We start from the raw sequence: 113,475 nt of genomic DNA on the forward strand, positions 1-113,475 counted from the left end.
CGGTTTCGCTGGCCGCGGCAGTCCGGGGCGGCAGAGCCCCGGTGCTTCCGTCGGTCGTCGCTGTCATGGCTTCCCCTTCGTGCAGTGTGCATGTGGTGCTCTGCTGTGGGTCCGCCGTCGGCCGGTGCTCGGTTTCCCGCGACACCGGCCGGCGACTACGCGAGGGCTATTCGACCGATAGTGATCATCTCTTTCGTACGACGACGAAGTCGGCGAGCGCGGTGAACCGTGCCCGCACCCGGTCGGGCATGTCGATGGCGTCGAGCGCCTCGACGGCGATGGTGTGCTGACGTCGGGCCTCGCCGGCCGTCCAGTCCCGGCCGCCCGCCTCCTCGATGAGGGCGGCGCGGGCCGCGAACTCCTCCTCGGAGAAGTTCTCGAAGTCGCTGCTCTTGGCGTCCGCGGCGAGGATCTCGCCGAGCTGGTCGGAGGCGGAGCCGCCCGCCGCGAGCGCGGCCACGACCGGCAGCGACTTCTTGCGCTGACGCAGGTCGCTCCAGGTCTGCTTGCCGGTGGAGACCGGGTCGCCCCAGATGCCGAGCAGGTCGTCGACGGCCTGGAAGGCGAGGCCGAGGTGGTAGCCGTACCTTTCCAGGGTGTCGGCGGTGCGGTCGTCCGCGCCGCCGAGCACCGCGCCGATGGAGCTGGCGCAGGCCAGCAGGGCGCCGGTCTTGTTGCCCTCCATCTCCAGGCACTCCTCGACGCTGACGCGGTCGCGGTGCTCGTAGGAGATGTCCTGGGCCTGGCCGTCGATGAGGGCGCGGGTGGCGGAGGTGAGGCGCCGGGTGGCGCGGCCCGCGGCGACGGTGCCGAGTTCGAGGAGCACCTCGTTGGCCAGCGCGAACAGGGCGTCGCCGACGAGGATGGCCTGGGCCGGGCCGTGCACCTTCCAGACGGTGTCGCGGTGGCGGCGCTGCTCGTCGCCGTCCATCAGGTCGTCGTGCAGCAGCGAGAAGTTGTGGACCAGCTCCACGGCGACGGCGCCGGGGATGCCGACCTCGGGCGCGGCACCGGTGACCTCGGCGGACAGCACCGCGAGTGCGGGGCGCACGGCCTTGCCGCCGTCGCCGGCGGTCGGGTTGCCCTCGGCGTCGATCCAGCCGAAGTGGTAGGCGGAAACGGTGTCCATGGGAGCGGCCAGGCGGTCGATAGCCGCCCTCAGCACCGGAGTGGCCAGGGTTCGGCCACGCTCCAGAAGCGCGGTCACGTCCACCGCCTCGGCAGCCGTCGAGGCCGGGGGCACAGTGGGCACAGTCTCTCCTCTTGTTGCGGTACCGGGGGTGCGGGGGCCTGCCGCGTGCTGATCGAGCATCAGGCCGCCTCCTCCATGTCGAAGAGGCGGCTGGGGCGGGGCCGGCCCAGGGCGCTCAGCGCGGCGTCCGCCGCACTCACACCACTGCGGACCGCACTCTCCATGGTCGCGGGCCACCCTGTGGCGGTCCACGCACCGGCCAGGTACAGGCCGGGGGTTCTGGTGCGGGCGCCGGGCCGCAGCCGTCCGACGCCGGGGGCGGGATCGAACGTCGCCGTCCGCTCCCTGGTCACGAAGAAGTCCCTCACCTCGGCACCGCGCGCGCCGGGCAGCAGCCGCTCCAGCTCCGGCAGATAGCGCTCGCGCAGGACGGCGACCGGCTCGTCGATCTCGTCCTGCGCGGCCGACTGGGACAGGGCCAGGTACTGCCCGTCCCTGAGCCCGGAGGCGTCGGTGCGGTCGAACACCCACTGCACCGGGGTGCCGAGGGCGGTGAAGAAGGGACGGTTCAGCACCTTGCGGTCGTACACGACGTGCACGTTGAGGATCGGCGCGGTGCCGATCGCGAGCAGCTGTTCGGGGGCGTCGAGGGCGCCGTCCGGCAGCAGGTCGTACGTCTCGCGCTGGGGTACGGCGAGGACGACCGCGTCCGCGCGCAGCGTCTCGCCGGGAACCTGAACGCTCCAAGTCCCGTTCTCGTCAGTAGAGATGGAGGTGACGCGTGTACGGACCTCGGTACGCACGCCCGCGGAGTCGAGCGCCTTGCGGGCCAGCCGGTCATGCAGTTCACCCAGCGGTACGCGCGCCCATCCGATGTCGGCCGCGCCCGGGTCGGACAGCAGGCCGGTCTTGAACACCATCGCGGCGAGCCCCAGCGAGGCGTCGCCCGCGACCGCGTTGAGGGTGGCGACCCCGACCAGGTCCCACAGGGCCTCCACGGCACGCGCCGACTGACCGTGCGCGGTCAGCCAGCTGCCGAAGCTCTGTGCGTCCAGGTCCGGATCGGCGAGATCGAGCCCCTTGAGCGCGAGCGCGGCCCGGCCCACCTTGGCCCGTTCGGCGAGCGAGAGATGCGGATATGTGGCGAGGCTGCGCCCCAGATGCAGGGGCACCGGCAGCGCGTCGCGCCGCAGCCTGCCGAGCCGCCGGCCCTCGGGCTTGTCGACGTCGACCACGGGCACGTCGAGACGGTCCTGCAGCGGCGCCAGCGCGGTGCCCTCGATCCGGTCGAGGAACCAGCGGTAGGCGGTGCAGCAGCGCAGATAGACGTGCTGTCCGTTGTCGACGGTCAGCTCGCCGCGCTGGAAGGAGAAGGCGAGCCCGCCCAGCCGCGGCCGGCCTTCGAGCAGCGTGACGCGGACACCCGCGTCGGCGAGGGCGAGCGCCGTGGTGATGCCGGCGAGTCCGCCGCCGATCACGACCGCGTCCCGCCCCGACTGATTGCCGTCGGTCATCGTGCGCCCTCCCCTGCCCGGCCGCTGTGGTATTTGAACGGTGCACAGCCGACCGTTGCAGTCAGGGACGCGCTCCCTGAGCGGAGGGTTGCGTGCCACTCTTCCCCAGCGGCATCACCTTGGACCGAATTGTCCATCAGGCGCGCCTCCTGACGGTCCGCCGCGTCACATGCCGGGCGTCGAGGCCGGAGAGGCCGCGCACCGCGACGTACGCCTTCTCACGTCCGGGCAGCGAGACCCGGCCGCGCAGCACCGCCTGGGGATCGCGCTCGATACGGTCGAGGAGCCGGCGGTAGATGCCGGCCATGGCGGCGACACAGGCACCGCTGCGCCGGTCGAGCATGGGGAGCAGCCGGTAGCCCTCGGCGAAAAGAGCGCGGGCCCGGCGCACTTCGAAGTGCACGAGACCCGCGAAGTCGGAGCCCTCCGGTGGCATCGGCCCGCTGAACCCGGCCGAGCAGCCGAACTTCGCGAGGTCGTCGGCCGGCAGATAGGTGCGCCCGCCCTCGGCGTCCTCACGGACGTCCCGCAGGATGTTGGTGAGCTGGAGCGCGAGACCGAGCGTGTCGGCATACTCCGGCGCGCGCTCGACGCCGCGCGCCCCCTGTTCCGTACCGAAGACACCGAGCGAGAGCCGCCCGATGGCGCCGGCGACACAGCGGCAGTAGACCTTGAGGTCGTCCCAGGTCTCATAGGTCTCGCCGCGTACGTCCATCAGGACGCCGTCGATGAGCTCGTCCAGGCCCCCCAACGGGATCGGGAAGGTCTCGGCGGCATGGGCGAGGGCGACCGCGACCGGGTCGGTGTCGTCCTCGTCGACCGCGCCCTCGCGGACCCGGGCCAGCATCGCCCGGGTGTCCTCGAGTCTGACGGCCTTGACCTCGCGGTCCAGCGCGCCGTCGCCGATGTCGTCGACGCGGCGCGAGAACGCGTAGAGCGCGGACATCGCGCGGCGCTTGGGCAACGGCAGGAGCCTGATGCCGTACGCGAAGTTACGGGCCTGCTGTCCGGTGACGGCCTCGCAATAGCTGTAGGCGGCGAGTACCGGTGCGGACACGCGTGGTTCGGCCTCCACGGTCCGGATCACCCCTTTCCTCGCAGAGTCACGCCCACCTCGCGCAGCAACTGGAGCTTGCCGGGCTTGGGCGGGCCGGGAAGTACGTCGTATTCGGCGGCGGCAATCGCATGGATGGCCGCCCTTCCCCCCGCCACGAACCCCGCGAGCAGCAGCTTCAGCCTGCCGTGGACGCTACCCACCAGGGGGGCGCCTTCATTCAGGAGACCGCGGGCGCGTTGTGATTCGTACGCGACCAGTGCGCGCACCGATGCGCCTGCGGTCTTCGTGGCGAGATCCGCCTCCTGGACATGGAACCGTTTCATGTCCTGGGCGGGCAGGTAGATGCGGTCGCGGCCGAGGTCCTCGGCGACGTCCTGGAGGTGTTCGACGATCTGCAGGGCCGTGCAGATCGCGTCCGACAGCCGGATCCGCTCGGGGGTCGAGGTGCCGGTGACGCCGAGGACGAGGCGGCCCACGGGGTTGGCCGACAGCTCGCAGTAGGCGAGCAGATCGTCGTAGGTCTCGTACCGCTTGACCAGCTGGTCCTGGCGGTTGGCGGCGATCAGTCCGAGGAAGGGCTCGGGGGTGAGCGAACAGCGGCGGACCGTCGGCCGGAGGCGGCGCAGCAGGGGGTGGCGGGGTTCTCCGGAGAAGACCCGTTCGAGGTCGGCCTCGAAGGCGTCCAGCAGGCGAAGCCGGTCCTCGGCGTCCTCGGCCGGCACACCGAGGAGACGGGCGTCGGCGCCGCCGGGGGCGAGGTCGCCGTCGCCGATGTCGTCGACAAGGCGGGCGAACCCGTACACCGCCATGAGATCGGTGCGCCAGGCCCTGGGCAGGAAGAAGGGGGCCACGGGGAAGTTCTCACCCGCGGCCTTGTCCAGCGTGCCGCGCTCCGGATCGGGAGCGCCCGCCGTGCCGGTTCCCGTCACCGCGGACCGCCCGGAGCGGCGACGGCACATGCGTTGAGCTGGGGAGTTTCCGTAGCCATAGCCGTCACATCTCCCGTTCTACACCGCCGACCCAATACACACTATTTCGGACACGCCGCCCAGCCTTCCGCGCAGCCGCTCCCACTGAAGGTGTCGGGCATTATCGCCCCACTTGCCGCGATTCGGGACCGGTACAGCTTACGTTGTACAACTCAACGTGGTGAGTCGGGGTGTCCTGGACATCACAACAACACACCAATTGGCTTCAAGATTCCTACGCCGTACCGAAGTTGACGTTTCCTTTGCAGACGCGGGGCCCCGCCGGAGCAGTTCCGGCGGGGCCCCATGAAGCGTCGTGGCCCGGTTCGTCCAGGCCCGGGTGGACTACTTGCCCGTGAACTTCTCGTACTCCTTGAGGACCTCTTCGGTCGGGCCGTCCATGCGCAGCTCGCCGCGCTCCAGCCACAGGACCCGGTCGCAGGTGTCACGGATCGACTTGTTGTTGTGGCTGACCAGGAACACCGTGCCCGCGTGCTTGCGCAGTTCACGGATGCGCGCCTCGGAGCGCTTCTGGAACTTGCGGTCGCCGGTCGCGAGGGCCTCGTCGATCATCAGGACGTCGTGGTCCTTGGCCGCGGCGATGGAGAAGCGCAGCCGGGCCGCCATGCCGGAGGAATAGGTGCGCATCGGCAGGGTGATGAAGTCGCCCTTCTCGTTGATGCCGGAGAAGTCGACGATCTCCTGGTAGCGCTCCTTGATCTGCTCCCGGGACATGCCCATGGCGAGGCCGCCCAATATGACGTTCCGCTCGCCCGTGAGGTCGTTCATCAAAGCCGCGTTGACGCCGAGCAGCGAGGGCTGGCCGTCGGTGTAGACCTTGCCGCTCTCGGCGGGCAGCAGGCCGGCGATGGCGCGCAGCAGGGTCGACTTGCCGGAGCCGTTGGAGCCGATCAGGCCGATGGCCTCACCGCGGTAGGAGACGAAGGAGACACCGCGCACGGCGTGCACCTTGCGGACGCCCCGCTCCTCGCCGCGCTTGACGATGCGGCTCAGGGCGGCGGTGGCGCTGCCCTTGCCGGACTTGGCGCCGTTGACGCGGTAGACGATGTGGAGGTCGTCCGCGATGACGGTGGGGCGGGGGTCCCGCTGCTGCTCAGCCACGGCCGTACCTCTCCTCGGCCTTCCAGAAGTAGACGAAGCCGACCGCACCGGCGAGCAGCGCCCAGCCGAGGGCGAAGAGCCACACGTGCGGGGGCAGGTACTCCGAGCCGTATCCGTCGATCATCGCGAAGCGGACCAGGTCCATGTAGATCGCGGCGGGGTTCCACTGCAGGACCTCGGTGACCCAGCCCGGCATGTCCTTGTCGGCGAGCATCGCCGGGATGCTGAACATGACGCCCGAGGCGTACATCCAGGTCCGCAGCACGAACGGCATCAGCTGGGCCAGGTCGGGGGTCTTGCTGCCCATGCGGGCGAAGATCAGCGCGAGGCCGGTGTTGAAGACGAAGTGCAGGACCAGCGCGGGCAGCACCAGCAGCCAGGACAAACCGGGGTAGCTGCCGAACGCCACCATGACCACGACCAGCACGATCATCGAGTACAGCAGCTGCTGGAGCTGCTGCAGCGCGAACGAGATCGGCAGCGAGGCGCGCGGGAAGTGCAGGGCGCGGACCAGGCCGAGGTTGCCGGAGATGGCGCGCACGCCGGCGAGGACCGAGCTCTGCGTGAACGTGAAGACGAAGACGCCCGTGACCAGGAACGGCACATAGATGTCGTGCGGGATGCCCTTCCGGGCGCCCAGCAGCAGGCCGAAGATGAAGAAGTACACGAGGGCGTTCAGGAGCGGCGTGGCCACCTGCCACAGCTGGCCGAGCTTGGCCTGGCTGTACTGGGCGGTCAGCTTCGCCCGCGAGAACGCGAGGATGAAGTGACGGCGGTCCCAGAGCTGGCGGACGTACTCGACGAGCGAGGGGCGGGCGCCGCTCACGGACAGCCCGTACTTGTCGGCGAGCTGGGCCGCCGTGAGGCCCTCGTCGGGCGACGGAGGCGCGGTCACCGCGACTCCGCCGTCGTGCGTTGTCTCACTACTCACCAGTGGAAACTTTCGTCTTCGAGATGCGCAGCCTGTGCGGGCTGGGGGCATGGACCGGGGTCCTGGGCCGGGCCCGGTGGTGCTCTCAGTTTCGAGCTTGTCAGATGACCGGGGGCCGGCCCAGTCGGGTCAGCCGCCACACCGTACGCCACTTCATGGGCCTGCGGGGGCCGCAGCCGGTGCTCCACCCCTCCCGGAACCCGCCGAACCACGCCTTGAGCGCGGGCCGCGAGGGGCGGCGCAGCAGGGTGAGCAGCATCCAGACCCCGAGGTAGACGGGGACCAGGAGGGCGGGGAGGTTGCGGCGGGCGAGCCAGACGCGGTTGCGGGCGACCATGCGGTGGTAGACCGCGTGCCGCGAGGGCGCGGTCGTGGGGTGGTACAGCACCATGTCGGACCGGTAGTCGATCATCCAGCCCGCGTCGAGAGCCCGCCATGCCAGGTCGGTTTCCTCGTGGGCGTAGAAGAATGCGTCCGGGAGACCGCCGACTTCGGCGAAGACCTTCGTCCGTACGGCGTTGGCGCCGCCGAGGAAGGTGGTGACCCGGGAGGAGCGCATCGGGTCCGCGGCGCGCAGCCGGGGGACGTGGCGGCGCTGGGTCTCGCCGGTGTCCGGGTCGGCGATGCGGAAGCTGATGATGCCGAGTTCGGGGTCGGCCTCGAAGGCCTGGCGGCACAGCTCGGCGGTGTCGTGGTTCGCGAGCAGGCCGTCGTCGTCGAGGAAGAGCAATATGTCGACGTCGCGGCCGCTGGGGCCGAAAGCCTCGATGCCGACGTTGCGGCCGCCGGGGATGCCGAGGTTCTCGGGCAGCTCGACGGTGCGCACACCTTCGGGGACCTCGGGGACGGGCGAGCCGTTGCCGACGACGGCCACCTCGACGCGGTCGCCGTCCTGCTTGGCGACCGAGTCGAGCAGGGCCCGCAGTTCGTCGGGGCGGTTGCCCATGGTGATGATGACCGCGCCGACCTTCATGCCGCTCACTTCAGCCTGCTGGAGGCGAGGATGGACACGAGGTGCAGCAGGGTCTGGAGCAGCGCGATGCCCGCGAGGACCGCGACGCCGAGCCGGGTCCAGAAGAGGTCGCCGCGCATCTGGTCGACGATCGCCAGGACCAGGATCAGCAGGGACGCCTCGATGCCGAGGATCAACCGGTGGAACTTCAGCAGGGCGGCGGCCTTGCGGGCCAGTGCCATGCCGGAGGAGCGCATCTCGGACGCCGACTCCTGGACCGGCGGCTTGCCGGCCTGGTGCCGGGCGACACCGACGAGGTCGGTCTCCGCCTTGATCAGGATGGCGCCGAGCGCGGCCAGGGTGCCGAGGAAGGCCCACAGCCAGTCGATGCGGCCGCTGCCCCACAGGTCGGCGGCGCGCAGACCGAAGCCCACCAGCACGGCGGCGTCGGTCAGGTAGGCGCCGACCCGGTCCAGATAGACGCCGTTGAGGGAGTACTGCTTCTTCCAGCGGGCGATCTCGCCGTCGACGCAGTCCAGCAGCAGATACATCTGCACGCAGACCACACCGAGCACGGCCCCCGGGATCCCCGGCACGAGCAGTGCCGGGGCCGCGAGGACACCGAAGACGGTCATCAGGTACGTGAGCTGGTTGGGCGTGACCCTGGTGTTGACCAGGTAGCGGTCGATCCGCAGGGACACCTCGCGCATGTAGAGGCGCCCCATCCAGTGCTCACCGCTGCGCCGGTCCTTGACCCCTGCGGGGTGCACGACCGGACGGAGTTCAGCTACCGATGGTCTTGACATAGTCGACGTAGAGATCCTTGATCTGGTCGGGCTTGAGGTCGAGGTGTTCGAGGATCGTGTACCGGCCGGGCCGGGTCTCCGGAGCGAACTCCACGGCGCGGACGAACTCGTCCACGGTGAAGCCGATCTCCTCCGGAAGCACCGGCAGTCCGTGCCGACGCAGCACGGAGGCCATGTGCGCCGACTCCTCGTGGGCACCTCGCAGGAACATCGCGAAGGTGGCGCCCAGTCCGCACTGTTCGCCGTGGGCGGCGGCGCGCTTGGGGAACAGCAGGTCGAAGGCGTGGTTGATCTCGTGGCAGGCACCCGAGCAGGGGCGGGAGTCACCCGAGACCGACATGGCGATACCGCTGAGCACGAGCGCCTCGGCGAGCACCTGGAGGAAGTCCGTGTCCCCTATGCCGCCGGGGTGCCGGAGAACCGCCTCGCCGGCCTGGCGGGCGATCGCGGCGGCCAGGCCGTCGATCTTCTCGCCCTTGACGCGGTTGGCCAGCTCCCAGTCCGCGATCGCGGAGACGTTGGAGACGGCGTCGCCGATGCCCGCGCGCACGAAGCGGGCCGGGGCCTCGTGGATGACGTCGAGGTCGATGACGACCGCGATGGGGTTCGGCACACCGTACGAGCCGCGGCCCGCGTCGTTGTCGAGGGTCGCGACCGGGGAGCACAGGCCGTCGTGCGCGAGGTTCGTCGGTACGGCGACCAGCGGCAGGCCGACGCGCGCCGCGGCGAACTTGGCGCAGTCGATGATCTTGCCGCCGCCGAGGCCCACGACCGCGTCGTAGTGGCCGGCCTTTATGTCACTGGCCAGCTGTACGGCGTCGTCGAGGGTGCCGCCGCCGACCTCGTACCAGGTGGCGCCGGGCAGCGAGGGTTCGAGCCGCTGTCGCAGCCGGGCGCCGGAGCCGCCGCTGACGGCGACGGCGAGCCGGCCGGAGTGCGAGATGCGCTCGTCGGCGAGGACGCCCACCAGGTCGTCGAGGGCACCCGGGCGGATGTCGACGACGACCGGAGCGGGGATGAGCCGGGTCAGTAGAGGCACGCGATCTCCCGTCCGCGGGCGAGGTCGTCGTGGTTGTCGATCTCGACCCACTTGACGTCGCCGATCGGCGCCACGTCGATCTTGAAGCCGCGGTTGACGAGCTCCTGGTAGCCGTGCTCGTAGAACTGCTGCGGGTCCGTCTCCCAGACCGTCTTCAGCGCGTCGGCCAGGTCGGCGGCGGCGTCGCCCTCGATCAGGGTGACACCGATGTACTCACCGGTGGCCTCGGCCGGGTCCATCAGCTTGGTGATCTTCCGGACGCCCTTGCCGGGGTCCACGACGACCTTCATCTCCTCGTCCGCGAGCGACTTCACGTCGTCCAGGGCGAGAATGATCCTCTTGCCCTCGCCACGGGCGGAGAGCAGCGTCTTCTCGACGGAGACCGGGTGGACGGTGTCGCCGTTGGCGAGGATCACGCCGTCCTTGAGGGCGTCACGTCCGCACCACAGGGAGTAGGCGTTGTTCCACTCCTCGGCCTTGTCGTTGTCGATGAGGGTGAGCTTGAGGCCGTACTTCGCCTCCAGCGCCGCCTTGCGCTCGTACACGGCTTCCTTGCGGTAGCCGACGATGATCGCGACCTCGGTCAGGCCGATCTCCGCGAAGTTGCCAAGAGTGAGGTCGAGAACCGTGACCTCATCGGGGCCGCCCTCTATGCCCGCGGGACCCACCGGCACCAGAGCCTTGGGAAGGCTGTCGGTGTAGGGGCGCAGACGCCGTCCGGCGCCGGCCGCCAGCACGAGGCCGATCATGCGGGTTCTCCTTCATCGTGTACGGCGGGCGCCCCGGAGGACACCCAGAAGCGGATGCTCTCGACGAGCACCAGCAGGGCGACGGCCACGGCGAGAGCCGTGAGCGCGACCGTGAACTGCGAGGCGGTGAGCGCGGCGGCCAGGACGGCGACGAGCAGCGTCCGCCCTTCGTGCCCCCCGATGGCGCGCACCAGCCAGGCCGGGGACGCGCCGGCGTTGCCGCGGATGCGGTACACCGTGTCGTAGTGATGGTAGGCGACCGCGGCCACCAGCCCGAAAGCCGCAGGAAGGGCTCCGTTCACATCGGCTTTGGCCGCCAGGACCAGGACGGTGCAGTACTCGGCCGCCCTGAAGAACGGGGGGATCAACCAGTCGAGGGCGCCCTTGAGGGGACGCTCAATGGCTTCCGCGGACAGCATGGTGTAGCCGCCGGCCATCAGTACGACCCACCAGCTCGGTCCCCACGCCCAGGCCCCGAGCGTCACCAAGAGAGCGCCGGCGGCGGCGCTGAGGGGGGCCGTGGGACGGGACGGGCCCGGCAGGAAGCGCGCTATCACCTCGGCCAGCGGACCGCTGTCCGCGAGGTCCGCCAGGGCCTGTGCCGCCCGGTCCGTCCGCTCGGCCTTGCGGGTCAGCGAGCGCAGCACCCGGCCCGCCGTGGTGTACGTGGCCGCGAAGGCACAGCCGATGAGCAGGGTGTAGAAGGTGATCCGGGGCGTCGTGGCCGCCGTCAGGATCGCGATCATCGCCCAGCGCTCGCCGATCGGCAGCACGATCATCCGGCGGATCCACACCGTCCAGCCGACGCTGTCCAGCTTGTCGGAGAGCGCGGCGGTGGGGCTGGTGTTGGCGGTGGCGTCGTGGTTCGCCTCGTTGAAGGAGAAGTCGACGACGTGCCGGCAGGTCTGCAGGATCATCGCGCCGAGCGCCAGGGCCCAGACGTCGTCGCCGCCGCGGGCGGCTCCGAGGGCGAGACCTGCGTAGTAGGCGTACTCCTTGGCCCGGTCGAAGGTGGCGTCGAGCCAGGCGCCGAGCGTGGAGTACTGAAGGGAGTAGCGGGCGATCTGGCCGTCGACGCAGTCCAGGACGAAGGACGCGATCAACAGCACGCCGGCGGCTATGAAGCCGGCCCGGGTGCCGGTGGCCGCGCTGCCCGCCGCGATCAGGGCGGTGAGCAGGGAGGCGGTGGTGACCTGGTTCGGGGTCAGGCCCCGGCGGGCGCACCAGCGCGCGATGTAGCGGGAGTAGGGGCTGATGAAGTGGGTGGTGAAGAAGCCGTCGCGGGACTTCACGGCCGACTTCAGGCGTACGGCTTCGTCGTCGACGTCCGCGACGGCCTGCCGTGCCTCGTTGCGGGCCTGCGGATCGGCGGGCACGGCGGCGACCAGGCTGCCGAGCTCGGGGTGGTGCACACCGGCGTTCTCGGCGTCCAGCGCGGTGACGATGCGGTCGGCGAGGCTGTCGACGGCGACCGTCGTCCCGCCGCCGGCGCTGCTCTCCCGGGCCATCGCACGGGTCAGGGCCTGCCGCCCGGCCGGCTGAGCGGTGACGGCGCCGGAGATCGCGGCGAGCGGGAAGCGGGGGTCGGTGAGGCCGAGGCGCAGGGCGTGCGGGTGGCCCACGAAGCGGGCGTCGACCACGGCGACCCGCTGGTCGCCCGGGACCTGGGCGAGGAGCGTCTCGGCGTCGGCGGCGTCCGAGGCAACCCGGACATCGAAGCCGAGCGACCGCAGATCGCCCTCGATCGACGATCCGGGGACCGGCTGACCGGTGAGGATGGCGGTCGACAACCGAACTCACTCCCTGGGTGCCGACGCGGGGCGCCGGTCATCTGCATGGTGGGGGCGCCCCTCGGCGTGGCTCGGCGCGCCCGGGCGGCATGTCGGCAGAGGCTATCGGATGCCGGGAAGCCCGCGTTCACCGCCCGTTCATGGGCCGATCAACGCCGTCTCCCCCGGCCTTTGCCGCGATCATCATGGGTGATCACGGGCCCCGCCCACAAACCGCGGGTCACCGGACCGGGCATCTGGGACATTGCGGGGCCCACCACCGCCTCGGCATAGGGTGGGCGACCATGACATGGCTGATCACAGGCGGAGCGGGATACATCGGGGCCCACGTGGCGCGGACCATGACGGACGCCGGGGAGCGCGTCCTCGCGCTGGACGATCTGTCCGCCGGGTTCCCGGCGCGGCTGCCGGCGAACGTGCCGCTGGTGCGGGGTTCGTCACTGGACGCCGGTCTGCTGAAGCGGGTGCTCGCCGAGCACGAGGTGACCGGGGTGGTGCACCTGGCCGCGCGCAAGCAGGTCGCCGAGTCCGTCGCCCAGCCGATGCGCTACTACCAGGAGAACGTCGGCGGACTGGCGACGCTCCTCGAAGCCGTCGCCGAGGCGGGGATCGAGCGCTTCCTCTTCTCCTCGTCCGCCGCCGTCTACGGCAACCCCGACGCGGAGCTGATCACGGAGGACACCCCGTGCGCCCCGGTGAACCCGTACGGCGAGACGAAGCTCACCGGTGAGTGGCTGGTGCGGGCGGCCGGGCGGGCGCACGGCATCTCGACCGTGTGCCTGCGCTACTTCAACGTGGCGGGCGCGGCCACGCCGGAGCTGGCGGACACCGGTGTCTTCAACATCGTGCCGATGGTCTTCGACCGGCTCACCCGCGACGAGGCCCCGCGGATCTTCGGCGACGACTATCCGACGCCGGACGGCACCTGCATCCGTGACTACATCCATGTCGCCGACCTGGCGGAGGCGCATCTGGCGGCCGCACAGGGGCTCGGGGACCGCAGCGGGGACCTGACCGTCAACATCGGCCGCGGCGAGGGCGTCTCCGTGCGCGAGATGGTCACCGTCATCGGCGAGGTCACCGGCGACCGGCGGCCCGCCGTCGTGGAGCCCCGGCGCCCCGGCGACGCCCCGGTCTCGGTGGCCTCGGCCGCCCGGGCCGCTGCGGAGCTCGGCTGGACGGCACGCCGCGGGGTCCACGAGATGATCGAGTCGGCGTGGCGGGGCTGGCGGCTGCACCACGCCAAGTGAAGCGGGGGCGTTCTGACCTGCGGGATCGTTTCCGCAGGTCAGAGCACATGACAACGGTGTTCAGTGCCGCGTTGCCCCATACCCCCCACCCGTAGTTCACTGTGTCCCCGGACGGGTTGTTCGGGGTCAACGCACAGGAGGCGGCTTCCATGGGGGCTGGGCATGATCACGGGCACGCGCACTCGCATGCGCCGCCCGGCGGTACGGCGACCGCGGCGTACCGGGGCAGGCTGCGGGTCGCGCTGTCGATCACGCTCACCGTCATGGTGGTCGAGATCGTCGGCGGCATCATGGCGGACTCGCTCGCCCTGGTCGCGGACGCGGCGCACATGGCGACGGACGCGCTGGGCCTCGGCATGGCCCTGATGGCGATCCACTTCGCGGGCCTCCCGCCGAGCGGGAAGCGCACCTTCGGTTACGCCCGCGCGGAGATCCTCGCCGCGCTCGCCAACTGTCTGCTGCTGCTCGGCGTCGGCGGGTACGTCCTGTACGAGGCGATCCAGCGGTTCGTCACGCCGGCCGGCACCGAGGGCGGGCTGACCATCGTGTTCGGCGCGATCGGCCTGGTCGCGAACATGATCTCGCTGTCGCTGCTGGTGCGCGGACAGGCGGAGAGCCTGAACGTGCGGGGCGCCTTCCTGGAGGTCGCGGCGGACGCGCTCGGCTCGCTCGCGGTCATCATCTCCGCGGTGGTGATCCTGACGACCGGCTGGCAGGCCGCCGACCCGGTCGCCTCCCTGGTCATCGGACTGATGATCGTGCCGCGCACGTGGAAGCTGCTGCGGGAGACCCTCGACGTACTGCTGGAAGCGGCCCCGAAGAACGTCGACATGGACGACGTACGGGCCCACATACTGGCGCTCGACGGCGTCGAGGACGTCCACGACCTGCACGCCTGGACGATCACCTCCGGGATGCCGGTGCTGTCTGCGCACGTGGTGGTGCGCTCGGACGTGCTGAGCGCGATCGGTCACGAGAAGATGCTCCACGAGCTCCAGGGCTGCCTGGGCGACCACTTCGACGTGGAGCACTGCACCTTCCAGCTGGAGCCGGTCGGGCACGCGGAGCACGAGGCGAAGCTCTGCCACTGAGACTCCCGCAAGCATGCCCGAACGTCCCGAAAGTGCGTTTCATGCGGAATGCAGCGATCCGGTGACCGGCTGCGTCCTCCACCCCACAGCACCTCCCCGGACGGTTCCCCGTCCGCCGCGCCGGGCACGATCAACTGCCGGTAGTGCCGTATTTGTGCGGCACACTTGGTGCGCGAAAAACCGATGCGAAGGATGGGCATGCCGATCACACCTGCCACCGCGACCCACAGCCCGTCGAACGGCACAGCTGACGCGATTCTGCTGGAACTCGTCGACGAGGACGGCGTCACGATCGGCACCGCGGAGAAGCTCGCCGCCCATCAGGCGCCGGGGCAGCTGCACCGCGCCTTCTCCGTGTTCCTCTTCGACGAGCGGGGCCGGCTGCTGCTCCAGCAGCGCGCGCTGGGCAAGTACCACTCCCCCGGTGTGTGGTCCAACACCTGCTGCGGACACCCCTATCCGGGCGAGGCGCCCTTCGCGGCGGCCGCCCGGCGGACCTACGAGGAGCTCGGCGCCTCCCCGTCACTGCTCGCCGAGGCGGGCACCGTCCGCTACAACCACCCGGACCCGGACTCGGGCCTGGTGGAGCAGGAGTACAACCACCTCTTCGTGGGCCTGTTGCAGTCGTCGCTGCGCCCGGATCCGGAGGAGATCGGCGAGACGGTCTTCGTGACGCCCGCCGAGCTGGCGGAACGGCATGCCAAGGACACCTTCTCGGCCTGGTTCATGACGGTGCTGGACGCGGCCCGTCCCGCGGTCAGGGAGCTGACGGGCCCGTCCGCCGGCTGGTGACGGCCGCTTCCTAGGACACCCGCGCGGGTACGAGCGGCAGGGCGGCCCAGATCACCTTGCCGCCGCTCGCCGTGTGCTCGACATCGCAGACTCCGCCCGCCTCGCGGGTGACCTCGCGCACCAGCAGCAGCCCGCGGCCGCCGGTCTGGCCGTGGTCGGCCTCCAGGGCGGTCGGGCGGTAGGGATGGTTGTCCTCCACCGACACCCGCACCCACTCGGCGCCGACGGCGACCTCCACGGCGAGCATCGGCGACAGCAGGGCCGCGTGCCGCACCGCGTTGGTGACCAGTTCGGAGACGATCAGCAGGAGTCCCTGCACCAGGTCGTCGGAGACCGGTACGCCCTGACGCAGCAGCAGATCCCGCACGGCGTGCCGCGCCTGCGGGACCGAGACGTCGACGGCGGGGGCGGTGAACCGCCAGACGCCCTCGTACGGCAGGGGCCCGGGCGGACCGGGGGCCGGTTCCTCGACCTCGCCGGCTGCTGGGCGTGGGCCGGACCCGCGCCCATGGTTCTCCATTGTCCGGTCGCCACCCTCGCGCTCGATTGTCACCACACATCGAGTGTTGGCAGCGAGCCGCTCCGCGCCGGATGACTGAACAGAAGTCAGCAGATATCGAGCGTTTGGGATCGCTCTCGCATGACACGGTCGACTATGAGACTGCCGCTGTCCCACTTTTGCCGTGTTCGCGAACTATTCGGGTTGTACGGGTTTGGCGACCGGCTCGTCCGTTTCGCTCCGCGCACCGTCCTCGGCGGCGAGCCGTTCGGAGACCATGCCGACGATCCGCCGCCCGCCGAACCCCGTGGCGATCAGACCGAGCCCGTCGAAGAGCAGCGCCAGCGAGAAGAAGCAGCCGATGACGTACTTGCTGCTGCTCGGCCAGGAGGCCAGCACCAGGATCCCGAGGAGCAGTCCGAAGGCGCCCTGCACCAGCGTCCAGCCGAACTGCGTACCGCGCACCATCAGACTGCCGGCCAGCCGGAACACCCCGCCGGTCAGGAAGAGCAGCGCGGCGAACATGGTCAAAGCCTCGGCAGCCGCCTCGGGTCTGCTGATGACGACCACACCGGCCGCGATGTTCAGGGCCGCGACCACGACGCCGAGCCAGAAGAAGTTGGTGCCGCGCGCCTGGATCGCGTGCAGCAGGCCGACTGCGCCGCCGATCAGCAGCAGCCAGCCGAACAGCAGCATCGAGGTGAGGGTGGCCACCCCGGTGTAGATGAGCCCGACGAGTCCGGCGAGCACCAGGATCACGCCGAGCGCGGCCAGCCAGCCGAAGTCCCGGCTCAGCTTGGCGGTCTCGTCCTTGGCCATCGGCGCCTCCTCGCACGGGCCCCCTCCCCGATCGTACGAGTGCCGGGGGCGGTTAGCATCCGGCCATGGAGCCCCAGCTGCTGTACAGCGTGACCGATTCGGTCGCCACCGTCGTCATCCACCATCCGGCCAAGCGCAACGCGATGACGGCCGCGATGTGGCGGGCGCTGCCGCCGCTGCTCGACACCCTCGCCGCCGACCCGGACGTACGGGCCCTGGTACTCACCGGGGAGGGCGGGACGTTCTGCGCCGGGGCCGACATCTCCACTCTGCGGGGGTCGCCGGACGAGGCACAGGGGCTCGCGGTGGCGGCCGAGGAGGCACTCGCCACCTTCCCGAAGCCGACGCTGGCGGCGATCCGCGGGCACTGCGTGGGCGGCGGTGCACAGCTCGCGGCGGCCTGCGATCTGCGGTTCGCGCAGGAGGGCTCGCTGTTCGGGGTGACCCCGGCCAAGCTGGGGATCGTGTATCCGGCCTCCTCCACCAGCCGGTTGGTGGCACTGGTGGGTCCGGCCACCACCAAGTACCTGCTGTTCTCCGGTGAGTTGATCGACACCGAACGGGCGCTGCGCACCGGGCTGGTCGACGAGATGCTGCCGGAGGGCGAACTGGCCAAGCGGGTGGCGGAGTTCACCCGGATCCTGGTGTCCCGTTCGCAGTTGACGCAGGCCGCGGCGAAGGAGTTCGCGAACGGGGTCGCGGACCGGGACGGCCACTGGGCCGAGCAGGCACGCGGCAACGGCGACACCGCGGAGGGCGTCGCCGCGTTCCTGGAGCGCAGGCAGCCGCGCTTCACCTGGACTACTTCAGGATGAACCGGCTCTTGGAACGGAACTCCTCGACGAGGTGCGCGGGAGCCTTGTGTGGCGAGCCGGCGTCGTAGGGCGGCTGCGGGTCGTACTCCGTCAACAGCTGGACGGCCTGGGCGTGTTCGTCGCCGGCGATCCGGCCCAGCAGGGTGAGCCCCATGTCGATGCCGGAGGAGACGCCGGCCGCGGTGACGTACTTGCCGTCGAGGACGACCCGCTCCCCCGTGGGCTCGGCCCCGAACTGCTTCAGATAGTCCAGGGCGAGCCAGTGGGAGGTCGCGCGGCGCCCGTCGAGGAGTCCGGCGGCGGCCAGCAGCAGCGATCCGGTGCACACGGACGTCGTCCAGGTGCTGGTGGCGTCGGCGGCGCGCAGCCAGTCCAGGAGGGTCTCGTTCGCCATCTGCGGGGTCTGTCCGGGCCCGCCGGGGACGACCACGATGTCCGGGCTCGGCACGTCGGCGAGCGTGCGGTCGGCGGTGATGGCGAGGTTGCCGGTGTCGGCGCGGACGGGGCCCGTCCGCTCGGCGACGAAGAACAGTTCCGCGTCCGGGAGGCGGCCGAGGGTCTCGTACGGTCCCACGGCGTCGAGGGCGGTGAAGCGGTCGAACAGGACGATGGCGATCTGCATGGGGATCCTTTCGATGGGCGGCTGCCGGAGGGGAACCGACCGGCGTCTCGATGGGCGGCTGCCGGGGGAACCGACCAGCGCATCTGCGGGCAGGTGGCGGAGGGAACCGACCGGCGCCTCGGTGGGCGGATGCCGGAGAGGAACCGACCGGCCTCGGTGGCGGATGCCGGAGAGGAACCGACCTGCATCTCAGCGGACGGATGCCGGAGAGGAAGCGACCGGCCTCGGTGGGCGGATGCCGACGAGGACCGACCGGCATCACAGCCGGCGGATGCCGGAGAGGAACCGACCGGCCTCGATGGGCGGATGCCGGAGAGGAACCGACCTGCATCTCAGCGGACGGATGCCGGAGAGGAAGCGACCGGCCTCGGTGGGCGGATGCCGACGAGGACCGACTGGCATCTCAGCCGGCGGATGCCGGAGAGGAACCGACCTGCATCTCGGCGGGCGAATGCCGGAGAGGAACCGACCGGCCTCGGTGGGCGGATGCCGGAGAAGGCTGAACGGCGCCCTCAGCGGGCAGGTGCCGGGCGGAACCGGCGGCGGTACTCGGCCGGTGGTGTTCCCAGGGCTTTGACGAAGGCGCGGCGCATGGTCTCGGAGGTGCCGTAGCCGCTGGCTCGGGAGATCTCCTCGACGCCGTCGGCGGTGTCCTCCAGGAGACGGCGGGCGTGTTCGAGGCGGACCCGGTCGACGTAGCGGCCGGGGGTCATGCCCGTCTCCGCCTGGAAGGCGCGGGCGAAATGGCGGGGCGAGAGGCGGGCCCGGGCGGCGAGCGACTCGACGTTCAGGTCGCCGTCCGGATGCTCGGTGATCCACTGCTGGACCTCACGCAGGGGCTCCCGCCGCGCGGTCTGCGCGGCCAGCTGGGCGCTGAACTGGGCCTGGTTGCCCGGTCTGCGCAGGAAGACCACCAGATGGCGGGCGATGACGAGGGCGACCTCCCGGTCCAGGTCCTCCTCGACCAGCGCGAGGGCGAGATCGATTCCGGAGGTGACCCCCGCGGAGGTGGCGACCGTTCCGTCCCGGACGTAGATCGGGTCGGGTTCGACGTCGATCGCCGGGTGGTCGCGGGCGAGCCTGTCGCAGTACGCCCAGTGGGTCGTGACGCGGCGGCCGTCGAGCAGGCCCGCCTCGGCGAGCAGGATGGCACCGGTGCAGACGGAGACGAGGCGCTCCGCGCTCCGTCCGTTCTCGCGCAGCCAATCCGTCAGGCGCGGGTCGGGACGGCGGGTGCCCTGACCGCCCGGGACCAGGAGGGTGTGCGGGGCGGGCGCGTCCGTGAGTGCCAGATCCGGTACGAGAGTCAGGCCGCTGGAGGTGCGCACGGGGGCGCCGTCCAGGGAGGCCGTACGGATGCGGTACGTGCCCGGGGTGTGCGTCTCGGCCCCGGCGAACACCTCCACGGGGCCGGTGGCATCGAGGCTCTGCACGTCGTCGAAGAGGACGACGAGGACGGTTCGCTGCGTCATGCACTCGATTCTGGGCTGGCCCGGGGACGGCCGCAATGACGAGTACCCCACCTTTCCTGCCACGTCCCCCCTCGCCCTGGAGCGGCATACCAAGCGGTTGGTAACCTGCCGGGCATGACTACCGCCCCCATCGAGCTCCGGGCCGTCCGCCGCTGCGCGAATGTGCTCAACTCCCTGCACGCCACCTCCTACTTCGCGCCCGAACTGGGCAAGGAACTGGCCGGGATCGGGATCACGCATCCGAGAGCCGCCAACTTCGCGGTGCGGGCCGCCGCCATGGGGCCGGTGGGCGCCGGGACGGTGACGGCGACGTTCTCCAACTACAAGCACGAGCTCGTGGCCCGGTACGTCCCCGAGGTGTGGGCCACCGCCTCGCCCGAGGACGTCCTCGCGGCACGCGTGCGTGGCGTCGACGCGGCGCTGCGGCGGCTGCTCGGCGCGCAGACGCTCGCGTCACCGGAGATGGCGGAGGCCGCGGAGCTGGCGTTGCGCGCCACCGAGGCCTGTTCGCGCAGCGCTCGTCCGCTGTACGCGGCGCACGCGGACCTGCCGGTGCCCGAGGAGCCGCACCTGGCGTACTTCCACGCCGCGACCCTGCTGCGCGAGCACCGGGGCGACGGCCATCTCGCCGCGCTGACGGCCGCGGAGCTGGGCGGCCTGGAGGCCATGGTGGCCCACACGGCGACCGGCAAGGGCATGAGCCCCAAGTGGGTGCTCACCACGCGCGGCTGGAGCCAGGACGAATGGGACGCGGCGGTCGGACGGCTCCGGGCCCGCGGGCTCCTGGACGAGGCCGGTGAACTGACCGAGCGGGGTGCGGCCCTGCGCGAGGAGATCGAGACCGAGACGGACCGACTGGACCGGGCACCGTACGAACACCTCGGCACCGCGGGCGTGGCACGGCTGACGGAACTCGGAGCGGGCTTCGCACGGGCGGCGTTGGCGGCGGGGGCGTATCCGGCGGATCTGATCGGCAAGGGCTGAGTGTCGGGGGGCGCGGCTGGGTGGTGCGCCCCTGCCAGGGGCGCATGTCGGGGCGGGCCTGCGGGCCGTCTCGGGGGGCCTGAGCGCTGGGCCTTGTCGGGGCGGACCTGAGCGCTGGGCCCTGGTCGGGGCGGGCCGGAGGCTGGGGCGCATGTCGGGTCGGGCCTGTCGACCGGGCGCATGTCGGGCGGTGCGGAGGGTGGAGCGCCTGTCGGGGCCTATGGGGTGAGCGATTGCCGGGGCGAGGCCGCAGGCTTGGGCGCCTTGCGGGGGCGGGCCTGCCGACTGGGCGTGCAGGGCGAGACGCCCTGGGCGCCGGTGTCGAGCCCGAGTGGTGACTTTGAACGCCGGGGAAGGGCGGGCGGGATCGCTGAGCGTCAGGCAGGCACCTGCCGTGCCTGGCCCGTGACGCGGCGGCGTCCGTGAACAGCCGACGCATGTCGGGCGGCAGCTCCGCGCAGCCAGCGCCGGGCGGGGACGTTCCTGAGTCTGTCGTCTCCACGCGCCGGGCCGGTCTCAGGGCGGCGCTCCGAACAACTGGACGCATGCGGGGGCGGTGATGAGGTACTCGGGCTTCCCCGGTCGCGTGGCCGGGGTGACGAAAGGGGAAGTTCGTGTTCCGAGCGATCGCAGACGTACTCCGGCAGATCGGCGGCGCCATCGCCACCGTCGTGACGCTGCCGTTCCGGGCGGTGGCCCGGCTGTTCGGCGGGGCCTCGAGTTCCACGCGGAGTCGTCGGGCCTGATGTCCGCGCCCTGATCCCCGAGTGTCGGTGCCACCTGCCACAATTGCCGCGCAACCTCTGTGAGAAGGCGGTACGGCATCGTGACGACACGCGAGCCCATCGACATCGGATCCATCGAAGGAAGGATCGCCGAGGAGCTCGGCGTTCGGGAGCGGCAGGTCAGGTCAGCCGTGGAGCTGCTCGACGGCGGTTCGACGGTGCCCTTCATCGCCCGCTACCGCAAGGAAGCGACCGAGATGCTCGACGACGCGCAGCTGCGCACGATCGAGGAGCGGCTGCGCTATCTGCGGGAACTGGAGGAGCGGCGGACGGCGATCCTGGAGTCGGTGCGCGAGCAGGGCAAGCTCACCGAGGAGCTGGAGGCGCGGATCCGCGGCGCGGAGACCAAGGCTCGCCTCGAGGACATCTACCTGCCGTACAAGCCGAAGCGCAGGACCAAAGCACAGATCGCCCGGGAGGCCGGTCTGGAGCCGCTCGCCGAGGGGCTGCTCGCGGACCCGGGCGTCGACCCGCTGGCCGCCGCCGCCGCGTTCGTCGACGCCGACAAGGGCGTGGCCGATCCGCAGGCCGCGCTCGACGGCGCACGGGCCATCCTCACCGAGCGGTTCTCCGAGGACGCCGACCTGATCGGCGAGCTGCGCGAGCGCATGTGGGTGCGCGGGCGGCTCGCCGCCAAGGTGAAGGACGGCAAGGAGGAGGCGGGCGCCAAGTTCGCCGACTACTTCGACTTCGCCGAGCCCTTCAAGCAGCTGCCCTCGCACCGCGTCCTGGCGATGCTGCGCGGCGAGAAGGAGGAGGTCCTCGACCTCGTCCTGGAGCCGGAGGAGCCGTCCGAGCAGCCCGGTCCGTCCTCGTACGAGGGGATCATCGCGCACCGGTTCCAGATCGCCGACCGCGGCCGCCCCGGCGACAAGTGGCTCACGGACACCGTCCGTTGGGCCTGGCGCACCCGCATCCTGGTGCACCTCGGCATCGACCTGCGGCTGCGGCTGCGCACCGCCGCCGAGGACGAGGCGGTGAACGTCTTCGCGGCGAACCTCCGCGACCTGCTGCTCGCCGCCCCCGCCGGCACGCGCTCGACGCTGGGCCTGGACCCCGGGTTCCGGACGGGCGTGAAGGTCGCCGTCGTCGACGCCACCGGCAAGGTCGTCGCCACCGACGTCATCTACCCGCACGTCCCGGCCAACAAGTGGGACGAGGCGATCGCCAAGCTGGCCCGCCTCGCCAAGGAGCACGCGGTCGACCTGATCGCGATCGGCAACGGCACGGCGTCCCGCGAGACCGACAAGCTCGCCGGTGAACTCATCACCAGGCACCCCGAGTTGCAGCTCACCAAGGTGATGGTGTCCGAGGCGGGCGCGTCCGTGTACTCGGCGTCGGCCTTCGCCTCGCAGGAACTGCCGGACATGGACGTGTCGCTGCGCGGCGCGGTGTCGATCGCCCGTCGCCTCCAGGACCCGCTGGCCGAGCTGGTGAAGATCGACCCGAAGTCCATCGGTGTCGGCCAGTACCAGCACGACCTGTCCGAGGTGAAGCTGTCGCGTTCGCTGGACGCGGTGGTGGAGGACTGTGTGAACGGTGTGGGCGTGGACGTCAACACGGCGTCGGCCCCGCTGCTCGCCCGGGTCTCCGGTATCACCTCCGGCCTCGCCGAGAACATCGTGGCGCACCGCGACGCCAACGGTCCCTTCACTTCGCGCACCGCGCTGAAGAAGGTGGCCCGGCTGGGTCCGAAGGCCTACGAGCAGTGCGCGGGGTTCCTGCGGATCCGCGGCGGCGACGACCCGCTGGACGCGTCCAGCGTGCACCCCGAGGCGTATCCGGTGGTCCGGCGGATGGTGAAGACGGCGGGCCAGGAGGTCGCCGCGCTCATCGGCAACACGGGGGTGCTGCGGTCGCTGCGGCCGCAGGACTTCGTGGACGAGACGTTCGGTCTCCCGACGGTGAGCGACATCCTCAAGGAGCTGGAGAAGCCGGGGCGCGACCCGCGGCCCGCGTTCAAGACGGCCACCTTCAAGGAGGGCGTCGAGAAGCTCTCCGACCTGACGTCCGGGATGGTGCTGGAGGGCGTGGTCACCAACGTGGCGGCCTTCGGGGCGTTCATCGACGTCGGTGTCCACCAGGACGGTCTCGCGCATGTCTCGGCGCTGTCGAAGACCTTCGTGAAGGACCCGAGGGACGTGGTGAAGCCCGGTGACATCGTCAAGGTGAAGGTTCTCGACGTCGACATCCCGCGCAAGCGGATCTCGCTGACGCTGCGGCTGGACGACGAAGCGGCTCCGCAGGGTGAGCAGGGGCAGCAGGGTGGCGGGGGCGAGCGCCGGCAGCGGGGCGGGCGTCCTCCTCAGCAACGGCAGCAGGGCCAGCAGCGGCAGGGCGGTGGCCGTGGTGGTCAGGGGGGCGGTTCGCGTCAGGCGGCGCCGCCGCCGGCCAACAGTGCGATGGCGGATGCGTTGCGCAAGGCCGGGCTGCTCGATCCGAAGAAGGGCAAGCGCTGACGGCTTCGCCGATCGGATGGTGGGGAGACCGCGGGGCCGTCGTGGCTGGTCGCGCTCGCGCGGCGGAGCCGCATATCGCATATCGATACGGCCCCGCGCCCCTGGAAGAGGCGCTTCGCGCCCTTCCCGTTGCGCCAGGTGCAGTAGCTTGACCGGCTGCCCCCATCCGGGCAGGGCGAAGCTGGGCGGGTCAGTCCGCCCAGCTTCGCCCTGCCCGGGAGAGTCCATGCCTGTCCCCTCCAGATTCCGTCGCCGCACGGCGGTCGCCCTGCTCGCGGCCTCTCTGGCCGCACTGTCACCGACCGCCGTCGCCACCACCACGCCGCCCGGACCGCACACCGACACCAGGCTCCAGCAGCAGCTCCAGGACCTGGTCGACGCGCCCGGCGGTCCGCCCGGTGTCATCGCCGTGCTCCGGGACGGCAGGAACAGCCGGGTCCTCAGGGCCGGAGTCGCCGATCTCGACACCGGCCGCCGGCCCGCGCCCCACGACCACATGCGTATCGCCAGTACGGCCAAGGCCTTCAGCGGCGCGGTCGCGCTCTCCCTCGTCGACCGGAACACCCTGGACCTCGACGACACCCTCGGTGAGCGGCTGCCGCACCTGCCCAAGGCCTGGCATGCCGTGACACTGCGCCAGCTGCTGCACCACACCAGCGGCCTGCCCGACTACTCGCGGAGCGCCGGGTTCCTGAAGATCGTCCTCGCCGACCCCCGGCACCGCTTCGACTCCCGCAAGCTGCTGGACTTCGCCGCCGGCGAACCCCTGCGGTTCGAGCCGGGCTCCCGGTACGAGTACTCCAACTCGGACAACATCGCCGTGGCCCTGATGGCGGAGGCGGCCACCCACATCCCGTACGAACAACTGCTGCACAAGCTGGTGTACCGGCCGCTGGGCCTGCGCGACACCAGCCTGCCGCAGGGCTACCGCATGCCGAAGCCGTATCTGCACGGCTACGACGTGACCCCGCCCGACCCGCCCGAGGACGTGAGCGAGGTCCTGGGCATGTCCGGCGTGTGGGCCTCGGGCGGAATCGTCTCCACGCCCTCCGACATGACGCGCTTCATCCGCGGTTACGCCGAAGGGCGGCTGTACGGCCCGCAGGTCGTGGAGCAGCAGCGCGACTGGATCCCCGGCAACTCCGAGCCCAAGGGGCCCGGACGCAACGACGCGGGGCTCGCCATCTTCCGCTACACCACCCGCTGCGGCGTGGTGCTGGGGCACACCGGCAACACCCTCGGCTACACCCAGCTGATCGCGGCGACACCGGACGGGCAGCGGTCACTGACGTTCTCGGTCACCACCCAGATCAACCAGGCCCAGAAGCCCGACCTGCTGCGCCGGATGCGCGCCGTCCAGGAGAACCTCGTCTGCGCGCTGCTGCGCCACCGGTCCTAGCGTTCGGTCACCTTGCCGCCCGCGACCTCCAGACGGCGGGTGACATGGACCGCGTCCAGCATGCGGCGGTCGTGCGTCACCAGGAGCAGCGTGCCCTCGTAGGCGTCGAGCGCCGACTCCAGCTGCTCGATGGCCGGGAGGTCGAGGTGGTTGGTGGGTTCGTCGAGGACCAGGAGGTTGACGCCCCGGCCCTGGAGCAGGGCCAGGGCGGACCTCGTGCGTTCGCCCGGGGAGAGCGTGGGCCGCCGGGCGCAGGACGTGGTGCGCCTTCAGACCGAACTTGGCCAGCAGGGTGCGGACCTCGGCCGGTTCGGTGTCGGGGACCGCGGCGCAGAAGGCGTCCAGCAGTGACTCGGTGCCGTGGAACAGCTTGCGGGCCTGGTCGACCTCGCCGACCAGGACGCCGGAGCCCAGCGAGGCGGTGCCCGCGTCGACCGGGACACGGCCCAGCAGCGCCCCGAGGAGCGTCGACTTGCCGGCGCCGTTCGCGCCGGTGACCGCCACCCGGTCGGCCCAGTCGATCTGCAGGGTCACCGGGCCGAGCACGAAGTCACCGCGGCGGACCTCCGCCTCCCGCAGGGTCGCCACCACCGACCCCGAGCGCGGCGCCGAGGCGATCTCCATGCGCAGTTCCCACTCCTTGCGCGGTTCCTCGACGACCTCCAGGCGTTCGATCATGCGCTGGGTCTGCCGGGCCTTCGCGGCCTGCTTCTCGCTGGCCTCACTGCGGAACTTGCGGCCGATCTTGTCGTTGTCGTTGCTTGCCTTGCGGCGCGCGTTCTTGACGCCCTTGTCCATCCAGGAGCGCTGGGTCTGCGCCCGGTCCTGGAGGGCCGACCTCTTGTCGGCGTACTCCTCGAAGTCGTCGCGGGCGTGCCGGCGGGACACGTCGCGCTCCTCCAGATAGGCCTCGTAGCCGCCGCCGTAGATATTGATCTGTCCCTGCGCCAGGTCGAGCTCGAGGACCTTGGTGACCGTGCGGGTGAGGAACTCGCGGTCGTGGCTGACGACGACCGTGCCCGCGCGCAGGCCGCTCACGAAGCGCTCCAGGCGCTCCAGGCCGTCCAGGTCGAGGTCGTTGGTCGGCTCGTCGAGGAGGAAGACGTCGTAGCGGGACAGCAGCAGCGACGCGAGCCCCGCCCGTGCCGCCTGGCCGCCGGACAGGGACGTCATCGGCTGGTCCAGGTCCACCGCCAGACCCAGGGAGTCGGCGACCTCGGCGGCGCGCTCGTCGAGGTCCGCGCCGCCGAGGTCGAGCCAGCGCTCCAGGCTCGTGGAGTACGCGTCGTCCGCGCCCGGCGCCCCGTCGACCAGGGCCTGGGTCGCCTCGTCCATGACCCGCTGGGCCTCGGCGACGCCGGTGCGGCGGGCCAGGAAGTCCCGGACCGTCTCGCCGGGGCGGCGCTCCGGTTCCTGGGGAAGGTGGCCGACGGTCGCCGTCGGCGGGGAGAGCCGGAGCTCGCCCTCCTCCGGCGTGGTCAGCCCGGCGAGCAGCCTGAGCAGGGTGGACTTGCCCGCGCCGTTGGCTCCGACCAGTCCGATGACGTCACCGGGCGCGACGACGAGGTCGAGCCCGGCGAACAGGGAGCGGTCGCCGTGGCCGGCGGCGAGGTTCTTGGCGACGAGTGTGGCAGTCATGAGGGGACCGATCCTAGCGAGGTGCCCGAGGAGGCTTCCCGCGGATTCCGTGCCGGGGGGCGAGTCGGCGCCACGGGGGACGACAACGCGAGGACGGCGAAGCCGCACAGAATCGCTCCGATCTCCCCCCGGCGGCTGTACTTTTGCGGTCAACTTCCTTGCATCGCACGGCCATCCGGCCCACATCACCCCTTCAGGAGTTCCGCGATGAGCACGAAGACGGGTCCCCAGCGCTATCCGGGAGCGAGCCGGGCGAACTGGTATCAGGACGACTTCGGCGGTGACCCGATGGAGGTCAACGTCGTCGTCCTGCACACCACCGAGGGCCGCACCCTGCCCGGCTACGGCGGCGGTGGCTCCGCTCCGAACCTGACGGCGGTGCCGGACTTCGACGCGAAGAAGCTGAAGTGGTACCAGCACTTCGACATCGAGACCTCGTCCAGGGCGCTGGTCAATCTGCGGGGCGGAGCGGAGACCAACACCGCGAACGTGTGCCAGGTCGAGCTGGTCGGCACCTGCGACCCCAAGACGCACACGAAGTGGAAGGCCGCCGGCCAGAAGCACATCTACTGGCCCGAGGCCCCGGACTGGGCGCTGCAGGCCGTCGCCGGCTTTCTGGCCTGGATGCACGAGCAGCACGGCGTGCCGCTGTCGGGGCCGAGGGAGTGGCCCGCGTACCCGGGCTCGTTCGGCAAGGGCAACGGGGTCCGGATGACGGCCGCCGAGTGGAACAGGTTCAAGGGGATCTGCGGGCACCTCCATGTCGTCGAGAACGACCACGGCGACCCGGGGGCGATCGACTTCGCCGCGCTCCTCAAGTACGCCAAGGCCGAGCTGGACGTGGACGACGACACCCCCACGCCCGCCAAGCCGAAGGTCCCCGCGTTCCCGGGACGCAAGTACTTCGTGACCGGCGCCACGAACAAATACGTCCTCCAGCTCGGCAAGCAGCTGGTGAAGCGCGGTTTCGGCGACCACTACAAGGTCGGCCCCAGCAAAACGTGGGGCGAGGCGGACCAGCTCAATGTGCGGGCCTTCCAGAAGTCGCGCAAGGACCTGCGCGGCGACGCCGACGGCATCCCCGGTCCGCTGACCTGGCGCCTGCTGTTCTCCTGAGCGCCGGGGGCCGCCGCCGACGCGGGGGCCCTCAGTGCGCCATCGCCTCGACCAGCACGCCCCCCGACGTCCGCGCCACCACGAACGACTCCCCCTTCACCGCCCTCGCGTCCAGCGCGATGCGGTGCCGGCCCGCCTCCAGCACCCCGTCGAAGACCTCCTGGGCGTGGGTGCGGAAGAGCCGGTCGAGGCGGTACGCCGTGAGGCGCACCCGGCACGGCGAGGTGACCTCGATGCCCGCCTCGCCGTCGGCGGCGACCAGCCGGGTCAGGCGGCGCTGTTCCTGCGGGCTGCGGTCGAGGGCGTGCTCGATCTGGGCGACGAGGAGGGGGACTATCGGGGCAAGGCCGTCGACATAGGCCACCTCGACGCCGGCGCGTTCGAAGGACCGGCGTACGGCGGCACGTTCCTGCTGAGCTACCGCACGGCCGAAGGCGACGGCACCGTAGGCGCGCAGTTCGTCGGCGGACACGCCCTCGGCGTCCTGGGTGATGTCGGCGCCGATGCCGATGGTGCGCAGGGCGGCGGCGAGTTTGGCGAGGAGGGCGACGCGGGCTCCGATCAGCAGGACGCGGCGGCGCGGGCTCGCGGAGTCGGGGCCGAGCAGGGAGTCCAGGGCCTGTCGGTACTCGGGGCCGCGGAAGCGGAAGGGGCCGATGCCGTGGTAGCCGTTGAGCTCCAGGTCGGCGTGTTCGTCGGTCTGCCAGGCGAAGTCCCGCCAGATGAAGTCGCCGTGCTCCTCGTCGATCACGGCGGTGACGGCACCGCACCCGAGGTCCTCGCACTCGGGGCAGCCGTAGATGACGTAGCGCCCGCCCGGAAGCGGGGCGTCCGTCTCCAGCAGCAGGCTGCGGACCTGGGCGGTGAAGATCGAGGGCGGTACGTCGGAGGCCAGCGGGGAGACGGCGTCGAGGTCGGAGAGTTGGAAGAGCAGCGGTCGTCCGTCGACGATGAAGTCCATGAAGTCCCGGTGGACCTGGTATTCACCGTTGACAAGGACTCCACCGGCACGCATCGCCGGTGCCAGGCCGAAGGTCGCGTACTCGGCAGACATGCTGCGAGTATTCCCGCAGCAAGCGCGCTCTGCGCACGGCATGCGACATTCCGCTAACGTCCCGGTGTGGACGGTGATCCGAGCAGCGATGTCGTGGTGGTCGGCGGTGGGGTGATCGGGCTGACGACGGCCGTGGTCCTGGCCGAGCGCGGCAGGCGGGTGCGGGTATGGACCCGGGATCCCGTCGAGCGCACCACCTCGTGGGTTGCGGGGGCGCTGTGGTGGCCGCACCGGATCGATCCGGTCACGTCGGCCCGCGCGTGGGCATTGCGCTCGCTGGAGGTGTACGAGGCGCTCGCGGCGGACCCGGACCGTACCGGCGTACGCATGGTCGAAGGAGTACTCGGCGAGGCGGACCTGGAAGAGGCCACGGCCTGGGCGGGCCGGCGGCTGCCGGGGCTGCGGGCCGCCACGGCCGCGGAGTACGCCGGGCCGGGGGTGTGGGCACGGCTGCCGCTCGTCGACATGACGGTCCATCTGCCCTGGCTGCGGCAGCGGTTGCTCGACGCGGGCGGGACGATCGAGACGCGTACGGTGTCCGACCTGGTGTCGGTCGGGGCGCCGGTGGTCGTCAACTGCACGGGGCTGGGCGCGCGGGAACTGGTGCCGGACGCGTCCGTGCAGCCGGTGCGAGGGCAGTTGGTCGTCGTGGCGAATCCCGGCATCCGGACATGGGTCGTGTCGACCGGCGCCGACGGGGAGATGGCGTACTGCTTCCCGCATCCGGACCGGCTCCTGCTGGGCGGTACGGCGGACGACGGGGCCTGGTCGACGGAGCCGGATCCGGCGGTGGCCGAGGCGATCGTACGGCGGTGTGCGGCGCTGCGGCCGGAGATCGCCGGGGCGCGGGTGCTGGGGCACCGGGTGGGGCTGCGGCCGGTGCGGGGCGCGGTGCGTCTGGAGCGGGAACTGATGGCGGACGGGCGGGCGCTGGTGCACAACTACGGGCACGGCGGGGGCGGGGTGACCGTGGCATGGGGGTGCGCGGAGGAGGCGGCGGCGCTCGCCTCCTGCTAGTGCCGCGGCAGGCAACGTTTGCCCGTCAAGGAGCGGCGTCGTGGGGGTCCCTCCCGCCCGAGCCGTGCGAAGCGCGGTTCGAGGGTGGGGGAGCGTGCTCTCGGCGTGCCGGCCGGAAGCCCTCGTACTGGACGTACTTGGGCTTTCGGCCGGTGCGGCGAGTGGGGGCCCCTCCCACGCCCTCAAGGCAGTGGGGGAGCGTGCCGGGCGTCGCGACGGGGCAAACGTTGCCTGCCGCGGCACTAGACCTGCTCGGCGGCGCCTAACCGTGGTCGTGGCCCAGTGGGTCGCCCTCCGTCTCCGTGCCGGCGCCCGGGCCGACCCTGATCTCGAAGTCGCCGTCGTACCTCTTGTGGCCCTCGATCACGGCGAGTTCCACGGCCTCGGAGCCCATCTCGCCGCGCACGATGACCGGGTCGCGGCGCAGGTCGCGCATGAGGGCGACACACATGCCGATCATCACGAGGACGAAGGGCGCGGCGGCCAGGATCGTGAGGTTCTGCAGGCCGGTGAGCGCGTCACCCTGGCCGCTGCCGACGAGCAGCATGATGGCGGCGACGGCCCCGGTCACGATGCCCCAGAACACGACGACGAAGCGGCCGGGTTCGAGGGCGCCCCGCTGGGAGAGCGTGCCCATCACGATGGAGGCGGCGTCGGCGCCCGAGACGAAGAAGATGCCGACCAGGATCATCACGAGCAGGCTGGTGGCGGTCGCGATGGGGAACTCCTGGAGGACTCCGAAGAGTTGCCCCTCGGGGGTGTCGGCACCGCGGAGCGCGCCGCCCTCCTTCAGCTTCATCGCCGTACCGCCGAAGACCGCGAACCAGACCAGGCTGACGGTGCTGGGCACGAGGATGACGCCGCCGACGAACTGCCGGATGGTGCGGCCGCGGCTGATGCGGGCGATGAACATGCCGACGAACGGCGTCCAGGAGATCCACCAGGCCCAGTAGAAGACGGTCCAGCTGCCGAGCCAGTCCGCGACGCCCTCGCCGCCGCTGGCCTCGGTGCGGCCGGCGAGCTGGGGCAGGTCGCCGAGGTAGGCGAAGATCGAGGTGGGCAGCAGATCGAGGACGATGATCGTGGGGCCCGCGACGAACACGAACACGGCGAGGATCAGGGCGAGCACCATGTTGGTGTTCGACAGCCATTGGATGCCCTTCTCCACGCCGGAGACCGCCGAGGCCACGAAGGCCAGGGTCAGTACGGCGATGATGGCGACGAGCAGCCCCTCGCTCACGTCGTCCATCCAGTCCAGCTCCTGGAATCCGGAGCCGATCTGGAGCGCGCCGAGGCCCAGCGAGGCCGCGGAGCCGAAGATGGTGGCGATGATCGCGAGGATGTCGATCACCCGGCCCGCGGTGCCGTTGGCGTGCTTCTCACCGATGAGCGGGGTGAAGACCGCGCTGATGGTCTGGCGGCGGCGTTTGCGGTAGGTGCTGTAGGCGATGCCGAGGCCGACCACCGCGTAGATCGCCCAGGGGTGCAGCGTCCAGTGGAAGAGGGTGGTGGCCATCGCCGTCTCCATGCGTTCCGCGGAGTCGGCGGGGGTGGTGCCCGGCGGTGGGGTCGTGTAGTGCGAGAGCGGTTCGCTCACGCCGTAGAACATCAGACCGATGCCCATGCCCGCGCTGAACATCATCGCGACCCAGGACACCGTCTTGAACTCGGGTTCCTCGCCCTCGGCGCCGAGGTGGATACGGCCGTAGCGGCTGACCGCGAGCCACAGGGCGAAGACGACGAAGCAGGAGGCCGCCAGCATGAAGGCCCAACCACCGTTGTGGATCAGGCCGTTGAGCATCGTCGTGGAGACGCTCTCCAGCGAGTCCGTCGCCGTCGAGCCCCAGACCACGAACGCCACGGTGATGACGGCGGTGACACCGAACACCACGCGGTCGGTGGTGTGGTGGCCGGGAACGTCCGAGGGATCTTCCCGGCCACCCCTTTTCTTCAAGTCTTCCGTCATGTGCGGCACCTTCTCCCGGAAACCATGGACACGGAGTACCACAGGTGCCACTGATCGATGCCGCTTCAGCAGTCGGTGTCGGGCTCCCCGACCGTGAGGTGGTACGGGGCGCGTTCGTCGAGGAGCAGCGGGACGAGGGCACGCAGGGGCTGGCGGAGGGGAACGTGGGTGCCCTTGGTCCGCACTCCGTGCAGGGCGAGTTCGTCCTTGACCTCCGCGTACTGGGCGTCGGTGAGCCGGTACCCGCAGGGCGGGTCCTGAATCACCTCGGCGGGTTCGGGCGGATCGTTGTCGGCGCCCCCGGTGTAGACGGGTCCGGTGTCGGCCCAGCCCTCGTGGCGGGCCGTGCCGGTCGCCGCCTCGATCCGGCCGCGACGCTCGTCGGCGAAGTCGAACAGACCTTTCAGTGCGCCCAGTTGGGAACTGACCCGGCGCCGGTTGTTGGTCGCCTCGTCGACGTCCGCGAGCGCGTCGACGCGGCTCTCGATGAGCAGGCCGACCGCGTGCTTGATGCCGGACATGTTCCGCAGGATGCGTTCCTGGCCGTCACCGGCGGTCTGCCTGATCGGATCGCCCGTGACGGGGTCGGTCCAGATGCCGTACGTGCCGGTGGTGTACCCGGCGTGCTGTGCGGCGGGGCGGACGTAGGCCCGGGACAGGGTCTCGGCCTCGTCGTGGACCGCCTCGTCCGTGTTGAGGTTGCGGGGCCAGAGGTCGAAGAGGTCCTTGTCGTAGTACGGGGGCGTGGCTCCGTATTCGTGCAGGTCGTAGATGGCATCGGGCTGCCGGTCGCGGATCACGGCGGCCAGGGCCCGCCCCTCGGCCGTCTGCAGGGCGAGGTGGTCGCGGTTGACGTCGATGCCGTCGCTGTTGCCGCGGGTGTCGGCGGCCCGGCCGTCGGGGTTGGCGGTGGGCACGACGAGCAGGGTGGTGCGGTCCAGGAAGCGCCGGGTGGAGGCGTCCTTCGCGTACGCCAGGTCGCGGACCGTGGAGAGACAGGCCTCGCGGCCGGACGGCTCGTCGCCGTGCTGGCTGCACACGAGGAGCACCTTGTTCGGGGCGCTCTGCCTGCCCAGGCGGACCAGTTGGAGGGGGCGGCCCTGCTTCGTCGTACCGATGCGGGCGAGGGAGACCCGGTCGCTCCCCGCGTCGACGGCCGCCAGGAAGTCCTGTTCCTCCGTCCCGCCGGTCCAGCGGGCCCCGTGGGACTGCTCGAAACCGGTGCGCGGCGGGGCGTCGGCCGCGTGGGCCGGCACGGCGACCAGGGACGCGGCCAGGGCCGCCGTGCTCAGCGTGAGGGCTCGGATCATCGGCCCGCCCCCGGGACGCGCTGAAGGGTCCGCGGTGCCGTCACGCCGTCGAGCGGCGCGGTCTGCGGTACGGCGGTGGCGGCGCCCTTCGTGGCGTGCGCGAACGCCGAGGCACCGCCGACGAACGGGACGCGGGCCGAGGTGCGGGACAGGTCGATCGTGAGCGTCGGGGTGGTCGACGGCGGGTCGATCAGGTCCTTGTCCGTGCCCGCGACGATCAGGGCCAGGCGGTGACCGGCGGGGACGACGTGGTCGGTGGCCGCCAGGTCGACGGTGATGGTGTACGCCTTGCCCGGGGTGAGCGGGACGCCCTTGCCGGGGTCGGCGTGGGTGCCGAGGTCGGCCCAGCCGCGGCTGACGACCGTGTAGTCGACGCCGGCCGTCTTGGCCCGGGTCTCCTTGAAGCAGGCACTGTCACCGGCGGTGCTCGCGCCCCAGCAGGTGCGGTCGGTGAGCGTGGTGATGCCCTCGCCGGCGCTCCCGTAGTCGCGGATGGTGGCGGGGCCGAGGTCCACGAGGACGGCGGAGAGGTGGGCCGTCGAGGTGGTCGGGGTGGCGGTGACGGTCACCTTCGAGGAGCCGGCCAGCCGCAGGTCCTTGGTGAGGACGCCGGTGGTGAAGCCCGCCTTCTCGGGGGTGGATGTGTCCATCCGCGCGGACCAGTCGCTCTCGCTCAGCGCCGGGTCGTCGGTGAAGGTCTCGGTGCCGCGGTCGCGGGTCAGGCCGAGGGTGCCGACGCCGGGCCGGCTTCCCTGGGCGGGGCGCAGGGTCGCGGTGCTTGTGCCGCGCGGGGGCCAGGTCTTGGAGGTGACCCACTGGTCGGGGTGGCGTTCGATGTCGGCCATCGGCTCGCGGTCGATGCCGTTGTCGTAGCCGAGGAGTTCGTGGTCGAACCAGCGGTGCAGGGTGTCGACCCACTCGGCGCGGCGGAAGTCGAAGGGGTCGACGTGGCCGGTCTGGGAGAGCCAGATCTTGCGCTCGACGCCGTGCCTGCCGAGGGCGTCCCACCACTGGCCGAGGTGGCGCATACGGACGTTGAGGTCCTGCTGGCCATGGATGGCGAAGACGCTCGCCTTCACCTTGGAGGCGTCCTTGAGGTAGTCCCGCTCGGTCCACAGCCGGGTCCAGTCGCCGGTGCGCGGGGCGCCGTCGATGAGCTTCTGCTGGACGGCGTCGCACTTGGCCTGGGCGTCGGGGCTGTTGACGTAGGTGGCCAGCCGGTCGGGGCCGGAGTCGTAGAGCGGGGCGCCCTGCTGGAAGTAGTAGTCGTACCAGGAGGAGATGGCGCTGATCGGGACGATCGTCTTGAGGCCCTTGACGCCGGTGGCGGCGACGCCGTTGGCGATGGTGCCGTCCCAGCTCTTGCCGATCATGCCGGTCCGGCCGTTGGTCCAGCCGGCCTTGGCCTTGGCGCTCCCGGTGCGGCTCGTGTAGGCGATGGCTCGGCCGTTCAGCCAGTCGACCACCGCTTTGGCCGACAGGACGTCCGAGCGGCCGCCGACGTCGTCACAGCCGTCGGAGCGGTTGGTGCCGGCGAGGTCGACTCCGACGAAGGCGTAGCCGCGGGGCACGAAGTAATTGTCGTAGAACAGCGGCATCTGGACGACGTCGCCGTTCGCGTCGTACGTCTTGCGCTGGCTCTCGTTGCCGCGACCGCAGCAGGAGTAGTACGGGCTGGCGTCCATGACGACCGGCACCTTGCGGCCCTGCTGGGCGAGTTCGCGGGGGCGGACGATGTCGACGGCCACGCGGTCGCTCCTGCCGTCCCCGTCCCCGTCGAGTCCGGTGTCCACCCAGACGGCCTCACGGACGGCGTTCTCGTACGAGTAGACGGGTCGGCTCTCACGCGGGGCGGCCTGTGCGGCGACGGGCGTGAGGAACGTGGCCAGCAGGGCGGCGGTGGCCGCCGTCGCGAGCGTTCTCCAGATCGTGAAGGGCGTGCGTTTCGGCATGGCGCGGACGGTACAGCGGTCAACTCCCGCGCAAAAGAGGGCCGATCGGGGCGGGCGTGATGTGGCTGGAAAGGTGTGTGGGACATGATCGCTCATGACGGCCGAATGGCGATCGTGTGACAGGGGCGGCTGTGGACACGCCTGCGCCCACAGGTGATGAATAGGCTCCGAACAGACTTCGTGACCCTACGACTTGGAGCTTTCGTGCACCGCAGATTCATCGCGCCCGGCGCACTGGCCGCCGCGTCCGTCCTGCTGGCGATCCCGGCGTCGGCCGCGAGCCACTCCCCCGGCGCTCCGGGCATCGGCGACCCCTACTACCCGGCCTACGGCAACGGCGGATACGACGTCTCCCACTACGACCTGCGGCTGAAGTACCAGCCGGCGACGGACGAACTGGAGGGCACGGCAACCCTCCTGGCCCGTACCACGCAGGATCTGTCGCGCTTCAACCTGGACTTCCTGCTGGACGTCGACGAGGTGCGGGTCAACGGCGCGAAGGCGTCGTTCGCCACGTCGGGCGAGCACGAGCTGGAGATCACGCCGAAGACGCCGCTCGCGAAGGGCACGGCCGTCACCGTCGTCGTGCGCTACAGCGGGGTGCCGTCGTCGAAGCAGGCGTACGGCTTCACCAGCTGGCACCGCACCCCGGACGGCGGGGTCGGCGCCAACGAGCCCGAGGCCGCCTGGTGGTGGTTCCCCAGCAACGACCACCCGCTCGACAAGGCCACCTACGACGTGTCCGTGCTGGTGCCGGACGGCACCCAGGCCATCTCCAACGGCACGCTCCAGTCGACGAGTTCACGCCTCGGCTGGACCCGCTTCAACTGGAGGTCCAACAAGCCGCAGGCCACCTATCTGGCGACGCTGGCCGTCGGGAAGTTCGACATCACCACGGGCCGGACCGAGAGCGGGATCCCGGTCGTCAACGCCTACAGCAAGGACCTCGGCGACAACGCCGGTGCGGCGCGGGCGAGCATCGAGCGAACCGGAGAGGTCGCCGACTGGCTGAGCGAGTACTTCGGGCCGTACCCCTTCAACGCGCTCGGCGGGTATGTGCCGAACACGAACACCGGGTACGCGCTGGAGACGCAGACCCGGCCCTTCTACAGCCCGCGCCAGTTCGCGAACGGCTCCAACACCTCCGTGGTCGTGCACGAGCTGGCCCACCAGTGGTACGGCGACCTCGTCTCCGTCACCGGATGGAAGGACATCTGGATCAACGAGGGCTTCGCCCGGTACGCGCAGTGGCTGTGGTCCGAGCACGAGGACGAGGGCACGGCACAGGAGATCGCGGACTACGTGTACGCCTCGCACCCGGCCGACGACCCGTTCTGGACGGTGAAGCCCGGTGACCCGGGGCCGGAGAACCAGTTCGACATCGCCGTCTACGACCGGGGCGCGCTGGCCCTCCAGGCGCTGCGCAACGAGATCGGCGACGACGCCTTCTTCGCGGTCCTGAAGGGCTGGCCGCAGAAGTACGCGTACGGCAACGCGACGGTCGCCGACTTCCGGACGTACGCCGAGGAGGTGTCGGGGCAGTCGCTGTCGGCGCTCTTCGACACGTGGCTGTTCCAGCCCTCGAAGCCGGCCGCTCCCGCGGCGGCCGACGCGTCCATCGCCAGGGCGGCCGAGGGGGGCGGGGCGGCGCCGGTGCAGCCGAAGTCGTGGAAGAAGATCGCCGCGACGAACGACGTGCACGAGCACTGATAGGGCTTGCTCCCCGAGTACGGCGGGGCGGTCCGTTTCATCCTTCGACTCCGGTCGAGGTGTGGGCCGCCCCGACCGGCTTGGACTCCGGCGAGCCGCGCTGGCGGAGATAGACGGACAGGATGGCCATGGACGCCACGGCGAGGAACTCGGACTGCCAGTTCTGCAGGGTCCGGCTCCAGAAGTCCGCCGAACCGACGTAGTTTCCCCAGTCGATGGGCGCCTGGAGCTGCCGGAGCTGTTCCTCGTTGTAGGCGGCGACACCGGCGATCGACTGGGACAGCCATGACAGGGCGAAGAGCGTGCCCATCACCAGACCGAGGGAGTGCGAGTAGACGTGCCGCCGGAATCCGCGCCCGCGGGCCCAGCGCGGTGAATGCCGGTGGGCGTATCGGCCCACCTGCTGGTCCTTGTCGGACTCCGTTCCGGCTTTGTCCATTTCCTTCGATTCGGGGGAACCCCGCTGCAGGAGCCACACGGTGGCGGTGATGTAGAGGAAGAACTGCAGATACTCGGACTGCCAGTTCTCGGTCACGTCGACGGCGAAGTCGGACGACATGAGGTATTCGCCGAATCCGACCTGGGCCAGTCCGTCGGTTGCCAGCTGGTTGTTGAACTCCGCGTGGCCCGCGATCGCCTGTCCCACGAGAGCCAGCAGGAATGCGAGGCCGAAGCCGAGGCCCAGTCCGTTGTCGCGGAGGAATCCGCGTGTTCTCGTGGTCATCGGTTCATCAGCCCCACCGCGCTGAAATAGACGAGGCCGCCGAGGACGAGGACCAGACAGAGGGTGAACATGATCCGCATACGCCCTCAGCCTCCCTGGAGCGTGCACTGGTAGGGCCGGCCCGGGCGGGGGACGCATCCGGCGGCGACGACTTTCCAGCCGTCCGCGAACCGCGACAGGAACAGCGTGTCCGACGCGAGCACGACGCGGGCCTGTCTGCCGTAGACGTCCGTGGCGCGGATCTCGCCGCCGAGGGGTATGTCCTGGGCGGCGATCGCCTTCTCGCAATCCGCTTTCTCGGATTCCTCCAATGCGGCCCGGGTCTCCGGTGCGAGTGCCCCGCACAGACCTTCGGCGTCGTCGGAGCTGAGCAGACGCTCGAATCCGGTCGCTGCGGCGGAGGCCGCCGAGTCCCGCTGCCCGGCACTGTCACAAGCGCCGAGAACCAGTCCGCAGAGGGACAGGATCATCAGCGTGCCGAGGCGGCGCACCTTTCTCACACGGTCCGGGTACCCGATTCCTCCGGGGGCAAAAAACCGGCCACACGGGCGTGGAGTGCGTCCCGGTCGATCGCGTCCGTCTCCGTCGAGGGCACCGTGCAGGCGTGGGCGCCGGCGACCGCGCCGTACAGGGCGCACCGGTGCGGGGGCTCGCCGGACAGCCTGCCGTACAGGAACGCGGCCGCGAAGGCGTCGCCCGCTCCGTTGGAGTCCACGACCGGGGCGGCCGGTGTGACCGCGGGGATCCGGGTCAGCTCGTCGTCGGCCAGCAGATACGCGCCCTCGGCGCCCGCGGTGGCGACGACGACCTCGGCGCGGCCGCGTTCGACGATGCGGCGCATGGTGCGCTCGGGGTCGGTCAGGGCGGTGGCGGACAGGAAGACCACGTCGGCCGTGTGCGCGAACGGCTCGTGGTACGGGTTCTCGCCGTCCCAGTCGTGCAGGTCGGTCGAGATGCTCACGCCGCAGTCGCGCAGTGCGGGCAGGGCGTGGGCGCAGGGCTGGGTGATCGACACATGTGCGTGCCGACTGGCCGTGGCGAGTTCCCGGACGGTCGGCTCCGGCAGTCGGTCGTCGGGGTGGCCGCGGCTGGTGTCGTACAGGGACAGCCGACGGCCGTCGGGGCTGACGAGGTTGACCGCGCGCTTGGTGCCGGCCGGCTGCGGGACGGCGGTGAGGGCGATGCCCTTGTCGCGGTGCAGGGCGCGGACGAGGTCGCCCTCGGGGTCGTCGCCGAGCATGTCCATGTGGTGAGTGCGCAGGCCGAGCGAGCCGAGAGCGACAGCGACGAAGTCCCCGGTCTGGCCCGCGCGGGTGCGGATCCCGGAGTCGATCATGTAGCTGTCGGCGTACGGCAACGGCAGCTGCGGCACGTACACGATGGTGTCGACGCCCGCGCCGCCCAGTACCAGCACGTCGGTGTCCCTGCTCAACCCCGGCCCTCCCCATGGTCGTAGACCGTGACCGCGATCCCCCTCCCGACCAGCCGCTCCCCGATGAGCGGCTCGACCCGGGACCACTTCCCTCCGGCCAGTCCGCACCCTATCCGCGGCATGTGCACGGAGGCGCCGAGTTCTGTGGCCTTCCCCGCGAGCTTCTCCAGCGCCGCGTCGATCGCCTCGTAGCGCACCGGCACGCCCTTGCTGCCGGTGCGTGTCCCGCGCTGCCCGACCATGTTGGCCACCCACACATACGGCTCCACCTGCACGAACTGGACGGCGCCCAGGCCGAAGTCGTTCGACGCGCGGTCGCGGTGCCAGGCGCGGTACGCCTTCTCCGGCGCCGGCCAGCGCCGCGACAGCGCGAGCACGAAGCCCTTTCCCCATCCCCCGATGCCGTTGCAGACATGGGCGATCACCTTGACGCCCTTCACCGACGGTGCGGTGGCGTCACCCCGGACATAAGTGATCTCCGACATGACGCCACCGTAGGCGCTGCCACTGACAGTGGGCTCGGCGTTATTCGCCGAGGTCGGACAGCTCTCGGTTCTCGGTCTTCGTCGACCGGTGGCGGATGGCGTACCAGCCGGTGATCAGCATCGCGGCGATCGCGGGGATCAGGAGCAGGGTCTTGCGGCCGACTTCGGGGTCGTTCGCCATCATGCCGAGGCAGGCCAGGAGGAAGGCGATCGTGGTGAGCTCCGTGGCCGGGCTGCCGGGGAGGCGGAAGGTGGGGCGGGTGAGCCGGCCGGCCCTGGCGCGGCGGACGAAGGCCAGGTGGCAGACCATGATGATCACCCAGGTCGAGATGACGCCCAGGGAGGCCACGTTGAGCACGATCTCGAAGGCCTGGCTCGGCATGAGGTAGTTCAGGCCGACGCCGAGGACGCAGACCGCGCAGGTGAGCAGGATGCCGCCGTAGGGGACCTGGCTGCGGTTCATCCTCGCCGTGAACTTCGGGGCCGAGCCGGCCATGGCCATCGAGCGCAGGATGCGGCCGGTGGAGTAGAGGCCCGAGTTCAGCGAGGACATCGCCGCCGTCAGGACCACCAGGTTCATCACGTCGCCCGCCGCTGGGACGCCGATCTTCGACAGGACCGTGACGAAGGGGCTCTCGTCGCCCGAGTAGGCCGAGCCCGGCAGCAACAGGGCCAGAAGGACGACCGAGCCGACGTAGAACAGGCCCACCCGCCACATGATCGAGTTCACCGCGCGCGGGACGACCTTCTCCGGCTCGGCGGTCTCGCCCGCGGCGACGCCGACCAGCTCCAGGGCGGCGTACGCGAAGATCACGCCCTGCATGACGAGGACGACGGGCATCAGGCCGTGCGGGAAGGCACCGCCGTTGTCGCTGATCACGCCCGGGCCCGGGATGTGGCCGCCGACCTCGTGCCGGGTGGCGAGCAGGAAGATGCCGACGCACATGAAGGCGACCAGCGTGGCCACCTTGATGATCGCGAACCAGAACTCCATCTCGCCGAAGATCTTCACCGAGATCAGGTTCACGGCGAGGTCCACGGCCAGAGCGATCAGGGCGAGCGCCCACTGGGGATGTCGGCGAACAGGCTCCGGATCAGATTGGCGGATAGTAACGCTCTTGTGGCAGAGTGTCACACGCACGCCCGGCGCCCAGGCGACGTCAGGCACCCTCCTCGGTCAGGCCTCGCAGCACAACCGACCAGCGTCCGGAGGGACGTGCCACGCGGGCTGGCGGCTCCGTCGTTCGCAGCACCAGGGCGCGAAGACGATTGGCTTACTCCCTGGGCAGCGCCCAGGCCCACCGAGCCAGTCAGAGACGCTCCAGTAGTGCGTGTAGAACGCGCATGCTTGAGGGCCCGAGGGCCCATGATGTGGCCGGGACCCCACCCCGTCAGTAGGTGGGGGGTCCCGGCCACATCAAGCACGAACGGCGGGCTGCGCGGCGTCCTTGCTCACGAGTGGTACCGCTCTCTGGTGCGCCCGAGCAGGTCGCGCTCGGATGTCCGGACGTACGTACGGCCCGTGCCCTCGGGTGGACGCACAGACCGAGGGGCCGCCTTCGCCGCCGTGCACCGGTCACGCGGTGGCGGACCTCACACAGCGGGGGATCTCGCATGATCGACAGTGGTGTTCGCGAGGTTTCACAGCACTGGTGAGACAGCGATACTGCTGCACATGACGACCGAACCCACCGAGATCGACGCGACCGACCTCACGATCGACGAGCTGGCCGCGCGGGCGGGCGTCACGGTCCGCACGGTCCGCTTCTACGGCACAAAGGGGCTGCTGCCGCCGCCGGTGATCGGTCCGCGGCGGGTGGGGCACTACGGGCAGGAGCACCTCTCCCGGCTCGCGCTGATCGAGGAGCTCCAGCACCAGGGGATGACGCTGGCGGCGATCGAGCGGTATCTGCGGCAGCTGCCGCCGGGCCTGAGCCCGCACGACCTCGCGATCCACCGTGCGGTCGTGGCCTCCTGGGCGCCGGACACGGCGCAGAGCGCCACACGCGCGGAGCTGGAGCAGCGGGCGGGGCGGTCGCTCACCGACGCGGACGTGGAGCGGCTGGCCGCGATGAACGTCGTACGGGCGGACGGCGACGGCTACCACTTCGACTCGGGGCTGCTGCGGCTCGGCGTCCAACTGCTCGACGTACCGCTGTCCTTGGAGTCGATCCTCGCGGCGCGCGGCGTACTCGTCGAGCATGCGCGGGCCGCGGCGCACGAGTTGGCGGAGCTGTTCCGGGGCGAGGTGTCGGAGCGGGACACGCAGGACGTGAGGTCGCTGTCCGCCCATATGCATCCGATCGTGGTGCAGGCGCTGCTGACCACCTTCCAGCGGTCGTTGCGGGAGGAGCTCAGCGAATGGGTTCCGCCCTCGTCCGGTCCCTCACAAGTAGGCTGATCCTCCTGACACGTTGAGGGTCTGCCCGGTCAGGAAGCCGCTGCCCTCGTCGACCACACACAGCAGCGTCGAGACCAGGTCGGCGAGCTCCTGGGTGCGGGTGACGGCCTGCCGGCCGCGCACGAACGCGAAGCCGCCGTCCGCGCCGACCGTCCGTTCGGCGGTGGCGGTGCGGACCATGGTGGGCGCGATGGCGTTGACGGTGATCCCGTAGGGGGCGAGCGCGGCGGCGAGCGCGGACGATACGGCCCCACCCGGCCGCCTTCAGATAGGGCAGCGCGGCCTGCGTCACCAGGAACGGGGCCTCCAGGTTGACGCGCAGGACGCGCCGCCACTCCTCGGCGGTCGTCTCCTCGAAGGGCTTCGACGGGTAGACGCCGGCGTTGTCGACGACGACGTGCAGGGTGCCGAACCGGTCGATGACACGCTCCGGTTCGGCCCGTACGGCCTCCTCGTCGGTGACGTCTCCGACCAGTTCCACATAGTCGAGGATCCGGCCCGCGGTCTGTGGCTGCGGAACGAGATCGAGCCCCGCGACCCGGTAACCGCGCCCTGCCGGCGCGACGGCGAACTCCTGCCCGAGGCCTTGGCGGTGGCGGTGCAGCAGGGGGCGTCGACGTCCCGTTGGTCGGCGGATGTGGCCCAGGCCGGACGGCGGTCAACCCCGCTCTTGAGGCGCGGCGGTGGGACGGATCTGCCGACCGCTCACGCCGACAGGGCCCGCGTCAGCGCCCTTGCCGCCGCACAGACCCGCGCGCCCACTCGGTCCACGTCCAGGCGGCGGGTGCCGCCCGTCACCGAGATCGCGGCGATCGGGCGGGGGTCGCGGTCGTGGGCGTAGACCGGGGCCGCGACCGCCGAGACGCCGATCTCGGCCTCCTCCAGGTTGACGCCGAAACCCCGGGCGCGGGTCAGGGCCAGGTCCCGGGCCAGCTGGCCCGGCAGGACGAGGGTGCGAGGCGTCAGACGGTGCAGGGTGCGGTGGGGCGGGCGGGGGTCCAGGGCGAGGAAGACCTTGCCGGTGGCGGTGCAGTGGGCGGGGAGGCGGCCGCCGGTGCGGGAGACGATCGGGGTGGCGCGGCGGCTCGTGATCTTCTCCAGGAACAGGGTGTCGGTACCGTCCGGGACGGCGAGGTGGACGTTCTCGTGGGTGGCCTCGTGCAGGTCGCCCAGGTACGGCAGCGCCGCGTCCCGCAGTTCGCGCACCGACGGCGCGGACTGGCCGAGGACGAAGAGCCCCAGGCCGATGCGGTAGCGGCCGTCCGGGGTGCGCTCGACCAGGCCGAGCCGGACCAGTTCGCCGATCAGCCGGTGCGCGGTGGGTTTCGGCAGCCCGGTGCGCAGGGCGAGTTCGGCGAGGGTGAGGGCGGTCCCGGAGTCCCCGCAGGCACGCAGCAGGGTCACTCCGCGTGCGAGCACCGACTTGGGCAGAGGACCGTCGTCCGTCATGGACCGAATGGTGATGCCTGGGTGTGCGGGTGGCAAGGTGTGCGTCGCTGTGAGTGGCGGATCATTGGCCCAGTGGTACGTCGACCAGTAGCGGGCCCGTCAACTCCCCGGCCCCGGCGACCAGTTCGCGCAGATGCTGCGCGCTCTCGGCGCGGACCGCGTCGACGCCGAAGAAGGCGGCCGCCAGGGTGAAGTCCAGGGGGCCCAGCTCGGTGCCAGGGCACGGGCCCGAGCCGCCCATCGCCTCGTAGCTGTCCTGAAGGGTGCGGTAGGCGCCGTTGCCCATCACGACGAACAGGACGGGCGCCGACTGCCGTGCGGCGCTCCACAGTCCCTGGAGTCCGAACAGGGCGCAGCCGTCGCCGAGCACGGCGACCACGGGGCGTCCCGGCTCGGCGAGCGCGCGGCCGACGGCGGCACCGATGCCCCAGCCCAGGCCGCCGCCGACGGTGTGGGTGTAGCTGCCGGGGCGCTCCAGGCGTACCAGACGACGGAGCAGCAGCCCTACGGTGATGGCCTCTTCGACGATCGCCGCGCCGGGCGGCAGACCCCGGGCGACGGCGTGGGCGGCGGCCCAGGGGGCGAGCGGGGCCGGGGAGTACGCGGCGCGGGCGGCGGACTCGGCGCGGTCGCGGTCCGCGGTGTGCTGTTCGCCGGCGCGCAGGACGCGGCCCTTGGCGGTGTGGTCGGGCACGCGGTCGCGCAGGAGGTCGGCGAGGCGGTGCAGGGAGGGGCCGAGGGAGCCGACCAGCCCGGCCTCGGCGGGGAAGTTGCGGCCGATCTCGTCGGGGTCGGAGTCGAGTTGGACGACGGTGACGCCGGGCGGCAGGGCGGGGCCCGGGGTGTAGTGGTGCGGGGTGAAGGCGTGGGCGCCGGCGATCAGCAGGACGTCGTAGGGGGCGAGTGCGGTGCGGATGGCGTCGTGGCGGGGCGGCAGCATCCCGGCGTAGAGGGGATGGGTGGTCGGGAAGTTCAGGCAGTCGGCCATGGGCTGGTGGTGCACGGTCGCGCCGCAGGCCTCCGCCGCGCGGACCAGGGCGGCGACGGCGTCCTCGCGGCCGACGCCGTCGCCGGCGACGATCGCGGGGCGGGCGGCGCCGCCGAGCAGGACGGCGGCGCGTTCGATGGCGGGGGCCGGTCCCGGCGGGGGCGGCGGGGTGCGGGCCGGGACCTCTACCTCGATGTCCTCGGCGAACACGTCCATCGGGATGGACAGGAACACCGGTCCCGCGGGCGGGCGTACGGCGAGGGCGAAGGCCCGGCGCAGAGCCAGCGGCAGGTCGCGGGCGTGCTGGACGTCGTACGCCGCCTTCACCGCGGGCGTCGCGAGGCCGACGAGGTCGCCGGTGAGCATGGGGTCCTGCTGGAGGTGGCGGCGGTCCTGCTGGCCGGCCGCCACCACCAGGGGGGTGCGGGAGCGGCGGGCGTTGAGGAGGCCGATGAGGCCGTTGGCGAGGCCGGCCGCGACGTGCAGGCTCACGAAGGCGGGGCGGCCGGTGGCGCGGGCGTAGCCGTCGGCCATCGAGACGACGGCGCCCTCGTGCACGCCGAGGACGTACTCGGGGGCGTCCTCGGTCTCGCTGAGCGCGGCCAGGAAGGGGAGTTCGGTGGTGCCGGGGTTGCCGAAGACCCGGTCCACGCCCTCGCCGCGGAGGATGTCCAGGAAGGCGAGGGCGGGACGGGTTCCCATGGGGGCTCCTCGGTGGGGACGGGGACCGGTTCTCAGGTCAGCGTCGGCGTTCCGCCCCCTGGGGAGCAAGGACGTCGTGTCGCTCAGCGGTACGGGGTCCCCGGGGCGGTTTTCTCGCCCCCGCCGCCCTTACCCATTCCCATCCTCCAGGGGCGTGCCGCCCCTTCGACCCCGCTCCCAGGGGGCGCTGCCCCCTGGACCCCCGCTCCTCAAACGCCGGAGGGGCTGACCAACCAGCCCGGCGGCGGGGGCGAAGAAGGCCCCCGCCGACGCCCCGTCACGCGTCTCCGAAGCGCTCCCCCTTCTCCGCCTTCTGCACCAGCAGCGCCGGCGGGGTGAAGCGGTCCCCGTAGCGTTCGGCGAGCTCACGTGCGCGGGTCACGAAGCCCGGGAGGCCGCCCTCGTAGCCGTTGATGTACTGGAGGACGCCACCGGTCCAGCCCGGGAAGCCGATGCCGAAGACGGAGCCGATGTTGGCGTCGGCGACGGACGTCAGGACGCCCTCCTCCAGGAGCTTCACCGTGTCGAGGGCCTCGGAGAAGAGCATGCGTTCCTGCATGTCCACGAAGGGGATCTCGGAGCCGGGCTTGGTGAAGTGCTCGCGCAGGCCCGGCCACAGGCCCGTGCGCCTGCCGTCCTCGCCGTACTCGTAGAAGCCCGCGCCACCGCTGCGGCCCGTGCGGCCGAACTCGTCGACCATGCGGTCGATGACGGCCTCGGCGGGATGCGTCGGCCACACCCCGCCCGCCTCCTCGACGGCCCGCTTGGACTCGTTGCGGATCTTGCGCGGGAGCGTCAGCGTGAGTTCGTCCATCAGGGACAGCACCTTCGCCGGGTAGCCCGCCTGCGCCGCCGCCTGCTCGACGGAAGCCGGCTCGATGCCCTCGCCGACCATCGCGACGCCCTCGTTGATGAAGTGGCCGATGACGCGGGAGGTGAAGAAGCCGCGCGAGTCGTTCACGACGATCGGTGTCTTCTTGATCTGCCGTACCAGGTCGAAGGCCCGGGCCAGGGCCTCCTCCCCCGTCCGCTCGCCCTTGATGATCTCGACGAGCGGCATCTTGTCGACCGGCGAGAAGAAATGCAGACCGATGAAGTCCGCCTGGCGCTCCACACCTTCCGCCAGCACGGTGATCGGCAGGGTCGAGGTGTTGGAGCACAGCAGCGCGTCCGGCTCGACGACGTGCTGGATCTCCTGGAACACCTTGTGCTTGAGCTCGGGGTTCTCGAAGACGGCCTCGATCACCGCGTCACAGCCGGCGACGTCGGCGGGGTCGGACGTCGGTGTGATGCGGGCCAGCAGCGCGTCCGCCTTCTCCTGTGTCGTACGGCCCCGGGAGACCGCCTTCGCGCAGAGCTTCTCGGAGTAGGCCTTGCCCTTGGCGGCCGCTTCCGCCGAGACGTCCTTCAGGACCACGTCGATGCCCGCGCGGGCGCACGAGTAGGCGATGCCCGCGCCCATCATCCCGGCGCCCAGGACGGCGACCTTGCGGACCTCGCGCGGCTCGATGCCCTTGGGGCGGTTGGCACCGGAGTTGACGGCCTGGAGGTCGAAGAAGAACGCCTGGATCATGTTCTTCGAGATCTGGCCGGCCGCCAGCTCCACGAAGTAGCGCGCCTCGATGACCTGTGCGGTCTCGAAGTCGACCTGGGAGCCTTCGACGGCCGCGGCGAGGATGTTGCGCGGGGCCGGGTAGGGGGCGCCGCCCGTCTGCTTGCGCAGGTTGGCCGGGAAAGCGGGGAGGTTGGCCGCGAACTTGGGGTTGGCGGGGGTGCCGCCGGGGATGCGGTAGCCGGGCTTGTCCCAGGGCTGCCGCGACTCGGGGTTGGCCTCGATGAAGGCGCGGGCCTTGGCGAGCAGTTCCTCCTGGGTGGCGGCCACTTCGTGGATCAGGCCGTTCTGGAGGGCGCGCTGCGGGCTGTACTGGGTGCCCTGGAGGAGGACCTTCAGCAGGGCGTCGGTGATCCCGAGGAGGCGGACCGTGCGGGCGACGCCGCCTCCGCCCGGGAGCAGGCCGAGGGTGACCTCGGGGCAGCCGATCTTGGAGCCGGGCGCGTCGAGGGCGATGCGGTGGTGGCAGGCGAGGGCGATCTCGTAACCGCCGCCGAGGGCCGCGCCGTTCATCGCGGCGACGACCGGCTTGCCGAGGGTCTCGATGCGGCGCAGGTCGCGCTTGATGGCGAGGCCGCCGTCGAAGAGTTCCTGCGCGGTCTCCGGGGTGACCCGGATGAGGTCGCGCAGGTCGCCGCCGGCGAAGAAGGTCTTCTTGGCGGAGGTGAGGATGATGCCGCGGATGGAGTCCTTCTCGGCCTCCAGGCGGTCGGTGACGACGGCGAGGGAGTCGCGGAACGCCTGGTTCATGGTGTTCGCGGACTGGGAGGGGTCGTCGAGGACGAGGGTGACGACGCCGGACCGGTCCTGTTCCCAGCGGATGGTGGTGGACTCAGTGCTCATGTGGAGGTGCTCCGTGTGATCCGTCGGGAGGGGGGTCAGATGCGCTCGACGATGGTGGCGATGCCCATGCCGCCGCCCACACAGAGCGTGGCGAGGCCGTACCGCTTGTCCTGGCGCTCCAGTTCGTCGACGAGCGAGCCGAGGATCATCGCGCCGGTCGCGCCGAGGGGGTGGCCCAGCGCGATGGCGCCGCCGTTGACGTTGACCTTGTCCAGGGACAGGCCCATGTCCTTCACGAAGCGCAGGACGACCGCCGCGAAGGCCTCGTTGATCTCGACGAGGTCGATGTCGTCGATGGTCAGCCCGGCCTTGGCGAGCGCCTTGCGGGCGGCCGGGGCGGGGCCGGTGAGCATGATGGTGGGCTCGGAGCCGGAGACGGCCGCGGAGATGATCCGCGCGCGCGGGGTGAGGCCGTAGCGCTCGCCGACCTCCTGGGAGCCGATCGCGACGAGCGAGGCGCCGTCGACGATGCCGGAGGAGTTGCCCGCGTGGTGGACGTGGTCGATCTTCTCGACCCAGTGGTACTTCTGGAGCGCGACGGCGTCGAAGCCGCCCAGGTCGCCGATGTCCGCGAAGGACGGCTTGAGCCCCGCGAGGGAGTCGGCGGTGGTACCGGGGCGCATGTACTCGTCGTGGTCCAGCACCACCAGGCCGCTGCGGTCCTTCACCGGCACGACGGAACGGTCGAAGCGGCCCTCCTTCCAGGCCGTCGCAGCCCGCTCCTGCGACAGCGCCGCGTACTCGTCGACGTCCCGGCGGGAGAAGCCCTCGATGGTGGCGATGAGGTCGGCGCCGATGCCCTGCGGCACGAAGTTCACGGACAGGTTGGTCATCGGGTCGTTGAACCAGGCGCCGCCGTCCGAGGCCATCGGCACCCGGGACATGGACTCCACGCCGCCGGCGAGCACCAGGTCCTCCCAGCCGGAACGGACCTTGGCGGCGGCCATGTTGACCGCCTCGAGACCCGACGCACAGAAGCGGTTCTCCTGTACGCCCGCGACGGTGTCCGGGAGTCCGGCGGCCACGGCGGCGATCCGGGCGATGTCGGAGCCCTGGTCGCCGACGGGGCCGACCACGCCGAGCACGATGTCGTCGATGGCGGCCGGATCCAGGCCCGGGAAACGGTCGCGGATCTCGTGGATGAGTCCGACGACCAGGTCGATGGGCTTGGTGCCGTGCAGGGCGCCGTTCGCCTTGCCGCGACCGCGCGGGGTGCGGATCGCGTCGTACACGTACGCTTCGGTGCTCACAGGGAGGCCTTTCGGGGGTGAGGGTCAGCCGTGCGGAAGAGCTTTTCAGCCGAGCAGGGAACGCCCGATGATCTCCTTCATGATCTCGGTCGTCCCGCCGTAGATGGTCTGGATGCGGCCGTCGGTGAAGGCCCGGGCGACGGGATATTCGCTCATGTAGCCGTAGCCGCCGTGCAGCTGCAGACAGCGGTCGGCGACCCGCTTCTGCAGCTCGGTCGACCACCACTTGGCCATGGAGGCGTGAACGGCGTCGAGCTGCCCGTTCGAGTGATCCTCGATGCAGCGGTCGAGGAACGTGCGGGTCACGGCGCACTCGGTGGCCATCTCCGCTATCTCGAAACGAATGTGCTGCTTGGTCGCCAGCGGACGGCCGAAGGCCTCGCGCTCCTTGACGTACTCCGTGGTGATCTCCAGCAGGTGCTCGGCGGCGGCGATCGCGGAGACGGCGATGCTCAGGCGCTCCTGGGCGAGGTTCGTCATCAGGTGGACGAACGCGCCGTCGAGCTCGCCCAGGAGGTTCTCCTTGGGCACACGCACGTCGTGGAAGAACAACTCGGCCGTGTCCTGTGCCTTCTGGCCGATCTTGTCGAGGTTGCGGCCGCGCTCGAAGCCCGCCATGCCGCGCTCGACGACGAGCAGCGACAGGCCGCGCGCGCCGCCTTCGGGGGTCGTCTTCGCGACCACGATCACCAGGTCGGCGAGGATGCCGTTGGAGATGAAGGTCTTGGAGCCGTTCAGGACCCAGTGGTCACCACGGTCCTCGGCGTGGGTGCGGATGCCCTGGAGGTCGGAGCCGGCGCCGGGTTCGGTCATGGCGATGGCGGTGATCAGGGTGCCGTCGCAGAAACCGGGCAGCCAGCGCCGCCGCTGCTCCTCGGTGGCCAGGCCGGTCAGATACGGGCCGATGATGTCGTTGTGCAGGCCGAGAGCGAGCCCGGGTGCGCCCGCGCGTGTGAACTCCTCGGCGAGGACGGCGCTGTAGCGGAAGTCGGCGGTGCCGCCGCCCCCGTACTCCTCGTCCACGGCGAGCCCGAGCAGACCCTGCTTGCCGGCCGCGCGCCAGGCCTCGCGCGAGACGATGCCGTCCTTCTCCCACTGCGCGTAGTACGGCTGCACCTCCCTGGCCAGGAAGGCACGCACGGTCTCGCGGAACGCGTCGTGCTCGGGGGCGAAGATCTGCCGCTTCATTCGGGGCCCTTCGTCGCGGGGCCGTCCGGATCGGGGCCCTTCAGGAGATCGGGTACGTCCCAGTCGCTCGCCACGTCCCCGGTGTCGGCGCCCGGTCGTGCCGGGCCGGTGCGTACGGAGGTCGGGGTCGCGGAGAAGCGCGGGGCGGGCGCGGGCTGGGTGAGGCCGCCGTGGTCGGTGAAGGTGCCGCGCGCGGCGAGGTGCGGATGGTGCGGGGCCTCGCGCAGCGACAGGACGGGGGCGACGCACGCGTCCGTGCCGTCGAAAGCGGCCGTCCATTCGTCGCGCGTACGGGACTTGAAGCGGGCGGCGACGGCCTCGCGCAGCTCGCCCCAGCGGGTCCAGTCCTTGCGGGCCCCGGCGTGCTCCTCCAGGTCGAGCAGGCGGACGAACTCGGCGTAGAACTGCGGCTCCAGCGGCCCGACCGCCATGTACCTCCCGTCGGCCGTCTCATAGGTGCCGTAGTACGGGCAGCCGCCGTCCAGGAGGTTGGCGCCGCGCCGGTCCTGCCAGCCGCCGGCGGCGAGCATGCCGTGGATCATCGCCGAGAGGTGGGCGGTGCCGTCGACGATGGCGGCGTCGACGACCTGGCCGGTACCGGTGGCGCGCGCGTGGTGGAGGGCGGCGAGGACGCCCACGACGAGGTAGAGGGAGCCGCCCGCGTAGTCGCCGAGGAGGTTGGCGGGGGCCGGCGGGGGCGCGTCGGGGCTGCCGATCATGCCGAGGGTGCCGGTGAGGGCGATGTACGCGATGTCGTGGCCGGCGCGCTGGGCGAGGGGGCCCTCCTGACCCCAGCCGGTCATCCGGCCGTAGACGAGCCCCGGGTGACGGGCGTGGCAGGCCTCGGGGCCGATGCCGAGGCGCTCGGCGACACCGGGGCGGTAGCCCTCGATCAGGACGTCGGCGCGTGCGGCGAGGCCGAGGACGCGGGCGGCGCCGTCCGGGGCCTTGAGGTCGATGATCACCGAGCGCTTGTTGCGGTTGGTGATGTCGCACTCGGGGTCGATGGCGAGTCCGGGTCCGCCCGGCCGGTCCACGCGGACCACGTCGGCGCCCAGGTCGGCGAGGAGCATGGCGGCGAACGGGCCCGGTCCGATACCCGCCAGCTCGAGTACGCGCACGCCGGTGAGCGGGCCCTGCCCCGGCGTCGTTGCCGTTGTCATCCAGCCCCCATTGGCGTGACACAACCGATGTAACACCAGTGATGCTAAGAACCTGCTCCACCGGGCACAAGACCTGAACGAGCAAGCGCTTAGACAATCAGCCTCTCACTGCGCGTCCAGCTCCGCTATCAGCCGCTTCGGCGCGATCACGCGGTAGCTCTCCTCCACCCAGTCGCCGGGGCAGGTCAGGGCGTGCGCACGCGCCTCGTCGTCCTTGAGCTTCAGCGTGACGCCCGGCGGATGACTGCCGTCGTCGACGCCGAGGAAGACGAACACCTTCTTGTTGACCTCGGCGACCGACTCACCCCAGGGGCTGCATGGATGTGCGGCTCCGCCGCGTGGCCTCGACGGCGCCCGGCATCCCGAGCGCGAAGTCGTGTACCTTTTCCCACTTCTTCAGGGCAATTTTGGGCACGGCCACCGCACACCTCCGGCCTCGTCGTCGGGCTCCGCACTCCTCACGCTAGCCTCGGCCACCGACAACGGCGCGTGGTGCGGAACCGAGGGGTGTCATGAGCAGGCTGAACAGGTCGGAGCGTCCGTACGACATCGTGCTCTTCGGAGCCACCGGGTTCGTGGGGACACTCACCGCGCAGTACCTCGCCACGCGCGCGCCCGAGGGGCTGCGCTGGGCGATCGCCGGTCGCAGCGAGGAGAAGCTCCAGGCGCTGCGGGAGCGGCTGCCGGGCGGCGCGGAGGTCGGGGTGCTGCGGGCGGACGTGGCCGATCCGGCCTCGCTGCGGGCACTCGCCGGGCACGCGCGCGTGGTGGCCACGACGGTGGGCCCCTATGTGACCTACGGCGAGGAGCTGGTCGCGGCCTGCGCGGAGAGCGGGGCGGACTATCTCGACCTCACCGGTGAGCCGGAGTTCGTGGACCGGATGTACGTCCGGCACGACGCACGCGCGCGTGAGACCGGTGCACGGCTGGTGCACGCCTGTGGCTTCGACTCGGTGCCGCACGACCTGGGCGTGTACTTCACCGTGCGGCAGCTGCCGGAGGGGGTGCCGCTGCGGGTGGACGGGTTCGTGACGGCGGACGCGACCTTCTCGGGCGGTACGTTCGCCTCGGCGCTGAACCAGTTCGCGCGCGGGCGGCAGATGATCGCCGCCGCGCGGGACCGCGGTCGGCACGAGCCGCGGCTGGTGGGGCGGCGGGCGTCTACCCCGAGCGGCGCCCCTCGGTATGTCGGGGAGGTCGACTCGTGGGCGCTGCCGCTGCCGACGATCGACCCGCAGATCGTGGGGCGGTCGGCCCGCGCGCTGGAACGCTACGGCCCCGACTTCCGCTACCGCCACTACGCGGCCGTACGCCGGCTGCCGATCGCCATGGGTGGCGTCGCGGCCGTGGGCGCACTCTTCGCGGCGGCCCAACTGCCGCCCGCGCGGCGCTGGTTGTCGGACCGGCTCAAGCCCGGGGACGGGCCGAGCGCCGAGAAGCGCGCCAAGAGCTGGTTCAGGATCCGCTTCGTCGGCGAGGGCGGCGGCCGCAAGGTGTTCACCGAAGTGGCGGGCGGCGACCCGGGCTACGACGAGACGGCGAAGATCTTCGCCGAGGCGGCCCTGTCCCTGGCCTTCGACGACCTCCCGCCCACCTCCGGCCAGGTCACCACGGCGGTGGCGATGGGCGACGCGCTGACCGAGCGCCTGCGCCGCGCGGGGATCGTCTTCCGGGTGGCCAGGAGCCGCTGACAGCGCCGGTGACCATGCCTAGAGCGGCCAGGTCGCCACGGTGTAGATCATCCCGCAGATCCACGCCAGCCCCGCGAGCACGGCCAGGATGAGCGCGGCCATCACCGCCCGCTCGACGGGACGGTTCGGGTCGGCGAGCGGCTTCGGGGAGCGGTGCCGGGGCATACGGTGCGTCGTCATGGGGCACAGCCTGCCGACCGGTGCGGGGCGCTCACATCCGTACGGATACTCAGATCGGGTACTCAGTCGGCCGGGCCGCGTTGTGAGCGACCTTGGCGACCAGCTCGGCGAGGCGGTACAGCAGTTCCCGCTCCACCCCGGGCCCACGTGCGGCTCGCGTCCACGGATCAGGGCGAACACTTCGCGCCCCGGTGCCACCGCTCACGGTCCCCCGCCGGTTCCAGCGCGGCGTCGGTCTCCGGCATCCGGCCCGGCACCTGCGCCGCCGCCTCCAGGGCGCGGCCCGCCCAGGTCACCGGGGTCGGAGTGCCTCCGTCGCCTCCTTCAGTGCCGTCCGGCACAGTGAGTCCGATCGGCGGGTCGTCTCCGGGAGGCGGTACTGCGGGGTCAACGCCAGCGTGTGGGCGCAGGCGTTGTCCAGGGTCACGCGGTGGCCGACGGAGACGAAGACCGGCTTGACGCTCTCGCGGGTGCGGAGCGCGCGGCCGACCTCCTCGGTGCCCGCGAGGAGCGGGGAGGCGCTGCCGCGCGGGGTGTGCGGGTCGTCGTAGGTGAAGGTGAAGGGGTTCTTGGCGACGCCGATCGTGGGGAGGCCGGTGAGGACGCCGAGGTGGCTGGCGAGGCCGAAGCGGCGGGGGTGGGCGAGGCCGTAGCCGTCGCAGACCACCAGGCCGGGCGGACACGGGAGGGCGTCCAACGCGGCCATGACCGTGGGGATCTCGCGGAAGGCGAGCAGGCCGGGGACGTACGGGAAGGAGATCCGGCCGATCGCCGTGGCCTCGGCGACGACTTCGAGGGTCGCCGCGTCCAGCACGACCGCCGCGGCCGCCACGACGTCCCGCTCGTCGTCGTACGCGACGTCCACCCCGGTCACGTGCCCCGTGCCGGGCGGCGGGCCCGGCTCGTCGAGCACCACCTCCGTCCGCAACTCGTCCTGGACGGCGCGGGCCTGCTCCTCGGTCGCGGGCCAGCCCGCGGGAATGCTTACGGTCCTCATGGTGGGACGAGCCTACGTCGGCGTAGGCTCGCGATCATGTTCGTACTGGAGCTGTCGTACACCGCCCCGCTCGATCAGGTCGACGCCGTTCTGGAGGCCCATGTGGCGTGGCTCGACGCGCAGTACGAGCGGGGTGTCTTCCTCGCCTCCGGGCGCAAGAACCCCCGCGACGGCGGGGTGATCCTCGCCGTCGCGGGGGACCGTGCGCGCATCGAGGAGATCGCGGCGACCGACCCGTTCGTCACGGCCGGTGTCTGCGCCTACCGCATCACCGAGTTCACGGCCACGAAGACCGCACCGGAGCTGGAGCGGTACCGCGAGTCGCCCTCCTGAAGCGTCACTTGCCGAGCGCCCGCTGCAACTGGCTCTTGTTCATGTCCGAACGACCGCTGATGTTGCGGCGCTTGGCCTCCTCGTAGAGCTGGTCGTAGGTCGGACCCTGCGAGCCCTTCCCGGACCGCTGGCCGCCCCTCTTCCCGGACGACATGTCCTGGGTCGAGGTGCGGCTCGCGGACTTCGACTCCCCGGAGCGGGCGCGTTCCTTGTTGACCGTCCGCGCGGCGATCTCCTCCGCGCGCTTCTTGCTCTCGCCCCTGTCCTGGGCGCTCTCCTTGATGTGCTCGTACTGGCGTTCCCTCTTCGGGCTCGAACCACGTGGCATGTGGGATCACTCCTTCCGCACTCGGCGACCGGGTACCCACATTCCGGTTCAGCTCTCCAGCCGGGCCACCCGCCCCTTCTCGCCGGCCGCCCAGCAGCCGAGGTCGGGGGTGCAGTCCACGGTGTCGTACGAGCCCGTGTCGACCGTGCGCCAGGTGCGGCCGCCGTCCGTCGTCAGGTCGGTACCGGTGGGGCCGACCGCGAGGGCGGCGGTGCGGCTGTGCGGGAGCCAGGCGACGCCCGAGCGGTAGGCGGGAGGCGGTGTCGCCGCGGGCCGCCAGGTGCGGCCACCGTCCCGGGTCACGGCGCCGGCCTGCGGGGACGCCTGGTCGGGACGGTAGTCGCCGCCGACCGCGAGGCCGTGGGCACGGTCGCGGAAGGCGAGCGCGAAGACGCCCTTGGCGGGGTCGCCCGCGGGGATCGACGTGTCGATGGCCGTCCAGGTCAGCCCGCGGTCGGAGGAGTGCAGCACGCGTGCGCGTGCCGCTCCGCCGGTGGCCAGCCAGACGTCCTTCGGGCCGGAGGCGACCAGGCACTGGCCACTGGCCGCGAACCCCGCCTCGCCCTCGAGTGCGGCGGGCATGCCGTCGTTGGGCAGCACCTTCCAGGAGCGGCCGCCGTCGCTCGTCGACAGGATGCGGAACTTCCCGTCCACCGGATCGCTCATCGCCAGGCCGTGCTCGCGGTCGAAGAAGCTGAGGCAGTCGTAGAAGGCGCGGGCGTCGGTGTTGCGGAAGGACTCGGTCCAGGTGGCCCCGCCGTCGTCGGTCCGGTACACCCGGGACGCCTCACCCTCACCGATGGCCAGCACGACGGCCCGGCGTGCGTCGAACGCCTCGATGTCCCGGAACTGGAGCTCGCCGGCGCCGGGCGGAGAGACGTTCCGCCAGGTCGCCCCGGCATCCGTGGTGCGCAGGACGGTCCCCTGCGTGCCGGAGACCCAGGCGGTGGTCCGGCTGACGGCCGACAGTCCCCGGAAGCGCACCTCCGGGGTCCCGCTGTCCTTGAGTTCCCAGTGCGGCGCCCGGTGCTGCGGCTGCGCCTGTGCGGGCAGGGCCGTCAGCGCGGCCAGCGCCGCCGCGCACGCCACCCCCGCGGCGAGCCGTCTGCCGGTACGTCCCCTGTGTCGCGTGCGTCGCGTGCTCCCCATGCGCCTCATGGCGGGCGAAGCTAGTCCACGCGCCCGTGGCCGTCCAGACCGCCGGAGGGCGCAGCGGTCGCCACACGTGCCCTTCGCGGCACGGAAGGTGGTCTGCGCCACTTGCGTGCATGAAAAACGGTGACCGAGGTCACTCGACTCTCATGTACACGGATTGGCCGATTCCGTCGTCTCTACCAGTACCCGGCCCCATCCGCCCGGCAGTCAGTCCAGCCGTCACTAGGGAGCAACGCGTTGTCCACTGTCATCGAGCAGCCCGTTGAGGCCCGTCTCGTCGCCGCCGCGCCGCGGATGCCGAGCATTCCCGCCACGCTGCACTACGACCGGCGCGATCCGTTCGCCGTCCGCATGACCTTCCCGGCTCCGGCCACTCTGGAGGGCGTGGAGGTCTGCTGGACCTTCTCCCGCGAGCTCCTCACCGCGGGCCTCGAGACCGCCGAGGGGCATGGCGACGTGCGGGTGCGGCCGTACGGGTACGACCGCACCGTTCTGGAGTTCCACGCGCCCGAGGGCACGGCTGTCGTGCATGTGCGTTCCGGGGAGGTACGCCGGTTCTTGCAGGCCACGGCCGAGTTGGTGCCGGTGGGGCTGGAGCACCTCCAGCTCGGCCTGGACGAGCAGCTGGCGGAGTTGATGCGGGACGCGTAGCGCTGCGCGGGGGCGCGTCTAGCGTGCCGCCCCCAGCAGCTCGTTGAGCCTGGCGTAGTCGAGGCCGCCTTCCAGCGACTCGTACGTGCCCGCGCCCAGCAGCTCCCGCGCGGCGCGGTGCACCAAGGCGAGCGCGGCCTGCGCGATGCCCGAACCGGCACTCACGCGCGCGACGCCGAGCGCGGCCAGATCCGCGACCGGCGGGGCACCCGGGCCGACCATGACATTCAGCGGGCCGTCGATGCCGTCGACGAGCAGCTTGACGGTTCCCGGGTCGACGGCCCCGGGGACGAAGATCCCGTCGGCACCCGCGGCCCGGAAGGCGGCGGCCCGCTCCAGGGTGACGTCCACGTCCCCGGCACCCCGCAGGAACGTGTCGATGCGGGCGTTGACGAACAACGGCACGCCCTCGGCGTCGGCGGCCTCCCGGGCGGCGGCGATCCGCTCGGCCTGTGCGGCCACGGCCCGCAGCGGCCCGGCGCCCTCCCCGTACAGCGCGTCCTCGATGTTCACACCGACCGCTCCCACCGCGAGCACCGCGCGGACGGTAGCGGCGACACCCGCAGGATCCTCGGCGTAGCCGCTCTCGATATCCGCGCTGACAGGCACTCCGACGGCGGCCACGATGTCCGCGACGACACCGAGCGCCCGCTCCCGCTCCACCCGCTCGCCATCCGCCGCGCCCAGGGCCCAGGCGAGCCCCGCGCTGGTGGTCGCCACGGCGGCGGCCCCGGCGTCCTCGACGACACGGGCGCTCGCGGTGTCCCAGGCGTTGGGCAGGACGAGCGGCCGCCCCGGCACGTGCAGGGCGTGGAAGGCGAGGGCGCGGTCACGGAGCGAGGTCTGGTTCGTCATGCCGTCCAGCCAAGCAGCGGGAGTCGGGCGGGTCCGGCAGGAATCCGACATGGACGTTCCGACGCCCCGACGCCGTCCACTGCCGGGGAGGGCCTGGTCACTGAGGGACCCCAGGGACGCGGGGAACGGCGCGACCAGCCCTCTCAGACCCCCGTCGGCATGGCGGTCGCCGTCAGCGCCGTACCCAGCTCACCCATGATCATCCGCAGCCCCGGCGCCGCCGTCCCACTGCGCTCCTCCAGGTCCGCCAGCCGCTCCTTGTACCGTCCGCGCTCCTTGCGGGCGACCAGGGCGCTCACCCCGGCCGCGGCCGCCAGCACGACGACAGCCGCGTCCCGCTCGGAGACGTCCGCGGGCCGCACGGCCCCTTCGAGGATCTCCCGTGCCTCCTCGCGCAGCGCGTCCACGACGGCGACGCGTTCCAGGGCGTACTCGACGGTCGGGAAGAGACCGAGGGCCCGGCGCTTGTCCGCCCGCAGGTACCCCTCGGCGGCGAGCTGTTCCCGTACGGCCTCCGCCGTCACGCGCGCGTGCAGCGGCACCCAGCTGCGCCACCGGTGCGGCCGGGACTCGCGTACGAGTTCCAGGAGCCCGTCGAGGACGGCGTCACCGGTGCGGGAGTCCATGTCGACCGGGGTGGCGATGCCGTCGTCGTCGACGAGCAGACCCCGCTGGGCCAGCTCGGTGAGGGCGCCGGCCCGCACCAGGTGGGTGGTGCCGGCGAGCTCGTTCCTCGTGGTGTCCCAGGCCAGCAGATAGAGCCGGGCGGGCAGCGACAGCGAGCCGTTGGGCACGGGGCCTCCTCTAGGTGCGATCGGGTCTCACGTTAATTCGTTGACAGCCTTCACGCCCTCTCCTACGGTGTATGACGGTCCTGTTGCCGCCGATTGGAGAAGGACGTTGCTCGTCTGAGGTCCTGAGACACCGCGTCACACATCACCTGTGTGTGCGCTGCGTGCGACCTCGGCGTTCGAGCCGTCCTCCGGTGCAGGGCTCTTCTCATGCCCGCGGATTCCGGCTCCCCCTTGGTCCCAGGTGTCTCGATACGCGTTTGCCCCCTGTCGCATCGAGCAACCGCGAGGCCCGTATGTCTACTTCCCTCACCTGCACGTCCCTCTCCTTCGCCTGGCCCGACGGCACCCCCGTCTTCGAGGACCTGGACATCGCCTTCGGCCCGGGCCGGACCGGACTGGTCGGCGTCAACGGGTCGGGCAAGTCCACCCTGTTGAAGCTGATCGCCGGTGAACTCGCCCCGGCCGACGGCGCCGTGCGCGTCGCGGGCGAGGTGGGCTACCTCCCGCAGAGCGTCACGCTCGACACCGCCCTGAAGGTCGACGAGGCGCTCGGCATCGCCGACCGGCGTGCCGCGCTGCACGCCATCGAGGCGGGCGACGTGGCGGAGGCGCACTTCGAGACCGTCGGCGACGACTGGGACGTCGAAGAACGCGCCCTGGCCACGCTCGGTGAACTCGGCCTCGACCACATCGGGTTGGACCGCACGATCGGCGAGGTGTCCGGCGGCGAGTCGGTGCTCCTGCGGCTGGCCGCGCTGCTGCTGCGCCGCCCGGACGTACTGCTCCTGGACGAGCCGACGAACAACCTGGATCTGTACGCCCGCCGACGCCTCTACGCGGCCGTCGCGTCCTGGCCCGGTGTCATGATCGTGGTCAGCCACGACCGTGAACTCCTGGACCTGGTGGACCAGATCGCCGATCTGCGCTCCGGCGAGGTCACCTGGTACGGCGGCACCTTCTCCGCCTACGAGGAGGCTCTCGCCGTCGAACAGGAGGCCGCGGAGCGGATGATGCGGGTCGCCGAGGCGGATCTGAAGAAGCAGAAGCGCGAACTGTCCGATGCCCAGATGAAGTTGGCCCGCCGCAAGCGGTACGGGCAGAAGATGTGGGACCAGAAACGCGAGCCGAAGATCGTCATGGGGGCACGCAAGCGCGCGGCTCAGGAGTCCGCGGGCAAGCACCGCATCATGCACGAGGAGAAGCTCGCCGAGGCCAGGGAACGGCTGGACGAGGCGGTGGAGGCCGTACGGGACGACGACGAGATCCGCGTCGAGCTGCCGTACACAGCCGTACCGCCGGGCCGGAACGTGCTGACCCTCATGGATCTGGAGCTGGCGTACGGGGCCCGGCGGACAGGCGGCTTCGACCTGCGCGGACCCGAGCGGATCGCGCTGATCGGGCGCAACGGCGCGGGCAAGACGACGCTGTTGCGGACCGTCGCCGGGGAGCTTGAGCCGGTGGCGGGCGAGGCGAGGGCACATGTGCCGCTGCGTTTCCTGCCCCAGCGTCTGGACGTGCTCGACGACGAGCTCAGCGTCGCCGAGAACGTGGCCCGGTTCGCGCCGGGCGCCACCAACAACCGGGTGCGGGCCCGTCTCGCCCGCTTCCTGTTCCGGGGCGCCCGCGCCGACCAGCAGGCGGCGACCCTGTCCGGCGGCGAACGCTTCCGGGCGGCGCTGGCCGCGCTGATGCTGGCCGAGCCGGCGCCGCAGCTGCTGATGCTGGACGAGCCGACGAACAACCTCGACATGGCGAGCGTGCGGCAGTTGACGACCGCGCTGGAGTCGTACGAGGGGGCGCTGATCGTGGCCAGCCACGACCTGCCGTTCCTGGAGTCGATCGGCATCACCCGCTGGCTGCTGCTGGACGGAGAACTGCGGGAAACCACGCCGGAGGCTGTCGGCTAGCCGGGGACGCGGCGCTCCGGGTGCCCCTTGTGCCGGGAGGGCACCCGGGCGCCCGGCCCGCGCCCGCGCACACGCCGCATGAGCTGCTCGCGGCGCCGGGCTCGGTTACCGCCGCGTATCTCAGGAGGGCCACAGCCTGGAACCGGGGGTTTTGTGCGCGCGGGCCCGCCCTGCATGATGGCTGACCGGTGCCGCTTTTCCGGGGTGCCGTCCATGCCGCCGTTACGGAGTTCCTCGTGCCCAGCAAGAAGGCCCTCGTCCGCCGCCCCAGCCCGCGCCTCGCCGAAGGACTGGTGACGCACATCGAGCGCGAGAAGATCGACCTCGATCTCGCGGTCGAGCAGTGGGAGGCCTACGTCGAGACCCTGCGCGCGCACGGCTGGGACACGGTCGAGGTGGATCCGGCCGACGACTGCCCGGACTCCGTGTTCGTCGAGGACACGGTCGTCATGTACAAGAACGTCGCGCTCATCACCCGGCCCGGCGCCGAGTCCCGGCGCCGGGAGACCGCGGGCGTCGAGGAGGCGGTGGCCTCGCTCGGCTGCTCGGTGAACTGGGTGTGGGAGCCCGGCACGCTCGACGGCGGCGACGTCCTGAAGGTCGGCGACACGATCTACGTCGGGCGCGGCGGCCGGACCAACGCGGCCGGCGTGCAGCAGCTGCGGGCCGCCTTCGAACCGCTCGGGGCGCGGGTCGTCGCGGTGCCGGTGAGCAAGGTGCTGCATCTGAAGTCGGCGGTCACCGCGCTCCCTGACGGAACGGTGATCGGACACATCCCGAAGGTGGACCGGCCCTCGCTCTTCCCGCGCTTCCTGTCGGTGCCCGAGGAGGCCGGCGGCCACGTCGTGCTGCTCGGTGGCCATAAGCTGCTCATCTCGGCGAGCGCGCCGAAGACGACGGAACTGCTCGCCGACCTCGGCCACGAGCCGGTCGTCGTCGACATCAGCGAGTTCGAGAAGCTGGAGGGATGTGTGACATGCCTCTCGGTCCGGATGCGGGAGCTGTACGCCTGATCGAGTGAGCGGATCACTGATCAGCCCCGGGACCTGCGGTCCTGGGGCCTTGGCGTACACCCTGGAACATGCGCTGATCAGGGATCTTTACAGCGCGCTTAACCTACGGTCTCGTAACCTACGTATTCGTAGCCTACGCTTTCGTAAGTTCCGTAGGAGCCGGCAACCGCTCGCCGGTTTGTTCAGCTTTGTCACACGTCCCCCTGGAGTCCCCGTGACGATCGCCACCCCTCACCTCGGCAGCCCTTCCGTCTGGACCGACGCCAAGCTGCTGTACGCCCTGGAGGAAGTGGTCGAGCAGGAACTCAACCGGCATCTCAAGGTCACCAAGGACTGGATGCCGCACGAGTACGTGCCATGGAGCGACGGCCGTAACTTCCCCGGCTTCTTCGAGGACGGCGAGGCCTGGGACAAGGAGCAGTCGAAGGTCACCGAGATCGGCCGCATCGCGCTCGTGGTGAACCTCCTGACCGAGGACAACCTCCCCAGCTACCACCACGAGATCGCCTCGCTCTTCGGCCGCGACGGCGCCTGGGGCACCTGGGTGCACCGCTGGACCGCCGAGGAGGGCCGCCACGGCATCGTGATGCGCGACTACCTCCTCGCCTCGCGCGCGGTGGACCCGGACAAGCTGGAAGCGTTCCGCATGTCCCACATGAGCGAGGGCTTCGAGTCGGACAACCGGCACTCGATGCTGCACTCGGTCGCCTACGTCGCCTTCCAGGAGCTGGCGACCCGCGTCTCGCACCGCAACACCGGCCACCAGTCGGGCGACCCGGTCTGCGACCGCATGCTGGCGCGCATCGCGACCGACGAGAACCTCCACATGGTCTTCTACCGCAACCTCCTGAAGGCCGCGTTCGAGCTGGCCCCCGACCTGACCATGCAGGCCGTGCGCGACGTCCTCGTCAACTTCCGCATGCCCGGCCACGGCATGCCCGGCTTCGAGCGGTTCGCGGCGCAGATGGCGATCGGCGAGGTGTACAACCTGCGCATCCACCACGACGACGTCATCCAGCCGGTCCTGCGGTTCCTGAAGGTCATGGACATCGACGGTCTCGGCCCCGAGGGACAGAAGGCACAGGACGAGATCGGCCTGTACATGGGCGCTCTCGACTCGGAGGCCTCCAAGTTCGACGAGAAGCTGGCCGCGCGCAGGGCGCGGATGGCGGCGCGCGCCGCCGGCTGACGTCACCCCGGAGCACACGAGCCGGCCCGCGCGGAGAAATTTTCCGCGCGGGCCGGCTTCCGTCTGCGGCATCATGCGGCCATGCGGCAGAACAGCACGGTGGAACAGGCGGTCGGCTCTCTGCTCGGCCTGGTCGACGGGGAGACCGCCGAGCGGGTACGGGCACGGACCGGGCTGCCCTCTCCCGAGCGGTCCAAGGCCACCGCGGAGCGGTTGCGACGGGCATGGACGTGGGCGACGCAGCTGCCGGCCTCAGTGGCGCTGTGGATTCTCGAGAACGACGATCCGGAGCTCAACGCTGTCGTGTGGAGGTACATCAGCACCGACTCCGGGCTGCGCAGGGCCATCGCGCGCGGTGTGCCGTTCGGTCCCGGCCGCACCGGCACCATTCCCGTCGACCGCACGCTCCCGGGGGCGGAGAACGAGATCCCCGAGAGCTACGTCCGCCATGGCCTCGTCGGCTCTCTGCGCGAGGTGGATTCCATGGCCGCGGGCCGCGCCGCCGCCTCCATGGTGCTGACGCGCGCCGACTGGCAGACCGTCGGCGAGGCCGACGGCGAGCGCCCACTGCCCGGTTACGCGCGCTGGGCGCTGTCCGTACGGCCGGACTGCCCTCCTTCCGTGCGGGCGGGATTCGGCTCGCACGCCAAGTTCACCCACCGGGTCCGCCAGGTGGGCGTCTACGACGGTCCCGCCGAGTACGTGATGTCCGAGGGGCCGGCCATCCGCGTCCTCGAGGTGCTCGCGATGGGGCACGTGCTGTTCCCGAACCGCGTCCGGGAGGCGGAGGACGCGCTCCGCCCGCTCGTCCGGGAGCACTTGGGCGACCGTGAGGAGGCGTGGGCGGTGCTGGCCCAGCTGGTGGAGAGCTTCCACGGGAACGTGCCCGAACTCGTGGTGACCGCCGGCGCCATCGCCTAGGCGACAGGGCCCAGGGGGGCGGGGCGGCTGGATTCGAACCAGCGTGTTCTGGTTTTGGAGACCGGTGCGCCTGCCTCTGCGCTACGACCCCGCCCTTGACGCCAGATCGTAATGCCTTGGCCCGATGTCAGTGCGCCCTGGTACCAATGAGGCACGGGGGCAGGCCAGTACGGGGGGGCACGGGATGGCGTACGGAGAGCGGGGGCGGCGTCCCCCGGTGGTCGACCTCGCCGACCGCAGGGCACTGGAGTCGTACCGCCCGGCGGAGGCGGGGGTGGTGGAGGAGGCGCGGCGGCTCAAGGAGGCCGCGCTGCTGGACTTCGGGCTCACGCAGTCCGCGGTGGCGTCGTGGCTGTACGCCAAGTGCCACCACCAGATCCCGACGACCGCGATCGACACGGCGGCCGTGGTGGCGTCCGGCGACGGCACCTGTCTGCTGCTGTTCAACCCGGACTTCTTCGTCGGACTCGGCCTGGACGGCGTGAAGTTCGTCCTGTTCCACGAGGCCCGCCACCTCGTGCACCGCCATCTGCTCGCCGATCCCGAGCTGCACGACGACCCGGTCTTCGAGCTGGCCGCCGAGGTGTCCATCAACCATGTGGCACTGATCCGGCTCGACAGGCGCGAACTGCCGCTGCTGGACGGCCGGCCGACGGGCATCGACCCGCGCGAGGTGTACGACCGCTACCGCGCGGACCTCACGGCCCACGGACTGGAGCCGGTGTCGTACGAGACGTTCACCGAGACGGACCTGCGGGTCTACGGCGAGCTGAAGCGGATGCACCGCCCGCCGGTCCCGGAGCGCCGGCTGTGCGTGCGTCTGGCGGAGGGCGCCCCGGTCCCGGCCGACCAGGAGACCGTCGACGCGGTGACCTCCTCCGCGCTGCTCAACTCCCTGCTGGCGGCCCGGCGCGGGCACGCGGGCGCGGAGCGGGAACTGCTCGACCTCATGGACCGCACCCAGGACGGCAACGCCCGGGCGGCCCGGATCTGGGGAAACCTGGGCGCGGGCATGCTGCGCGGCGAGACCACGCGCACGCGTACGGTCGACTGGTGGCAGCGCTGGCTGGTCGACGTCCTCGGCTCCAAACTGCGTGATGGTGAGCGGCTGGTGTACCCGAAGAAGCGGGGCGCCCTGCTCGCGGCCCTCGGCCAGGATCCGATGCTGGCGCGGCGCGGCCCGGTGCGGGACAAGGTACTGGTCGTCGCGTACGACACCTCGGGCTCGATGCCGCACCATGTGATCACCTGGCTCACCGAACTCGTGGGCAGGATCGACGGCGTTCAGGCGCACTGGCTGTCCTTCGACGCCGTGGTGATGCCCTTCGTGCCGGGCGAGCGCGTCTACGGCGGTGGCGGCACCAGCTTCCAGGCCGTCGCGGACTACGTGGAGGGCCGTACGGAGGTGAACGGGCGGCGTTTCGAGGAGACCCCCGACGCTGTCGTGGTGCTCACCGACGGATACGCGCCGGCGATCACGCCCGCCGAGCCGGACAAGTGGATCTGGCTGATCACGGAGGGCGGCGACGAATGGCCCGAGAGTCACACACCCGCGATGGACTGCCATCGCGTCATCACGGGATCGCGGTAAATGACCACGGAAACAAGGCAATCGACCACTGTCTCGCGGCTCGAGTCCTTCATCGACGCGATGATCGACATGGGCCAGACGGGCCAGATCTTCGGCGAGCACGGCATCGGGAAGACGGCGACGTTCTTCTCGCACCTCGCCCGCGCCCACCCGGACACCGCCCTCGTGTACGTGCCGGCGGCGAACCTGACGCCGGACGACCTGCTCGTCAACGCGCCGGTGCGCGATCCGCACACCGGTGAACTGGTGCTGCGCCAGCTGGTGATGAGCCAGCTGAAGCCCGGCACACCGTTCGTGCTGCTCATCGACGACTCGTTGCAGGCGGGCGACACCATCCAGTCGCAGCTGATGCAGATCGCGTGCAACTGGACACTGGGCGAGCACGATCTGCGGGCCCTGGGCTGCGTCGGGGTGTTCCTGACGGACAACGAGTCGCTCGCGGAGACCTCGTCCCGGCGCGGGGACCTCGCTCTCCTGGACCGCATGGTCACGATGCGGATCACGGCCAACGACACGTCCTGGCGCAAGCATCTGGCGGCCAAGTACCGCCCGTGGGACCTGCGTCCGGTGTTCTCGCTGTGGGCGTCCCTCTCCCCCGCCCTGCGCGAGCGGCTCTCCCCGCGCACCCTCGACCATGTCCTGGCCAACGCGAGGGAAGGCTTCCCGCTGCGCTGGGGCCTGCCCCTGGTCGACGGCGAGCGGCTGCGGCTGGCGGAGCCCGGCCCGGACGGCAAGCCCGGCCAGAACCGTACGCACGAGATCCTGGACCGGATCGCCGAGGCGGTGGGCGTGGCCAACCCCTCGACGATTCCCGACCCGGTACGACAGGTGGTGCGCGCCGCGCTGCGCAACCGATGGACGGTGCTGCTCCAGGGTCCTCCCGGGTGCGGCAAGACGGAGCTGGTGCGGGAGACGGTGCGCGAGGGGCTCGGCCGGGACGCGCTGTACTTCTCGCTGCCGGTGACCAACGTCGAGGACCTGTGCGCGCCGATCCCGTCGGCGGACGGCACGCTGGACAACCTGCTCGCCGCGCACTTCACGGGTCCGGAGCCGAAGGTGATCGTGTGGGACGAGTACAACCGGCCCAAGGACAAGGCCGCGTTCGCCAAGCTCATGGAGATCACCCAGGAGTGGTCGCTGGCCGGGCGGCGGATCGAGAACCTGCGCGCCCAGATAGCCGTCCAGAACCCGCCGTACCACCTCGGCCGCAAGCTGCTGGTGTCCCGGAACAACATCGCCCAGGCGACGCGCTTCACCGCCTCGCTGACCGTCGAACCGCAGGACATCCCGGCCAACGAGTGGCTGCTCGCCCACTACGGCTCCGACGCGGAGACGGTCCTGGAGTGGTGGAAGCACGACATCGACGACGACGGCCGGGCCTGGATCACCAAGCGCACGCTGGAGCGGCTCATCAAGCTGCACCGGCGCGGGCTGCCGCTGGAGATGGGCACGGTGTATCTGGGCGACGGCGAGTACGCGCCGGTTCCGCTCACGGCCCTCATGGACCGCTTGAGGGGCCGCCAGGTCACGGGCCTGCGCGAGCTCGCCCGTGACGCCGACGCGTGGGAGGCCCGGCTGCGTCGCGCCGCCGCGCACTCCGACGAGGGCGGCGACGACAGCGACGTCGTTCACCAGATCCTCGCCAACGCGGAGCTGTCCCAGCTGAAGAAGCACCGCGCGGTGGTGGCACGTCTGGTCGCGCTGCTGCCGGCGAAGCTGCGGGCGACCTATCTCGTGGGGGCGTCGGAGCGGCAGCAGCGGTTCTGGACGGAGGTGTTCGTGGGGATGCGGAAGCGGTGAGTCTCAGGCGTCGGGCGGGGCTGTCCTGTGCACGCTCCGTACGGCGGCCACGTCGGAGGGGACCGCCGGCCGCGGAAGGTGGGCGCTGAGCGCCTCCAGGCGGCGTTTGACGCTGGCGGCGATGCCGTGGCCCAGGACGAAGCGCGTGGCCGTGACGGCGCGGGGCGCGGTGTCGAGGAGGCGGTGGGCCTCGCGGCTGCGCATGCCGGTGTGGGTCAGGACCAGGTGGGTCAGCCGGTGCTCGGCGGCGGCCAGGGTCTCGGCCATCGTCTCGGCGGCCGTCAGGTCGATGTGGTTGTCGGCGGCGCCCAGGACCGCCGCCGCGCGCACCCGGCCGAGGTCCAGCAGGCTGCCCCCGGCCGTGGTGGCCGCCGTCACCAGCCGGGCGGCGGCCCGCGGTCCGATGCCGTTGCTGGCGACGGCGAGACGGGTGAGCCGTCCGTGCGGCGCCCGCTCCAGGGCGTCGGCCAGACGGAACGCTCCCGCGTCCCCCAACCGGGCGGCGGACACATACAGTTCGTCGATCGCGCCCGCCGCCACGACCGCGCCGAGCGCTTCCGCTCCCGCCTCCCCCAGCGGGTTGCCGCCGACGAAGAGCCGCTCGATACGGCGCCCGTTGCCGGCGGCCGCCAGCAGCGCGTCGGCGAGGACGACGGCACCGGCCGCGTCGAGTCCGGTCTGCACGAGGTCGATGGTGCGCAACGACCGTGCGGACTCGATGAGTTGGGCCGCCGCCCGCCCTCCCCCGGCGCCCAGCGGATTGCGTTTGAGCCACACCCCGGTCACGACCTGCGGAGAGGCCCGCAACTGGTCGGCGATCCGGCAGGCGCCGCCCGCGGTGATCCCGTTGCAGCCGAGGTAGAGCGTCTCGACGTCCTCGCTCGCCCCGGCCACGACGGCCGCCCCGGCGTCACCCAGCCCGTCGGTGCCGAGCAGCAGATGCCGTACCGGAGAGGGCCCCTGGGCCAGCGCCTCGGCGACCAGGGCCGCGCCCTCCGCGCCCAGCTCCTGCTTGCACAGGTCGAGGCGGCCGTCGGGCAGCGCCGTACCCGCCGGGAAGTCCAGCCGTTCCCCGGCCGGGCGCCCTGCGCGCAACCAGTCCAGCAGCGGAGCGAGTTCGGCGAGCGGACGCGGTACGACGGACGGCACACCGGCGAACCCGTCCGCCGCCGGCCGTTTCCCCTCGTCCGATGTCACCACTGCGCCTCCCGATAGTCCTTGAGGAACACCCCCGAGACCGGATCCCCGGCCTCACCCCGCACGATCGGGTCGTACACCCGGGCCGCCCCGTCCACCACGTCCAGCGGTGTCCGGAACCCGGCCTCCGCCATGCGTGCCTTCTTCGGCGCCGGGTTCTCGTCGGTGATCCAGCCGGTGTCGACGGCGCACATGTGGACGCCCTGCTCGGCGAGTTCGGCGGCGCTGGTGCGGGTGAGCATGTTGAGGGCGGCCTTGGCCATGTTGGTGTGGGGATGACCGGCCATCTTGTTGCGGACGGCGAAACGGCCCTCCACCGCGGTCACGTTGACCACGTAGCGGCGCGGCCGCGGCGCGGCGAGCAGCAGGGGCAGCAGCCGGTCGCACAGCAGGGCCGGGGCGAGGGCGTTGACGAGCTGGGTCTCCAGCACCTCGGCCGGGTCGAGGGCGCCGAGCCGCGCCGACCAGGAGTTCTCCGGGGACGGATCGGGCAGCAGTCCGGCCTCGTCGGCCTCGCGCAGGGCCGCCGGCAGGGACGCGGCGCCGCTCTCCAGCATCCGCATCGGCGTGAAGCCGGGCGCCTTGCGCGCTCCCTCGGGCAGCGCGTCGTACTCCCCGGAGGCGAGCAGCGCGTACGACTCGGGCGGCCGCCGTACGGTCTGCGCGGCGTTGTTGACGAGGATGTCGAGCGGCTCGCCCTCCTGCCGCAACTCCTCGCACAGGCCGAGCACTTGGCGCGGGTCGCGCAGGTCGACGGCGAGCACGCTCAGCCGGTCGAGCCACTTCCCGCTGCCCGGCTCGGCGCGGAAGCGGCGCACAGTGTCGTGCGGGAAGCGCGAGGTGACCAGGACCTCCGCGCCGTCGCGCAGCATCATCAGCGCCAGCTGGAAGCCGATCTTCACCCGGCCGCCGGTGAGCAGCACGCGGCGCCCGTCGAGGTCGGTGCTCAGCGCCCGCCGGGCCGAGTTGTCGGCGGCGCAGGCGGGGCAGAGGCGGTGGTAGAAGGCATCGACGTGTTGATAGGGCGACTTGCAGACATAGCAGGTGCGCGGCTTGCGGAAGACACCTGGATCGCCGGACCCGGCCAGGGGGGCGTCCTCGCGGCGGCTCAGCGCGCCGGTCGCGGTCGCGGCCATGGCCCGCGCGTCGGCGGCGGAGGCTTCGGCGCCCCGTGTCTTGCGCCGCCGCAGCCGTCCGTCGCGGGCGAAGGAGGCGGCGACCTGCTCGGCGCGCAACCGCACCGGGTCGTCGACGGGCAGGGCCCGCAGCTTGCCCACGACCTGGTGGAAGGCGGCCAGTTCCGCCTCGGTGACCGCCTCGTGCCCCGAAACGGACAGTCCCGCCTCCATGATCGCCTCGCCCCTGTCCCGTCCCCGACCGTCACCGCCGTACCGCGGTCCCGACCGGATTCGAACCGGCGTATCCGCCCTGACAAGGCGGCGAGTCTGCCTCTGCTCTACGGGACCCCGCGCACGCATCCGGACGACCGGATTCGAACCGGCGTAACCGCCTTGAGAGGGCGGCGCGTCTGCCTCTGCGCTACGCCCGGACCGCGCCCCCGGATCCTAACCGCACCCCGAACGGCCGGTCGCACCGATTTACGGGAGGCCCCGTCGGTGCAACGGTGCCCGAAGGGGGTGACACACCATGGCCCAGACCCATGAGTGGATGTTCTACGAGGTCATGTGGCGCGCCTGGGCGGGTCGGGAACAGGTCCCGTACCCCGTGCCCTGGTGGGCGCAGCAGGCCTTCCGACGCTGGAGCGACGACTTCGACTCCGGCACCTACGAGTCCAAGGAGGCGGCCTTCGCCTCCAACGCCCTGTACCGGTACTGGCACATGGTCGGCGTCAAGGACCACCGTCAGGAGTCCCTGATCGGCCAGGCGGGCGAGATCGAGCCCGTCTACGACAAGTACAGTCTCTCGTTCTTCCTGCACGATCCGGCCACGGGCGCCGTGCGGCTGCCCCAACTCCCGGACGGCGGACGGGTGGAGCAGCGGCTGGAGGCACCGCATCTGCCGGTCGTGCTGACGACGTTCCGCACCGCGGACGACGTCGAGTTCGTGCAGCGCACCTTCGCCGGCACCGTCGGCGCGAGCCAGCGGGACCTGGTCGTCACCCGGGTGACCGTGGGCAGTCCGACGGGACAGCAACGGCCAAGCCCTGTGGGCCATCGGCCGGTTCGACCGCACGAGCGGCCGACAGGCGGCGTTCGGGACCAAGTTGTACGTCCCGTATGTGCGCGACGCGGCCCGCTGGCTGCGGGACAACCGCGACCGGTACGGCCTGTTGCACAGCGGCTGGAGCGCCGAGCATCTCGGCGAGCGCGACAAGCCGCACTACTGGGACGACTTCTGGGGCCTGGCCGGGCTCTACGAGGCCGCACGGCTCGCCGAGCGCATCGGCGCGCCGGAAGCCGGTGAACTGTGGGGCGCCTTCGACGACTTGAAGCGCGCCACCGCCGAGTCGATCCGCTGGGTACTGGGCGAGCAGCAGCGACGCGGCGCCTGGGAGACGTACATCCCGACCGGCCCCGGAGACGTCGGACGGCGCGACTCGACGATGATCGGCACGGCCGCCTACTTCCACCCGCTGCGTCTGCACATGGGCAGCAAGCTGGGCGACGACATCGACCGGGGCGGCGCGCTTCACGCTCGACACCATGTACGCGCACTTCGTCACCGGCGGCTTCCGGCACGACGCCGCCTGGAACGCGTACGGGCCCTATCTGACCATGCAGTTGGCGCACGCCTGCCTGCTCGCCGGTGATCCGGGGCGGATGGACGAGCTGCTCGGCTGGACGATGGACGCGGGCTTCCCGAGCGTGGCCGGGCGCGCGGCGGCGCTGGGCGCCTGGAACGAGCAGCACGCGTACCCGGTGGCCTCCGACTTCGCCGAAGCCCCGTTCAGCCGCTGGTACATGGGCGACATCCCGCACGGCTGGGCGGCCGCCGAGTATCTGCTGCTGATCCGCGACATCCTCTTCTTCGAGGCCGACGAGGACCACGACCCGCACCTGTACATCGCTCCCGGCGTGCGGCCGCACTGGGTGCCGGGCGGCGAGCGAAGCGAGATGGGGGTCCCCCCGGCCGAAGGCTGGGGGAGGGTCACCGTGGACGCGGCGCCCACGCTCTTCGGCTCGCTGTTCGGCTACCGGCTCGCCCACGATCCGGCCGCGCGGACGGTGACCGTGAACATCACTCAGGCGCCGGACGGGGTGCGGTTCGTCTATCCCTGCCAGTTCGGCGAGGTGCTCTCGGCCGAGGCGAACGGGCAGGAGCTCGCCGTGACCGGCCAGGACGTGCGGGTGCCGGCGGGGACGTGGCGGTTCAGTGTGACGTACGCCTGATCAGTGAGATGTACGCCTGATCTCCAGGCGTTCCTTCTCCGACAGGCCGCCCCAGACACCGAAGCGTTCGTCGTTGTCGAGGGCGTACTCCAGACAGGCGGAGCGGATCGGGCACAGGCCGCAGATCCGCTTCGCCTCCCGTACGGAGCTGCCCGGCTCGGGGAAGAAGAAGTCTCCACCGGTCTGCGCGCACAACGCCTCGTCCTGCCAGTCCAGGCCGGGCGGGGTGATCGTTTCGATGAGCATGGTGAGGATCGTGCCGGGCGGCGAAAAACGTTCGATCAACGCGGGATCAACGCCGCGTGCGCAGGCCCCCGGCCGCCTCGATGGTCCTCCGCCGCGCGGCGTGGCGCACGGCGGCGCGCGGAATCGCGGGAAAACTGGGAGAGGCCGGCCGGACACGGATGGTCACTGCCCGGGGCGATTGTCAGTGGGCGGTGCAAGACTCGGCAGTGCAGTGGACGGGACCCTTCAAAGGAGGGCAACGATGCTCACCACCCGTTATGTCACCGGCGCCCCGAACTGGCTCGATCTCGGCACCCCCGACATCGACGGCGCCGCTTCCTTCTACGGCGCGCTGTTCGGCTGGCGGTTCCAGCCGGGGCCGCCCGAGGCCGGCGGATACGGCTTCTTCCAGCTCGACGGGAGGACGGCCGCGGCCGGCATGCAGAACCCGCCGGAGCAGGGCCCGCCCTCCTGGACGGTGTACTTCCAGACACCGGACGCGGACGCCACGGCGAAGGCCGCCGAGCAGGCGCACGGCGCGGTGCTGATGCAGCCGATGGACGTCATGGACCAGGGCCGCATGGCGATCCTCGCCGACAAGGCGGGCGTCTCCTTCGGTATCTGGCAGCCCGCCCGGAACAAGGGCCTCGACGTCGTGCAGGAACCCGGTTCGCTGTGCTGGCTGGAGCTGTACACCCCTGACCAGCCCGCGGCCGCGTTCTTCTACAACGCCGCCCTCGGTCTGGAGACCTACGGCGTCGACTTCCCCGGCGGCACGTACACCACCGTCAACCCCGCCGGCGCGTCCGAGGACGCCATGTTCGGCGGCATCGTGCCCCTGGCCGAGGCCCCCGGGGAGACGGATGCGTACTGGCTGCCGTACTTCGAGGTCACGGACCCGGACGCGGTGGTGTCCACGACGCAGGAGCTCGGCGGCACGGTCCGTATGCCGGCCACCGACGTGGCGGGTGTCGGCCGCGTGGCCAAGCTGGCCGATCCGTACGGGGCGCGGTTCGCGGTGATCAAGAGCGACCCTGGGCAGGGCTGACGAGGCCGCGAGGAGGCCGGTCGGTGCGCGCCCGTAGCCTGTCGGGATGTTCAGGACGTTCACCGAGCGCCGGGCTCGGAAAGACCAGGAGCGGCAGCGCGAGCTGTCCGTACGGCTGAGGTCGCCCGAGCCGGAGGTACGGGCGACCTCAGCCGGCGAGATCGCCCAGGAGCGGGACACGGCCTGGGCGATACGGGAGCTGGCTCAGGCGATGGCCCGGGAGCCGTCTCCGGCCTGGTTCGACGGCATCGCCGGGCCGTTCTGCGATGCCGTGTGCCGGGATCGGGCCGTACGGGAACGCGTGGAGCGGATGTTCGCCGCGCATGGCGATGCGCCGGCCGACCTGGTGCGTGCCTGGACCGCCTTCCTGTCGGAGTTCGGGGCGGGTGCCGCGCTGGACACCGTCGACGACGAGTTGGCCGCCGAAGTGGGTGCTCGGCTGCGGCGCGTGGGTGAGCAGGGCGGGAAGTTCCGTGAACTGTCCGGGACGGACCCGGAGTCCCTCGACTACGTGGTCACGTTCGGCGTGACCGTCGAACTGCTTCATGACGCCGTACGCCGCTACGCTCCTCTCCCCGCGGACGACATCGACCGTGCGCGGCGCGCTGCCCGGGAGACGCTGGAGCGGGCCCTCGCGCACCCGGCGGGGAGCGACGACCGCTACGGGCTGCTGGTTGCCCTCTGTGAACGGCAGGACGACGAGACCTGGGCGGACCGGCAGTTGGACGCCCTGCGCATCAGGGAGGCACTCGACCTGTGCGGGAGCGCCGCACCGGACCGCGTCGCGCTGGGCGTGGAGACCCTCGCCATCACGCTCCACATCAACGACGTGTGCCTGCACGACGCCGTCCGCGAGACGCTCGACCGTCTCTGCGTGCCGGACCAGGACCCGTTCACCTTCAGCGAGGTCCTGAGCTGCTATCCCGCGCTCCACGCCGACCGACGCATGGACGACCCGCCGGTCGAGCTGTTCCTCGCGGCACTCGGTCACCCCGACCCGCTGGTACGGGCGCACGCCGCCGGCGGGCTGGACACCATCGCGCCCGGACTGCCCGAGGAGTCACGGGCCGTCGCCGCACTGATCGAGGCGATGGAGCACGACCCCGATATCGAGGTCGTGCGCTCGGCGGCGTACGCCCTCGCCACGATTCGCTGTACCGAGGAGGCCGACTCCCGTGCCGCCTCCGCGGCACTCGCGGGCCAGGCCGGATCGGCCGACCCGGGTCTGCGCGTGGCGAGCGTGGACGGAGCACTCCACCGCGACGAGCCGGGAGCGTACGACCGGCTGACGGCCGAGCTCCAACGGCCCGATGTCGAGGCCCGGTTCATCAGCTCCGTCGGCTTCTTCCTGGATCTCGGAAAGCAGCCCTCGAAGGATGTGACCGCGCAATGGACTCATCTGCTGGAGCGACTGCGCCAGGGCGGCTGGACCGACCGGCCGAACGAGCACGAGGACGGCGACGACGCGGAGCCCGGCTTCCGGGCGGCGCTCCTGAAGCTGACGCTGGACAAGCTGCGCGCGTACGCCTAGGCGGAGGCCCGCCGCACCAGCGTCGTCCGCAGCACGACGCTGGACGCGGCGCCGGCCGTCCCCAGCAACAGCCGGGCCATCAACCGCCCCATCTCCTCGATGTCCTGACGGATCGTCGTGAGCGGCGGATCGGTCTGTTCCGTCACCGGCAGCATGTCGTCGAACCCGATCACGGCCACGTCGTCAGGCACGCGCCGTCCCCGTTCGCGCAGTACCCGCAGCGCCCCGGACGCCATGAGGTCGTTCGCGGCGAACACGGCATCGACGTCCGGGCAGCGCTCGAGCAGCTCCCGCATCGCCCGTTCCCCGCCCCCGGGAGTGAAGTCCCCCTCGACCACCAGCTGCGGACCGGCGTCCCCCATGATGTCCCGGAACCCCTCCAGCCGGTCCACCGCCGACGTCTGGTCCAGGGCACCGGTGATGTGCGCGACGCGCGTGCGGCCGAGGTTCACGAGATGGCGTACGGCGTCCCGCGCCCCACCCCGGTTGTCGCTGTCGACGAACACCACGTCACGGCTGCCGTCGCTCCACCCGGGCCGCCCGCCGAACACCGTCGGGACACCGGCCCGCTGGATCAGTCCGGGCAGCGGATCGTCGAGGTGCAGGGAGAAGACGAGCGCCCCGTCGACATGGCCGCCGGCGAGGTAGCGGCCGACCCGGGCGTGGTCGTCGCGCCCCTCGGTCAGCAGCAGGACCAGCTGGTTGTCGTGGGCCGTCAACTCCTTGCTGATTCCCCTGAGTTGCAGCGCGAAGAAGGGGTCGGCGAAGACCCGGGTCTCCGGTTCGGCGACGACGACGGCGATCGCGTCGTGCCGGCGCGTCACCAGGCTGCGGGCGGCCTGGTTGGGCACGTATCCCAGCTCCTCCACCGCCCGCCGGACCCGCTCGACGAGCGGCTCCCGCACCCCGTCCCCACCGTTCACCACCCGGGACACGGTGGCCCGCGAGACCCCGGCCCGCTCGGCCACGGCCTCCAGCGTGGGACGCGGCGCTGTCTCGGTCACTTCGGGGCCCTCCTCGCGGTTGCGGATCAGGATAGCCCTGGCCGGAGGCGTCGTGAGAGCGCTCTCCGGGGACCGCAATCCGCTTGCTCACGAGCTCGGGACGGCCAGATCATCGCCGTATGACCACGAGAAGGGCCCATGCCCGCTGACCGCCACCTGACCCCGTACGCGCGTCTGCCCCGCGAGTACCGCGACCGGGACGTACTGCACAGCACCGTCGACGCCTTCGGGCGTGCGCATTGGCTGCTCTGCGGCACTCGGAGCCCGCACGGTCCGTACGACGCACTGGTGGTCACCGTCGAGGACGGCCACGCGGACGAGACGCCTCTGAGCGCGGTACTGCCACGTCACCCGATGATCGACGCCCTGCCGGACGGCGGATTCCTGCTGGCCGACGTGCGCAGTCGGGCCGGGGACGACCAAGTACAGGTATTCGACGCCCTGGGTCGCCCTTCGGGCAGCTTCCGGGTGGGCGACGGCATCGAGCACCTCCTGACCGACGAGTCGGGGCACGTATGGGTCGGCCACTTCGACCAAGGCGTCCTGGGCGACCGGCTCAGCGAGCCCGGCATACGTCGGTGGAGCAGCGCGGGAAGGCCGGTGTGGGAGTACGTAGCGGCCCCCGGCGACCAGCCCGTCCTCGACTGCTATGCCCTCAACGTCGACCATCGCGCCACCTGGGCCTACCCGTACACGGACTTCCCTCTCCTGGAAGTCCGGGACGGCCGACCGACCCGCGTCCGCACCACGCCGGTCGGATACGCCCACGGCGTCGTCGTCCACGGCGGACGTGTCGCCTTCTTCGGCGGCCCCGGCGACACACACGACCGGCTCGTCACCGGCCGGCTCACCGCGACCACGGTCGAGGCCCTGGAGACGGCCCGGCTGACCCGCCCGAACGGTACCCGCCTCGGGGGCCGCCGGGTCGTCTGCCGCGGCCCCCGCCTCTACCTCCAGGAGCACCCCGGCGCGGAATGGACCCTGTTCGACCTCTCGCGTCAGTGATCGTGCTCGTGCGGCTCGTGCCCCGGGATCGTGCCGTCCGTCTTCTTCACCAGGAACAGCCCGACCATCCCCATGTCGGAGTGGCTCTGGACATGGCAGTGGTACATCCACGCGCCCGCCCCGACGCCCTCCCCCGCGATCACCTGGAAGCCGAAGGAGTCCGCGGGGCCCACGATCTTGTTGTCGATGACCTGGCTCGGGTCGTCGGGGCCGGTGAGCATGCCCGTACGGTTGTCGGCCCAGCGGTGACCGTGCATGTGGAACGTGTGGTAGTACTCGCCGTGCGTGATCATCACGAACTCGACGCGATCGCCCACCGTGGCCTCGAAGTTCGGCCCGGAGTGCGCCGGCTTGTTGTTGATGAGCATGTCGTTGAAGACGATCGTGTACGTCTTGTCCGGGAGGACGTCGCCCTTGCGCCGCACGATCACCGGACCGTAGAGGCCCTTGCGGATACCGACCGTCCCGTGCTCGGTCCCCACCACGTGGTCGTGGTAGTGCCAGTAGCCCGCGCTGCCCGCCCGCCAGGTGCCGTCCTTGCGGCGACCGGGGGCGTGGGTGCGCCAGGTGTAGGTACGGGTGCCGCCGGGCTCGACGTCGCTTTTGTTCAACTTGGTGCCGTCGCTGGTGATTTCGTAGTCGAGGCCGTGGACGTGGAGGCTCGCCGCGATGTCCATGGTGTTCTCGAACTCGATGTGCAGCGTGTCGCCCTCGTTGAGTTCGATGAGCGGGCCGGGGACCGTCGCCTTGCCCTTCTCGAAGCCGTAGCCCAGCTGCCCGTCGGCGAGCTTCTCGGCGTACAGCTTGATGCGTCTCACCTCGCCCCCGGCCGGTGCGGTCCTGGCCGGCCCGTCGGCGCTCGCGGCGTCCGGCGCCAGCGACAACGATGTCGCGACGGCCCCGCTGCCCACGACGGCCGCGCCGCCCAGCAGTACTCGTCGATTGAACCCGCGTCTGTCCACGTGGAACTCCCCACCCTGATACGGAACTTGCGGAGACGCACCTGTGATGAACCTGTGAGACGGTACCGGCCGTTCCGCTGTTTTTCCACGCTCAGGACAAAGTTGACCCCAACTCGGTCATAGGTATTGGCGAGTTGCGCAAAGAGGTCTAGCTTCCATCGCGCTGTTGCTGTGACCGAGGAGGTGCCCATGCACTTACGAGGACTGAGCGCGAGAAGACGGGTCGGCGTGGCGGGCGTGACCGCCGGGATCGTCGTCGCCGGACTGCTGTCGGGTCCCGCCGCCAGCGCGCGTCCGGCCCCGGAACCGCCCCTGACAACGATGTCCGTGAAGTCGCCGCCAGGCGGCGCGAATGTACGCGTACTGGTCTTCTACGGTTCCGCGGCGGCCGGGGAGGAGTCGCCGGTCGTGAACGCGGGGATCGAGACGATCGAGAGGATCGGCCTGTCCGGGCCGACGGAGCAGCGGTTCACGACGGTGGCCACCGACGACGCGTCGGTGTTCACCGACGAGACGAAGCTCGGGCGGTACAACGCGATCGTCTTCCTGACCGGCGGCGGTGACATCCTCGATCCGGAGCAGGAGGCCGGCCTGGAGGCCTACATGGAGGCGGGCGGCGGTTTCGTCGGCGTCCATGACGCGGCGCGCGCCGAGCCGTACTCGGACTGGTTCACAGGACTGGTCGGCGCCCGCCCGGCGGCCTCCAGCCCAACGGCCGTACAACGGGCCGTCGTCGAGGTCGGGGACCGCCGGCATCCGGCGACCAAGGATCTGCCGGTGCAGTGGAAGCGGCCCGATCAGTGGTTCAACTGGGCCAAGAACCCGTCGGGTGAGGTCCACACGGTGGCCCGGGTCCGCGAGTCGACGTATCAGCCGGGAGCGAGCAAGAACGGCTGGGACCACCCGGTGAGCTGGTGCCGTGACTACGACGGCGGCCGCTCCTTCTACACCGGCATGGGCGGCACGGTGTCGTCGTACGACGAGAGCGACTTCCGCACGCATCTGCGCGGTGCCCTGTTGTGGACCTCGCGGCTGGTGCAGGCCGACTGCAAAGCGACCATCACCGGCAACTACAAGGCGGAGCGCCTCACCCAGCCCAACCAGGCGGGGCAGAACGACCAGATCGGCGAGCCGCACGGCCTGGTCACCGCGCCCGACGGCCGGGTGCTCTACATCGGGCGGGGCGGCGCGGACTCCTCGCAGCCCGTGGTCACCGACTGGAACAACCCCGACATCGGCAAGGGCCGGGGCGAGATCCATGTCTACGACCCGAAGACCAGGAAGGTCACCCTCGCGGGGGCGTTGACGGTCTTCGGCAACAAGGGCGGCGGCGACGAGCTGGTCAAGGTCGAGGAGGGGCTCCTCGGCATCGAGCTCGATCCGCGGTTCGAGGACAACGGGTGGGTGTATCTGCACTACACACCGCACGCGCAGATCAACCGCGAGACGCGCATGGCCGAGCGCCGGGTCTCCCGGTTCACGCTCGACCTGGCGAGCAACAAGCTGGATCTGGGCAGCGAGAAGGTGCTGCTGAAGTGGCCGGTGCAGATCCACAGTTGCTGCCATGCGGGCGGCGGGATGACCTGGGACTCGAAGGGCAACCTGTACATCGCGACCGGTGACAACAACTCCAGTGGCTTCAGCGGTGGTTACTCGGGCAACAACCCGGAGCCGAACTACAAGGGCGTCTCCTTCGCCGACGCGCGGCGCACCGCCGGCAACACCCACAACCTCAACGGCAAGATCCTGCGCATCCACCCGGAGCCGGACGGGACGTACGCGCTGCCCGCCGGGAACCTCTTCACCGGGCAGGAGACCGACGAGGGCGGCGGCAAGACCCGCGGCGAGATCTATGTGATGGGGGTCAGGAACCCCGCCCGTATCTTCGTCGACCGGAAGACCGACATCCTGTACGCCGGCTGGGTCGGCCCGGACGCCTCGGCGCCCTCGACGACCTGGGGTCCGGCCAAGTACGACACGTTCGCCGTCATCACCAAGGCGAGCAACCGGGGTTGGCCGTACTGCATGGGCAACAAGCAGCCCTATCGCGACCGCAACCTCCCCGACCCGACGAAGCCGCTGGGCTGGTACGACTGCGACCACCCGAAGAACGAGTCCCCGAACAACGACGGCCTCGTCAACCTTCCGCCGGTCACCGGCAACAACATCTGGTACTCGCCGCAGGGCGGCGCACCGGACTTCCCGCGCGACGCGAACGGCATCCCCTCCTACAAGCAGGAGGAGTCGACGTATCTGCTGCCGTGGCTGAAGGGCGGCGGACAGGCCGCGATGAACGGACCGGTCTACCGCTACGACACGGAGAGCGCCAGCGAGGTCAAGTGGCCTGCGTACTGGGACGGCAAGTGGTTCGTCGGTGACTTCTACGACGCCGACCAGCCGCGCAACGCCGTCATCACCGATCCGAAGACGCACGGGGACGGCGGACTGCCCGTGCACTCCGAGTCGTTGAAGAAGATCGTGCCCATCGGCAACGACGGCATCAAGAACCTCATGGACTGGAAGTTCGGTCCGGACGGCTCGCTGTACGTGCTCGACTACGGCCGCGGATTCTTCACCTCGGACGCCAAGTCGGCGCTGTGGCACATCACTTACAAGGGCGGCGGTCCCACTCCGGCCGCCGGTCAGCTGGCAAGGGGGGCTGTCCGGTGACACAGCGACGAAGAATCTGGACGGCTCTGCTGGCCGCCGTACTGATCATGCTCGGGCTGCAGTCGGCACCCGTCTCCGCCCAGCAGCCCGTGGCGCAGGGGGCCGCCGCCCAGACACTCACCTGGACGGCCGGCGACGACATCACCAAGTACACGTCGGCGCCGACGACCGCGGTGGCGGGTCAGGCGACGATCGTCTTCGAGAACAGCGTGGCGACCGGCAACACCACCGGTATGCCGCACACATTGACGTTCGTGACCTCGGACCCCGAGTTCAACAACGATGTGGAACTCAACATCCTCGCCAACCCGAACGACGACATGGGCGGCCGCCACACCGCCGAGGTCACCCTCACCCCGGGCCGCTACTTCTACCACTGCACGATCCCGGGCCATGGACAGATGCAGGGCATCCTCGTGGTGACCGAGGGCACCGGCGAGGACACCACCCCGCCCACGACGGCGGCGCAGGTGACCGGGACACAGAACGCACAGGGCGAGTACGTCGGCTCGGCGAGTGTCGCGATCAGCGCGACGGACAACGAAGGCGGGTCCGGGGTCGACGGTATACAGTACGCGGTCGGCGATTCGGGCGACTGGCTGCCGTACACCACCCCGGTCGTCGTCGACCAGGTCGGCAGTCACAAGATCCGGTACCGGGCGCTCGACAAGGCGGGCAATGTCTCCGCCGAGAAGAGCGTCCAGTTCACGGTGGTCGCGCCGCCCTCCGACGACACCGCTCCCCCGGACACCTCGGCGACGGTGACCGGCGAGCGGAACGCGGACGGGGCGTACCTCGACATGGCGACGGTGACCGTGTCCGCCTCGGACACCGGCTCCGGCGTCAACACCATCGAGTACGCCGTCGGCGACGGGGCCTGGCAGACGTACGTCGCGCCCGTGATGGTGCACCAGCTCGGCACCCACACCGTGCGCTACCGGGCCACCGACAAGGCGGGCAACGTCGCCGCCGAGAAGAGCGTGCGGTTCACGGTCGTCGCGACACCCACCCCGGACACCACACCGCCGGCGACGGGGGTGACCGTCGAGGGCACGAAGAACGCGGCCGGGGCCTATGTCGGCAACGCCAAGGTGACCGTGAGCGCGACGGACGAGCACGGTTCCGGTGTCGACCGGATCGAGTACTCGATCGACGGTGGACCGTACATCGCATACACCACACCGGTGATCGTCGACCGCGCCGGCACCCACACCCTCGCCTACCGGGCCACCGACAAGGCGGGCAACACCGCCGCCGCTCGCACGGTGACCTTCACCGTCGTGTCCAGCCAGGTCCCGGCCCCCAACTGCCCGGAGTTCGACGAGCGGTTGACGGTGATCGTCGGCGAGGTCGACTCGGGTGTGCCCAACCGGCTCACCAACAGCCGGTGCCGTATCAACGAGTTGATCGAGGACGAGAAGGAGTGGACCTCCCACGCGCTGTTCGTCAAGCACGTGAAGACGGTCCTCGACAAGCTCCTCAAGGAAGGGGTCGTCGACCAGCGCGAGTACAACGCCGTCCAGAAGGCCGCCCGGCAGTCCGGGATCGGCACGCCCGGGCAGACCGAGGGCTATCGGACCATCCTCGACGGCAGCGCCGCGTCGTTCGCCAAGTGGCAGCAGGTGGGCGGCGGTTCGTTCGGGCTGAACGCCGACGGCTCGATCACCTCCGGCACGACCAAGGACGGGCTCGGCATGCTGTGGTTCCCGGAGCGCAAGTACGGCGACTTCTCGCTGCGGCTCCAGTGGCGGGACGACGCGCCGGGCACCGGCAACGCCAACTCGGGTGTGTTCGTGCGCTTCCCGTGGATCCACGACCATCCGGAGGAGTCACGGCCGGAGTGGGTCGCCATCAAGTACGGCCACGAGGTGCAGGTCCTGGACCGGCCCGACGGCGACATGTACAAGACGGGCTCGGTCTACGGCTTCGACCGCGTGGGCCTGGCCGGCGCGGGCGTGACCCAGAAGGGCACCTGGAACGACTACGAGATCCGGGTGGTCGACCAGCACTACTCGGTCTACCGCAACGGTGTGCTGATCAACGAGTTCGACAACATCGGCGGCCAGGACTTCACCCCGCCCCGCTCGGACGACCCGGGCACGGACGGGCGACGGTTCGCCTCCGGCTACCTCGGACTCCAGGTGCACGGCACCACGGACGTGGTCTCGTACCGGGACATCAGGATCAAGGAGTTGTGAGCGCCGCTCTCCGGTGACCCCAGGGGTGCGGCCCACCGCGGTGACGGTGGGCCGCACCCCGCAAACGGTTTGCCCGGCGGCGAGGCCACGTGCGAGCCTGCTGCCGTTCCCTCCCGGCAGCCCCGACAGCCCCGACAGGACAGGTCATGACACTCGGCATGGTGCTCGGCGACGTCCCCGCTCGCGCTTCGACGCGGGAGCGGTAGCCCCGGCGCTCACAGAGAGCCCACCTGCCCCTTCACCGCGGCCACGCCATCGCGTCGGCCGCCTCTCGTGCTCCTCGTCGAAGTGCTCTTCGTGTATCCGCACGTTCGACCACGAGGAGTTCACCGTGTCCACCATCTCCTGGACCGAGCCCCGCACCGACACCGTCCGACACGCCCGCTGGCACTCCGAGAGCGCGGCCCCCGCCCCGCGACGCGTAATCGTCGCCGACGACCGCCTGCGCGCCGACACCGCCCACCGTCTGGCCTGCGAGGGCACCGCGCTGCTCTGGCAGGGCGACTTCCCCCACGCGCGCCGTCTCCTGGAGGCCGTCGGCCGTCGCATCGACCGCAAGCCGCCACGGCCCGGCGACAGCCCGAGCGACTCTTTCCACCTGTACCGCAGGGCCCGCGGCCACCGTGCCCGGGTCCTGGGCCGCCTGGTGGTGCTGCTGACGGACGACCACACTCTGACCCTGCGCAGGGCCCCGGACGTCCGCGAGGCATGTGCCGCGGCCTACGGTCCGCCCCGCGGCCCCGTGGCCGTCTCGCTCCGGGAGTTGCTGGGCGTGCTCGGCGCACACGAGTGGCGCCGCAAGGGCGTCGAGGTACCCGCCCTCGGCGGCGCCCGCGTCCACCCCCACTACGGCGTGTTCTCCCCGGTCAGGGGCGAGTACGTGGACCTCGTCGCGACGGCGCCCCTCCCCGTGCCGGCTCCCCGCACCGCGTTCGACCTGGGCACCGGGACAGGAGTGCTCGCCGCCGTGCTCGCCCGCCGGGGAGTCGGCTGCGTCACGGCCACCGACATCAGCCCGCGCGCCCTGGTCTGCGCCCGTGAGAACGCCCGACGGCTGGGCCTGGCCGAGCACGTCGAGGTGACGGGTCCGGGACTGTTCCCCGAAGGGCGCGCCGACCTCGTCGTCTGCAACCCGCCGTGGCTCCCGGCCCGGCCGTCCTCCGCGCTGGAACAGGGCGTCTACGACCCCGGCGGCACCATGCTCCACGGCTTCCTGGACGGACTGGCCGGCCATCTCGCGCCGGGCGGCGAGGGCTGGCTGGTCCTGTCGGACCTGGCCGAGCATCTGGGGCTTCGCTCACGCGGCGAGCTGCTGTCGGCGATCGAGGGCGCGGGACTGCGGGTACGCGGGAGGATCGACACCAGGCCGCGTCACCGCCGCGCGACGGACCCCGGTGATCCCCTCCACGCGGCCCGCGCCAGGGAGACGACCTCGCTGTGGCGGCTGGCCGCCCGCGGCTGATCCACCGTCACGTGTCGTCGTGTCTGGCCCGGCTCGGCTGTACCCGCTTGGGCTCTCCCGGCATCTTCGGATACTCGGGCGGGTACGGCAGGTCAGCCAGACCGTGGTCGTGTTCGTCCTGGCGTGCCAGTTCCAGCAGCGCGTCGAGCGAGAAGGCATGCTCGTCCATGTCCGCGTGCACATCGCCGAGTTCGGCGAAGCGCGCGGGCATGGTGGCGAGGTCGAAGTCCCGCGGGTGCGCCTCGCCGACCTCGTCCCAGCGCAGGGGTGCGGAAACAGGGGCGTGCGGGCGGGGCCGTACGGAATAGGCGGACGCGATGGTGCGGTCCCTGGCGGTCTGGTTGTAGTCGATGAAGATGCGCTCACCGCGCTCCTCCTTCCACCACTTGATCGTCACCTGGTCCGGCATCCGCCGTTCCATCTCCCGGCCCACCGCGATCGCGGCCCTGCGGACCTCCGTGAAGGTCCAGCGGGGCTCGATCGGCACGAACACATGCAGGCCCCGTCCGCCGGACGTCTTCGGCCAGCCGCGCAGTCCACCGAACTCCTCCAGTACGGCGCGGAGTTCGCCCGCCGCGCGCACGGCGTCGGCGTAGTCCGTGCCGGGCTGCGGGTCGAGGTCGAGGCGGAGTTCGTCGGGCCGGTCGACGTCGTCGCGGCGTACCGGCCAGGGGTGGAAGGTGAGCGTGCCGTACTGGGCGGCCCACAGGACGGCGGCCTCCTCGGTGGGGCACATCTCGTCGGCGCTGCGACCGCTGGGGAAGGTGATGTGAGCGGTCGGGATCCAGTCGGGCATGTTCTTCGGCGCGCGCTTCTGGAAGAAGGACTCGCCGGTCACGCCGTCCGGGTAGCGCTCCAGGGTGGTGGGGCGGTTGCGCAGGGCGCGCAGGATGCCGGGGGCGACCGCCTGGTAGTAGCGGGCCAGGTCGAGCTTGGTGAACCCGCGCTCCGGGAAGAAGATCTTGTCCGGACTGGACAGCCGGACACTCCGGCCGCCCGCCTCCAGTTCCACCGCTGCACCCATGCGAGCCACGGTAGGCGTGGCACGCAAACCTCGCACACCGGGCATATGCGTCCTCATGGGCGCAGAATCGACAGCATGGATCTGCCGGTGATGCCGCCCGTGAAGCCGATGCTCGCCAAGTCGGTGGCCAGGATCCCGCCGGGCATGCAGTACGAGGCGAAGTGGGACGGGTTCCGGGCGATCGTGTTCCGCGACGGGGCCGAGGTCGAGCTGGGCAGCCGTACCGGCAAGTCGCTGACCAGGTACTTCCCCGAGCTCGTGGCCGCTCTGCACGAGAGGGTCCCCGAGCGCTGTGTGCTGGACGGGGAGATCGTGATCGCACGGGACGGCCGCCTGGACTTCGACGCGCTCACCGAGCGCATCCACCCGGCGGCCTCCCGGGTCCGCACGCTCGCCGAGCGGACGCCGGCGTCCTTCGTGGCCTTCGACCTGCTGGCCCTCCAGGACGAGTCACTCCTGGACGTCCCGCAGAGCGACCGCAGAAGGCTGCTGACCACGGCGTTGTCCGGTGCGACCGCCCCGGTGCACGTGGCCCCCGCGACCACCGACCTCGAGGTGGCTCAGCGGTGGTTCGAGCAGTACGAGGGGGCAGGCCTCGACGGGGTCATCGCCAAGCCGCTCACCCTGCGCTACCTCCCGGACGAACGTGCCATGTTCAAGGTCAAGCACGAGCGCACGGCGGACGTGGTCGTCGCCGGCTACCGCTTCCACAAGAGCGGCCCGATCGTCGGTTCGCTCCTGCTCGGTCTCCACGACGACGAGGGCACCCTCCAGCACGTGGGCGTGTCGGCGGCCTTCCCGATGAAGCGGCGGGCCGAGCTGGTGGCGGAACTGGAGCCGCTGCGCATGGAGGATGCCTCCGGGCACCCCTGGGCGGCCTGGTCGGACGAGGCGGCGCACGAGAGCGCCCGGCTGCCCGGGGCGCCGAGCCGCTGGTCGGGCAAGAAGGACCTGTCGTGGGTGGCGATCCGGCCGGAACGGGTGGCCGAGGTGGCGTACGACCACATGGAGAACGGCGTACGGTTCCGGCACACGGCCCGCTTCCGCCGCTGGCGTCCGGACCGTGAGCCGGAGAGCTGCACCTACGCGCAGCTGGAGGAGCCCGTCAGGTACGACCTGAACGAGATCCTGGGCTGAGCCGCCGGGGACCTAGGGCCGCATCAGCACCTTCACCGCGCCGTCCTGCTTCTTCTGGAACATCTCGTACGCGTGCGGGGCGTCCGACAGCGGCACATGGTGGGTCGCGAAGTCGTCGACGCCGAGCGGGTCCTCGTCGGTCAGGTACGGGATGATCTCGTCGCTCCAGCGCCGCACGTTGGCCTGGCCCATCCGGATCTGGAGCTGCTTGTCGAACATGGTGAGCATGGGCAGCGGGTCGGCCATGCCGCCGTAGACGCCGGACAGGGAGATCGTGCCGCCACGGCGTACCAGCTCGATGGCCGTGTGCAGAGCGGCGAGCCGGTCGACGCTGAACCGCTCCGCGAACGGCCCGCTGATCCGGCGCGGCAGCAGGGCGGAGGCCTGCTGGGCCAGCCGGGCGACCGCACTGCCGTGGGCCTCGGTGCCCACCGCGTCGATCACCGCGTCGGGGCCCCGGCCGTCGGTCTCGTCACGGATGGCCTGGACGAGCTCCTTCTCGCTGTCGAAGCTCCTCAGGTCGTACGTCTGCACACCACGCGCGCGTGCCCGGCGCAACCGCTCGCTCACCAGGTCCACCCCGAACACCTGTCCCGCGCCCCGCACCTGGGCGATACGGCAGGCCATGTCGCCGATGGGTCCGAGGCCGAGCACGGCGACGCTGCCGCCCTCGGGGATGTCCGCGTAGGCGACGGCCTGCCAGGCGGTGGGCAGCACGTCGGAGAGGTAGACGAAGCGGTCGTCCGGCGGGCCCTCGGGCACCTTGATGGGGCCGTACTGGGCCTGCGGGACGCGCAGGTACTCGGCCTGGCCGCCGGGGACCGCGCCGTAGAGGCGGGTGTAGCCGAACAGGGCCGCGCCCATGCCCTCGCTGGTGACCTGGGTGGTCTCGCACTGGGTCGGCAGCGAGTTGAGGCACATCCAGCAGTTGCCGCAGGCGATCTGGAAGGGCACCACGACCCGGTCGCCCGCCTTCAGATCCGGTACCGCCGCACCGACCGCCTCGACGATGCCCATCGGTTCGTGTCCCAGGATGTCGCCCGGCGTCATGAACGGGGTGAGCACCTCGTACAGATGCAGGTCCGAGCCGCACAGCCCGGTGGAGGTGACGCGGATGACCGCGTCCGTGGGTTCCTGGATCCCCGGATCGGGCACGTTCTCCACCCGTACGTCCCGCTTGCCCTGCCAGGTCACTGCCTTCATCACGCCACTCCCTTCGGGCTCTGCGCAGGCGCCCCGGGTACCCGGGGCGCCTGCGCCGAACCGCGCTGTGGGCCGCTCGGCGTAGCTACGCGCTCCTCGGAGGTATTCACCTCGGCCGATCAAATCCCACCGGGTATGGCCACCAATAAACATATAAGCGCACAATCAGTGAAACGAGACTTGGGTGGCGACGGTGGGCATGGGACAAAGGGCGCGCAAGAGACACGCCATGACTACGGCGGCGCTCCTGGCCGCCGCGCTGACGATTTCCCTGGCGGCGGGCTGCACGGGCACCGAGCAGCCCGGCCCGGCCGACGACGGACGAGGAACGGACCAGACCCAGGACCAGGACGAAAACCAGGACCAGGACCCGAGCCAAGAGCCATCGCAGAGCGGGCTGACCGGTGAGTCGGCGCTCGCCGTGAAGATCGACAACGCACGGGCGGCCCGCCCGCACACGGGCACCGATTCCGCGGACATCATCTACGCCGAGCAGGTCGAGGGCGGACTGAGCCGGCTGATGGCGGTGTACGCGACCAAGCTCCCCAAGGTCATCGGGCCGGTGCGCAGCGCCAGGGAGTCCGATCTGGAGCTGCTGCGCCAGTTCGACCACCCGACACTCGCCTTCTCCGGCGCCCAGGGGAAGCTGATGCCGCTGATCGACAAGGCGCCGCTGAACCCGCAGACACCCGAGAAGACGTCCGACGCCTACTTCCGGGGCACCGCCAAGCCCTCCCCGCACAACCTCTATCTGCGCCCGGACCGGCTGATGCCCTCGGTCCCGGGCGCGGATGCCCTGACCACCGGCTTCACCTATGGCGCCGCCCCGTCGTCCGGCGGGACGAAGGACACCTCGGAGACCGTGCGCTACCCGGCGGCCGCCTTCCGGTTCACCTGGTCCTCGAGCCGGGACCGCTATCTGGTCTCGATGGACGGCACACCGACCGTGACGACCGCCGGCAAGAGGCTCGCCCCGGCGACGGTCGTCGTGCAGTACGTGAAGATCCGCAAGTCCGACTTCCACGACTTCCTCGGCAACAACACGCCGTACACCGAGACGGTGGGCTCCGGGAAGGCGAAGGTGCTGCGCGGCGGGAAGGCGTACACCGTCGACTGGAAGCGCGAGAAGGCGACGGACGGCACGACGTTCACGACGAGTGACGGCGACCCGGTGAACTTCGCCAAGGATCAGGTCTGGGTGCTCTTCGCCAAGGCCTAGCGCTGGGCGACGAGGGGTTCCGCGGGGTTGCGGAGCCCCTCGGCCGCGTCCGAGACCCGCTGGATCAGTTCGAAGAAGACGGACTGCTCCTCGGCGGAGAGCGGGGCCAGGAAGACCTGGTTCATCCGGGCCGTGCGCACGGTCAGCTTGCGGTGGGTGCGCAGCCCGTCGTCGGTGAGGCGCAGCAGGAACCGCCGGCCGTCCTGCGGATCGCGCACCTTGTCGACCAGCCCGCGGCGGCCCAGACGGCTGATCACCTCGGCGATGGTGGACCGGTCCAGACCCACCCGCTCGCCCACCGTGCGCTGGTCGAGGCCCGGCTCGGCGACGAGCGCGTTGAGGACCGCGAACTGCGGCGAGGTGATCTCCTCCGAGACCATCGTGTTCCAGAGCAGGTAGTGCGCCTGCTGGAGCCGCCGGGCCAGGTGCCCGGGGTGGGTGGTGAGGTCCACCGCGGCCATGTGCGCTCCCTGAAGGTCGGATTCGTAAGTGCACTGAACGATACCGGGCGAGCCACAGACTGTCTGCAACGTCGCCCACCGTTGTGACCTCGCACTTCTCAGAGGTCTTGACGTCGCCCCCGTCCGGTGACAGCGTGAAGAAAACTTCACCGAAATACTCAGTGCCCTGATTAATCAGCGGGATGGAGCTTCACGCATGGACAAGGTGGTCGCCACCGCCGCCGAGGCGGTGGCCGATGTGCCGGACGGCGCGACACTCGCCGTCGGCGGCTTCGGACTCAGCGGTGTGCCGAACGTGCTGATCCAGGCCCTGTACGAGCGTGAGGTCAGCGGCCTCGGCGTGGTCTCCAACAACTGCGGCGCCATGGAGTCCGGGCTCGCGATCCTGCTCGCCGCCGGCCGGATCGCCCGGGTGACCGGCTCCTACATCGGGGCCAACAAGGAGTTCGCGCGGCAGTACCTGTCCGGCGAGCTCGAGGTCGAGATGATCCCGCAGGGCACGCTCGCCGAGCGGCTGCGCGCCGGCGGGGCGGGCATCCCCGCGTTCTTCACCCCGGCGGGGGTGGGCACCCAGGTCGCCGAGGGCGGACTGCCGTGGCGCTACGACGGTGAGGGCGGCGTCGCGCTCGCCTCGCCGCCGAAGGAGGTGCGGGAGTTCGACGGCACCGAGTACGTGCTGGAGCGCGGCATCCGCACGGACTTCGCGCTGGTGCGGGCGGCCAGGGGCGACCGGCACGGGAACCTCGTCTTCAACAAGTCCACGCGCAACTTCAACCCCCTCGCGGCGATGGCAGGGCGGGTGACGATCGCCGAGGTCGAGGAACTCGTCGAGCCCGGAGAGATCGAACCGGACGCGGTGCATCTGCCGGGGATCTTCGTGCAGCGGGTGGTGGCACTGACTCCGGAGCAGGCCGCCGACAAGCGGATCGAGCAGCGGACGGTGAGTGCGTGATGGCCTGGACACGTGAGCAGATGGCCGCGCGCGCGGCGCGCGAGCTTCAGGACGGGCAGTACGTCAACCTCGGCATCGGCCTGCCCACGCTGATCCCCAACTACCTCCCGGCCGGCGTCGAGGTGATCCTGGAGTCCGAGAACGGCATCCTGGGCACCGGCCCCTACCCCACCGAGGACCAGGTCGACCCGGATCTGATCAACGCCGGCAAGGAGACCGTCACGGTCCTGCCCGGTGCCTCCTTCTTCGACTCGGCGCTGTCCTTCTCGATGATCCGCGGCGGTCACATCGACGTCGCCGTGCTGGGCGCCATGCAGGTCTCCGCCAAGGGCGACCTCGCCAACTGGGCCATCCCCGGCAAGATGATCACCGGGATCGGCGGCGCTATGGACCTCGTCCACGGCGCCCGTACCGTCATCGTGGTCATGACCCACACCGCCAAGGACGGCTCCGCGAAGATCCTCGAGGAGTGCGCGCTGCCGTTGACCGGCAAGGCGTGCGTGAACCGGATCATCACCGACCTCGGCGTGATCGACGTGACGCCGGAGGGGCTCGCGCTGATCGAGACCGCCCCCGGCGTCCTGGCCGACGAGATCATCGCCAAGACCGACGCCAAGCTGACCGTCGCGGAGGAACTGCTGTGAAGCCCGTCTACCTCGTCGACGCGGTCCGCACCCCGATCGGCCGCTACAACGGCGGCCTGTCCTCGGTGCGCCCGGACGACCTGGCCGCCCACGCCATCCGCGAACTCCTCGCCCGTACGCCCGGCCTGGACCCCTCCCGCATCGAGGACGTCTACTTCGGCAACGCCAACGGCGCCGGCGAGGAGAACCGCAACGTCGCCCGCATGGGCGCCCTGCTCGCGGGCCTGCCGACCTCGGTACCCGGCGTCACCGTCAACCGGCTGTGCGCCTCCGGTCTGGAGGCGGTGATCCAGGCGGCCCGCGCCATCGCGGTCGGGGACGCCTCCATCGCCGTGGCGGGCGGCGTGGAGTCGATGACCCGCGCGCCGTACGTCCTGCCCAAGAACGACCGGGCCTTCCCCGCCGGGCACACCGAGCTGTACTCGACCACGCTCGGCTGGCGCATGGTCAACCCGGGGATGGACCCGCAGTGGACGATCCCGCTGGGCGAGTCGGCCGAACTCATCGCCGACAAGCACAAGATCACACGTGAGCAGCAGGACGAGTTCGCGCTGGCCTCGCACCAGAAGGCGGCCAGGGCGCAGGAGGCCGGGCTCTTCGACGCCGAGCTCGCGCCCGTGTCGATCCCGCAGCGCAAGGGCGACCCGGTGGTCTTCGGCGCCGACGAGTGCGTACGGGCCGACGCCTCCCTGGCCGCGATGGCGAAGCTCAAGCCGTCCTTCCGGCCCGACGGGGGAACGGTCACCGCGGGCAACGCGTCCCCTTTGAACGACGGTGCGGCGGCCCTGCTGCTGGTGGACGAGGAGGGCCTGCGGGCCACGGGGCGGGAGCCGCTGGCCCGGGTCTCCGCGACCGGTGTGAACGCCCTCGATCCGGACTACTTCGGGCTCGCCCCCGTAGAGGCCGTCAACCGGGCACTCGCCAAGGCGGGCAAGGGGTTTGACGATCTGTCGGTCCTGGAGCTGAACGAGGCGTTCGCCGCGCAGGTGCTCGGATGTGTTGCCGAGTGGCCCGAGTTCGACCCCGCGATCCTCAACCCGCAGGGCGGGGCGATCGCCCTCGGCCATCCGCTGGGTGCTTCCGGGGCCCGTCTCGCCGGTACGGTCGCCCACCAACTCGCTCGCAAGGGGAGTGGAGTTGGTGTGGCCACGTTGTGTATCGGTGTCGGTCAAGGACTCGCTCTCGTCTTGGAGCGCTAGGCATCGATTGCGACTGCGGGCCGTCTGTGGCTGGTCGCGCAGTTCCCCGCGCCCCTTCGGGGGCGCGACACCGCCCCCGAGTTTCAGAGAACCCAGGACCTTCCCATGACTCTCACCCAGCACGACATCGACCAGGAGATCGCGGCCGAGCACGCCGCCTACGAGAAGCGGCTCGCCGACGGCGGCCCCGTCGAGCACCAGCCGCGCCGCGACTACGCGCCGTACCGCTCCTCGGTCCTGCGCCACCCCAAGCAGCCGCCGGTCACGATCGACGTGTCCAAGGACCCGGAGCTGGTGGAGCTGCACTCCCCCGCCTTCGGCGAGCGGGACATCACCGAGATCGACAACGACCTCACCCGGCAGCACAACGGTGAGCCGATCGGTGAGCGGATCACCGTCTCCGGGCGGCTGCTCGACCGCAACGGGCGCCCGCTGCGCGGCCAGTTGGTCGAGATCTGGCAGTCCAACGCGGCCGGCCGGTACGCCCATCAGCGCGAGCAGCACGACGCCCCGCTGGACCCGAACTTCACGGGCGTCGGCCGCACCCTCACCGACGGCGACGGCCACTACCACTTCACCACGGTCCAGCCGGGCCCGTACCCGTGGCGTCAGCACCTCAACGCCTGGCGCCCGGCGCACATCCACTTCTCGTTCTTCGGGACGGCGTTCACCCAGCGGCTCGTGACGCAGATGTACTTCCCGGCCGACCCGCTGTTCCCGTACGACCCGATCATCCAGTCGGTGACGGACGACGCGGCCCGGCAGCGCCTCGTCGCGACGTACGACCACAACCTGTCGGTGCCGGAGTTCTCGATGGGTTACCACTGGGACGTCGTGCTCGACGGCCCGAACGCCACCTGGATCGAAGAAGGGCGCTGACCTGTCATGACGAGGATCGACACGAGCCGTCCCGAGACGGTGCTGCCCACTCCGTCGCACACGGTCGGGCCCTTCTACGGCCACGCCCTCCCCTTCCCCGGCGGCGGCGACATCGCGCCCGTCGGCCACCCCGATACCATCGCGGTCCAGGGATACGTCCACGACGGCGAGGGCAAGCCGCTCCCGGACGCGTTCGTGGAGCTGTGGGGCGCCGACCCGGACGGCAACGTACCGACGGTCGACGGCTCCATGCGGCGCGACCCCGCGAGCGGCGGCTTCCTGGGCCGCAACGGCGTGGAGTTCACCGGCTGGGGGCGCGTCCAGACCGACGCCAACGGCCACTGGTCCGCGCGGACGCTGCGGCCGGGCGCCCGCGGGAAGAGCGCGCCGTATCTCAGCGTGTGCGTCTTCGCGCGCGGGCTCCTCGTGCACCTCTACACCCGGATCTACCTCCCGGGTGACGACGCGGCGCTCGCCGCCGACCCGCTGCTCGCCCAGGTGGACGAGGCGCGCCGGGGCACGCTCATCGCGACGGACGACGGCAAGGGGACCTACCGTTTCGACATCCGCCTTCAGGGCGAAGGCGAGACGGTCTTCCTGGAGTTCCAGTGACTTCTGCCGAACCCGACGCCGGTCTGCTCGCCCCCGGGTGGGCCGGCTCCCCCGCCGCCTCCGCGACGAGCGACGCCGCGTATCTGCGCGCGCTGCTCGACGCGGAGGCCGCGCTGACCCGCGCCCAGGCGACGCTGGGCCTGGCTCCCGAGGAGGCCGCCACGGCGGTGACCGCGGCCGCCCGGTCCGGGGACTTCGACGCTCGGGACATCGCCGTACGCGCGCGCGGAGGCGGCAACCCGGTGATCCCGCTCGTCGCCGACCTCACGAAAGCGGTCGGCGGGCAGTACGGTCCGTACGTCCACCGGGGTGCGACGAGCCAGGACATCATGGACACGGCGACGGTGCTGGTGGCCGTGCGCACGCTCGACCTGGTCCGTGCCGATCTCGGGCGGACGGAGGCGGCACTGGCCCGGCTGGCCGCCGAGCACCGGGACACCCCGATGCCGGGACGCACGCTCACCCAGCACGCCGTGCCGACGACCTTCGGGCTGAAGGCGGCCGGGTGGCGGTCGCTGGTACTGGACGCACGGGACCGGATCACGGCGGTACGGAACGCGCTGCCCGCCCAGCTCGGCGGTGCGGCCGGGACCCTGGCCGCCTTCACCGCGTACGGCGCCACCGATCCGACCGCGCTGCCGGCGGCGTACGCCCGGGAACTCGGCCTTCAGGCGCCCGGGCTTCCCTGGCACACCCTGCGCACCCCGATCGCCGATCTCGCCGGATGTCTGGCGTTCACGGCCGGAGCGCTGGGGAAGGTCGCCACGGACGTGCTCACGCTGGCCCGTACCGAGATCGCCGAGGTCTCGGAGGGCAGCGGGGGTGGTTCGTCGGCGATGCCGCACAAGGCGAATCCGGTACGGTCCACGTTGATCGCGGCCGCGGCCCGGCGGGCGCCGCAGCTCGCGGCCACGCTGTACGGCGCGCTGACCGCGGAGGACGAGCGGCCGGCGGGGGCCTGGCACGCGGAGTGGGAACCGCTGCGGGACCTGCTCCGGCTGGTCGGCGGCGCCGTCCGGGACGCCGCCGAACTCACCGAAGGGCTGCGGGTGCACGCGGAGGTGATGCGTGAACACCTGGACCTCACCCATGGGTTGATCGTCTCCGAGCGGCTCTCCGCCGAACTGGCGCCGGTACTGGGCCGGGCGCGTGCCAAGTCCCTGCTGACCGAGCTGGCGAAGCGCACCTATGCCGAGGGCCGCAGTCTGGGCGAACTCCTGGCGGAAGAACCGGAGTTGAAGGGCCTCGACCTCGACAGTCTCGCCGACCCCGCCCGTTACACGGGGGCCGCCGCCACCCTCACCGATCGTGCTCTGGAGCGACGTTGACCGAGAAACTCCTCAACCACCTGACCGAGGGCCCCGCTTCCGCTCCGCCGATGGTCCTCGGACCGTCGCTCGGGACGTCGTACGCCCTGTGGGACAAGGTCGCGCCCGAGCTCTCCGTCACCCACCGGGTGGTCCGCTGGGATCTGCCGGGGCACGGCGGCAGCGCGGCCGGCCTGATCGGTCCCGGCGCCGCCGTCGGTGACCTCGCCGACCTGGTGCTCACGCTCGCGGACTCGCTCGGCATCGGGCGGTTCGCGTACGCGGGGGTGTCGCTGGGCGGTGCGGTCGGGCTGCACCTGGCCGTGCACCACCCGGAGCGGGTGTCGTCGCTGGCCGTGATCTGCTCGTCGTCCCACTTCAACGGCTCCAGGTCCTGGGAGGAGCGGGCCGCGCAGGTCCGCGCCGAGGGCATGGACCGGCTCGTGGAGAGCGCCGACGCCCGCTGGTTCACCCCCGGTTTCACGGTGCCCCGGCTCGTCCAGGACCACCGGGACGCCGACCCCGAGGCCTACGCCGCCTGCTGTGACGCGCTCGCCGCCTTCGACATCCGGGAGCGGCTGGCGGAGATCTCCGCGCCCACCCTGCTCGTCGCGGGCCGGGACGACCCGGCGACCCCGCCGGCGCATCTGCGGGAGATCGCGGACGCGGTGCCGGGCGCCGCGCTCGTCGAGATCCCCGGAGCCTCGCATCTGGCGGTCGCCCAGTGCCCGGAGGCCGTACTGACGGCTCTGCGCGCACACTTCGACGGTGGCGCCAAGCGGGGCATGGAGGTGCGGCGCGAGGTGCTCGGCGACGCACACGTGGACCGGGCACAGGACCGGCAGTCGCCCTTCACCGCACGTTTCCAGGACTTCATCTCGCGCTACGCGTGGGGCGAGATCTGGACCGACCCGACGCTCAGCCGCCGCGAACGCAGCATGATCACTCTGACCGCGCTGGTCGCCCACGGGCACTACGACGAGCTGGCCATGCATGTCCGGGCGGCCCGGCGCAACGGTCTGACGCCCGACGAGATCGGCGCGGTACTCCTCCAGACGGCCGTGTACTGCGGAGTTCCGGCGGCCAACTCGGCGTTCGCCGCCGCACAGCGCGTGCTGGCGGAAGAAGAAGGGTGACCCTGCCGGTCGTAGCCTCGACAACACCACGCACATGCCCCGACAGCGGGCCTACGGTGGAGGCATGTCCACGATTCTGATCACCGGCGCCACCTCCGGACTCGGCCGCCACCTCGCCTTCGAGCTGGTCCGCTCCGGCCATGTCGTTCTCGCCCACGGCCGCGATCCGGGCCGTACCGAGCGGCTCGTCGAGGAACTGCGCACCGAGGGCGACGCCGAGGCGTTCCTGGCCGACCTGGCCTCCCTGGCCGAGGTGCGGGAGCTGGGCGCGCAGGTCGCCGACGCCCGTCCCGACCTGGACGTACTGATCAACAACGCGGGCGTCGGAGTGGGCGCCCCTGGCACGGGGCGCGAGGTGAGCGCCGACGGCCACGAACTGCGGCTCGCCGTCAACTACTTGGCGCCGGTGATCCTGACCCGCACCCTGCTGCCGGTGCTGCGCGCGAACGCGCCCGCCCGGATCGTCAACGTGGGCTCGGTCGGCCAGGACCCCGTCGACTTCGACGACATCGAGTTCCGGCGCGGGTACGACGGCTTCGCGGCATACCGACGCGCCAAGTTCGCCCTGGCGGCCCATACGTTCACCCTGGCCGAGGAGTTGGCCGGTACGCGCGTCGCGGTGAACGTCCTGCACCCGGCGACCTTCATGGACACGGCGATGGTGCGCGAGGGCGGCGTCACCCCCTGGAACACGGTCGCGGACGGCGCCCCGGGCGTCCTGGCCCTGGCCACCCAGGACGTGGGAACGGGCGGCTACTTCGACGGAACGAGCCCGGCACGGGCACACGAGGAAACGTACGACAGCGAGGTGCAGAAGCGGTTGAAGGCGGTCACAGATCAACTACTGGCGCTGTAGCGCCCCGATAGGGGCGCGGGGCTGTGTCGATGTGCGGCTCCGCCGCGTGGGCGCGACAAGCCACGAACTGCCTGCACACGCCGAATCACCTTTCGCGCCGAGCTCTTCAGCGCAGCCCTCTCCCCGTCTCCAACACGTCCCGCGCCTGCGCGACCAGCCCGTCCGCCCCACACGACCGCGCAAGCGCCAAGCCCCGATTGATCTCGGCAACCGACCTCGCGGCGATCCCGTACTCCACCCGCGCGGCCGCATGCTCGTACTGACACGGCGAGGACTCCAGATACGTCACCGCCTGGGACAGCAACCGCACCGCCCGCTGCCCCGTCTCCAGCGCGGCAGCGCACCGCAGCGCCTCCCCGATCGCCGTGTCCGTGCCGAAGCGCTCGGCGCGGCGCCGGGCGTCGGAGGCGAGCTGGGCCGCGCGGACCGGGTCCGTCGTGGCGAGGGCGCGGGCGAGGTCGAGCGCCCAGGGGGCCATCACCGGGTTGAGGTGGCTGCGGGCGTTCGCCGCCTTCTCCGCGGCCTCCAGCTCGTTGACCGCGTCCTGGGTGCGGCCGACGGCGAGCAGCAGCCGGCCGCGTACGGACTGCGGGTCGGGCAGCACGATGGTGGACGGATAGGGCGGGGCGAAACCGTACTGTTCGGCAACCTCCCAGGCCTCGTCGACGTGGCCGCGGGCGAGCAGCGTGTCGACGAGGTTGCACGTCGCCGACCAGTACAGGGGCAGTCCCCGGCCGACGCGCTCGGCGATGCGCAGGGACTCGCGCAGCGTGGACTCGGCCTCCCTGAGACGGCCGCGCCGGCGGTGCGCGAAGCCGAGGAAGGCGTGCGCGAGGGCGAGGTGGCCGCCGCTCCAGCCGGCCGACTCGTAGGTGCGCAGGGCCTCGGTGAACATGCTCTCGGCGCGGTCGAGCCGGTCGGTGTAGGTGTAGGAGCTGGCGAGCATCATGAGAATCTCGAGGCCCCACTCGGTGTCGGTCCAGCCGAGTCCGGGTGCCAGGCGGCCGTTGACGAGGGCGCGGTCGCTCAGCTCGACGACGATCTCCGCGTTCTCGCCGTGGGTCATGGCGTCGAAGCCGCGCAGGATGAGCAGGGCACGCTCGGAGTTGTCGCGCCCGGCGCAGGTCGCGGCGAGTTCGGCGAGCCGCTCGGAGCGCCCCGGGGAGCTGGTCTCGCCCGCGTGGATGCCCTCCCACATGTACTGGACGGCCCGCAGCCGCAGCTGTGCGGGCCCGGGCCCGAGCCGGGCGGCCTCCGCCTCGACCGTGCGGACGGCGTCCTCCAGCTGGTCGTTGTGGAGCAGGGCCTGGGAGAGGCGGAAGACGGCTTCGATGCGTTCGGCGCCGTCCAGGCCGGGCATGGCGAGCGCGGACTGGAGGTGGTCGACGGTGACGGCGGGCGCGGTCAGCAGGGTGGCGCAGCCGAGTTCGTAGAGCACGCGCGCGTGGGTCTCCGGGCGGGGCGGTTCCCGCAGTGCCCGTTCCAGGCAGCGGCGGGCCGCGTCGGGGGCGCCGACGGCGACGTGTTCGCGGGCGGCCTCGCGCAGCTGCTCGACGAGTTCCTCGTCGTCGTCCGGGTGCACCTGGAGCAGGTGGCGGGAGGCCATGGCGGCGCCGAGTCCGGAGTCGGCGACGACCTGGGCGGCGATGCCGTGCATGGCGGTGCGCAGGGCGTCGGGGATGGAGTTGTAGACGGCGGTGGCGATGAGCGGGTGGACGAACTCCAGGTCGCCGTCGTCGGCCGGTACGACCGCCGGGTCGGGTTCGGTGAGGATGCGGGCGTTGCGCAGGAGTTCGGCGCAGCGCACGGCGTCGTCGCGGCCCATGGTGGCGAGCTTGGCGACGAGGCCGACGGAGATGCCGGTGCCGAGGATGGCCGCCGCCCAGGCGAACCGGGTGGCCTCGATGCCGAGTCCCTCCAGGCGGGCGACGAGGCCGCCGCCGCGCGCGGAGCGGTTCAGGGCGCGCAGTTCGCAGGCCTGGGCCTCGACGGGTTCGAGTTCGCTGTCCTGGACCTTGGCGAGGAGTTCGACGGTCTCGTAGGGGTTGCCGCCGGTGACGGCCCAGACCTCGCGGCAGAACGGGGCGTCGGCGTGTGCGCCGAGGGTGGCGCGGGTGAGGCCGGCGGTGGCGTCCGGGGTGAGGGCGCTGAGCGTGGTGACCGGGCCGCCCGCGGCGGCGGAGACGGCGTCGAGGTGGCGGGCGCTCTCGCCGGTGACGTCCCCGGGGCGGCGGGCCACCACGAGCAGGACGGAGAGGTCGTCGAGGCGCTCGGCGAACGCGGCGAGCCAGCGCAGGGTTTCCTGGTCGGCCCAGTGCGCGTCGTCGATCACGAGGACGAGCGGCCAGTCGCGGCGGGCGAGCCGGCGCACCGCGGCGACCAGACCGTCGCACACGCCCTGCGGGTCGGCCTGGCGCTCGCCGGGATCCGCCACACCGAGGGCGGGCCCGGCGATGTCGTACCAGTCGCCGAGATACTCGCGCGCCTCCTCCGGCATCAGGGAGACCAGCGCGGGCTGGAGCAGTTGGCGTACGACGTTGAAGGGGACGGACCTGAGGGTCTCGCCGCCGCGGGCGGACCAGACGGTGCAGCCGCGTGCCTCGGCGATCCGGCGCGTCTCGGTGAGCAGTGCGGTCTTGCCGAGTCCCGCCTCGCCCCGGAACACCAGGAGGCTGCCCGAGGAGGACCGGTCCGCGCGCAGGATGTCGATCGCCCGCTCCACGGCGGCGACCTCCTCGTCGCGCTCCCAGAGGGAAGGCGAGGCGGCCGGCGTGGGCCCTTCCTCCGTCATCCCATGACCTCCCCAAGTCGCCCGAACGACGTACAGACCTCGAGCGTAGCCGTCCGATTGGCTAAGTGGAGGGCGGTCCGGGCAGCTGTTGCCTTGACGGGTGACGGCGGTCTCGGACAGTCGACGCATCAGGCCTGTGGCCTGCCGCCCTTTGTTGTTTGACGGATGGTCAGAAACCGGAGGAGGAGCCCATTTTCCAAGATCCGAAGGCAGGACGCTCCCGCCGTGCGCTGGTCGCGGGGTCGGTGGGCAACTTCATCGAGTGGTACGAGTTCGGCGTCTACGGCTACTTCGCCACGATCATCGCGGCCCGTTTCTTCACCCCGGAGGGCGGCAGTGAGGCCGAGGCGCTGGTGAAGGCGTACGCGTCGTTCGCGCTGGCGTTCTTCTTCCGGCCCGTCGGCGCGGCCCTGTTCGGCCGGCTCGGGGACCGCGTCGGGCGGCGTCCGGTGCTGATCCTGGTGATCGTGCTGATGACCGGCGCGACGACACTGATCGGCGTCCTGCCGACGTACGCCCAGGTCGGCGCCCTGGCTCCCTGGCTGCTCACGTTTCTGAGGGTGCTTCAGGGGCTGTCGGCGGGTGGGGAGTTCGGCGGAGCGGTGTCGGTGATGACCGAGTTCGCGCCGCCGGGGCGGCGGGGGCTGTACGGGTCATGGCAGTCGTTCACGGTGGCGCTGGGACTGCTGGGCGGTGCGGGGGCGGCGGCGCTGCTCGCCACCGTCCTCACGGAGCGGCAACTGGGCGACTGGGGCTGGCGGCTGCCGTTCCTGCTGACGCTGCCGCTGGGGCTCACGGCGCTATGGCTGAGGCTGCGGCTGGACGAGACGCCCGCGTTCCGGGAGGAGCACGACGTCGAACGGCCGCCGGTGCGCCAGGTGGTGGGTGCCGTCGCGCTGGGCGCGGGACGGATCATGGGGTGGGCGGCGGCCGGTTACACCTTCCTCGTCGTGCTCCCCTCGTATCTGCAGAGCACCCTGAACGCGAGCTTCCGGCAGGCGCTGGTCGCCACCGTGCTGGCCAACCTGGGCTTCGCGGCGACGATCGTCCCGGCCGGGCTGCTGAGCGACCGGGTGGGGCGGCGCCCGGTGATGCTGACCGGGGCGGTGCTCGTCACGGTCCTGGCGGTACCGCTGCTCAACCTCCTTCAGGACAGCGGGACTTCGCATGCCGTGGAGGGCGTGGCGGTGTGCGGCGCGGGTGCCGTGGTGGGGCTGATGGCGGGGCCGGGCCCGGCGATGCTGGCGGAGCTGTTCCCGACCACCGTGCGCTACACGGGTCTGGGACTCGCCTACGCCCTGTCCAACGCGGTGTTCTCGGGTTGCGCGGGGCTCATCATCACCAAGACGGTGGAGCGGACCGGGAACGTGGACATCCCGGGGTACTACGCGGCGGCGACCTGTGCGGTGAGCGTGCTGGCGCTGGTCAAGTCTCCCGGTCGGAAGGCGGGTTGAGCGGATGCGGGTGATCGGTCTGATGTCCGGGACGTCGTACGACGCCATCGACGCGGCGGCGGCCGAGCTGGACCTCGTCGGGGACAGCCTGGTCCTGAGACCGCTGGGAAAGGTGAGCGCGTCGTACGACGACCCCCTGCGCGAGGCGCTCGCCGCGGCGCTTCCGCCGGGGACCACGTCGATGGCCGAGGTGTGCCGGCTGGACACCCTCATCGGACAGGCGTTCGCGGCGGCGGCCGTCCGGGCCGATCGTGAACTGTGCGACGGGCGGGCCGAGTTGGTCGCATCCCACGGGCAGACGGTGTACCACTGGGCCGCCGGTGGCCGGGTGCACGGCACGTTGCAGATCGGACAGCCCGCCTGGATCGCCGAGGCGACCGGACTGCCCGTGGTCGCCGACTTCCGGCCCCGCGACATCGCCGCCGGCGGCCAGGGCGCCCCGCTGGTCAGCCTGGTCGACCTGTTGTGGCTGCGGGGCCGCCCGGGCACGCCGGTCGCGCTCAACCTGGGCGGCATCGCCAACCTCACCGCTCCCGACGGGACCGCCTTCGACACCGGCCCCGGGTGCGCCTTGATCGACGCGGCGGCCCGGGGGTTCAGCGGCGGGCGCCTGGCGTACGACGCCGACGGGGCGCTGGCCGCTCGCGGGACAGTGCACGGGGCGCTGCTGGAGCGGCTGCTCGCGGAGCCGTACTACGCGCTGGCGCCGCCGAAGACGACCGGCAAGGAGCTCTTCCACCTCGGGCATCTCCAGGAGGCCCTCGCGGGGTGCGGGAGGCTGTCGGCCGAGGATGTCGTCGCCACGCTGACCGCGCTCACCGCCCGGACGGCGGCCGACGCGGTCCGGGCGGTGCGCGCGACGGAGGTGATCGCCTCCGGCGGCGGGACCCGCAATCCGGCGCTGATGGGCATGCTGGCCGAGTCCGTGCCCGGCATCGCGCTGCGCACCTCCGACGAGCTGGGGCTGCCCTCGGACGCGAAGGAGGCGTACGCCTTCGCCGTCCTGGGATTCCTGACCGTGCACGGACTGCCCGGCACCGTGCCCGCGAGCACCGGCGCCCGGCACGCGCGCGTCCTCGGATCGGTGACTCCCGGCCGGGACGGACTGCGTCTGCCGCCGCCCGCGCGAGAGAAACCCGTACGCCTCGTACTGGGTTGACCGGAATTCGGTCCGCCCCTCTCATCCGGCTTTCACCGACGCCTCATACGGTGGGGGCATGACGCAGGTGACTCCTCCCGGGTGGTACCCCGATCCCGGACAGACAAGTGACGGTCCCGCCACCGAGCGCTGGTGGGACGGCAGGGCATGGACGGACCAGACCCGCCCCGCGGGGTCGGCCGCCCAGTGGGGTCCCCCGGCGCAGGCGCCCGCCGAGGGGGCGTATCCCCCGTATCCGGCCTATCCCGGTCAGCCGCCGGCCGGCGGACGGCGCGGTCTGCGCACCGGCGTAGCCGTGGCGGTGGCGGTCGCGGTCCTCGCCAGCATCGGTGTGGGCGTGTGGGCGCTGACCGGCAACGACTCGGGCGGCGGCAGCGCCTCGCAGCAGGGGCCGGGCGGCGGGCAGGGCGGCGCCGGGGGCCAGGACGGTTCCACGGGTGGCCAGGGCGGGCCGGGCGGGAACGGCGGTCCGGGTGGCTCCGGCGGTTCCGGCGGGGCCTCGCCCTCGCCCGGGCAGTCCGAGGCGCCGAAGATCGAGAGCGGTTCGGTGACCGACGCGATCAGCGGGATCAGCATCCCGATCCCGGACGACTGGTACGGCCAGCAGATCCAGGCCGGTGCGTCGGTCACGTCGAACGACTCCTACCAGTGCCCCGGCGACACCTCCCAGAACTGCACGAAGGGCGGTGCGTACTCGGCTCCCGCGGCACTGCTGGGCACCGCCGGCTCGACGGCCGAGCAGGTCGCCAAGGCGGACATCGAGGCGAACGCCGAGCAGTCCTACGGCGGCAAGACCTACGGTGCGATCACCTCGCACGACGTGCTGGCCTCCAAGGCCGTGACCGTCGCCGGGCAGAAGGGCTACCTGGTCCGCTGGAAGGCGGTCACCAGCAAGGGCGCCGACGGCTACGTCGAGTCGCTGGCCTTCCCCTCCCCCGCGAACGCGCGGCAGATCGTCGTCGTGCGCTTCGGCGTCGACGTCGGCGAGAAGCAGTCCGTCATCGACGAGATCACCAAGGGGATCAAGGTGTCCACGGGCGGCGGCAGCGGCCAGGACGTCTGACACCCCCGGGAAACCCGTCGGCCGGGTGGGGCGCCTCTCCGCTCAAGAGGAACCCCACCCGGCCGGGGGGTGCGCGCCGCCCCCGTCCCCACGGTGCGGCGCGAGCAGGTCACCGTCCAGTCATCCCGTGGACGGCGGCCTGGGTCTCAGGTGAGCCCCAGTGCGGGCAGCACCGCGGCCTCCACGAAGCAGACCAGGTAGCTCGGATCGGCGTACTCCCCGTCCACGATGGGCCGCGCCCGGATCACGCCGAACATCTGGGCCGGGATGTACTCCAGCGCCGGATGCCCGGCGGCGACCTCGCCCCGGTCGACCCCGCGCTGGAGGATCTCCTTCAGCGACGCGATCTCCGGGTCGACGAGCGCCTCCCGCAGCGCCTTCGCCAGCTCCGGGTCCTGCGTGACGGCGTGTCCGAGGGCCTGGAGCAGCTTGGTGTCACTATTCGACCAGCGGCCCGCGGCCCGTGCCACCTCGCGCAAGTCGTCCGCGAGCGATCCTGTGTCGATGCCGTCGAACTTCGACTGGCGCCGGGACCGCAGCGCGGCCACCACGAACTGCGGCTTGGTCTTCCACTGCCGGTAGAGCGTGGACTTGCTGCACCGGGTGCTGGCGGCGACACCCTCCATGGTCACGGCTTCATACCCGCATTCGCGGACCTGTTCGAGCACGGCGTCGTAGAACTCCTGCTCACGCTCGGGCGTGATTTTGGAGCGGCGCGAGGCGGCGACCGTCTCCGGTCCGTCCGCGGCCTGCGACGTCATCGGCGCTTCTCCTCGTTCGAGTGGGGCTTGAGCGACTTCATACAAGGTGGTGCGGGGCTGCTTCCAGTGTGGCGTACGTCTATCGATACGTGAGTGTACCGGTACGCGGCCGTATCGGTACACTGACGTATCGGTACACTGGCGTATCGGTACGCACCCGTATCGATGAGCGCGATGAGTTCGCCGCACCAGACGAGTCTCCAGCTCAGCCCGCACCACCGTCAGCGAAGGGGCCGGGGGATGAATGCCCGCACCGAGCCTGCAGAAGCGGAGACCCGCGCCATAACGCGGCCGCCACTCGTCCGTGAGCTCCTGCTTGTCGCAGGACTCTTCCTCGTCTACAAGTTCGGCCGTCAGCTGGCGACCGGACACACCGGCGAAGCGTTCCGCAACGCCCACCGCGTGTGGGACCTGGAGCGAGCCTTCCGCCTGCCCGGCGAGGGCGACGTACAGAATCTGCTGCTGCACGGCGACACTCTCGTGCACATCGCCAACACCTACTACGCCACGATCCATTTCCCGGCCACCGCGGCCTTCCTGGTCTGGCTCTATCTGCGCCGGCCGACGCACTACGTCTGGGCCCGCCGGGTACTGGCCGCCGTCACCGGTGCCGCACTCGTGGTGCACCTCGTCTTCCCGCTCGCCCCGCCGCGCATGCTCGCCGCGACGGGCCTGGTGGACACCGCACGCCTGTACGGGCCGTCGGTGTACGGCCCGCCGCGGACCGACCACCTGTCGAACCAGTTCGCGGCGATGCCGTCGCTGCACTTCGGCTGGGCCCTGATGGTGGCGATCGGACTGATCGTCGCGACCCGGTCGCGTCGGCGCTGGCTGTGGCTGCTGCATCCGCTGCTGACGCTGACGGTGATCGTCGGGACCGCGAACCACTACTGGCTCGACGCGATCGTGGCGGCGGCCATGCTCGGCATCGCGCTCGCGGTGATCCGCCTGCCCCGGCGCACGACGACGACCGCGGAGCACCCCCCGGAAAGTCAGGAGACTCCGGCACCGGTCGAGGAGAACGTCCTGGTCGGAGCGGGCCGATGAGCGCCACCGCCCTCGCCGTCGTGCTGTCCCTGTTCTCGGCCGTCGCCTACGCGGGCGCGGCCGTCGCCCAGGAGCGGCTGGCCTCCCGCAACCCCGGTTCGGGGATGCTGCGGCTGCTCGGCTCGGGCGCCTGGTGGTGGTCCGTCGCCCTCAACGCCTCCGCCGCGCTGCTGCACGTGGTGGCCCTCAAGTACGGCCCGCTGACCGTGGTCCAGCCGCTCGGCGCGCTCACCCTGGTCGCCGCGGTGCCCATGGGCGCGCGGGTCGCCGGGCGGCGGGTCAGCGCGACGGAGTGGCGGGGTACGGCGTACACCCTCATCGGGCTGGCCGCGATCCTCGTCACAGCGTCCGGTCCGGCGCCCGACGACGTGCTGAGCATGCCGGAGGCGCTGGCGGTCGCCGGTGTGACGGCCACGGTGATCGGCCTGCTGACGCGCCGGGGCACCCGTCCCGGCCTGCGCCACGCGTCCGCGTCGGGCTTCGCCTCCGGGGTCGCCTCGGCGCTCACCCAGACCGTGACGGTGGCCGCGACCGACCGCTCGGACTCCGTGCTGAGCGTGCAGGTCATCGGCGTCGCGCTGCTCGTGGCGGCGTTCGCGGCGGGCGGTCTGCTGCTGTCCCAGGTCGCCTACCGGGGCGGCCTCGGCGCACCTCTGGCGGTGGTGACCCTGGCCAATCCGGTGGCGGCCGCGCTCATCGGACTGTCACTGCTGGGCGAACGCCTCCAGGGCGGCGCGACGGGCATCCTCCTCGCACTGGCCGGGGCAGGACTCTCGGCGTGGGGTGTGGTGCTGCTGAGCCGGGTGGCGCCGGACGTGGTGGCGGTGGATCAGGCCTACGACGAAGTGGTCGCGGCGGATCAGCCGCTCGACGACGGCATCACGGTCTCCGATGCCGAGCACCCCGTCGCGGCCGTCCTGGCGCTCGAAGCCGCGAAGGTGCCGCCCGAGTCGATGCTGATGCCCCGGCAGCCCGACCCGGGGCACCTCACCTCGCTCTGACCCGGCCGGTTCCGGCCTACACGGTGATGATCGCCGGGTCGCTCACCCCGGGCCGCCCGTTCTCGACGTGCCCGGCGAACCTCCGCAGGAACGCCGGGTCGGAGTCGGACGTGACCGTCAGGTCGTACCAGCGCCGGCTCGCCGCGAGGTCGACGCAGTGCCTGACGGTGGTGCCGGGCCGCACGGTGACGGTGCGGACGCGGCCGCCGTAACCGCTGGTGACCTTGAGCCGGGCCGTCTTGGCGCCCTTGTTGGTGAAGGTCAGCTCGACGTCGTCGCCGGTGTGCCGTGCGGTGGTCTCTGCTCCGGCCGTCTTGTTCGCACCCTTGAAGGAGCGCACGAAGCCGTTCGGGCCGTGCACGGTCAGGTCGTACGAGCCGCCGGAGTACGCCGAGTTCCAGGTGTCCGCGATCGTCTTGCCGGCCTCCGTGGTGTAGGTCCACGGGCCGTCGGTGCGGTTGCCGGAGGTGACGTGGAAGGCGGCACCGGCCTTGGCGCCGGAGGCGAACGTCAGCGTGACCTGGCCGGCCGCCGCGTCCACGGAACCGTCCACGTGCGGGGCGTACTTGAGGGGGCGGGACGGACGCAGACCGCGCTCCTGCCTGGGCATGTCCGGATCGGCCGGCGGCGTCGGCCGGTAGTCGGGGTGCCGCTCGCGGTCCTGCGGCTCGTACTCGTCCGTCTCCGGCAGCGCGGCGGGGCGGCTGTCCTTGCGGGAGAAGTCGAAGGCCGAGGTCAGGTCGCCGCATATGGCCCGGCGCCAGGGCGAGATGTTCGTCTCCCTGACGCCGAAACGGCGCTCCATGAACCGCAGGATCGACGTGTGGTCCAGGGTCTCGGAGTTGACGTAACCACCCTTGCTCCACGGCGAGACGACCAGCATCGGTACCCGGGGGCCGAGTCCGTAGGGGCCTGCCGGGCGGTTGCCGTCGCCGGGGTAGAGGTCGAGCGAGACGTCGACGGTCGACTTGCCCTGCGCCGCGGACCGCGGCGGGAGCGGCGGCACCACGTGGTCGAAGAAGCCGTCGTTCTCGTCGAAGGTGATGAACAGGGCCGTCTTCGACCAGACCTCCGGGTTGGAGGTGAGGGCGTCGAGGACCTGCGCGATGTACCAGGCGCCGTAGTTCGAGGGCCAGTTGGAGTGCTCGGAGAACGCCTCCGGGGCGGCGATCCAGGAGATCTGGGGCAGCGTACCGGCCTTGACGTCGGCCTTCAGCCGGTCGAAGTAGCCGTCGCCGTTCTTGACGTCGGTGCCGGTGCGGGCCTTGTCGTACCAGGGGTCGCCGGGCTGGGCCTCGCGGTACTTGTTGAAGTACAGGAGGGAGTTGTCGCCGTAGTTGCCCCGGTAGGCGTCCGCGATCCAGCCCCAGGAGCCCGCCGCGTCCAGGCCGTCGCCGATGTCCTGGTAGATCTTCCACGAGACGCCGGCCCGCTCCAGACGCTCGGGATAGGTCGTCCAGCCGTAGCCGGCCTCGTCGTTGCCCAGGACCGGGCCGCCGCCGGTGCCGTCGTTGCCGGTGTGTCCCGTCCACATGTAGTAGCGGTTCGGGTCGGTCGAGCCGATGAACGAGCAGTGGTAGGCGTCGCAGACGGTGAAGGCGTCGGCGAGGGCGTAGTGGAAGGGGATGTCCTCACGGGTCAGGTACGCCATCGTGGTGGTGCCCTTCGCCGGCACCCACTTGTCGTACTTGCCCCCGTTGTAGGCCTGCTGGCCGTCGGTCCAGCCGTGCGGCAGGCCCTCCAGGAACTGCATGCCCAGGTCGTCGGCTTCCGGGTGGAAGGGCAGGACGTCCTTGGTGCCGTCGGACTGGTGCCAGATCGGCCTGCCGTTCTCGTGCCGCACCGGGCGCGGGTCGCCGAAGCCGCGAACGCCCCGCAACGCGCCGAAGTAGTGATCGAAGGAGCGGTTCTCCTGCATCAGGACGACGATGTGCTCCACGTCCTCGATCGACCCCGTGCGATGGTTCGCCGGGAGCGCGGCGGCGCGCTGGATGCTGCTCGACAGCGCGGTGAACGCCGAGGTGGCGCCCGCGAGTTGAAGGAATCTGCGCCGGTTGACTTCGGGCATGGGTGGGTACTGCCTCTCATCCAGGGGTGCGGATGGCCGGAACATGACGGAATGCGCGCGGTGCGAGTGTTCCAAGAGCACCAAACGTCAGGGAAGGGTGCGGTGGCGCTCGTGTGAAAGTCAGCGGTACGGGAGGGGTGCCGGGCCGGGGACCCGGGGACGGGGGCGCGGTGGCGCCGTCCGGCCGTACCCCGCGAGGGGCCGGGCCGGCCGAGTCGCTTGCCGCCTCCTGCCTGACCTGCCTTTTCATAGAACGTCTTCCGCCTGGCAGAAGCCGCCTTGCCGAGCCCCCGCACACCTCACGAACCTGGGTCCAACCACGGCACGCGGGGCGACGGCGCCTCGCCGACAGGGACGGGAACTGCCATGCCGCACATGACCGCTTTTGCCAGGAATCAGTGGTACGTCGCCGCCTACAGCCACGAGGTGGGCCGGGAGGAGCTCCTCGGCCGGACGATCCTCGGTGAGCCGCTCGTGTTCTACCGGACCGAGGAGGAGGGCACGCCCGTCGCGCTGGCCGACCGGTGTGTGCACCGCCGGTTCCCGCTGCACGAGAAGCCGAGCCGGCTCGACGGTGACCGGATCGTGTGCGGGTACCACGGGTTCACGTACGACACGACGGGCACGTGCGTGTATGTTCCGGGGCAGAAACGCGTCCCGCGTACGGCGCGCGTCGCCTCGTACCCGATCGCCGAGCTGGACTCCCTGATCTGGGTGTGGATCGGCGACCCGGCCCTCGCCGACCCCGACACCATCCCGCGGGCCAGGCACCTGGACTCCCCCGGCTGGACGACGGTGCGCGGCATGGAGCCCATCGACGCCGACTACGGGCTCCTCGTCGACAACCTCCTCGACCTCTCCCACGAGACGTATCTGCACGGCGGCTACATCGGGACTCCCGAGGTCGCCGAGACACCCATCACGACCGAGGTCGACGAGGGCGCGGGGATCGTGCGGGTCAGCCGGCACATGGACGATGCCGAGTGCCCGCCGTTCTACGCCAAGTCCACCGGCATAGAAGGCCGGATCACCCGCTGGCAGGACATCGAGTACAGCGCGCCCTGCCTGTATCTGCTCCATAGCCGCGTCGCCCCCGTCGGTGTGGTGCCCGAGGCGGACGGCAGCGACCCGAACGGCTTCCACACCGAGGTGACGTACGCGATCACGCCGTCCTCCGACGGCAAGGTGTACGACTTCTGGATGGTCTCGCGCGACTGGGCGACGGAGGACGACGAGGTCACCGAGTTCCTGCGGAAGAACAACCACACCGTCGTCATGCAGGACGTGGACGCGCTCAACCTGCTGCAGAAGACGCTCGGCAGTGAGCGGACGGGGTACCAGGAGCTGAGCATCAATATCGACACCGGCGGCCTGGCCGCCCGCCGTATCCTCGCCCGGCTCGTCGAGGAGGGCGCCAAGCCCGTGGAGAAGGTCCAGTGAGCAGTCCGACGGGAGAGATCTACCGCATCGACTGGCTGCCCGGCACGGACGTGCTGCACGGCACCTGTCACTGCGGCCGCGAGCACACCTCGCAGGACCCGATCGAGATGTGGGAGTGGATGCTCGCCCACCCGCAAGGACACGAGCCGCGAGGAAACACCTCATGAGTGACGTGTACAAAGCCGAACTCGTCGTCGGCCGAAGGGAGTCCGCGGCCGACGGCGTGCTCGCCCTCACGCTGCGCCACCCCCTCGGCGAGGAGCTCCCGGCCTGGGAGCCCGGCGGTCACATCGACGTCGTGCTCGGCCCCGGACTGGAACGCCAGTACTCCCTGTGCGGCGACCCGGCCGACCGCACCGCCTGGCGGATCGCCGTACTGCGCGAGCCGGACGGACGCGGCGGATCCGCCCATGTGCACGAGCAGTTGAAGCAGGGTGACAAGGTGCGGGTGCGCGGACCCCGCAATCACTTCGCCCTCGAGCCCGCGCCCCGCTACCGGTTCATCGCGGGCGGCATCGGCATCACACCCATCCTGCCGATGCTGGCGGAAGCGGAGTCCCGGGGCGCCCAGTGGACCCTGCTGTACGGCGGGCGCACCCGCGACTCCATCGCCTTCACCGAGGAGTTGAGCCGCTACGGCGACCGGGTCACCGTAGCGCCGCAGGACGAGACCGGCCTGCTCGACCTGGCGTCGGTGCTCGACGACGTCCCCGAGGGCACGCTCGTCTACTGCTGCGGCCCGGGTCCCCTGCTGGACGCGGTGGAGGCGCGCTGCCCGGCCGGGGTGCTGCGCCTGGAACGGTTCACGCCGAAGGAGCAGGAGACCGGCGAGAACACCGAGTTCGAGGTGGAGCTGGCGCAGAGCGGCCGGACGGTGACCGTACCGGCGGACGTCTCCGTGCTGGACGCCGTGCGCGGCGCCGGTGTGGAGGTGCTTTTCTCCTGCACCGAGGGCACCTGCGGGACGTGCGAGACCGATGTCCTCGAAGGCGCCCCGGACCACCGGGACTCGGTGCTCACGGACGCGGAGCGGGAGGCCGGGGAGACGATGATGATCTGTGTGTCCCGGTGTCGGGGGAAGCGGCTCGTCCTCGACCTGTAGCCATCCGCAGGTCCCGCTCGATCGCGGCGACCGTGTCCAGCAGATGCGGCAGCAGATCACGGCGGACCGACGCCACGGTGTTGCGGCTGGCGTGCACCGGGATGTTCACCGCCGCCACCACCTCGCCGCCCCGGTCCCGCACCGGGGCGGCGACCGAGCGCAGCCCCTCCTCCAACTCCTGGTCGACGACGGCGTATCCGCGCGCCCGGACCTTTGCGAGCTCGGCGCGCAGCAGGCCCGCGTCGGTGATCGTGCGCGGTGTCAAGGGGCCGAGTTCGGCCCGTGCCAGCCACGACTCCCTTTCCTCGTCCGGCAGATGGGCGAGGACCACCCGGCCCACCGAGGTGACGTACGCCGGGAAGCGCGTCCCGACGGTGATCGTGGCCGTCATGATGCGGCGGGCCGGCACCCGGGCGACGTACACGATGTCGTCGCCGTCGAGCACGCACAGGGACGACGACTCCCTTGTACGGTCCACCAGTTGCTCCAGATGCGGTTCGGCGATCTGTGCCAGCGAGAAGCCCGCGAGGTAGGAGTAGCCGAGTTCCAGCACGCGTGGCGTGAGCCGGAACGCCCGGCCGTCGGCGTGCACGTACCCCAGGTCGGCGAGCGTGAGCAGGAATCTCCGGGCCGCCGCGCGGGTCAGTCCGCAGGTGCGCGCGACCTCGGCGAGCGTCAAGACCGGGTGTTCCGCGTCGAAAGCGCGGATCACGGCGAGGCCCCGCTCCAAGGAGCGGACGAAGTGCGGGGCGCGGGCTGCTGCAGGCATCGTCGCCTCCACCTCAACAACTGTCAACAATATTGTCAGCCAAAGGCGTTGACCGCAGAGAACAAAAACTCTACCTTTCGCACTGTGCACCATTGTGCGCTGTGCGCACACCCTGTCGGAACAATGAAGTCTGTGCAGGAGGAGCCATGCGTCGTCTGCTCGCCGCTCTAGCGGCCGGAGCATTCCTGGTCACCGTGTCGGCCTGTGGCTCGTCCGGGGACGGTACGGGGTCGGACAAGTCGTCGTCCGGAGGCACCACCAAGGTCAAGGTCGGCGTGATCCCCATCGTCGACGTCGCCCCGCTCTATCTGGGGCAGGAGAAGGGCTTCTTCAAGAAGCAGGGTCTGGAGCTGGAGGTATCGCTCGCGCAGGGCGGTGCGGCGATCGTGCCCGCCGTCGCCAGCGGCCAGTACCAGTTCGGCTTCTCCAACTCGACCTCGCTGATGGTCGCCCAGTCCAACAACGTGCCGGTGAAGGTTGTTTCCAACGGCATCGCCTCAACGGGCGTGCAGGGCAAGGACTTCGGTGCCCTCACCGTGAAGGGCGACAGCTCGGTCAAGTCGGCCGACCAGCTGGAGGGCAAGAAGGTCGCCATCAACACCCTGAAGAACATCAACGAGACCGCGGTGCGCGAGTCGGTGCGCAAGGCGGGCGGCGACCCGGACAAGGTGAAGTTCGTCGAGCTCGCCTTCGACCAGATGCCGGCCGCCCTCGACAGCGGGCAGATCGACGCGGCCATGGTGGTCGAACCGGCCCTCGCGACCGTCAAGAGCCAGGGCGCCCGGGAGATCGCCTCACCCCTCGTGGACGTCGCCCCCCACCTCACCGTGGCGATGTACTTCACGTCCACGTCGTACGAACAGCAGAACGCGGCCGTCGTGAAGAAGTTCCGGACCGCCCTCGCCGAGTCGCTCGCCTACGCGGACGCCCACCCCGACGAGGCCCGCCAGGTCGTCACCACGTACACGAAGATCCCGGCGGCCGTACTGGCGAAGGTCACCCTGCCCGCATGGCCGGCCGACCCGGACCGGGCCTCCCTCGACGCGCTGCGGAAGCTCGGCCAGGACGACGGCCTCTTCAAGACGGCACCCGACCTGGACAAGCTGCTGCCGTGAGGGGCCTCAACACCGCACTCGGCGCCGCCGGACTCGCGGCCTTCCTCGCCCTGGGCGAGGCGGTGCCGCGGCTCGGCCTCGTCAAGGAGGCCTACTTCCCGCCGACCAGCCGCATCGCCGACGCCCTCGGCACCGAGCTCTCCGACGACACCTTCTGGACGGCACTCGGCGACACCCTCACCGGCTGGGCGCTGGGCCTGGTCATCGCCTCGACGGCGGGCATCGTCCTCGGCGTCGCCATCGCGGTGGTGCCGTACCTGCGGGAGGCCACGGCCTCCACGATCGAGTTCCTGCGCCCGATCCCCTCGGTCGCCCTGATCCCCCTCGCGGTGCTGATGTACGGCACCGAACTGCGCTCGGTGCTGCTGCTCGTCGTGTACGCCTCGTTCTGGCAGGTGCTCATCCAGGTCCTGTACGGCGTCCAGGACGTCGACCCGGTCGCCGAGGAGACGGCACGGTCCTACGGTCTCGGACCCTGGGCACGGGTCCGGCACGTCCTGTGGCCGACCGCGCTGCCGTACGTCATGACCGGCATCCGGCTGGCCGCGGCCGTCGCCCTGATCCTCGCCATCACCGCCGAACTCGTCATCGGAGCACCGGGGTTGGGCGCCCGCATCGCGGTCGCCCAGAACTCCCAGGCGGTACCGGAGATGTACGCGCTGATCGTGGTGACCGGTGTGCTGGGGCTCCTCATCAACGTGGGCGCGCGTACCGTGGAGCGGCGGGCCCTGGCATGGCATCAGTCGGTGCGCGGGGAGGTGGCGGTGTGAAGGGCGTTCTGCTGCGGCTGTTCTTCGTGCTCGCGCTGCCCGCGCTGCTGTTCACGGTCTGGTGGTTCGCGTCCGACAGCAGTACCGACGTGTTCTGGCCGCCCCTGCGGACCATTCTGCGGACCTTCCCGGACGTATGGACGGGCGAACGGTTCAAGGACGACGTGCTGCCCAGCGTGCTGCGGCTTTCGGCCGGGTACGCCGTGGCCGCCGTCGTGGGGGTCGCCATCGGCATGGTCATCGGCACCTACCGGCGGGTGCGGGCGGTGTGCGAGCCGGTCCTGGAGTTCCTGCGGGCGGTGCCGCCGCCGGTCCTCGTCCCGGTCATCATGTTGTTCGCGGGCATCGACCACACGATGAAGATCGTCGTGATCGCCAGCGGCTGTGTCTGGCCGATCCTCCTCAACACGGTCGAGGGGGTGCGCGCGGTGGACTCCGTGATGGCGGAGACGGCCCGCTCGTACGGCATCACGGGCGTGGCCCGCCTCAAGGACGTGGTGCTGCGCTCGGCGAGTCCGCAGATCTTCGCGGGGCTGCGGCAGGCCCTGTCGATCGGCATCATCCTCATGGTCATCAGCGAGATGTTCGCGGCCAGCGACGGCCTCGGCTTCACCGTCGTGCAGTTCCAGCGCAGTTTCGCGGTCCCCGAGATGTGGACCGGCATCCTCGTCCTCGGTCTGCTCGGCTTTGTGCTCTCCGTCCTCTTCCAGCTGGTCGAGCGGCGGGTCCTCGGCTGGTACCACGGTCTGCGGGCCTCGGCCCGGCGGTCCCCGTGACGCTCACGAAAGGGCGGTCCATGCTCGACATACGCGGCCTGCAGAAGGTCTACGAGGGGTCCGGGCGCCGCGTGGAGGCGGTGCGCGACCTCACCTTCACCGTCGAGGCGGGCGAACTCGTCTGCCTGGTCGGCCCGTCGGGCTGCGGCAAGACGACGCTGCTGAAGTGCATGGGCGGCCTCCTCGCGCCGACCGGCGGCGAAGTCCTGCTGGCGGGCCGGAAGGTGAACGGCCCGCCGCCCGGCATGGCGTTCGTGTTCCAGGAGTACGGGCGCAGCCTGTTCCCCTGGAAGCGGGTCGGCGAGAACGTCGAACTCCCGCTGAAGCAGAAGGACTTGAGCAAGGCCCGGCGCCGGGAGCTGGTTG

At 71.2% G+C, this 113,475-nt stretch carries 101 protein-coding genes, 3 tRNA genes and 4 pseudogenes (2 of these 108 running past the window's edge); 51 read left to right on the forward strand and 57 right to left on the reverse strand.

The genetic code is table 11. The features are described 5' to 3' along the window. The 13 genes from shc to QF037_RS09130 form a co-directional block, all read right to left on the reverse strand. Positions 1-67 carry the 5' end (the start) of a squalene--hopene cyclase gene (gene shc / locus QF037_RS09075; protein ID WP_307023562.1) on the reverse strand. 1,925 nt of this gene lie to the left of the window's left edge, so 67 of the gene's 1,992 nt are visible here — the first part of the coding sequence; its start codon is at positions 65-67; its stop codon lies beyond the left edge, outside the window. 117 nt (positions 68-184) lie between these two features. Continuing rightward, on the reverse strand, positions 185-1,312 hold the full coding sequence (locus QF037_RS09080) for a polyprenyl synthetase family protein (protein ID WP_307023563.1): 1,128 nt from the start codon (positions 1,310-1,312) through the stop codon (positions 185-187). Beyond that, the gene (gene hpnE, locus QF037_RS09085; RefSeq protein WP_307023564.1) at positions 1,312-2,706 is read right to left on the reverse strand and encodes a hydroxysqualene dehydroxylase HpnE; all 1,395 of its coding nucleotides are present in this window, start codon (positions 2,704-2,706) and stop codon (positions 1,312-1,314) included. Before hpnE ends, QF037_RS09080 begins: the two co-directional genes overlap by 1 nt. Further along, positions 2,703-2,843, reverse strand: coding sequence for a DUF6380 family protein (locus QF037_RS50915; protein WP_373463690.1), 141 nt, complete (start codon positions 2,841-2,843; stop codon positions 2,703-2,705). Before QF037_RS50915 ends, hpnE begins: the two co-directional genes overlap by 4 nt. Beyond that, the gene (gene hpnD, locus QF037_RS09090) at positions 2,843-3,793 is read right to left on the reverse strand and encodes a presqualene diphosphate synthase HpnD (RefSeq protein ID WP_307023565.1); all 951 of its coding nucleotides are present in this window, start codon (positions 3,791-3,793) and stop codon (positions 2,843-2,845) included. The genes QF037_RS50915 and hpnD overlap by 1 nt, the downstream gene beginning before the upstream one ends. Next, positions 3,790-4,722: a squalene synthase HpnC gene (gene hpnC, locus QF037_RS09095; RefSeq protein WP_373463691.1), complete on the reverse strand. Its 933-nt coding sequence runs from the start codon at positions 4,720-4,722 to the stop codon at positions 3,790-3,792. Before hpnC ends, hpnD begins: the two co-directional genes overlap by 4 nt. 354 nt (positions 4,723-5,076) lie before the next feature. Beyond that, the gene (locus QF037_RS09100) at positions 5,077-5,853 is read right to left on the reverse strand and encodes an ABC transporter ATP-binding protein (protein ID WP_307023566.1); all 777 of its coding nucleotides are present in this window, start codon (positions 5,851-5,853) and stop codon (positions 5,077-5,079) included. Continuing rightward, on the reverse strand, positions 5,846-6,784 hold the full coding sequence (locus tag QF037_RS09105; protein WP_307023567.1) for an ABC transporter permease: 939 nt from the start codon (positions 6,782-6,784) through the stop codon (positions 5,846-5,848). Before QF037_RS09105 ends, QF037_RS09100 begins: the two co-directional genes overlap by 8 nt. A gap of 100 nt (positions 6,785-6,884) precedes the next feature. After that, positions 6,885-7,757 (reverse strand): glycosyltransferase family 2 protein, encoded by an 873-nt coding sequence (locus QF037_RS09110; RefSeq protein ID WP_307037065.1) that lies wholly within the window; start codon positions 7,755-7,757, stop codon positions 6,885-6,887. Between the two features lie 5 nt (positions 7,758-7,762). After that, positions 7,763-8,542 carry a CDP-alcohol phosphatidyltransferase family protein gene (locus tag QF037_RS09115; protein ID WP_307023568.1) on the reverse strand — a complete coding sequence of 260 codons (780 nt, stop codon included), beginning with the start codon at positions 8,540-8,542 and terminating at the stop codon, positions 7,763-7,765. Beyond that, a complete protein-coding gene (locus QF037_RS09120; protein WP_307023569.1) occupies positions 8,520-9,581 on the reverse strand; it encodes an iron-containing alcohol dehydrogenase family protein in 1,062 nt (353 codons plus the stop codon). The genes QF037_RS09115 and QF037_RS09120 overlap by 23 nt, the downstream gene beginning before the upstream one ends. Next, the gene (locus QF037_RS09125; RefSeq protein WP_307023570.1) at positions 9,569-10,330 is read right to left on the reverse strand and encodes a phosphocholine cytidylyltransferase family protein; all 762 of its coding nucleotides are present in this window, start codon (positions 10,328-10,330) and stop codon (positions 9,569-9,571) included. The genes QF037_RS09120 and QF037_RS09125 overlap by 13 nt, the downstream gene beginning before the upstream one ends. Next, positions 10,327-12,120, reverse strand: coding sequence for a DUF5941 domain-containing protein (locus tag QF037_RS09130; protein ID WP_307023571.1), 1,794 nt, complete (start codon positions 12,118-12,120; stop codon positions 10,327-10,329). Before QF037_RS09130 ends, QF037_RS09125 begins: the two co-directional genes overlap by 4 nt. A gap of 284 nt (positions 12,121-12,404) precedes the next feature. Between QF037_RS09130 and galE the strand changes: the two genes are divergently transcribed. From galE to idi, 3 genes are all read left to right on the forward strand, one after another. Continuing rightward, entirely contained in the window at positions 12,405-13,370 is a 966-nt protein-coding gene (gene galE / locus QF037_RS09135; RefSeq protein ID WP_307023572.1) for a UDP-glucose 4-epimerase GalE, read from the forward strand. Between the two features lie 149 nt (positions 13,371-13,519). Then, positions 13,520-14,461 carry a cation diffusion facilitator family transporter gene (locus tag QF037_RS09140; protein ID WP_307023573.1) on the forward strand — a complete coding sequence of 314 codons (942 nt, stop codon included), beginning with the start codon at positions 13,520-13,522 and terminating at the stop codon, positions 14,459-14,461. A 198-nt stretch (positions 14,462-14,659) separates the two neighbouring features. Beyond that, a complete protein-coding gene (gene idi, locus QF037_RS09145; RefSeq protein ID WP_307023574.1) occupies positions 14,660-15,253 on the forward strand; it encodes an isopentenyl-diphosphate Delta-isomerase in 594 nt (197 codons plus the stop codon). A gap of 10 nt (positions 15,254-15,263) precedes the next feature. Here the strand turns inward: idi and QF037_RS09150 are convergent, their stop codons facing one another. Both QF037_RS09150 and QF037_RS09155 read right to left on the reverse strand, forming a co-directional pair. After that, positions 15,264-15,773, reverse strand: coding sequence for an ATP-binding protein (locus QF037_RS09150; RefSeq protein WP_307037066.1), 510 nt, complete (start codon positions 15,771-15,773; stop codon positions 15,264-15,266). A gap of 174 nt (positions 15,774-15,947) precedes the next feature. Then, positions 15,948-16,571, reverse strand: coding sequence for an HdeD family acid-resistance protein (locus tag QF037_RS09155; protein WP_307023575.1), 624 nt, complete (start codon positions 16,569-16,571; stop codon positions 15,948-15,950). Between the two features lie 65 nt (positions 16,572-16,636). On the opposite strand from QF037_RS09155, the gene QF037_RS09160 reads away from it, so the two are divergent. Continuing rightward, the gene (locus tag QF037_RS09160) at positions 16,637-17,386 is read left to right on the forward strand and encodes an enoyl-CoA hydratase/isomerase family protein (RefSeq protein ID WP_307023576.1); all 750 of its coding nucleotides are present in this window, start codon (positions 16,637-16,639) and stop codon (positions 17,384-17,386) included. On the opposite strand, the gene QF037_RS09165 is transcribed toward QF037_RS09160, so the two are convergent. Together QF037_RS09165 and QF037_RS09170 are read right to left on the reverse strand one after the other, a co-directional pair. Then, entirely contained in the window at positions 17,373-18,008 is a 636-nt protein-coding gene (locus QF037_RS09165; RefSeq protein ID WP_307023577.1) for a DJ-1/PfpI family protein, read from the reverse strand. The two genes, QF037_RS09160 and QF037_RS09165, sit on opposite strands and share 14 nt — an antisense overlap. Positions 18,009-18,520: 512 nt before the next feature. After that, entirely contained in the window at positions 18,521-19,480 is a 960-nt protein-coding gene (locus tag QF037_RS09170; RefSeq protein ID WP_307023578.1) for a GlxA family transcriptional regulator, read from the reverse strand. Between the two features lie 114 nt (positions 19,481-19,594). Here QF037_RS09170 and QF037_RS09175 point away from each other — a divergent pair, with 114 nt between their 5' ends. The 4 genes from QF037_RS09175 (at position 19,595) to QF037_RS09190 (ending at position 25,107) form a co-directional block, all read left to right on the forward strand. After that, the gene (locus tag QF037_RS09175; RefSeq protein WP_307023579.1) at positions 19,595-20,464 is read left to right on the forward strand and encodes an SCO6745 family protein; all 870 of its coding nucleotides are present in this window, start codon (positions 19,595-19,597) and stop codon (positions 20,462-20,464) included. Positions 20,465-21,078: 614 nt separating this feature from the next. Further along, positions 21,079-21,210: an LPFR motif small protein gene (locus tag QF037_RS09180; protein ID WP_256122763.1), complete on the forward strand. Its 132-nt coding sequence runs from the start codon at positions 21,079-21,081 to the stop codon at positions 21,208-21,210. Between the two features lie 80 nt (positions 21,211-21,290). Next, positions 21,291-23,708 carry a Tex family protein gene (locus QF037_RS09185; protein WP_307023580.1) on the forward strand — a complete coding sequence of 806 codons (2,418 nt, stop codon included), beginning with the start codon at positions 21,291-21,293 and terminating at the stop codon, positions 23,706-23,708. A 226-nt stretch (positions 23,709-23,934) separates the two neighbouring features. Then, positions 23,935-25,107 (forward strand): serine hydrolase domain-containing protein, encoded by a 1,173-nt coding sequence (locus QF037_RS09190; protein ID WP_307023581.1) that lies wholly within the window; start codon positions 23,935-23,937, stop codon positions 25,105-25,107. Here the strand turns inward: QF037_RS09190 and QF037_RS09195 are convergent. Next, positions 25,104-26,745: pseudogene (locus QF037_RS09195) on the reverse strand (ABC-F family ATP-binding cassette domain-containing protein). The gene QF037_RS09190 and the pseudogene QF037_RS09195 sit on opposite strands and share 4 nt — an antisense overlap. Positions 26,746-26,952: 207 nt before the next feature. On the opposite strand from QF037_RS09195, the gene QF037_RS09200 reads away from it, so the two are divergent. Beyond that, positions 26,953-27,861, forward strand: coding sequence for a peptidoglycan-binding protein (locus QF037_RS09200; protein WP_307023582.1), 909 nt, complete (start codon positions 26,953-26,955; stop codon positions 27,859-27,861). A 31-nt stretch (positions 27,862-27,892) separates the two neighbouring features. On the opposite strand, the gene QF037_RS09205 is transcribed toward QF037_RS09200, so the two are convergent. Continuing rightward, complete coding sequence (locus tag QF037_RS09205; RefSeq protein ID WP_307023583.1) at positions 27,893-28,915, reverse strand: oxidoreductase; 1,023 nt, start codon at positions 28,913-28,915, stop codon at positions 27,893-27,895. A gap of 66 nt (positions 28,916-28,981) precedes the next feature. On the opposite strand from QF037_RS09205, the gene QF037_RS09210 reads away from it, so the two are divergent. Beyond that, the gene (locus QF037_RS09210) at positions 28,982-29,932 is read left to right on the forward strand and encodes an FAD-dependent oxidoreductase (protein WP_307023584.1); all 951 of its coding nucleotides are present in this window, start codon (positions 28,982-28,984) and stop codon (positions 29,930-29,932) included. A 262-nt stretch (positions 29,933-30,194) separates the two neighbouring features. Here the strand turns inward: QF037_RS09210 and QF037_RS09215 are convergent, their stop codons facing one another. The 3 genes from QF037_RS09215 to QF037_RS09225 all read right to left on the reverse strand — a co-directional run bounded on the left by QF037_RS09215 (position 30,195) and on the right by QF037_RS09225 (position 35,160). Continuing rightward, positions 30,195-31,898, reverse strand: coding sequence for a BCCT family transporter (locus QF037_RS09215; RefSeq protein WP_307023585.1), 1,704 nt, complete (start codon positions 31,896-31,898; stop codon positions 30,195-30,197). Between the two features lie 65 nt (positions 31,899-31,963). Then, positions 31,964-33,208, reverse strand: coding sequence for a M14 family metallopeptidase (locus QF037_RS09220; protein WP_307023586.1), 1,245 nt, complete (start codon positions 33,206-33,208; stop codon positions 31,964-31,966). Continuing rightward, complete coding sequence (locus tag QF037_RS09225; protein ID WP_307023587.1) at positions 33,205-35,160, reverse strand: Xaa-Pro dipeptidyl-peptidase; 1,956 nt, start codon at positions 35,158-35,160, stop codon at positions 33,205-33,207. Before QF037_RS09225 ends, QF037_RS09220 begins: the two co-directional genes overlap by 4 nt. A 204-nt stretch (positions 35,161-35,364) precedes the next feature. On the opposite strand from QF037_RS09225, the gene QF037_RS09230 reads away from it, so the two are divergent. Further along, positions 35,365-36,870 carry a M1 family metallopeptidase gene (locus QF037_RS09230; RefSeq protein WP_307023588.1) on the forward strand — a complete coding sequence of 502 codons (1,506 nt, stop codon included), beginning with the start codon at positions 35,365-35,367 and terminating at the stop codon, positions 36,868-36,870. Between the two features lie 37 nt (positions 36,871-36,907). Here QF037_RS09230 and QF037_RS09235 read toward each other — a convergent pair whose 3' ends face one another. The 5 genes and pseudogenes from QF037_RS09235 to QF037_RS09255 form a co-directional block, all read right to left on the reverse strand. After that, positions 36,908-37,594 (reverse strand): DUF6766 family protein, encoded by a 687-nt coding sequence (locus tag QF037_RS09235; protein ID WP_307023589.1) that lies wholly within the window; start codon positions 37,592-37,594, stop codon positions 36,908-36,910. Between the two features lie 86 nt (positions 37,595-37,680). Then, a complete protein-coding gene (locus QF037_RS09240) occupies positions 37,681-38,094 on the reverse strand; it encodes a hypothetical protein (protein WP_307023590.1) in 414 nt (137 codons plus the stop codon). Further along, complete coding sequence (locus QF037_RS09245) at positions 38,091-39,026, reverse strand: PfkB family carbohydrate kinase (RefSeq protein WP_307023591.1); 936 nt, start codon at positions 39,024-39,026, stop codon at positions 38,091-38,093. Before QF037_RS09245 ends, QF037_RS09240 begins: the two co-directional genes overlap by 4 nt. Further along, positions 39,023-39,511 carry a macro domain-containing protein gene (locus QF037_RS09250; RefSeq protein WP_307023592.1) on the reverse strand — a complete coding sequence of 163 codons (489 nt, stop codon included), beginning with the start codon at positions 39,509-39,511 and terminating at the stop codon, positions 39,023-39,025. The genes QF037_RS09245 and QF037_RS09250 overlap by 4 nt, the downstream gene beginning before the upstream one ends. 40 nt (positions 39,512-39,551) lie before the next feature. Further along, positions 39,552-40,583: pseudogene (locus QF037_RS09255) on the reverse strand (amino acid permease); the annotation flags it as partial. A gap of 603 nt (positions 40,584-41,186) precedes the next feature. On the opposite strand from QF037_RS09255, the gene QF037_RS09260 reads away from it, so the two are divergent. Continuing rightward, positions 41,187-41,912 carry a MerR family transcriptional regulator gene (locus QF037_RS09260; RefSeq protein ID WP_307023593.1) on the forward strand — a complete coding sequence of 242 codons (726 nt, stop codon included), beginning with the start codon at positions 41,187-41,189 and terminating at the stop codon, positions 41,910-41,912. Here QF037_RS09260 and QF037_RS09265 read toward each other — a convergent pair. The 8 genes and pseudogenes from QF037_RS09265 to QF037_RS09300 form a co-directional block, all read right to left on the reverse strand. Next, positions 41,898-42,558: pseudogene (locus QF037_RS09265) on the reverse strand (SDR family NAD(P)-dependent oxidoreductase). The gene QF037_RS09260 and the pseudogene QF037_RS09265 overlap by 15 nt on opposite strands. 59 nt (positions 42,559-42,617) lie before the next feature. Beyond that, the gene (locus QF037_RS09270; protein WP_307023594.1) at positions 42,618-43,361 is read right to left on the reverse strand and encodes an IclR family transcriptional regulator; all 744 of its coding nucleotides are present in this window, start codon (positions 43,359-43,361) and stop codon (positions 42,618-42,620) included. Positions 43,362-43,422: 61 nt separating this feature from the next. Continuing rightward, a complete protein-coding gene (locus QF037_RS09275) occupies positions 43,423-45,051 on the reverse strand; it encodes a thiamine pyrophosphate-binding protein (protein WP_307023595.1) in 1,629 nt (542 codons plus the stop codon). A gap of 277 nt (positions 45,052-45,328) precedes the next feature. Next, complete coding sequence (locus QF037_RS09280; RefSeq protein WP_307023596.1) at positions 45,329-47,506, reverse strand: 3-hydroxyacyl-CoA dehydrogenase NAD-binding domain-containing protein; 2,178 nt, start codon at positions 47,504-47,506, stop codon at positions 45,329-45,331. 35 nt (positions 47,507-47,541) lie between these two features. Continuing rightward, positions 47,542-48,756 carry an acetyl-CoA C-acetyltransferase gene (locus QF037_RS09285; protein WP_307023597.1) on the reverse strand — a complete coding sequence of 405 codons (1,215 nt, stop codon included), beginning with the start codon at positions 48,754-48,756 and terminating at the stop codon, positions 47,542-47,544. A 45-nt stretch (positions 48,757-48,801) separates the two neighbouring features. Continuing rightward, entirely contained in the window at positions 48,802-49,944 is a 1,143-nt protein-coding gene (locus QF037_RS09290) for an acyl-CoA dehydrogenase family protein (RefSeq protein WP_307023598.1), read from the reverse strand. Then, entirely contained in the window at positions 49,941-51,107 is a 1,167-nt protein-coding gene (locus tag QF037_RS09295; protein ID WP_307023599.1) for a CaiB/BaiF CoA transferase family protein, read from the reverse strand. Before QF037_RS09295 ends, QF037_RS09290 begins: the two co-directional genes overlap by 4 nt. 105 nt (positions 51,108-51,212) lie before the next feature. After that, positions 51,213-51,528: pseudogene (locus QF037_RS09300) on the reverse strand (MmcQ/YjbR family DNA-binding protein). A 91-nt stretch (positions 51,529-51,619) separates the two neighbouring features. On the opposite strand from QF037_RS09300, the gene QF037_RS09305 reads away from it, so the two are divergent. Continuing rightward, positions 51,620-52,798, forward strand: a complete 1,179-nt coding sequence (locus QF037_RS09305) for a saccharopine dehydrogenase family protein (RefSeq protein ID WP_307023600.1) — start codon at positions 51,620-51,622, stop codon at positions 52,796-52,798. A gap of 18 nt (positions 52,799-52,816) precedes the next feature. Here QF037_RS09305 and mmpA read toward each other — a convergent pair whose 3' ends face one another. The 3 genes from mmpA to QF037_RS09320 all read right to left on the reverse strand — a co-directional run bounded on the left by mmpA (position 52,817) and on the right by QF037_RS09320 (position 53,975). Further along, a complete protein-coding gene (gene mmpA, locus QF037_RS09310; protein ID WP_368082973.1) occupies positions 52,817-52,963 on the reverse strand; it encodes a morphogenic membrane protein MmpA in 147 nt (48 codons plus the stop codon). A 182-nt stretch (positions 52,964-53,145) separates the two neighbouring features. Continuing rightward, the gene (locus tag QF037_RS09315; RefSeq protein ID WP_307023601.1) at positions 53,146-53,274 is read right to left on the reverse strand and encodes a hypothetical protein; all 129 of its coding nucleotides are present in this window, start codon (positions 53,272-53,274) and stop codon (positions 53,146-53,148) included. Continuing rightward, on the reverse strand, positions 53,271-53,975 hold the full coding sequence (locus QF037_RS09320) for an endonuclease V (protein WP_307023602.1): 705 nt from the start codon (positions 53,973-53,975) through the stop codon (positions 53,271-53,273). The genes QF037_RS09315 and QF037_RS09320 overlap by 4 nt, the downstream gene beginning before the upstream one ends. A gap of 36 nt (positions 53,976-54,011) precedes the next feature. Between QF037_RS09320 and QF037_RS09325 the strand changes: the two genes are divergently transcribed. Continuing rightward, positions 54,012-54,308 (forward strand): YciI family protein, encoded by a 297-nt coding sequence (locus QF037_RS09325; protein ID WP_307023603.1) that lies wholly within the window; start codon positions 54,012-54,014, stop codon positions 54,306-54,308. Positions 54,309-54,312: 4 nt separating this feature from the next. Here the strand turns inward: QF037_RS09325 and QF037_RS09330 are convergent, their stop codons facing one another. Both QF037_RS09330 and QF037_RS09335 read right to left on the reverse strand, forming a co-directional pair. Beyond that, positions 54,313-54,636: a plasmid stabilization protein gene (locus tag QF037_RS09330; RefSeq protein ID WP_307023604.1), complete on the reverse strand. Its 324-nt coding sequence runs from the start codon at positions 54,634-54,636 to the stop codon at positions 54,313-54,315. 48 nt (positions 54,637-54,684) lie between these two features. Next, positions 54,685-55,785 (reverse strand): WD40/YVTN/BNR-like repeat-containing protein, encoded by a 1,101-nt coding sequence (locus QF037_RS09335; RefSeq protein WP_307023605.1) that lies wholly within the window; start codon positions 55,783-55,785, stop codon positions 54,685-54,687. Between the two features lie 243 nt (positions 55,786-56,028). Here QF037_RS09335 and QF037_RS09340 point away from each other — a divergent pair, with 243 nt between their 5' ends. Beyond that, positions 56,029-56,442: an SsgA family sporulation/cell division regulator gene (locus tag QF037_RS09340; RefSeq protein ID WP_307023606.1), complete on the forward strand. Its 414-nt coding sequence runs from the start codon at positions 56,029-56,031 to the stop codon at positions 56,440-56,442. Positions 56,443-56,460: 18 nt separating this feature from the next. On the opposite strand, the gene QF037_RS09345 is transcribed toward QF037_RS09340, so the two are convergent. Next, the gene (locus QF037_RS09345; RefSeq protein WP_307023607.1) at positions 56,461-57,297 is read right to left on the reverse strand and encodes an isocitrate lyase/PEP mutase family protein; all 837 of its coding nucleotides are present in this window, start codon (positions 57,295-57,297) and stop codon (positions 56,461-56,463) included. 143 nt (positions 57,298-57,440) lie between these two features. Beyond that, positions 57,441-58,091 carry a GOLPH3/VPS74 family protein gene (locus tag QF037_RS09350; protein WP_307023608.1) on the reverse strand — a complete coding sequence of 217 codons (651 nt, stop codon included), beginning with the start codon at positions 58,089-58,091 and terminating at the stop codon, positions 57,441-57,443. A 293-nt stretch (positions 58,092-58,384) separates the two neighbouring features. On the opposite strand from QF037_RS09350, the gene QF037_RS09355 reads away from it, so the two are divergent. The 4 genes from QF037_RS09355 to QF037_RS09370 all read left to right on the forward strand — a co-directional run bounded on the left by QF037_RS09355 (position 58,385) and on the right by QF037_RS09370 (position 63,121). Next, entirely contained in the window at positions 58,385-59,998 is a 1,614-nt protein-coding gene (locus tag QF037_RS09355) for an ABC-F family ATP-binding cassette domain-containing protein (protein ID WP_307023609.1), read from the forward strand. 236 nt (positions 59,999-60,234) lie between these two features. Next, on the forward strand, positions 60,235-61,011 hold the full coding sequence (gene ddaH, locus QF037_RS09360) for a dimethylargininase (RefSeq protein ID WP_307023610.1): 777 nt from the start codon (positions 60,235-60,237) through the stop codon (positions 61,009-61,011). Between the two features lie 214 nt (positions 61,012-61,225). Further along, positions 61,226-62,200, forward strand: a complete 975-nt coding sequence (locus QF037_RS09365) for an acyl-ACP desaturase (RefSeq protein WP_307023611.1) — start codon at positions 61,226-61,228, stop codon at positions 62,198-62,200. Positions 62,201-62,281: 81 nt separating this feature from the next. Next, on the forward strand, positions 62,282-63,121 hold the full coding sequence (locus tag QF037_RS09370; RefSeq protein ID WP_307023612.1) for a hypothetical protein: 840 nt from the start codon (positions 62,282-62,284) through the stop codon (positions 63,119-63,121). A 17-nt stretch (positions 63,122-63,138) separates the two neighbouring features. Here QF037_RS09370 and QF037_RS09375 read toward each other — a convergent pair. Continuing rightward, positions 63,139-63,214 (reverse strand) — tRNA-Trp (locus QF037_RS09375). Between the two features lie 91 nt (positions 63,215-63,305). Between QF037_RS09375 and QF037_RS09380 the strand changes: the two genes are divergently transcribed. Then, positions 63,306-64,712: a vWA domain-containing protein gene (locus tag QF037_RS09380; protein WP_307023613.1), complete on the forward strand. Its 1,407-nt coding sequence runs from the start codon at positions 63,306-63,308 to the stop codon at positions 64,710-64,712. Continuing rightward, on the forward strand, positions 64,713-66,512 hold the full coding sequence (locus QF037_RS09385; RefSeq protein WP_307023614.1) for an AAA family ATPase: 1,800 nt from the start codon (positions 64,713-64,715) through the stop codon (positions 66,510-66,512). Positions 66,513-66,515: 3 nt separating this feature from the next. Here QF037_RS09385 and QF037_RS09390 read toward each other — a convergent pair whose 3' ends face one another. From QF037_RS09390 to QF037_RS09405, 4 genes are all read right to left on the reverse strand, one after another. Continuing rightward, positions 66,516-67,709 carry a ribonuclease inhibitor gene (locus QF037_RS09390; protein WP_307023615.1) on the reverse strand — a complete coding sequence of 398 codons (1,194 nt, stop codon included), beginning with the start codon at positions 67,707-67,709 and terminating at the stop codon, positions 66,516-66,518. Next, positions 67,706-69,058 carry an SDR family NAD(P)-dependent oxidoreductase gene (locus QF037_RS09395; RefSeq protein WP_307023616.1) on the reverse strand — a complete coding sequence of 451 codons (1,353 nt, stop codon included), beginning with the start codon at positions 69,056-69,058 and terminating at the stop codon, positions 67,706-67,708. Before QF037_RS09395 ends, QF037_RS09390 begins: the two co-directional genes overlap by 4 nt. Positions 69,059-69,103: 45 nt before the next feature. Then, positions 69,104-69,175: transfer RNA gene (locus tag QF037_RS09400), tRNA-Asp, on the reverse strand. Positions 69,176-69,186: 11 nt separating this feature from the next. After that, positions 69,187-69,258 (reverse strand) — tRNA-Glu (locus QF037_RS09405). Between the two features lie 690 nt (positions 69,259-69,948). Between QF037_RS09405 and QF037_RS09410 the strand changes: the two genes are divergently transcribed. Together QF037_RS09410 and QF037_RS09415 are read left to right on the forward strand one after the other, a co-directional pair. Next, complete coding sequence (locus tag QF037_RS09410) at positions 69,949-70,479, forward strand: hypothetical protein (protein ID WP_307023617.1); 531 nt, start codon at positions 69,949-69,951, stop codon at positions 70,477-70,479. Further along, positions 70,373-71,059, forward strand: coding sequence for a hypothetical protein (locus tag QF037_RS09415; protein WP_307023618.1), 687 nt, complete (start codon positions 70,373-70,375; stop codon positions 71,057-71,059). The genes QF037_RS09410 and QF037_RS09415 overlap by 107 nt, the downstream gene beginning before the upstream one ends. Here the strand turns inward: QF037_RS09415 and QF037_RS09420 are convergent, their stop codons facing one another. After that, complete coding sequence (locus QF037_RS09420) at positions 71,060-71,305, reverse strand: WhiB family transcriptional regulator (protein WP_199924482.1); 246 nt, start codon at positions 71,303-71,305, stop codon at positions 71,060-71,062. Between the two features lie 241 nt (positions 71,306-71,546). Here QF037_RS09420 and QF037_RS09425 point away from each other — a divergent pair, with 241 nt between their 5' ends. Together QF037_RS09425 and QF037_RS09430 are read left to right on the forward strand one after the other, a co-directional pair. After that, positions 71,547-72,332, forward strand: coding sequence for a VOC family protein (locus QF037_RS09425; protein WP_307023619.1), 786 nt, complete (start codon positions 71,547-71,549; stop codon positions 72,330-72,332). Positions 72,333-72,378: 46 nt separating this feature from the next. Continuing rightward, on the forward strand, positions 72,379-73,863 hold the full coding sequence (locus QF037_RS09430; RefSeq protein WP_307023620.1) for a HEAT repeat domain-containing protein: 1,485 nt from the start codon (positions 72,379-72,381) through the stop codon (positions 73,861-73,863). Here QF037_RS09430 and QF037_RS09435 read toward each other — a convergent pair. Further along, the gene (locus QF037_RS09435) at positions 73,860-74,867 is read right to left on the reverse strand and encodes a LacI family DNA-binding transcriptional regulator (protein ID WP_307023621.1); all 1,008 of its coding nucleotides are present in this window, start codon (positions 74,865-74,867) and stop codon (positions 73,860-73,862) included. The two genes, QF037_RS09430 and QF037_RS09435, sit on opposite strands and share 4 nt — an antisense overlap. A gap of 138 nt (positions 74,868-75,005) precedes the next feature. Here QF037_RS09435 and QF037_RS09440 point away from each other — a divergent pair, with 138 nt between their 5' ends. Then, the gene (locus QF037_RS09440) at positions 75,006-75,872 is read left to right on the forward strand and encodes a hypothetical protein (protein WP_307023622.1); all 867 of its coding nucleotides are present in this window, start codon (positions 75,006-75,008) and stop codon (positions 75,870-75,872) included. On the opposite strand, the gene QF037_RS09445 is transcribed toward QF037_RS09440, so the two are convergent. Next, positions 75,866-76,834, reverse strand: coding sequence for a multicopper oxidase domain-containing protein (locus tag QF037_RS09445; RefSeq protein WP_307023623.1), 969 nt, complete (start codon positions 76,832-76,834; stop codon positions 75,866-75,868). The two genes, QF037_RS09440 and QF037_RS09445, sit on opposite strands and share 7 nt — an antisense overlap. Positions 76,835-77,023: 189 nt before the next feature. Between QF037_RS09445 and QF037_RS09450 the strand changes: the two genes are divergently transcribed. The 3 genes from QF037_RS09450 to QF037_RS09460 all read left to right on the forward strand — a co-directional run bounded on the left by QF037_RS09450 (position 77,024) and on the right by QF037_RS09460 (position 83,164). Further along, positions 77,024-79,504 (forward strand): ThuA domain-containing protein, encoded by a 2,481-nt coding sequence (locus tag QF037_RS09450; protein ID WP_307023624.1) that lies wholly within the window; start codon positions 77,024-77,026, stop codon positions 79,502-79,504. A gap of 47 nt (positions 79,505-79,551) precedes the next feature. Beyond that, on the forward strand, positions 79,552-81,702 hold the full coding sequence (locus QF037_RS09455) for an OmpL47-type beta-barrel domain-containing protein (RefSeq protein ID WP_307037068.1): 2,151 nt from the start codon (positions 79,552-79,554) through the stop codon (positions 81,700-81,702). Between the two features lie 331 nt (positions 81,703-82,033). Next, complete coding sequence (locus tag QF037_RS09460) at positions 82,034-83,164, forward strand: class I SAM-dependent methyltransferase (protein ID WP_307023625.1); 1,131 nt, start codon at positions 82,034-82,036, stop codon at positions 83,162-83,164. Positions 83,165-83,171: 7 nt separating this feature from the next. Here QF037_RS09460 and ligD read toward each other — a convergent pair whose 3' ends face one another. After that, positions 83,172-84,188, reverse strand: coding sequence for a non-homologous end-joining DNA ligase (gene ligD / locus QF037_RS09465; protein WP_307023626.1), 1,017 nt, complete (start codon positions 84,186-84,188; stop codon positions 83,172-83,174). 75 nt (positions 84,189-84,263) lie between these two features. On the opposite strand from ligD, the gene QF037_RS09470 reads away from it, so the two are divergent. Then, positions 84,264-85,325, forward strand: a complete 1,062-nt coding sequence (locus QF037_RS09470) for an ATP-dependent DNA ligase (RefSeq protein ID WP_307023627.1) — start codon at positions 84,264-84,266, stop codon at positions 85,323-85,325. 12 nt (positions 85,326-85,337) lie between these two features. Here the strand turns inward: QF037_RS09470 and QF037_RS09475 are convergent, their stop codons facing one another. Next, on the reverse strand, positions 85,338-86,528 hold the full coding sequence (locus QF037_RS09475) for a zinc-dependent alcohol dehydrogenase (protein ID WP_307023628.1): 1,191 nt from the start codon (positions 86,526-86,528) through the stop codon (positions 85,338-85,340). 229 nt (positions 86,529-86,757) lie between these two features. Between QF037_RS09475 and QF037_RS09480 the strand changes: the two genes are divergently transcribed. Continuing rightward, entirely contained in the window at positions 86,758-87,747 is a 990-nt protein-coding gene (locus QF037_RS09480; protein WP_307023629.1) for a DUF3048 domain-containing protein, read from the forward strand. Here the strand turns inward: QF037_RS09480 and QF037_RS09485 are convergent. After that, a complete protein-coding gene (locus tag QF037_RS09485; protein ID WP_266885666.1) occupies positions 87,744-88,208 on the reverse strand; it encodes a MarR family winged helix-turn-helix transcriptional regulator in 465 nt (154 codons plus the stop codon). The two genes, QF037_RS09480 and QF037_RS09485, sit on opposite strands and share 4 nt — an antisense overlap. A gap of 196 nt (positions 88,209-88,404) precedes the next feature. Between QF037_RS09485 and QF037_RS09490 the strand changes: the two genes are divergently transcribed. From QF037_RS09490 to QF037_RS09525, 8 genes are all read left to right on the forward strand, one after another. Continuing rightward, complete coding sequence (locus QF037_RS09490; protein ID WP_307023630.1) at positions 88,405-89,160, forward strand: CoA transferase subunit A; 756 nt, start codon at positions 88,405-88,407, stop codon at positions 89,158-89,160. Continuing rightward, positions 89,160-89,804, forward strand: a complete 645-nt coding sequence (locus tag QF037_RS09495) for a CoA transferase subunit B (RefSeq protein ID WP_307023631.1) — start codon at positions 89,160-89,162, stop codon at positions 89,802-89,804. The genes QF037_RS09490 and QF037_RS09495 overlap by 1 nt, the downstream gene beginning before the upstream one ends. After that, positions 89,801-91,003 (forward strand): thiolase family protein, encoded by a 1,203-nt coding sequence (locus QF037_RS09500; RefSeq protein WP_307023632.1) that lies wholly within the window; start codon positions 89,801-89,803, stop codon positions 91,001-91,003. The genes QF037_RS09495 and QF037_RS09500 overlap by 4 nt, the downstream gene beginning before the upstream one ends. Positions 91,004-91,108: 105 nt before the next feature. Continuing rightward, entirely contained in the window at positions 91,109-91,882 is a 774-nt protein-coding gene (gene pcaH, locus QF037_RS09505) for a protocatechuate 3,4-dioxygenase subunit beta (RefSeq protein ID WP_307023633.1), read from the forward strand. Between the two features lie 6 nt (positions 91,883-91,888). Further along, positions 91,889-92,494: a protocatechuate 3,4-dioxygenase subunit alpha gene (pcaG, locus tag QF037_RS09510; protein ID WP_307023634.1), complete on the forward strand. Its 606-nt coding sequence runs from the start codon at positions 91,889-91,891 to the stop codon at positions 92,492-92,494. Further along, positions 92,491-93,822: a 3-carboxy-cis,cis-muconate cycloisomerase gene (pcaB, locus tag QF037_RS09515; protein WP_307023635.1), complete on the forward strand. Its 1,332-nt coding sequence runs from the start codon at positions 92,491-92,493 to the stop codon at positions 93,820-93,822. Before pcaG ends, pcaB begins: the two co-directional genes overlap by 4 nt. Next, on the forward strand, positions 93,819-94,937 hold the full coding sequence (pcaDC, locus tag QF037_RS09520) for a bifunctional 3-oxoadipate enol-lactonase/4-carboxymuconolactone decarboxylase PcaDC (RefSeq protein WP_307023636.1): 1,119 nt from the start codon (positions 93,819-93,821) through the stop codon (positions 94,935-94,937). The genes pcaB and pcaDC overlap by 4 nt, the downstream gene beginning before the upstream one ends. 64 nt (positions 94,938-95,001) lie before the next feature. Then, complete coding sequence (locus QF037_RS09525; protein WP_307023637.1) at positions 95,002-95,793, forward strand: SDR family NAD(P)-dependent oxidoreductase; 792 nt, start codon at positions 95,002-95,004, stop codon at positions 95,791-95,793. Positions 95,794-95,899: 106 nt separating this feature from the next. Here the strand turns inward: QF037_RS09525 and QF037_RS09530 are convergent, their stop codons facing one another. After that, positions 95,900-98,584 carry an ATP-binding protein gene (locus QF037_RS09530; protein ID WP_307023638.1) on the reverse strand — a complete coding sequence of 895 codons (2,685 nt, stop codon included), beginning with the start codon at positions 98,582-98,584 and terminating at the stop codon, positions 95,900-95,902. A gap of 158 nt (positions 98,585-98,742) precedes the next feature. On the opposite strand from QF037_RS09530, the gene QF037_RS09535 reads away from it, so the two are divergent. Genes QF037_RS09535 through QF037_RS09545 form a run of 3 tightly spaced genes read left to right on the forward strand, consistent with a single transcriptional unit; the run spans position 98,743 to position 102,260 of the window. Continuing rightward, positions 98,743-100,038 (forward strand): MFS transporter, encoded by a 1,296-nt coding sequence (locus QF037_RS09535; RefSeq protein ID WP_373463692.1) that lies wholly within the window; start codon positions 98,743-98,745, stop codon positions 100,036-100,038. Positions 100,039-100,042: 4 nt separating this feature from the next. Next, a complete protein-coding gene (locus tag QF037_RS09540; RefSeq protein WP_307023639.1) occupies positions 100,043-101,197 on the forward strand; it encodes an anhydro-N-acetylmuramic acid kinase in 1,155 nt (384 codons plus the stop codon). Between the two features lie 58 nt (positions 101,198-101,255). Further along, a complete protein-coding gene (locus QF037_RS09545) occupies positions 101,256-102,260 on the forward strand; it encodes a DUF2510 domain-containing protein (protein WP_307023640.1) in 1,005 nt (334 codons plus the stop codon). Between the two features lie 146 nt (positions 102,261-102,406). Here the strand turns inward: QF037_RS09545 and QF037_RS09550 are convergent, their stop codons facing one another. Further along, positions 102,407-103,021 (reverse strand): TetR/AcrR family transcriptional regulator, encoded by a 615-nt coding sequence (locus QF037_RS09550; RefSeq protein WP_266885678.1) that lies wholly within the window; start codon positions 103,019-103,021, stop codon positions 102,407-102,409. Between the two features lie 240 nt (positions 103,022-103,261). On the opposite strand from QF037_RS09550, the gene QF037_RS09555 reads away from it, so the two are divergent. Both QF037_RS09555 and QF037_RS09560 read left to right on the forward strand, forming a co-directional pair. Next, positions 103,262-104,068, forward strand: coding sequence for a phosphatase PAP2 family protein (locus QF037_RS09555; protein WP_307023641.1), 807 nt, complete (start codon positions 103,262-103,264; stop codon positions 104,066-104,068). Further along, a complete protein-coding gene (locus QF037_RS09560) occupies positions 104,065-105,069 on the forward strand; it encodes a hypothetical protein (protein ID WP_307023642.1) in 1,005 nt (334 codons plus the stop codon). The genes QF037_RS09555 and QF037_RS09560 overlap by 4 nt, the downstream gene beginning before the upstream one ends. A gap of 16 nt (positions 105,070-105,085) precedes the next feature. On the opposite strand, the gene QF037_RS09565 is transcribed toward QF037_RS09560, so the two are convergent. Next, on the reverse strand, positions 105,086-107,137 hold the full coding sequence (locus QF037_RS09565) for a phosphocholine-specific phospholipase C (RefSeq protein ID WP_307023643.1): 2,052 nt from the start codon (positions 107,135-107,137) through the stop codon (positions 105,086-105,088). A gap of 366 nt (positions 107,138-107,503) precedes the next feature. Here QF037_RS09565 and QF037_RS09570 point away from each other — a divergent pair, with 366 nt between their 5' ends. Genes QF037_RS09570 through QF037_RS09580 form a run of 3 tightly spaced genes read left to right on the forward strand, consistent with a single transcriptional unit; the run spans position 107,504 to position 109,679 of the window. After that, positions 107,504-108,577: an aromatic ring-hydroxylating dioxygenase subunit alpha gene (locus tag QF037_RS09570; protein ID WP_307023644.1), complete on the forward strand. Its 1,074-nt coding sequence runs from the start codon at positions 107,504-107,506 to the stop codon at positions 108,575-108,577. Continuing rightward, the gene (locus QF037_RS09575) at positions 108,574-108,744 is read left to right on the forward strand and encodes a hypothetical protein (RefSeq protein WP_266885683.1); all 171 of its coding nucleotides are present in this window, start codon (positions 108,574-108,576) and stop codon (positions 108,742-108,744) included. The genes QF037_RS09570 and QF037_RS09575 overlap by 4 nt, the downstream gene beginning before the upstream one ends. Next, the gene (locus QF037_RS09580) at positions 108,741-109,679 is read left to right on the forward strand and encodes a PDR/VanB family oxidoreductase (RefSeq protein ID WP_307023645.1); all 939 of its coding nucleotides are present in this window, start codon (positions 108,741-108,743) and stop codon (positions 109,677-109,679) included. Before QF037_RS09575 ends, QF037_RS09580 begins: the two co-directional genes overlap by 4 nt. On the opposite strand, the gene QF037_RS09585 is transcribed toward QF037_RS09580, so the two are convergent. Beyond that, positions 109,594-110,448: an IclR family transcriptional regulator domain-containing protein gene (locus QF037_RS09585; RefSeq protein WP_307023646.1), complete on the reverse strand. Its 855-nt coding sequence runs from the start codon at positions 110,446-110,448 to the stop codon at positions 109,594-109,596. The genes QF037_RS09580 and QF037_RS09585 overlap by 86 nt on opposite strands. A gap of 146 nt (positions 110,449-110,594) precedes the next feature. Between QF037_RS09585 and QF037_RS09590 the strand changes: the two genes are divergently transcribed. The 4 genes in view from QF037_RS09590 to QF037_RS09605 are tightly spaced (at most 20 nt apart) and all read left to right on the forward strand, a layout consistent with a single transcriptional unit that may run on beyond the window. After that, positions 110,595-111,563: an ABC transporter substrate-binding protein gene (locus tag QF037_RS09590; protein ID WP_307023647.1), complete on the forward strand. Its 969-nt coding sequence runs from the start codon at positions 110,595-110,597 to the stop codon at positions 111,561-111,563. Beyond that, a complete protein-coding gene (locus QF037_RS09595; RefSeq protein ID WP_307023648.1) occupies positions 111,560-112,333 on the forward strand; it encodes an ABC transporter permease in 774 nt (257 codons plus the stop codon). Before QF037_RS09590 ends, QF037_RS09595 begins: the two co-directional genes overlap by 4 nt. Then, complete coding sequence (locus QF037_RS09600; RefSeq protein ID WP_373463693.1) at positions 112,297-113,109, forward strand: ABC transporter permease; 813 nt, start codon at positions 112,297-112,299, stop codon at positions 113,107-113,109. Before QF037_RS09595 ends, QF037_RS09600 begins: the two co-directional genes overlap by 37 nt. A 20-nt stretch (positions 113,110-113,129) precedes the next feature. Next, positions 113,130-113,475, forward strand: the 5' portion of a protein-coding gene (locus QF037_RS09605) for an ABC transporter ATP-binding protein (RefSeq protein WP_307023650.1). The gene runs 467 nt beyond the window's last position; only the first 346 of its 813 coding nucleotides appear in the window; it begins with the start codon at positions 113,130-113,132; the stop codon falls past the right edge of the window.

The organism is Streptomyces canus (genome assembly GCF_030815415.1).
Taxonomy (GTDB): Bacteria; Actinomycetota; Actinomycetes; order Streptomycetales; family Streptomycetaceae; genus Streptomyces; species Streptomyces canus_F.

Coding starts and splice junctions, on each gene's coding strand:
- QF037_RS09200 (WP_307023582.1), top strand. CDS start 26,953: ATGAGCACGAAGACGGGTCCCCAGCGCTATCCGGGAGCGAGCCGGGCG.
- QF037_RS09175 (WP_307023579.1), top strand. CDS start 19,595: ATGACTACCGCCCCCATCGAGCTCCGGGCCGTCCGCCGCTGCGCGAAT.
- pcaH (WP_307023633.1), top strand. CDS start 91,109: ATGACTCTCACCCAGCACGACATCGACCAGGAGATCGCGGCCGAGCAC.
- QF037_RS09205 (WP_307023583.1), bottom strand. CDS start 28,915: ATGTCTGCCGAGTACGCGACCTTCGGCCTGGCACCGGCGATGCGTGCC.
- QF037_RS09580 (WP_307023645.1), top strand. CDS start 108,741: ATGAGTGACGTGTACAAAGCCGAACTCGTCGTCGGCCGAAGGGAGTCC.
- QF037_RS09330 (WP_307023604.1), bottom strand. CDS start 54,636: ATGCCACGTGGTTCGAGCCCGAAGAGGGAACGCCAGTACGAGCACATC.
- pcaG (WP_307023634.1), top strand. CDS start 91,889: ATGACGAGGATCGACACGAGCCGTCCCGAGACGGTGCTGCCCACTCCG.
- QF037_RS09425 (WP_307023619.1), top strand. CDS start 71,547: ATGCTCACCACCCGTTATGTCACCGGCGCCCCGAACTGGCTCGATCTC.
- QF037_RS09480 (WP_307023629.1), top strand. CDS start 86,758: ATGACTACGGCGGCGCTCCTGGCCGCCGCGCTGACGATTTCCCTGGCG.
- ligD (WP_307023626.1), bottom strand. CDS start 84,188: ATGGGTGCAGCGGTGGAACTGGAGGCGGGCGGCCGGAGTGTCCGGCTG.
- hpnC (WP_373463691.1), bottom strand. CDS start 4,722: ATGTGCCGTCGCCGCTCCGGGCGGTCCGCGGTGACGGGAACCGGCACG.
- idi (WP_307023574.1), top strand. CDS start 14,660: ATGCCGATCACACCTGCCACCGCGACCCACAGCCCGTCGAACGGCACA.
- QF037_RS09215 (WP_307023585.1), bottom strand. CDS start 31,898: ATGACGGAAGACTTGAAGAAAAGGGGTGGCCGGGAAGATCCCTCGGAC.
- QF037_RS09540 (WP_307023639.1), top strand. CDS start 100,043: ATGCGGGTGATCGGTCTGATGTCCGGGACGTCGTACGACGCCATCGAC.
- QF037_RS09305 (WP_307023600.1), top strand. CDS start 51,620: ATGAGCAGGCTGAACAGGTCGGAGCGTCCGTACGACATCGTGCTCTTC.
- QF037_RS09385 (WP_307023614.1), top strand. CDS start 64,713: ATGACCACGGAAACAAGGCAATCGACCACTGTCTCGCGGCTCGAGTCC.
- QF037_RS09395 (WP_307023616.1), bottom strand. CDS start 69,058: ATGGAGGCGGGACTGTCCGTTTCGGGGCACGAGGCGGTCACCGAGGCG.
- QF037_RS09270 (WP_307023594.1), bottom strand. CDS start 43,361: ATGACGGACGACGGTCCTCTGCCCAAGTCGGTGCTCGCACGCGGAGTG.
- QF037_RS09570 (WP_307023644.1), top strand. CDS start 107,504: ATGCCGCACATGACCGCTTTTGCCAGGAATCAGTGGTACGTCGCCGCC.
- QF037_RS09415 (WP_307023618.1), top strand. CDS start 70,373: ATGTACGCGCACTTCGTCACCGGCGGCTTCCGGCACGACGCCGCCTGG.
- QF037_RS09220 (WP_307023586.1), bottom strand. CDS start 33,208: ATGATCCGAGCCCTCACGCTGAGCACGGCGGCCCTGGCCGCGTCCCTG.
- QF037_RS09345 (WP_307023607.1), bottom strand. CDS start 57,297: ATGACGAACCAGACCTCGCTCCGTGACCGCGCCCTCGCCTTCCACGCC.
- QF037_RS09260 (WP_307023593.1), top strand. CDS start 41,187: ATGACGACCGAACCCACCGAGATCGACGCGACCGACCTCACGATCGAC.
- QF037_RS09450 (WP_307023624.1), top strand. CDS start 77,024: ATGCACTTACGAGGACTGAGCGCGAGAAGACGGGTCGGCGTGGCGGGC.
- QF037_RS09530 (WP_307023638.1), bottom strand. CDS start 98,584: ATGACGGAGGAAGGGCCCACGCCGGCCGCCTCGCCTTCCCTCTGGGAG.
- QF037_RS09125 (WP_307023570.1), bottom strand. CDS start 10,330: ATGATCGGCCTCGTGCTGGCGGCCGGCGCCGGACGGCGTCTGCGCCCC.
- QF037_RS09235 (WP_307023589.1), bottom strand. CDS start 37,594: ATGACCACGAGAACACGCGGATTCCTCCGCGACAACGGACTGGGCCTC.
- QF037_RS09430 (WP_307023620.1), top strand. CDS start 72,379: ATGTTCAGGACGTTCACCGAGCGCCGGGCTCGGAAAGACCAGGAGCGG.
- QF037_RS09545 (WP_307023640.1), top strand. CDS start 101,256: ATGACGCAGGTGACTCCTCCCGGGTGGTACCCCGATCCCGGACAGACA.
- QF037_RS09335 (WP_307023605.1), bottom strand. CDS start 55,785: ATGGGGAGCACGCGACGCACGCGACACAGGGGACGTACCGGCAGACGG.
- QF037_RS09355 (WP_307023609.1), top strand. CDS start 58,385: ATGTCTACTTCCCTCACCTGCACGTCCCTCTCCTTCGCCTGGCCCGAC.
- QF037_RS09275 (WP_307023595.1), bottom strand. CDS start 45,051: ATGGGAACCCGTCCCGCCCTCGCCTTCCTGGACATCCTCCGCGGCGAG.
- QF037_RS09155 (WP_307023575.1), bottom strand. CDS start 16,571: ATGGCCAAGGACGAGACCGCCAAGCTGAGCCGGGACTTCGGCTGGCTG.
- QF037_RS09475 (WP_307023628.1), bottom strand. CDS start 86,528: ATGAAGGCAGTGACCTGGCAGGGCAAGCGGGACGTACGGGTGGAGAAC.
- QF037_RS09320 (WP_307023602.1), bottom strand. CDS start 53,975: ATGAGGACCGTAAGCATTCCCGCGGGCTGGCCCGCGACCGAGGAGCAG.
- QF037_RS09290 (WP_307023598.1), bottom strand. CDS start 49,944: ATGAAGCGGCAGATCTTCGCCCCCGAGCACGACGCGTTCCGCGAGACC.
- QF037_RS09560 (WP_307023642.1), top strand. CDS start 104,065: ATGAGCGCCACCGCCCTCGCCGTCGTGCTGTCCCTGTTCTCGGCCGTC.
- QF037_RS09110 (WP_307037065.1), bottom strand. CDS start 7,757: ATGAAGGTCGGCGCGGTCATCATCACCATGGGCAACCGCCCCGACGAA.
- QF037_RS09565 (WP_307023643.1), bottom strand. CDS start 107,137: ATGCCCGAAGTCAACCGGCGCAGATTCCTTCAACTCGCGGGCGCCACC.
- QF037_RS09080 (WP_307023563.1), bottom strand. CDS start 1,312: ATGCTCGATCAGCACGCGGCAGGCCCCCGCACCCCCGGTACCGCAACA.
- QF037_RS09115 (WP_307023568.1), bottom strand. CDS start 8,542: ATGTCAAGACCATCGGTAGCTGAACTCCGTCCGGTCGTGCACCCCGCA.
- QF037_RS50915 (WP_373463690.1), bottom strand. CDS start 2,843: ATGGACAATTCGGTCCAAGGTGATGCCGCTGGGGAAGAGTGGCACGCA.
- QF037_RS09525 (WP_307023637.1), top strand. CDS start 95,002: ATGTCCACGATTCTGATCACCGGCGCCACCTCCGGACTCGGCCGCCAC.
- QF037_RS09225 (WP_307023587.1), bottom strand. CDS start 35,160: ATGCCGAAACGCACGCCCTTCACGATCTGGAGAACGCTCGCGACGGCG.
- QF037_RS09370 (WP_307023612.1), top strand. CDS start 62,282: ATGCGGCAGAACAGCACGGTGGAACAGGCGGTCGGCTCTCTGCTCGGC.
- QF037_RS09485 (WP_266885666.1), bottom strand. CDS start 88,208: ATGGCCGCGGTGGACCTCACCACCCACCCCGGGCACCTGGCCCGGCGG.
- QF037_RS09325 (WP_307023603.1), top strand. CDS start 54,012: ATGTTCGTACTGGAGCTGTCGTACACCGCCCCGCTCGATCAGGTCGAC.
- QF037_RS09550 (WP_266885678.1), bottom strand. CDS start 103,021: ATGACGTCGCAGGCCGCGGACGGACCGGAGACGGTCGCCGCCTCGCGC.
- QF037_RS09160 (WP_307023576.1), top strand. CDS start 16,637: ATGGAGCCCCAGCTGCTGTACAGCGTGACCGATTCGGTCGCCACCGTC.
- QF037_RS09170 (WP_307023578.1), bottom strand. CDS start 19,480: ATGACGCAGCGAACCGTCCTCGTCGTCCTCTTCGACGACGTGCAGAGC.
- QF037_RS09585 (WP_307023646.1), bottom strand. CDS start 110,448: ATGCCTGCAGCAGCCCGCGCCCCGCACTTCGTCCGCTCCTTGGAGCGG.
- QF037_RS09295 (WP_307023599.1), bottom strand. CDS start 51,107: ATGACAACGGCAACGACGCCGGGGCAGGGCCCGCTCACCGGCGTGCGC.
- QF037_RS09250 (WP_307023592.1), bottom strand. CDS start 39,511: ATGTCGGAGATCACTTATGTCCGGGGTGACGCCACCGCACCGTCGGTG.
- QF037_RS09190 (WP_307023581.1), top strand. CDS start 23,935: ATGCCTGTCCCCTCCAGATTCCGTCGCCGCACGGCGGTCGCCCTGCTC.
- QF037_RS09455 (WP_307037068.1), top strand. CDS start 79,552: ATGCTCGGGCTGCAGTCGGCACCCGTCTCCGCCCAGCAGCCCGTGGCG.
- mmpA (WP_368082973.1), bottom strand. CDS start 52,963: ATGCCCCGGCACCGCTCCCCGAAGCCGCTCGCCGACCCGAACCGTCCC.
- QF037_RS09150 (WP_307037066.1), bottom strand. CDS start 15,773: ATGGAGAACCATGGGCGCGGGTCCGGCCCACGCCCAGCAGCCGGCGAG.
- QF037_RS09140 (WP_307023573.1), top strand. CDS start 13,520: ATGGGGGCTGGGCATGATCACGGGCACGCGCACTCGCATGCGCCGCCC.
- galE (WP_307023572.1), top strand. CDS start 12,405: ATGACATGGCTGATCACAGGCGGAGCGGGATACATCGGGGCCCACGTG.
- QF037_RS09600 (WP_373463693.1), top strand. CDS start 112,297: ATGGCATCAGTCGGTGCGCGGGGAGGTGGCGGTGTGAAGGGCGTTCTG.
- QF037_RS09440 (WP_307023622.1), top strand. CDS start 75,006: ATGCCCGCTGACCGCCACCTGACCCCGTACGCGCGTCTGCCCCGCGAG.
- QF037_RS09495 (WP_307023631.1), top strand. CDS start 89,160: ATGGCCTGGACACGTGAGCAGATGGCCGCGCGCGCGGCGCGCGAGCTT.
- QF037_RS09555 (WP_307023641.1), top strand. CDS start 103,262: ATGAATGCCCGCACCGAGCCTGCAGAAGCGGAGACCCGCGCCATAACG.
- hpnE (WP_307023564.1), bottom strand. CDS start 2,706: ATGACCGACGGCAATCAGTCGGGGCGGGACGCGGTCGTGATCGGCGGC.
- QF037_RS09590 (WP_307023647.1), top strand. CDS start 110,595: ATGCGTCGTCTGCTCGCCGCTCTAGCGGCCGGAGCATTCCTGGTCACC.
- QF037_RS09280 (WP_307023596.1), bottom strand. CDS start 47,506: ATGAGCACTGAGTCCACCACCATCCGCTGGGAACAGGACCGGTCCGGC.
- QF037_RS09470 (WP_307023627.1), top strand. CDS start 84,264: ATGGATCTGCCGGTGATGCCGCCCGTGAAGCCGATGCTCGCCAAGTCG.
- QF037_RS09165 (WP_307023577.1), bottom strand. CDS start 18,008: ATGCAGATCGCCATCGTCCTGTTCGACCGCTTCACCGCCCTCGACGCC.
- QF037_RS09490 (WP_307023630.1), top strand. CDS start 88,405: ATGGACAAGGTGGTCGCCACCGCCGCCGAGGCGGTGGCCGATGTGCCG.
- QF037_RS09420 (WP_199924482.1), bottom strand. CDS start 71,305: ATGCTCATCGAAACGATCACCCCGCCCGGCCTGGACTGGCAGGACGAG.
- QF037_RS09380 (WP_307023613.1), top strand. CDS start 63,306: ATGGCGTACGGAGAGCGGGGGCGGCGTCCCCCGGTGGTCGACCTCGCC.